Source organism: Streptomyces sp. iso_384 (assembly GCF_056172905.1).
Genome location: NZ_JBWBTT010000001.1, coordinates 1,992,365 through 2,104,461, shown reverse-complemented (window position 1 = coordinate 2,104,461; position 112,097 = coordinate 1,992,365). Strand labels below are relative to the sequence as shown.

The window sequence follows — 112,097 nt, the reverse complement described above, 5'->3', positions numbered from 1 at the left end:
CCGCGCAGGGCGGCGGGAAGAGGAGCGAAGAGATCGCCCTCATGCACCCGCCCCAGCTCGCCGACGTTGCGCCGGGCGCAGCGCACGGCGGCGGGTTCGACGTCGCAGGCGTGCAGTTCGGCGGCCTCCGACGCGGCGGCGAGGGCGACGCCGAGCGCGCCGGACCCGCAGCAGAGGTCGACGACGACGGCCCGGCGGGGCGCGAGGGCGGCGGCCTGCGCCACCAGGAACTCCGTACGGCGGCGGGGCACGAAGACGCCGGGGTCCACGGCATAGCGGCGGCCGTGGAACTCCGCCCAGCCCAGGACGTGTTCGAGGGGCAGCCCGGCGGCGCGGCGCTCGACGAGGGCGGACAGTTCGTCCGGGGAGGCGGCGGCCTCGTGGAGGAGTCGGGCCTCGTCCTCGGCGAAGACGCAGCCGGCGCGACGGAGGGCGACGACGGTGGAGGCGAAGAAGGTGGTGGAGAGGGAGACAGCGGGGTGAACCGGCATACGAGCGAAGCCTTTCGGGAAAACCGATGGGCGCTCCGCGATCGTCCTAGACCGTCCGGTCAGCTGCTGCTGGTGCTGCCGGCCGTCCGATGTGATCGCGCGGGGTGAGCACCCAGCCTGATCCAGCGGTAATGGGTCTCACCTCCTCGGTCGATCTCATCGTTCCCCGTGGCGTACGGGGGTCGCAACAGTACAACAGCCCGCTTCCGCACCCGTACGAGGGCGCGAGAGCGGGCGGTACGAGCCGTACGGGTGGCTCAGAGATCCACGCTGTCCCGCAGCTTGGTGGGTGTCAGGAACAGTGAGGCGATGACACCGACCACGGCGATGCCGGCCGAGATGAGGAAGATGTGCCCGGTGGCCTCCCCGTACGCGGCCCGGACGACGTCCTGGACCTGGGGCGGCATGGCGGCGACGTTGAGGGTGGATCCGCCGGATCCGGAGGCCGCCGGATCGATGCCCAGCTTCGTCAGCCCGTCGGCGATCCTGTTCGCGACCTGGTGGGCGAGGACCGCGCCGAGCACGGAGACGCCCATGGTGCCGCCGAGGGAGCGGAAGAACGTGATGGCCCCGCTGGCCGCGCCGATCTCGCTGAGCGGAACGGTGTTCTGGAGGACGAGCACCAGGTTCTGCATCGACATGCCGACCCCGGCGCCGACAGCGAGCATGCCGGCCGACACCAGGACGAGCGAGGTCCGGTGATCGATGAAGGAGAGCCCGAGGAAACCGAGGGCGAGCACGACCACACCGGCGACGATGAACGGCTTGACCTTGCCGGTCTTCGACACGAGGCGTCCGGCGACGGTGGAGGAGACGAGCACGCCCGCCATCAGCGGAATGGTGAGGAGCCCTGCCTCGGTAGGCGAGTAGCCGCGTCCGATCTGGAAGTACTGCCCGAGGAAGACCGCACCGCCGAACATGGCCATGCCGACGGCGAGGCTGGCGACGATGGCGAGGGCGGGGTCCCGGCGGCGGACGACGTGCAGCGGAACGACCGGCTCCTTGACGCGCGCCTCGACAAGAACGGCTGCCGCCAGAATGACGACACTGCCCCCGACCATCAGTCCGCTCTGCCAGGAGAGCCAGCCGAAGTCGTCACCGACGAAGGTGACCCAGAGGAGCAGAAGGCTGACCCCGGCGGCGATGAGGGAGGCGCCGAGGTAGTCGACCTTGGTGTCGGGCCGGCGGACCTCGACGAGGTGCAGGGTGCGGGCGAGCATCACGGAGGCGAGCAGCGTGAAGGGCACGGCGATGAAGAAGCACCAGCGCCAGCCGAGCCAGGTGGCATCGGTGATGAACCCGCCGAGCAGTGGCCCGCCGACGGTGGCGACGGCCATGACACCGCCGAGGTAACCGTTGTAGCGGCCGCGCTCCTTCGGGCTGATCATCGCGGCGATGATCACCTGCACGAGCACCTGGAGGGCGCCCATGCCGAGCCCCTGGACGGCGCGGAACGCGATGAGTTGCTCGGTGGACCGGGCAAACCCGCAGGCGACGGACGAGACGACAAAAAGGCCGATAGCTATCTGGAGCAGCAGCTTCTTGCTGAACAGGTCGGCGAGCTTGCCCCAGATCGGGGTGGAGGCCGTGGAGGCCAGCAGGGTCGCGGTGACGACCCAGGTGTACTGCGACTGCGTGCCGTCGAGGGACCCGATGATCTGCGGGAGGGCGACCGAGACCACGGTGCTGCTGATCATCGCCACGAACAGGACGATGAGCAGCCCGCTCAGGGCCCGCAGGACGTGGCGGTGGTCCATGGGTGCGGCGGCGGGGGCCCCGGCCGGGGCGGCGGTGTCTGCTGCGCTCACGCGCAACCTCCGGAAAGTTCGTACGAGAGGCCCGTACGTGGCGGTGGCCACGGGGTGGTCCGCGCGCGACGCCGGTACGGGAGGGAGAAGACTTCACCATACATGCACACTGCGCAATTTTGCCCACTGAGCAACAATCTCGGACCCGGGGGATAATGCCCCCATGGACAGCAGCACCGCGGGACCGGGCCTCCGGGAACGCAAGAAGGAAGCCACCCGACAGGCCGTGCACGAGGCGACCCTGCGCCTGACGGTGGAACACGGCTTCGACCACGTGACGGTCGAGGCGGTGGCGGACGCGGCCGGAATCTCCCGCCGGACGTTCTCCAACTACTTCACCAACAAGGAGGACGCCCTCCTCTACGGCGAGGAACAGCAGATCAGGGCCCTGGTCCGCACGGTCCGCGACCGCCCCACCGACGAACCCGCCTGGCCGGCCCTGCGCGCGGCGGTGGCCCAGTTCGCGGAACGCGTGGCACCACCGGAACGCGAATGGGCGGTACGCACCCGCCTGGCGATGCGCCACCCCTCCCTCCTGGCCCGCCAGCTGGCCAACCACGCCACCCTCGAACGCGACCTGGCCGAAGCGGTGGCCGCCCGCCCGGGCCCGTCATCCGCCCCTGTCCGCCCGATCGTCCTGGCGGCGGGCTTCCTGTCCTCGCTCCGGATCGCGATGCGCATGTGGATCGAGGAGGACCTGGCACGGGAGCCTGCGGCGGTGATCGACGAGATCCTGGACGAGATGGGGCGGGGGTTCGTATAAGGATGGGGGGTCTGACCTTCCCCGCGAGGCCTCAGCAGCTGACCAGCGCCTCGCGCAACGTGTTCCCCGTACGCCCGGGAAGTGACTGGCACAACGACTCGACCCTGGAGCGGACCAAGCCGCCCCGGTAGGCAGGGGGAAGCTGACGCCAGACATCGAGGGCGAGGCCGGCCGCAGTGGCCGGATCGCCGTCCGCCCGGACACAGGCCGCACCATCGACGGCGACCAGCGCGCGAGTCATGACGGACGGGGCCTTGGTGAGCGCGAGTGCGGACTCCTGCTCGGCGTACGCCTCGCGGGTCCGCTCCATGAGCGTGAACGCCTGGGAAAGGTGCACGTGGTGCTTCTGCGGCGGGTAGCCGAACCAGGTATCGGCCTCCTGCGCCGAATCGAGTCGCGCGGCGGTGGCGCGGGCGTCACCGACCGCTCGCAGCGCGCCCTCCCGGTCTCCGACGGAGGCGAGTGACCTCGCAGTCACGGCCGCAGCCAGAGCAGCGGCAGCACTCGGAGACCGGCCGGCTTCGGCTCGGGCTCGCATGGCCATCACAGCGGCGGCGTTCGGGGCTCCGTAGTTCAGCGGCACCATCGCGTGCCGACTGAGTACCCAGGCGAGCATGTGGCGATCGCCGGACTCGCGAGCGGCCTGCTCGGCCGTGGCGAACCAGCCGACCGCGTCCCGCTGCTCGCCCCGATCATGCTGGATGACAGCCACCAAGCCGGTGATGCCGGCGGCCGTGCGCGCCAGGTCTTTGCGCACCGCAGCCGGGTGAGGGCGTCCGAGAAGCTCCCGCAGCAGGTCGAGGTCGGATTTCATCTGCTCCAGCACTTCATGGGGCGGACGCCCCCGGTATCCACCGCGATGACGTTCGAATGCCCCGTTCAAATAGGCGAGATCGCTGCCGTCCGAGGCGGACAGGCCCGCATTGATCCCCTGCCGCGCCTCCGAGATGTCCGGCACCCCCGCCATTCCCGTAGCCGCCGCTGCCACGCCGAGAAACTTCCGTCGGTCCACTACCGAGCCCTCCTCCCTCTTTTCTTGATCAATCAGCCGATAGAGCCTTCGATGGCGTCGGCTGGCCACGACGGCACGAACGATTTCCTCCGTGGACCTGCCGTAGCACTCGGCGAGCAGTGCGTGCCAGATCGGCGTGGGCAGGCGCCGCTCGGTCTCCCAGCGCTTCAAATTCTCCGGGTCGAACCACTTTCCGCCCTGAGCCGCTTGTAACACCGACGCTTGTTCTTCACGCGTCAGGCCAGCTGCTTCGCGGCTTCCCCTCAGCAGTGCCCCGATGCCTTCCGGCGCCATCATGCCCGTCCTCCAAGCTCCTGGAAGTGTCATGTCGAGTTCTGGCCCCCCAAAGCGGCCCCTTGGCAGGAATTTGCACCACTGGATGGCCCACGACTGTTGTCCCGTAACGGAGTTGAGTAAACACCAGCAGGCGTAACGACCGGATGGAACAAGCCTTTCCCGAGTGTGGGCATCCCATTCGAGTCCAGGGCGTGTTCCGACGAAAGGGATTCTCGTGAGGCATGTGAGCTGCCAAAGCTTCTACTTGGTGCGCGCCGACACTTCGGCGGCGATCAGCCGTCGGCGGCTGCTCGCCCTCGTCAGCGCCTGGCGCCTGCCCAAGGACGAGGACAGCCACCTGGCTATGACCACGGTGGTCTCGGAACTGGTCACCAACGCCGTGTCTCACGGAGCCGGCTATCTGCTCACGGTGACCGTGCGTGCGGACATCGGCCGAGGCAGGCTCTTGATCGAAGTCCACGACAGCTCCCCGGTTCTGCCCCGGTTCCGCCGCCCAAGCCTTGGCTCCGAAAGCGGCCGGGGCATGGTGCTCGTCGAGCACCTGTCGATCGCCTGCGGAGCCGAGAACACCTCGCGGGGCAAGCGGGTCTGGGCAGAGCTGGCCCTGCCCATGGAGCCATCGGCCAAGCGACGGTCCCTCGACCTTCGTTGCGCATCGCAAGCCGTCGTCCAGCGGTTCCTCAACGTGCTCCGGCCTCTCGTCCGTACGGGGCCCGGGGTCCTGACGGTTGTCAGCGACCGCTGACAGATCACGTTCCTCACACCCGACCCGGTCCGTTCAGCCCGGCGTCAAGTCACCCATCGCCCAACAGAAGGAGAACGTCATGAACCCACTTCAGATCGCGGAGAACACCGACGAGAACGACCTGCTCCCTGTCGAGATCGGTGAAGCGACCGTGCTCACCGAGGGTCAGGGCGGCGGCCAGAGCGAGGACAAGCGCCGCGCCTACAACAGCTGATTCTTTCTCGTGGGTGCGGGCCCCAGCGCCCGCACCCACGGGTTGACCTCGACTCTGGAATTCTGAACATGATCTTCGGTGGTAGCGGTTTCCCTTCCCGACCGGGATTCCGACCCGCGGGATCTCGCCATCTCTCTTCGCGGCTCCACACCTGGGCGCTCGGTGCCGTTCCGGTCCGGTCGGTGACCAGTCCCGGCGATCGGCGACAGGTGCTCATCCTGGGGCGGTGCGGAGCGAAGGAATCCGATCTGCACCGCCTGAGTCCGGCGCTGCCCGAGGACGTCGCCTGGAGGTGGCCAGGCACCTACACGGTCATCGAGGAATCCGAAGAAGCCGTCGTGATCCATACCGACCCGGCCTCCGCTCGCCCCATCTATCTCGTCGGCCACGACGACGGGTGGGTATGGTCCAGCTCAGCCCGGGCTCTGGCCTCACTCACTCGTGCCACGGTGGACGTGGAACGCCTCGCCTGCTCGATCTTCCTGCCGTCGGTTCCCGCGCTCTGCGAGGGACGAACATTCTTCGCGGGTGTCGAACAACTCCCACCAGGGTGCCGGATCGTTCTGCCGGTCGACGGAAGCGCCCCTCGGACAACAACAGCGTGGATTCCAGATCCGGACGAGTCTCGACCACCCGCAGAGCATCTGCGCACGGCGCTCTTCACATCCGTCACCGAAAGAGTCGTGTCGGATCCAGGGGTCTCCTGTGACCTCTCAGGCGGACTCGACTCCACCTCTGTCGCTGCTCTCGCCGCTGTCGCTCTCCCGTACGGCATGCGGCTCAACGCCATCACGATCCATCCCGAGGGCGACACCGCGGGCGCGGACCTGCGCTACGCACGCCAGGCAGCCCATGCGTACTCCGGGCGGATCAATCACCGTCTGCTGGCGATGTCGGCGAAGCACCTGCCGTACACCGCGATGTCTGCCGTTCCGGCGACCGACGAACCGGCTCCCTCCACGATCACGCAGGCCCGGCTCATGGGGCAGTTCCGCTGGTTGCGGCAGGAATGCGGAACCCGCACCCACATGACGGGCGACGGCGGCGACAGCCTGTTCTTCCAGCCACCCGTCCACCTTGCCGACCTCGTCCGCCACGGCCGCATCAGGCGTGCCGTGAGCGAGGCATTCGGCTGGGCCAGGCTGCGCCGCGCGTCTCCCGTACCCTTCGTGCGCGACGCTGTCCTCGTCTCACGGACGGCCCGCGCTCGCGCCCTATCCGAACTCGTCGATTCCATCGGTGGAAGGCGACGCAGCGACGATGGAAGGGTCGGCTGGTTTCCCCTGATGCCCCATCCCTCGTGGGCCGGTGCCGCCGCGCCTGCCCTGCTGAGCGCCAGCGCGCTCCGAGCCGCCTCGGCCCCGGACGGGATGCCTGGCCTCGACGCCTCGGTACGCACGCTGGTGGACGAGGTCCGCGAAGTCGCACGCACCGCTGCCGCGGACGCCGAACTGGCCGCGGCCTCGGGGATCGATCTCAACAACCCTTTCCTCGACCCGTTGGTCGTGGACGCCGTACTCCGGACGCCCATCGACCTGCGTCCCCCTCTCCACTCCTACAAACCGCTTCTGGGCAAGGCGATGGCTGGTCTATTACCTCGTACCGTCGCAAACCGGCAGGCCAAAGGCAGCTTCGACGCGGACCACTACGCAGGCCTCCGGGCCAACATGCCCGAACTCCTTGAACTGGCACACGGGCACCTTGCAGAAATGGGGCTGATCGATGCCGCACATCTGGTTCCGTCCCTGGGCCAGGCTGCAGCCGGCGTGCCCATGCCTCTGGCCACTCTCGAGCAGGCTCTCAGCGCCGAGGCCTGGCTGGTGGCGCACGCTCGAGAACCTGAGCCCGTGTGGACCTCCACGCCTGCGGGACCGTGTCATGACTGACGTTTCGCCGTTCGCTCACGCCTCCCGGCACGTCCGTGCCGTCGCCTTCCCCCACGTCCTGGTTCTCATCGACTACCGGACCGGCCATGTGCAGTGTCTGCTGCCGAAGAGCGCGGCTCACTGGCAGGAGGCGGCCCGATCCGGTCGGCTCACCGCAATGCCGCCACCACTGGCGGCCCACCTGATCCGCACAGGAGTTCTGTCCCCCACGCAGAAGCACACGCCATGGGACATGCCGCTCTCGGCACCAGCTCCTCCGGCAAGTTGGGGCGGGGCCGAGCATCCGGCGGGGCTCACACGGGGAACCGGCCCCTTCAGCGCGAAGGCAGCCGCTGCTCTCGCCGCAACATGGGCTATCAAGCGGTCCGGTAATAGGAAGCGGGCGATGAACCGGCTCATCGTGGCTCTGCGGGCGTCCTCCTCCACGACGCGTCGACCGGCTTCTCCCACAGAGGCAGCGGAGGCAGTGCAGGCCGTTCGCCGTTCCGCGTGGCATGCGCCCGTAAGAACTGCCTGCCTGGAAGAATCGGTCGCTGCCACGCTCCTGCTCGCGACCCGACGGCTCTCCGTCGTCTGGTGTCATGGAATCGCCGCGGACCCTGTCCGACTGCACGCCTGGGTGCAGACTGTGGACGGGGCTTCGGTCGCCGAACCGCCCTCGACCCTCGCGTACACACCAGCGCTGACCATCGGAGCCCGCCATCAGCACCGCCTCTGAACCCGTTCTCTGGATCGGCACCGACACCTGTGCGCTCGGCCCGTATCGAGCGGACCTGGTGGAGACGTACTGGCGTTGGGAACAGGACCCGGCACTCCTGGTCGGCTACGGACGCCAGCAGCCGGTGTCCCTGGAGTCGCGCACGGAGGGCATCGCCCATCAACTGCGCGGGGACAACATCCGCTTCACCGTGTACGACCTCGCCACCGGCAGTCCGGTACCGGCGGGTGTGGCCACGCTGCTGCCCGACCCGTCCGTACGCACGGCGGAGTACGTCGTGATGCTCGCCCCCGAGGCACGCGGACGCGGACTGGGCACGGTCGCCACCCGGCTGGTCCTCGACTACGCGTTCCACATCACCAACCTGCGGATGGTCTGGCTCAAGGTCCTCGCCCCCAACAAGGCGGGTGTGCGCGCCTACGAGAAGGCCGGCTTCCGCACCGCGGGAACCCTCCGCGAGGCGGGCTATTGGCTGGGGACGGTGTGCGATGAACTCCTGATGGACGCGCTGGCATCGGAGTTCACCGGACCGTCGGTCATCACGGCCTGACCCGCCGAAGCCGGGCGCGCGGTTACGGACAACGGGTTACGAGTTACGGGTCCGGCTCACGGACGACCGAAGATGCCGGACCCGAAGGGAGCCCGGCATCAACGCCCTCTCCCCCGTTCAGGAATCCGGCTGATCGACGCGGATCTCGTACGCGATCTCCCACCGGATGTCCGGCACGGTGATGTTCGCCGTCTCGACAGGACGACCGTCCCGGTCGAAGTACGTGCGCTCGATCTCGATGACCAGGTCGCCGACGGAGATCCCGAGCAGATTCGCCTGCTCACGCGTCGCGCGGGCCGGGCGGGGCAGTTCGATGCCGGTGGCGATGTTCACGTCGATGGAACGCATGCGCTCGACGACGCCGAGCTTGCCGAGCGGCCCCATCTCCGGGAGGAGGACCGGCGTGCCGTCGGTGATGGCCATCGGCTCCCAGCTCTTGGCGAGTTGTACGGGCAGGCCGTCGGCGAGGAACTCGTAGTCGGTCACGACACAGAGGTCGCCGGGCTCGATCGCCAGCCGTTCCGCGACGTCCTCCGTTGCGGGGACACGCGCCGTGCTGGTGCACTCCCAGTCCGCCTCGTGATCGAGCTCCTTCATGGCCGAGGCGAAGGGGCTCTTGCCGTGCTGCTCGCGCTGACGTGAGCGGACCATGCGCCGGCGCTCGCGGGCACGGCGGACGTACGTACCGGATCCGGAACGGCCTTCGAGGATGCCCTCGATGATCAGCCGCTCCATGGCTCGCTGCGCCACGGACTGGCCGACGCCGTACTCCTCGGCGAACCGGGCCCGGGACGGCAGCTTGTCCCCCACCGCCCATTCGCCGGCCCGAATGCGAGCCCGCAGAGCATCCGCCACCTTCAAGTACGGCGTATCACGTGGCATTTGAGCAGCTCCGTGTGTTCGGCGTCGATATGGGCGTCGCTGTTGACAAAGCTAACCCATCAGGTTGAAGCTGAATACTCAGCATTACATGGAGTGACATTCGGTTCACCAGGGGAGAAGTGTGCGCTCTGCACAAGCGCGGGTTGCGGCGCTGACCGGCATGCTCGCCGCCGCCACAGGCACCGAACCGCGCGTCACCACCGACCTGGAAGCCTTCCGCGTCGAGGCCGATCTCCCCGCCGAGCTGAGTGCCACCGCCCACACGGCCGTCCTGGCCGCCCTGGCCACGGCGGACCACTACGGCCACACGCTCAGCCGCGCCGCCGAATACGTCTGGGCCGAGATCAGCAGAGAGGCGAACGTGACCACGACCGAATCCCCGGACACGGCGTACCGCGCCCTGCTCGGCCACACCATGACCTGCACCGCATGCCGGACCGGCGCGACCTGCCCCGACGCGACGAAGCTCGTCCGCGTCTGGCGGGAGACCCGTCGGTGAGCACCATCAGCCACATCAGCCCTACCAGAGACGGAGGCACCTGATGCGCAGCACCCACCAGGCGTTACCGGCCCCACCCGGGAGGCCCGGATGATCACCTTCTCCACGACGGACGTCCGTACCTGCGAGGCATGCTGGAACGCCCCGGTCACCGCCGCCCGGCGGACCCCCGCCGGGCGTGACCTGATCTGCGAGGAGTGTGCGGAGGGCGACTACCCGCGCCGCGTCGACCTCTTCCCGCCGTTCGGCATCTACGGCCTGACGACCCGCAAGCTCCTGAACGACGGCAAACACGGCAGCGGCCCCCCGAAAACCCCACCGAACCCGGGCCCACCGCTGCCCAACCCGCCACCGGCCCCGTCACCGCGAGGAACACCGCCGGTGTAGCGCCACCGGCCGCCTGTCGGCCCGTACCCGTCGCGCGGCGGGTGCGGGCCGACAGGCGCGGACACTGCGGTCACGGCTCGGCCGTATGTCACCAGGTGGCGACGGTCGCCGCATGGTGATCCGCGACGACTGCCCGGTCTATCGGTGCGTCATGGGCAATGTGCAGAGGCGTTCCCTCCAACGAGCTGTACAGCTCGTGTCCCGCCAGGCTCGGTGCGATGTGCACCACCAAGTGGGAGTCGATGGCCAACAGACCGCTGTCGAACAGGCGGTGCACGTCCGACCGCAGCATCAGCCCCTCTTCCACACGGTGGTGCTGCGTGTCCGAGAACGGCCTCAGATGAGCCGCTTCCAGCACTTCCGCCGGCGCCGCACCGGTAACGGCACAGATCAGTCCGTACTGACGGACCAGCGCCTTACGGAATCCATCCTGGCCACGCCGTACCGATGCGGTCGCCCGCCGGCTCCCACCCGGCAGCACCTGCGGTCGATGCCCTCGCTCACCGCCCACTTCACGTGGGCCCGGAAGACGGACACCCCGGTCCCTGATGACCTTCAAGGTCCGGTCCGGGTGCATCTTCTTGATCGACTGCTGATGCGATCGGCTCGGGCTGAGCATGCTCAACTGCACCTTGTCCAGGCAGCCGTCCAACGGTTGCCAGGTCCCTCCGTAGTGCGCTCGGAACGCGGTGACGGTAAGTGTCTCGACCGTGGGGTCGTCGAAGGCGTTCTTGCATCGGCTGCACCAGAAGCGGGGCCGCATCGTGGCCCTCTCCTTGAAGCCGGTATTTCCGCAGAAGCGACACCGGCTGCGCACCTTCTCCTGGTCGGGCAGCACCTGCAGCGCTTCCACATACCCCGCCCCGAGAGCTTCCTTGCCGTTCCGCACCACCACCAGATCACCGACCGCCACGTGCTGGTGGTTACTCACCGTCGAGTCATAGCTGTAGGACTTCTCGACGATGTCCTCGTAGCCGTCATTCCCCTGGAATTGGCGGTCGTCCCCGGTAACGAGGAACGACCAGGCCCTGCCCTGTGCGTGTGATGCTGCGGTCTCCGCCTCGGTCATAGCAGGAGCATACGAACGAGCACTGACAAAGGGCCGGTCGCTGCCGAGCGGCCCTCACCGGGAGCAGCCGCTCCGGAACGAAACGCGTCCCGGCCGTGCCGCGAAACCCAAGTGCACCCCGCCTCATGATCGCTACGCTGGGCCGTCGCACGAAGTCGGCTTGCCGGAGGGGGACATGGGTACACCATCAGGTTCAGGAGCGCCGGTTCCACCACCGCCACCGTACCCGCCTGCGCCTCCCTCGCCTCCGCGCACCGACCCTCCGCGATGGGCCTGGTGGGTCGGCGGCATCGCCATCCCCCTGGTCGGCATTTTGGTGACCGTGGCCTTCGGGGGCAACAACTCCGGGCCGGCCGCCGCACCCGCTCCCGGCCCGGTCGACAGCGTCACCCGGCCCGCCTCCCCCAGCCCGTCCAGCACGCCTCCCTCCGAGGACGCGGACGCGACGGAGCCCGAGACGCCCGCCGCCACGGACAAGACACCGTCCGCCTCCTCATCCGCGACGCCGGAAGCCGACCTCACGGCGCCCGACGGGTACGCGGAGGCGCTCAGCACGATGTGGGGTCTCGCGCCTGTCCCGTGCACGCAGCACGAACAGCAGCTCGTCGACCTCGACGACGGCACCAGCCGGACGGAGGACGAGGACAACGGAGCGGTCAAGGAACCCGGCGGGGCAGAGCTGTTGTACTGGCCCGACACCTGCACCGGCATCGCCGACTACATGTTGCGCGCACTGCCCAACACCCGGGTGGGACTCCTCCGCGCCGACGCCCCGAAGTCGTTCGATTCCTGCCGGGCCGCGGCCGGCACGGGGTTCGGCGCGCTTGCCCTCGCTCAGCGCCCCGATCGTGAGCGCCGGGGATTCGTCGAGGGAGCCGCGGTGTGCTCCGTCACGGACAAGGGCGCTGTGGCGATGGCGGTGATCGAGCACATCGCCGACGAAAGCAACGATGTCTCGGTCAGCGGACCTCTCTACGTCTGGGCCGCGGCACCCTGACCGCGCCAGGACGTTGCCAACGACTGCGGGCCGACGATGCAACACCGTCGGCCCGCAGTCTTACTTCCAGGCGCTACAGCACCGGCAGCAGGTTCTTCAGCTCGAAGGCCGTGACCTCGCTGCGGTACTCCTCCCACTCCTGCTTCTTGTTGCGGAGGAAGAAGTCGAAGACGTGCTCGCCCAGCGTCTCGGCGACCAGTTCGCTCTTCTCCATCAGCGAGATCGCCTCGCCCAGGTTCTGCGGCAGCGGCTCGATGCCCATCGCTCGGCGCTCCGCGTCGGAGAGGGCCCAGACGTCGTCGTCGGCGCCGGCCGGGAGTTCGTAGCCCTCCTCGATGCCCTTGAGGCCCGCGGCGAGCAGGACCGCGTAGGTGAGGTACGGGTTGGCGCCGGAGTCGATGGAGCGGACCTCGACGCGGGCCGAGCCGGTCTTGCCGGGCTTGTACATCGGGACGCGGATGAGGGCGGAGCGGTTGTTGTGGCCCCAGCAGATGTACGAGGGGGCCTCGCCGCCCGCGCCGGCCGCGCGGGAGGAGCCGCCCCAGATGCGCTTGTAGGAGTTGACCCACTGGTTGGTGACGGCCGAGATCTCCGCCGCGTGCGTCAGCAGGCCCGCGATGAAGGAGCGGCCGACCTTGGAGAGTTGGTACTCCGCGCCCGACTCGTAGAACGCGTTGCGGTCGCCCTCGAAGAGGGAGAGGTGCGTGTGCATGCCCGAACCCGGGTACTCCGAGAACGGCTTCGGCATGAACGTGGCCTGCACGCCCTGCTCCAGCGCCACCTGCTTCATCACCAGACGGAACGTCATGATGTTGTCCGCCGTGGACAGCGCGTCCGCGTACCGCAGGTCGATCTCCTGCTGGCCGGGGGCGCCCTCGTGGTGGCTGAACTCCACCGAGATGCCCATCGATTCCAGCATCGTGATCGCCTGGCGGCGGAAGTCCATGCCCACGTTCTGCGGCGTGTGGTCGAAGTAGCCCGAGCTGTCCGCCGGGGTCGGGCGGGTGCCGTCGACCGGCTTGTTCTTCAGCAGGAAGAACTCGATCTCGGGGTGGGTGTAGAAGGTGAAGCCCAGGTCGGACGTCTTGGCCAGGATCCGCTTCAGTACGTAGCGCGGGTCCGCGAAGGACGGGGAGCCGTCCGGCATCAGGATGTCGCAGAACATCCGCGCGGTGCCCGGGGCTTCCGCGCGCCAGGGCAGGATCTGGAACGTGCCCGGGTCCGGCTTGGCGATCATGTCCGACTCGTAGACCCGGGCGAAGCCCTCGATCGCCGAGCCGTCGAAGCCGATGCCTTCGTCGAAGGCCTGCTCCAGCTCGGCCGGAGCGACGGCGACGGACTTGAGGAACCCGAGGACGTCGGTGAACCACAGCCGCACGAAGCGGATGTCGCGCTCCTCAAGGGTCCTGAGGACGAATTCCTGCTGCTTGTCCATTGCCACATCCTTGCAGTTCAGACGGTCCGTGCACCACCGCCCGGGGTAGGGGGACACTGCCAGTATCGCGACCCGGGATTTCACCCACATTACGCACTCGGTGTGAGAGGGAGCACTCGGCCACCCACTACGATCGGCGACCGTGGCGCACGGGGGCGGCGACCGGGTGACGACCGGCATTCCCGCCCGTCCGCGCGCATCGGTCCACGGACCGTTCTCCCGCCTCCCGGCCCCCTTCGCAGAAGGACGCGACGACATGAGCTTCGACCCCCGGTACCCGCAGCCACAGGCCCCCGACCCGCGCGCTCGCTCCACCCGCAACCGGGCCATCGCCATAGGGCTGAGCGCCGCCGTCGTGGCCGGTCTCGTCGCCTTCGGCTCGTACCTGCTGCTGGAGAGCTCCGAGGCGAACGAGAAGTCCGACAACGCCTCATCCGCCCAGGACGGCAAGCACCCGGACGGGCACGGCGACGCCAAGGGCGGGGCCATCGAGGGGCTGAAGTCCTGGGACGCGGCGAAGCTCGGCCGCCAGCACGTGGCGGGCGCGGTGGACTACCCGACGAAGCCTCCGGTCGGCGGCGACCACAACGCGTCCTGGATGAACTGCGACGGCGACGTATACGAAAAGCCTCTCCCGGACGTCAACGCCGTGCACTCCCTTGAGCACGGCGCGGTCTGGGTCACGTACAACGGCACGGCCGCCGACGCGGAGGTCTCCAAGCTCGCCGAGCGCGTCAAGGCCACCCCGTTCACGCTGATGAGCCCGTACGCCGGCCAGGAGGGCGCGATCATGCTCAGCGCCTGGGGCAAGCAGGTCACCGTGGACTCCGCCGACGACAAGCGGGTGGACCAGTTCCTCGCCCAGTACGTCCAGGGCGCGCAGACCCCCGAGCCCGGTGCTCCCTGCACCGGCGGGCTGGCCACGGTGCCGCAGTGACGGCCGGGGACGTCACCGACGAGCAGCCGGCAGCTGAAGGCCACGACCCCGACGCCCTCGTGGAGCGGCGGCGGACCCGGCGCGTCCGCCTGGCCGCCGGTGCCGCCGTCGCCCTCGCCCTGCTCTTCGCGGGGGCCGCCACCGTCGCCTCCGCTCGCGGCGAGGAAGAGGGGAGCGGAAAAACGCGTGTTCCCGCCGCCTCGTCCGCCGATGCCGGGTTCGCCCGGGACATGGCCGTCCACCATCAGCAGGCCGTCGAGATGTCCTTCATCGTCCGCGACCGCACGGACGACGAGGACGTACGCCGTCTCGCCTACGACATCGCCAACACCCAGGCCAACCAGCGCGGCATGCTCCTCGGCTGGCTCGATCTGTGGGAGCTGCCCAAGGTCGCCCCGGGCGGGGAGCCTCCCATGGCCTGGATGGAACACGGGGACCAGCACGCCCACGGCGGGCACCACCCGGACGGCGACGGCAGCGGTAGCGGTAGCGGTGACGGCGTGCTCATGCCCGGTATGGCCAGTCGCTCCGAGCTGGCTCGGCTCGGGCGGCTCGACGGCAAGCAGGCCGAGGTGTTCTTCCTCCAGCTGATGACGGACCACCACAAGGGCGGTGTCGCCATGGCCGAGGCCTGTGCGTCGCTCTGCTCGGTTCCGGCCGAGCAGCGGCTCGCCCAAGGCATGGTCGAGGGGCAGCGGTCCGAGCTGGGGCTGATGCGGGACATGCTCGCCGAGCGGGGCGCCGCACCTCGGGCCTGAGCCGGGGCAGCCTGAGCCGAGGCGGGGCCGGGCCGAGGCGGGCCTGAGCCGAGGCGGGCCGTGCCCGGACGGCGGGTGAGCGGTCGCCGGTGACGGATGACCGTGGCCGGTGCCTGGTGGCCGGTGACGGGTGGCCGCGGGTGCGTCAGCTTGCGTCCCGCCGGCGGCGCACCCGAACGGGTGGTTGCGGTCGCGCGGCCCCGGCGGGCCCACGACGATGGGTTGCGCTCGGGGCCGTACGGCAGTGCCATCGGCACGCAGGAGGAAATCCCCCATGACGACCGCCAAAGACATCATGCACAGCGGGGCCCGCTGGATCCCGGCCCACGAGACGCTCGACCGTGCGGCGCAGCTGATGCGCGAGCACAACGTGGGCGCGCTGCCCGTCTCCGCCAACGGTGACTCGGACCGGATGGTCGGCATCATCACCGACCGCGACATCGTGGTCGGCTGTGTGGCCAAGGGGCACGATCCGGCCAAGATCACGGCCGGCGACCTCGCGCAGGGCACGCCCCGCTGGATCGAGGCGGAGGCCGATGTGAACGCGGTCCTGGAGGAGATGCAGACCCACCGCATCCGCCGGCTGCCCGTCGTCGAGAACAAGAAGCTGGTCGGCATGATCAGCGAGGCCGATCTCGCGCAGCACCTCACCGAGGAGCAGATCGCGGGCTGGGCCGAGAAGGTCTACTCCCGCAGCTGAGCACGTGACCCACGTGTACGACAGTGGCCCGGCACTCCACGGCCCGCTCCGGCGGAGGGTGCCGGGCCGCCGTTCGTCCGCATACCCACCAGGGGTAGGGTGGCCCGCATGGCGGGCACGGCGCGGAGCGGCAGCGGGACGTTCGGGCGGCTGATGCTGCTCGCCACGCTGCTGTTCGGCATCGTCACCATGCATACGGTCGGGCATCCGGCGGAGCACAGCGAGGCGTCCTCAGCGGCCACCACGACCACCGCCGCCGAGCGCATGGTCCCTGCCGCACCCGTCGCCGACCCGGCTCACCCGTCGTCGGCGCACGACTCCCCCGTCGCCGACCCGGCGCAATCGTCGTCGGCGCACGACTCCCCCGGCTCCGACGCCCCCATGAGCGGCATGGATCCGCTCTCCGTCTGCCTCGCCGTCCTCGGCGTCTGGGGTCTCGCGCTCGTCGGCGCCTGGCTGCTCGGGCTGCGTGCGGACCGGCGGCCCCTCGGTACGCCGGTGGGGGCGGGGCTTCCGCGCGTGCTGCGGCCGAATCCGCCGCCACCGATATCGGTGCTCGCCGGCGGTTCGGTGCTGCGTATTTAGGAGTGGGCGTTCACCTCCGCCCTTCTCCCCTTCCTCGAACCACAGTTCCTCAGAGGTGTATTCAGCATGCCCATGCAACCCACCCGACGCTCCGTGCTCGGCGCCGCTCTCGCCGTCGCCGGTACCGGAGCCCTCGCCGCCTGTTCCGGCGGCGGCAGCGGCCACGGCGGCTCCCACGCCCCTGGCGGCGGCGCCCAGGACTCCGGTACGTACGTCTCCCCCGGCGGCAAGGAGGTCCGGGCGGCGGAGGCGGCGCGCGGCTCGGGGCCCGTACGCGAGGTCTCCCTCACCGCCACCCGTACCCGGCTCGACCTCGGCGGCGGCACCACCGTCACCTCCTGGGCGTACGGGGACCGGCTGCCCGGGCGCGAAGTGCGGGTGACGGCGGGCGACACGCTCGCACTCACCCTCGCCAACCATCTGCCGGCACCCACCTCCCTGCACTGGCACGGACTCGCCCTGCGCAACGACATGGACGGGGTTCCCGGGCTGACCCAGCGGGACATCGCCCCGGGGGCCGACTTCGGCTACCGGTTCGCGGTGCCGCATCCGGGGACGTACTGGTTCCACCCGCACTCCGGCGTCCAGCAGGACCGGGGGCTGTACGCGCCGCTCATCGTCGAGGACCCGAAGGAGCCGTTGGCGTACGACAAGGAGTGGGTCGTCGTCCTCGACGACTGGGTCGACGGGGTGGACGGATCGACGCCCGATGCCGTGCTGAAGGAGCTGTCCGGGGGGATGGGTTCCGGGGGGACGAGTGAGGACGGCGGCGGGATGGACCATGGTGCGCACACCATGTCCGGAGCGGAAACGGAGGACCCGGGCCGTGCCGGGCCCTCCCGGATGATGATGGGCGCGAGCAGCGCGCTGCTCGGCGGTGACGCCGGTGATGTCGCCTATCCGCACTACCTCGTCAACGGGCGGGTGCCGGAGGATCCGTCCTCCTTCTCCGCGCGGCCCGGTGACCGGGTCCGGCTGCGGATCATCAACGCCGGTGGCGACACCGCCTTCCGTGTCGCGCTCGGTGGGCACCGGATGACCGTGACGCACACCGACGGGTTCCCGGTCCGGCACACCACGGGGGACGCGCTGCTGCTGGGGATGGGCGAGCGGTACGACGTCCTCGTCACCGCCGAGGACGGGGTCTTCCCGCTCACCGCCCTGGCCGAGGGGAAGAAGGCGTCCGCGCTTGCCGTTCTGCGGACCGGGAGCGGGCGTGCGCCTACCGCTTCCGTACGGCCCAAGGAGCTGGACGGGAAGCTGATCGAGGCGGGGCGGCTGGTTCCGGACCCGGCTGTGGCGCTGGCCTGGCGTGCGCCGGACCGGACCGTTCGGATGCGGCTCACGGGCGGGATGGCGCGGTACGACTGGGCCTTCGACGGGCAGCCGTACAGCGCGGAGCAGCGGCGGCCGGTGGAGGCGGGCGAGCGGGTGCGGGTCGTCTTCGACAACGGGACGGCCATGTGGCATCCGCTCCATCTGCACGGGCACACCTTCGCGCTCGGCGGGAACGCCGCCGGGGCCCGTAAGGACACCGCGATCGTGCTGCCGCACCGGTCGCTGACGGTGGAGTTCGACGCCGACAACCCGGGACTGTGGATGGTCCATTGCCACAACGTCTACCACGCGGAGGCGGGGATGATGGCGGTCCTCGGCTACCGGGGCTGAGCCCTCAGGCCCTCTGCGGGTCGGCGCGTACAACCGCTTCCACCTGCGGTTTCGGCGGGCCGGGACAGATTTTGCCCGGCCCGCCGGGACATCGCGTCAGAAAGACGATTACACTGGCGGGTGTGCCTCAACTACGCCTCGCACTGAATCAGATCGACTCGACCGTCGGCGACCTCGCCGGCAACTCCGAGGCGATCGTCCACTGGACCCGGCACGCCGCCGAGCAGGGCGCCCACCTGGTGGCGTTCCCCGAGATGGTGCTGACCGGATACCCCGTCGAGGACCTGGCCCTGCGGTCGTCCTTCGTCGAGGCCTCGCGACAGGCGCTGCGCGCGCTGGCCGCCCGGCTCGACACTGAGGGCTTCGGCGAACTGCCGGTCGTCGTCGGCTACCTGGACCGCTCCGAGCACGCCGCGGCGCGCTACGGGCAGCCGGCCGGTTCCCCGCGCAACGCCGCCGCCGTGCTGCACCGCGGCGGGATCGCGCTCAACTTCGCCAAGCACCACCTGCCGAACTACGGCGTCTTCGACGAGTTCCGGTACTTCGTGCCGGGCGACTCGATGCCCGTCGTCCGGGTCCACGGCATCGACGTGGCCCTCGCGATCTGCGAGGACCTGTGGCAGGACGGCGGGCGCGTCCCGGCCGCCCGGTCCGCCGGGGCCGGGCTGCTGCTGTCGATCAACGCCTCGCCGTACGAGCGGGACAAGGACGACACCCGGCTGGAACTGGTCCGCAAGCGGGCCCAGGAGGCCGGCTGCACGACGGCCTATCTGGCGATGATCGGCGGCCAGGACGAGCTGGTCTTCGACGGCGACTCGATCGTCGTCGACAAGGAGGGCGAGGTCATCGCCCGCGCCCCGCAGTTCTCCGAGGGCAGCGTCATCCTCGACCTGGAGCTGCCGGCCGCGGCCGCCGTGGCGCCCTCGGGTGTGGTGGACGACGGGCTGCGCATCGACCACGTGGTGCTGTCCGACAGGCCCGTGGACGCGTACGAGCCGGAGCTCTCGGGCGGGTACGCGGAGCGGCTGGAGGACGAGGAGGAGATCTACTCCGCGCTGGTCGTGGGGCTGCGCGCGTACGCTGCGAAGAACGGTTTCAGCAGTGTGCTGATCGGGCTCTCCGGCGGGATCGACTCGGCGATCTGCGCGGCCATCGCGTGCGATGCGCTCGGTGCGCAGCACGTGTACGGCGTCTCGATGCCGTCGAAGTACTCCTCGGACCACTCCAAGGGCGACGCGGCCGAGCTGGCGCGGCGTACCGGGCTCAACTTCCGTACGGTGCCGATCGCGCCGATGTTCGACGCGTACATGGAGTCGTTGCAGCTCACCGGGCTGGCCGAGGAGAACCTCCAGGCCCGGCTGCGGGGTACGACGCTGATGGCCATCTCCAACCAGGAGGGGCAGATCGTGCTGGCGCCGGGCAACAAGTCCGAGCTGGCGGTGGGCTACTCCACGCTGTACGGGGACGCGGTCGGGGCGTACGGGCCGATCAAGGACGTCTACAAGTCGTCGGTCTTCCGGCTGGCGAAGTGGCGCAACCGGGCGGCGGAGGAGCGCGGGCAGACCCCGCCGATCCCCGAGGCCTCGATCACCAAGCCGCCGAGTGCGGAGCTGCGGCCGGGGCAGGTCGACACGGACTCGCTGCCGGACTACGACGTCCTGGACGCGATCCTGGAGATGTACGTCGACCGTGACCAGGGGATGGATGCCATCGTGGCGGCCGGGTTCGATGCGGAGCTGGTGGCGAAGACGTTGCGGATGGTGGATACGGCGGAGTACAAGCGGCGGCAGTATCCGCCGGGGACGAAGATTTCACCGAAGGGGTTCGGGAAGGACCGGCGGTTGCCGATCACGAATCGGTGGCGCGAGTCGTCCTAGCGGGGGTGGGGAGTGCGGGGGCGTCCGGCGGCCGCCCTTGTCCTCCCGCGCCGGACGGGTCGGGCTCCCACGTGGGTGTCCGGCCCGTCCGGCGTATCGGGTCCGTCCTCAAACGCCGGACGGGCCGGAGTGGCCCGACCGGGCCGAGGGTGATGTTGCCTCGGGCCCGCCCGGCGTGACGGTTCCGTCCTCAAACACCGGACGGGCTGGAACGGGTGCCTGACGGGCTGGAGTGGGCGCCGGACGGGTCGGCCGGAGCGGGTGCCTGGTGGGCTGAATTGGCCACCACTCGGGAGCGCCGCTGCCCCGCGTCCCGGTCCAAGTACCCCGCCGTTGCCGCGATCGCCAGGCCCGCCACCGCCAGCACCGCGCCCACGAACGCCGGGGACGTCCAGCCCCAGCCTGCCGCGATGGCCACACCGCCCAGCCAGGCGCCGCCCGCGTTGGCCAGGTTGAAGGCGGAGTGGTTGGAGGCGGAGGCCAGGGTCGGGGCGTCCTTCGCCTTGTTCATCACCAGCATCTGGAGCGGGGTCGTCGTCATGAACCCGACTCCGCCCAGCAGCACCACCATCACCAGTGCCGCCCACTGCACGTGCACCGTGAACGGGAAGGCCACCAGGATCACCGCGAGGGCGCCGAGCGAGCCGTACAGGGTCGGGCGCAGGGCCCGGTCCGTGAGGGGGCCCGCGGCCAGGGCGCCCAGGGTCATCCCGATGCCGAAGAGGGCGAGGACGACCGTGACCGAGGATTCGCCGAAGCCCATCGCCTTCGTGGTCATGGCCGAGAGGTACGAGTACACCGCGAAGACCCCGGCGAAGCCGAAGACGGCGGTGAGCAGGCCGAGGAGCACCTGGCGGTTGCCGAGGGCGCGGAGTTCGCGGCGTACGTCCTGATGGGCCTCGACCGGGATGGCCGGCACCAGACGGGCCAGGGCCGCCATCGCGGTGAGGCCGATCGCGGCGACGACCAGGAAGGTGGCCCGCCAGCCGAGGTGCTGGCCGAGCAGGGTGGCGGCGGGGACGCCGACGATGTTGGCGACCGTCAGGCCGAGGAACATCGTCGCCACCGCCCGCGCCTGGCGGCCCTCGGCGACCAGCCGGGTGGCCACGACCGCGCCGACGCCGAAGAACGCGCCGTGCGGGAGTCCGGCGAGGAAGCGGCCCGCGAGCAGCCAGCCGAAGTCGGGGGCGAGTGCCGAGGCCAGGTTGCCGACGGTGAAGAGCGCCATCAGGAGCAGCAGCATCTTCTTGCGCGGGACGCGGGAGCCCAGGCCGGCGAGGAGCGGCGCGCCGAGGACGACGCCGATCGCGTACGCCGACACGAGGTATCCGGCGGTCGGCACGGACGTACCGAGGTCGTCCGCCACGTTGGGCAGCAGCCCCATCATGACGAACTCCGTCGTGCCTATGCCGAAGGCGCTCACGGCCAGGGCGAGGAGAGCCAGGGGCATGGGGAGGGGACCTTTCGCGACGCGGGAAGGGCGGGGGCGCACAGCCGGGAGCCGTCGCCTCGGCACACGGGGGTGCTGGGCGACGGCTCACGCCGCCTATATGTAAGTTACCGGAACAAATTCTCGCAGATGTTTATGCCGGGACGTCTACCGGCAGGTGAACGGCTCGTTGCGCAGGTCCGGCCGGGTGGCCCGGCGAGCCCGGAGCGTACGTCCGTGCGTCCGTACCTCCGTACGTCACAGCTCCACTCGGGCCGCGATCGGGAGGTGGTCGCTGTCGGTCGCCGAGAGCGTCCAGGAGGACTTCGGCTCGACCCCCCTGACCATGATCTGGTCGATGCGGGCCATCGGGAAGGACGCGGGCCAGCTGAAGCCGAAGCCGTCGCCCGCCGCGCCCTGGGTGGAACGCATCTGGGAGGTGACCGCGTTCAGCGAGCGGTCGTTCATCGTGCCGTTCAGGTCGCCGAGCAGGACGACGCGCTTCACCGGCTCGTCGGCGATGGCCTCGCCGAGCGCGTCGGCGCTGTCGTCGCGCTGGTTGGCGGTGAATCCGGCGTGCAGCTTCACGCGGACGGACGGCAGGTGGGCCACGTACACCGCGACCTCGCCCTGCGGCGTCCTGACCGTGGAGCGCATCGCCCGGGTCCAGCCCATCTTGATGTCGACGGGCCTGGTGTCGGCCAGCGGGTACTTGCTCCACAGGCCCACGGTGCCCTGGACCGAGTGGTACGGGTAGCGGCCGGCCAGCGACTTCTCGTACGTGGAGACCTGTTTGCCCGGGAGTTCCTGGAGCGCCACGACGTCCGCACCGGAACCGGCGACCTGCTGGGCGGTGCCGTCGGGGTCGGGGTTGCCGGCGTTGACGTTGTGGGTGGCGACGGTGAGATCGCCGCCGCTGCCGGACTTGTCGGTGAGCAGGCCGCCGAACACGTTGAGCCAGACCACGGCGGGCAGCAGCAGCGCGATCAGCGCGGTCGCGGAGCGCCGCGCCAGGGCCAGGACCAGCAGCACCGGGATGAAGACCGCGGCCCACGGCAGGAACGTCTCGATGAGACTGCCGAGGTTGCCGAGCCGGTTGGGGATGCGTGCGTGGACGACCATCAGCAGGGTCAGCAGCACCGAGCAGAGGGCCAGCACGATTCCGCGCCGCCAGATGCCCCGGTCGGACGTCAGTCTGTCCCGCAGGCCCCGGAAGCGGGACCCACCGGTTTCCGGCTGCTCCGCGCTGCCGTTGCCCGTGTCCGCTCCGTACGCCTGCACCATCGCGCTGTCCTCACTGCCTTGCCCTGCACATCGCCGCGCTCTCGACCCTAGGTGATGAGCGGCGGCATTCTCGCCGTCGACCCCGCCGTCGGTCCCGGCGTCGGCCTTTCGACGTGCAGGACGGCGGAGACGGGGCGAGAGGTTCCGGGCCGGGGCCGGCCGGGGCGCCTTGTGACAGAACGATCACACTCGTACCGGTCACTCCTGCCCTGATCAGGCACGTGCTGTCGGGGCGAGGCCCTGCAGCAGCGCGGTGATGATGCGGTCCGCGAGGTCGTCGGGCAGCGACGCGTCGGGGCGGTGGACCGTGCGGACGAGCATGGGGCCGACGAAGAGGTCGTCGATCAGTTCCACGTCGAGGTCGTCGCGCAGTTCCCCGGCGGCCACGGCGCGCCGCACCGCCTCCAGCATCGCGACGCGCCGGGGGGCGATCACCGTGCCGTGGTACTCCTCCCACAGCTTCGGGTGGCTCTTCATCTGGGCGAAGATGTTGACCAGGAGCACCGAGGAACGCTGGGCGAGACCCCGGGTGCGCAGCGATTCCAGCATCACGCGCAGATCGGCGATTCCGGCGGTGCCGGAGACCGGCGGGTCGGTGGGCTCCATGTCGCGTACGACGTCGACGAAGAGCTCCTCCTTTCCGCTCCAGCGGCGGTAGATGGTGGCCTTGCCGACGCCCGCCGTGCGCGCGATGCGCTCGATGGAGAGGCCCGCCAGCGGCTCGCCCGCCTCCAGGAGGGCGATGACGGCGTCCAGGATCGCCCGCTCCGCCGCGGCGGAGCGGGGCCGGCCGCGGCGGGGCTCCGGATCCGCCGCCCCGACCGGCGGCTCACCTCCGGCCCGTGCCCCGCTCCGGTCCCGATCGTCGTCCTGGCCTTGCTGGCCTTGCACCTGAAGCCGCCTCTCCACCGCGCCGCTCTTTCTCGTACGTGCGCCGTACGAGTGCCGTACGTCCGCCTGACCTCCGCGTACGTACGAACGTCGCCCCGATTCTCGCCGACCCGGGGTGCGCGGGGCGACGGACCTCACCGCGGCGTCAGCGCACCGGCTGCTTCTCCGCGGGCCGGGGTTCCGCCGGGGCCGCGGTCTCCGCGGGGGTCCGGCCGGGCAGGAACAGGCCGACGACGACGGCGCCGATCAGGGCGACGGCCGCCGAGCCGAGCGCGGTCACGTGCATGGCGCCGATGAACGCGTCGTTGGCGGCGGCGACCAGAGGCTTTCCGGCCACCGGGCCGAGCTTCTCGGCGACGCCGAGCGTGGCCTCGATGGACTCGCCCGCCACCCCCCTGGCCCCGGCCGGTACCGCGCCGAGGTGGCCCTCGATGTCGCCCCGGTAGACGGTCGAGAGCACCGAGCCGAGGACCGCGATGCCGAGCGCGCCGCCGACCTGGCGGAAGGTGTTGTTGATGGCCGAACCGGAACCGGCCTTCTCGCGGGGCAGCGCCTGCATCACGGCGACGGTGACGGGCGGCATGATGTGCGCCATCCCGGTGCCCTGGACGAAGAAGACGAGGCACATCACCCACACCGGCGTACCGGCGCCGAACAGGGCGAACGCGGCGAGTCCGGCGGCGACGAGCAGCATGCCCGCCGTGCAGACCGCGCGGGCGCCGAAGCGGTCGACGACCAGCCGGGCCCGGGGCGCGAAGATCATCTGGGCGGCCGCGAGCGGAACGATCAGCAGGCCCGATTCCAGGGCGGTGTAACCGCGCACGCTCTGGAGGTAGAAGGCGGAGAAGAAGGTCACGCCCATCAGCGCGAAGAAGACCAGTGCGATGGCGGCGACGGCGGCGGCGAACGCGGGCTCGCGGAAGTACGAGATGTCGATCGCCGGGTGGCTGCTGCGCTTCTCGTGCCAGACGAATCCGGCCAGGACGAGGAGTCCGCCGGCGATGGCGAGGATGACGGTGGTGTCGGTGAAGTCGGCCAGTTCACCGCCCCGGATGATCCCGTACACCAGCAGGACCAGACCCACGACGGACAGCGCGACGCCCACCGGGTCGACCTTGCCGGGCTTCGGGTCGCGGGAGTCGGGGACCAGGATCGCCATGGCGACCAGGGCGATCACGACCACGGGGACGTTCACCAGGAAGATCGAGCCCCACCAGAAGTGCTCCAGGAGCAGTCCGCCGGTGATCGGGCCGATGGCGATGCCGAGGCCGACGCTGCCCGCCCAGATGCCGATGGCCCGGGGCTGCTCGTCGCGTTCGAAGACGTTCATCAGGACGGCGAGGGTGGCGGGCATCACGAAGGCCGCGCCGAAGCCCATCAGCGCCCGCCAGGTGATGAGCTCACCGGGCGAGGTGGAGAAGGCGGCCAGCGCGGAGCCGAGGCCGAAGACCAGGATGCCGGCGAGGAGGACCTTCTTGCGGCCGATGCGGTCGCCCAGCAGCCCGGCGGTGAACAGCAGCCCGGCGAAGACGAGCGTGTAGGAGTTGATCGCCCACTCCAGCTCGCTCTGGGTGGCGCCGATGCCGGTGGGGGCGGGGCTCGCGATCGTCTTGACCGCGACGTTCAGGATCGAGTTGTCCAGCACCACGATGAGCAGGCTGAACATGAGGACGGTGAGGATCCACCAGCGGCGGCGGTGGATCGCCTCGGGAACACGAGGCACGGCGGGCGCGGCGGGAGCGCCGGACGGTATGGACATGGGACGACCCTAGCCCCATTTCGATACGAGACCGTATCGTATTGTTAAAACTTTGCCCCATGGCCTCCGGTACGCCGTGTGCGGGCCCACTTCCCGACCGGCCGGGCGGGATGCCACCATGGAAGGGATCCGGGGACGCCGTCAGGGCGCCTCGAGATGACGAAGGAGCCGTTGGCCATGTCGCTTCAGGCTGCGCAGAATCAGTCCACCCCCGCGGACGGGAGCCAGTCCACCCCCGCAGGTGGCGCCGCTTCCCCCGCCGACAGCAGCAAAGCGCTGTACGGAGGGAAGTCCACCCGCCGCATCACCGTCCACGACATCGCCGCCGCCACCGAGCGCGGCGAGAAGTGGCCCATGCTCACCGCCTACGACGCGATGACCGCGTCCGTCTTCGACGAGGCCGGGATCCCGGTCATGCTCGTCGGGGACTCGATGGGCAATGTCCACCTCGGCTACGAGACCACCGTGCCCGTCACGATGGACGAGATCGCCATGCTGTCCGCCGCCGTCGTACGCGGCACCAAGCGGGCCCTGATCGTCGCCGACCTGCCCTTCGGCTCGTACCAGGAAGGCCCCGTCCAGGCGCTGCGCAACGCCACCCGGCTGATCAAGGAGTCGGGCGTCGGCGCGGTCAAGCTGGAGGGCGGCGAGCGGTCCCACGAGCAGATCCGGCTGCTGGTCGAGGCCGGTATCCCGGTCATGGGCCACATCGGTCTGACCCCGCAGTCCGTCAACGCGATGGGCTACCGGGTGCAGGGCCGCGGCGAGGAGGCCGCGCAGCAGCTGCTGCGCGACGCCAAGGCCGTCCAGGACGCGGGCGCGTTCGCCGTGGTGCTGGAGCTGGTTCCCGCCGAGCTGGCCGCCGAGGTCACCCGTACGCTGCACATCCCGACCGTCGGGATCGGCGCCGGTTCCGCGACCGACGCGCAGGTGCTGGTCTACACCGACATGGTCGGGCTGACCGGGGGCAAGGTGCCGCGCTTCACCAAGCAGTACGCGAATCTCCGCCAGGTCCTCGGCGACGCGGCGAAGGAGTTCGCCGACGAGGTCGTCGGCGGTACGTTCCCGGCGCCGGAGCACACCTTCCACTGACCCGCCGGGCCTCACCAGCCATTTCCCGCACCACCGACAGCCCGCCGACATCCCCCATCGGCGGGCTGTCGCCTGCCCGGCGGCCGTGTCGGCGGGCTGTCGGTGAGCTGTCGGCGGGCGCTGGTCTGCTGGTGGACATGGAACGCATCGACAAGAACCCCAGCAGCGGCCGGAACGCCGTCGAGGTGCGGGGGCTGGTCAAGCACTACGGCGAGACCAAGGCACTGGACGGCGTGGACCTCGACGTCCGCGAAGGCACCGTCCTCGGTGTGCTCGGCCCCAACGGCGCCGGCAAGACCACCCTCGTACGCTGTCTGTCCACCCTGATCACCCCCGACGCCGGGCACGCGGTCGTCGCGGGCTACGACGTGGCGAAGCAGCCCCGGCAGCTCCGCCGCACCATCGGTCTGACCGGGCAGTACGCCTCGGTCGACGAGAAGCTCTCCGGCTGGGAGAACCTCTACATGATCGGGCGGCTGCTCGATCTGCCCCGCAAGAAGGCGAGGGCCCGCGCCGACGAGCTGCTGGAGCGGTTCTCGCTCACCGAGGCCGCCAAGCGGGCCTGCATGGAGTACTCCGGCGGGATGCGCCGCCGGCTCGACCTGGCCGCCTCGATGATCGGCAGCCCCGCCGTCCTCTACCTGGACGAGCCGACGACCGGGCTCGACCCCCGGACCCGGAACGAGGTCTGGGACGAGGTGCAGCGGATGGTCGCCGAGGGTGCGACCGTACTGCTGACCACCCAGTACATGGAGGAGGCCGAGCAGCTCGCGAAGGAGCTGACGGTGATCGACCGGGGGAAGATCATCGCCCGGGGCGGGGTCGACGAGCTGAAGGCGAAGGTCGGCGGCCGCACTCTCCAGATCCGGCCCTCGGACCCGGCGGAGCTGGCCGCGATGGCGCAGGCGATCCGGGAGGCCGGGCTCGACGGCGTCGCCGGGGCGCAGGCCGTACCGGACGAAGGACTGCTGTACGTGCCGATCCTCAGCGACGAGCAGCTGACCGCGGTGATCGGGCTGCTGGGCGTCCGGGGGTTCTCCCTCGCCCACGTCTCCACCGCGCTCCCCAGCCTCGACGAGGTGTTCCTCGCGATCACCGGCGACAAGGCCGCACCCCTCTCCGACCAGGCTCCCCAGGAGGTCGCCGCATGAGCACCACGACACTGCCCCCGGCCCCCGCCGGGTCCGCGAGCACCACCCCGACGAAGGCTGCCGTGGCCGAGGAGGGGCGGATCGGCCTGCGGGCCAACCTCCGGCACATCGGAGCGCTGGCGCGCCGCAACCTGCTCCAGATCAAGAAGGACCCGGAGTCGATGTTCGACGTCCTTCTGATGCCGATCATCTTCACACTGCTGTTCGTGTACGTCTTCGGCGGCTCGGTCGGCGGCAGCCTCGGCGGGGACCGGCAGGACTACCTGAACTACCTGGTGCCGGGGCTGATGGCGATGATGGGCATGAACATCGCCATGGCCGTCGGCACCGGCGTCAACGACGACTTCCGCAAGGGCGTCATGGACCGGTTCCGGACGATGCCGATCGCCCGCTCCTCGGTGCTGATCGCCAAGATCGTGGTCGAGCTGGGCCGGATGATGGTCGCCATCGTCATCCTGCTCGCGATGGGCTTCGCCCTCGGCATGACCCTGGGCACATCGGTGCTCGGGCTGCTGGGGGCCGTGGCCCTGTCGGCGGTGTTCGGCGCCGCCATCATGTGGATCTTCATCGTGCTCGGGCTCGCCATGAAGACGGCCCAGGCGGTCCAGGGGATGGGAATGCTGGTGCTGATGCCCCTGCAGTTCGGGTCCTCCATCTTCGCGCCGCCGACGACCATGCCGGGCTGGCTCCAGGCGTTCACCGACTACAACCCGCTGTCCAACCTCGCGGACGCGGTGCGCGGCCTGATGATGGGCGGCCCGGTCGCGAACTCCGTCTGGATCACGCTCGCCTGGACCGCCGGCATCACGCTGGTGATGGCTCCGCTGGCCGTCTCCAAGTTCCGCAAGAAGGCCTGAGCGGAGGGGACGTCACGCCGACGGGTGCGCCCGCCGGTACGTCTCCGCCAGGGCGGTGGCCTCGTCGAGAGTGAGGCCACCGCCCTCCGCGTACGCCCGGGTGTACGCCGCGCCGTCGAGGCCGGCCCGCACGGCCTCCTCGGCCTCGGCCAGGTTGCGGCGCTCGATCATGGTCGGCACGTACCCCGGGGACAGCAGCGCCGCCTGGAGGCCCAGCAGCCGGGCGGCGTCGGCGTACGCCCCTTCCTCGGCCCCGCCCTCGGCGGCGAGCCCCGCCAGGGCTCGGGAGATCGCCGTCAGGTGGGCCGAGGGCATGTGGGGGGCGATCATCGTGGACAACCGGTCCCGCGAACGCTCCAGGGCGGTCACGGCGTCGCGCAGGGCGGCGGCGTAGGCGCCCTCCAGGTTGTCCAGCCAGGCCAGCGTCCCGAACACGAACCCGCCGAAGACGGCGATGTCGCCCTGGGTGAACTCGTCCTTGATCATCTCCACCTGGGCGCGGGCCTCGGCCACCCGGCCCTGGGCCCCGAGGACGAAGGCCAGATGCATGCGGGCGACCGGCATGGCCTCGTGGTTCGAGAGCGGGTCCCCTTCGCAGACCTCCCGCAGCACGGCCTCGGCCTCCGGCAGCCGGCCGAGCTCGGCGAGCGGCCCGGCGTAACGGGCGCGCAACAGCGCCACCTGGGACCGGGCACCGATCTTCCGTGCGTACTCCACGGCGGCGGCGTAGTCGTCCAGGGCCTCGCGGAAGCAGCCCGTCCGTTCGTTGGCCTCACCCCGGGACGCCAGGGCCTCGGCCGTGCCCCAGTCGTCGTCGAGCCGGGTGAAGATCTCCAGGCTCTCGTCGGCGTCGACGCGCGCCAGATCCGCGTGGCCGGAATGGCCGGCCAGAAAGTTGGCGCGCAGCTGGAGCGCGGCGGCCAGCTCCCACTCGTAGCCGTAGACGCGGCAGGTCCGGACCGTCGCGTCCAGCGCCTCGCGGGTGCGGGCCATGTCCCCGGTGAACATGTTCGCGTACATCCAGAACGTGCCGGGCATGCGGCAGGTCTGCGGCTGTCCCGGCCGGTAGGCGTCGGCGATGATCTGCAGCCGCTTCTGCCCCGCGGCGTCCGACCAGGCGGAGAAGGCGTCGTCCACGCTGCCGAGCTGGATCAGCGCCGACCCGCGCCGCGCCTCCGCGAGCTGGTCGTCGTCCCAGGGTGGCGGCCGGTCGATGGCCTGCTCCGGCAGCGAGGGGGCCTGGACACCGGGCCGGGCGAACGGGTCGGGGCCGAGCGAGGTGGCCGCCTCGGCCCAGTGGCGGGCATCCGAGCGCAGGTCGCGCAGCATCCAGTACCAGGACAGCGAGAGCACCAGGCACAGCGCCTCGTGCTCGTCCCGGGCGGCGACGGCGTGGCGGAACGCGGTGCGCAGGTTCTCGTACTCACGGCGGATGACCGTGATGGCCGCGCGCTGCCCCGACCCGCGCATCGCCGGCCCGGTCGTACGCGCCAGCTCCCGGTAGTGGACGAGGTGGCTCCGGTCCACCGCCGCCCGTTCCCCCGCCTCCGCCAGCCGTTCGGCGGTGTACTCGCCGACCGTCTCCAGCAGCCGGTAGCGCATCTCCCCGTCCTCGCCGGGCGCGGCGACCACGAGGGACTTGTCGACGAGGGAGCCGAGCAGGGGCGCGACGTCCAGGGAGTCCACGACGGCGTCGTCGGCAGGTTCGGGCAGGGCGCAGACCTCCTCGGCGGCGGCCAGCGAGCAGCCTCCGGCGAAGACGGAGAGGCGGCGCAGCACGGCGCGTTCGGCGGCGTCCAGCAGGTCCCAGGACCAGTCGACGACGGCGCGCAGGGTCTGCTGGCGGGGCAGCACGGTGCGGCTGCCGTTGGTGAGAAGGCGGAAGCGGTCGTCGAGACGGTCGGCGATCTGGCGCGGGGTGAGCATCCGCAGCCGGGCGGCGGCGAGTTCGATGGCGAGCGGCAGCCCGTCGAGCCGCCGGCAGATCTCGGCGCAGGCGGCGGCGGTCGCCTCGTCGGCGTCGGTGCGGAAGCCGGGCCGGGCCGCCGCCCCGCGCTCGGCGAGCAGGCGCAGGGCCATCGGGTCGGGCAGCGGTTCGACGGGTCGGACGAACTCGCCCGGCACGCCCAGGGGTTCGCGGCTGGTGGCGAGGACGGTGAGCTGGGGGCACCGGGTCAGCAGGTGGTCGGTGAGGGCGGCGGCCGCCCCGACGACGTGCTCGCAGTTGTCCAGCAGGAGCAGCATCCTGCGCGGGGCGCAGTGCTCGGTGAGCCGCACGAGGGGGTCGTCACCGGTGCGGTCGGCGACGCGCAGCTCCTCGGCGCCCGCCCCGCGCAGCACGGTCTCGCGGGCCCCGAGGGCGCCGAGGACGGCCTCGGGCACGGTGTCCGGGTCGTCCACGGGGGCCAGTTCGGCAAGCCAGACACCGTCGGGCCAGGCGTCGGCGGCGGCCTCCGCGGTCTCCTGCGACAGCCGGGTCTTGCCCGCGCCACCAGGTCCGAGCAGGGTGACCAGCCGGGCGCGGCCGAGGTCCTCGCGCAGGGCGGCCATGTCGGTGTCACGCCCGACGAAGCTGGTGAGGCGGGCCCGGAGATTTCCGCAGGCGGGCGGGGGCGGTGACGCCTGTGCCGGTGGCGCCCCAGCCTGGTCCGTGGTCGGGGCCGCCGGGGCGGGGGCGGTGCCGGTGGCGGGCACGGGCCCGGTCGCGGGCACTCCCTCCATGCCAAGCACGGCCCCCGGGGCGGCCGGGTCCGGGACCTGGGCTTGGGCCGGGCCCGAGGCGCTCGGGCCCGAGGGTTCCGGGGCAGCTGGACCCGAGAGCCCCGCCCCGGTCCGGCCCGAAGTCGTCGGCTCGGCCGGTTCCTGGTGGAGGAGCTCCGTGTGCAGCGCGCGCAGGGCCGGGCCCGGCGCGGTGCCGAGGCGGTCGTCGAGGAGGGTGCGGACCTCCTCGTACACGGCCAGCGCCTCGGCGGGGCGTCCGGCGTCCCGCAGAGCCGTGATGCGCAGGACCTGGAGCGGTTCGTCGAGCGGGTGGGCGTCGCAGAGTGCGGCGAGCTCGGGCAGCGCGGCCCCCGGTCTGCCGAGGGCGAGGAGGGCGCCGAACGCGGCGCGGCGCGCGTCGAGCCTGCGGGCCTCCCAGCGGGACGCGGTCGCCGTACGGTCGGGCAGATCGGCGAGGGCGGGCCCGTTCCACAGGGCGAGGGCCTCCCCCAGGACGGCGAGGGCGCTCGCGGCGTCGCCGTCCTCCAGGGCCCGGCTCCCCTCCCCCGCCAGCCGCTCGAACCGGTGCAGGTCCACGGCGTCCGGCGGGGCGGCGAGCCGGTAGCCGCCCGCCACGGACTCGACGGCGCTCCGGCCCAGGGCCCGCCGCAGCCGCCCGACGAGGGCCTGGAGGGCGCCGGCCGCATCCGCGGGCGGGTCGCCGTCCCACACCTCGTCGACGAGGACGCCGACCGGGACGGTCCGTCCGGGGCGCAGCGCGAGGACGGTGAGCAGGGCGCGCAGCCGGGCCCCGCCGAGGGCGACGGCCGTACCGTCGTCGCGGAGTGCCCGGGTGGTGCCGAGGATGCAGTAGCGCACGGGCCCATTGTCCGTGACGGTGCGGGGCGCGGCGTTGACAGGGTGGAACTCCGTCGCCCTTCCCCGGCGTTCCCGCCCTGTCGGAACCGTCGAAACCGTACGATCGCCCTTCCCGGCCCGCGCCTCGGCGCCGCCACGCGCCTTTGTCCGTCTGTCTCTGTGTCCACCCCAGGACCCCACCCCAGGAGTCGAGTGCCGATGACCACCGCAGCCAGGACCGGCGACCGGAGGATCAGCCCGGTCTTCCTCGGCATCGCCGCCGTCACCGCGGTCGCGGGCTGGGCGGTGTGGACGGGTTTCGCGGACGCCACCGGCTTCGCGGTCTTCCTGTTCGTCACCGGGGCCTGGATCGTCTCGCTCTGTCTGCACGAGTACGCGCACGCCCGTACCGCGCTGCACAGCGGGGATCTGTCGGTCGGGGCGAAGGGCTATCTGACGCTCAACCCGCTGAAGTACACGCACGCGCTGCTCAGCATCGTGCTGCCGGTGCTCTTCGTGATCATGGGCGGGATCGGGCTGCCCGGCGGCGCGGTGTACATCGAGCGCGGCCGGATCCACGGCCGGTGGAAGCACAGCCTGATCTCGGCGGCGGGCCCGCTGACGAACGTGGCGTTCGCGATCATCTGCACGGCCCCGTTCTGGCTGGACGCGCTGGACGGGGTGCCGCGCGCCTTCCAGTACGCGCTGGCGTTCCTGGCGATGCTCCAGGTGACGGCGGCGATCCTGAACTCGCTGCCGATCCCGGGCCTGGACGGCTACGGGGTGATCGAGCCCTGGCTCTCGTACCGGATCCGGCGTCAGGTGGAGCCGATCGCGCCGTTCGGGCTGATCGCGGTGTTCGCGATCCTGTGGATCCCCGAGGTGAACATCGTGTTCTTCGACGCGATCCACGCCCTGCTGCGCGGACTCGGCGTCGAGGAGTACCAGCGGTACTGCGGCTACGACCTCTACCGCTTCTGGCGGGGCCTCTTCGACGAGCAGGATCCGGGCTGCGCGGTGGGCTGACCGCGCGGCCCGGACGGCGCCGTTCCCGCGTTCTCAGGCCGGGACGGCGGACGTCGTGCGGTGGTCCCGCTTCCGCTTCTCGCGCAGGGCGGCGGCGAGGATCGCCACGGCCACCCCGCCGAACGCCCAGGCGCCGAGGATCCACAGGGCGCCGGTGGTGGCGTTGCCGTCGAAGTAGACGGTGTTGCGCACCACGGTCGTCCCGGCCCCCGGTGGCAGGGCCTGGCCGATCGCCGCCCAGAACGGGGGCAGCAGCGAGGACGGATAGACCCCGCCGGAGCTGGGGTTGCCCAGGACCGTGAAGATCAGGATGGTGAGGCCCAGGCCGACCGTGCCCGCCACCGACTGGAGGGCGACGCCCACGGCGCCGGAGGCGAACACCACCAGGGTGCCGATCCCGACCAGCTCCCAGAACGCCCCCGGCAGGCAGTCCAGCACCGGGCCGACGATGAGCGCGCCGCCGATGCCCGAGACGAAACCGTACGGAAGCATCGCGGCGAGCCGGACCAGGGTGCGGCGCAGGGTGGGCTTCTTGGAGCCGGCCGCCATGTTCAGGGCCGAGGCGGCGAGGTAGCCGCCGATGGTCCAGCTGAGGACGAGGTAGAAGGACGACAGGCCCCGCGAGTCGCCCGCCGAGGGCGCGCGGAGGTCGCGTACGACGATGGTCCGCTCCTGCGCCCGCGCGACCTCCTGGAGGATCTCAGCGGCCGCCGTGGTCGCCGACGGGCCGCCCGCCGAGGCGACGAGCAGGGTGTCCCTGCGGCTCGCCGGGTCCACGACGAGGGCGGCGTCGGTACGCCGGTCCAGCAGCCGCGCCCGTGCTTCGGCGCGGTCCGCGACCGGGGTGACCTGGAGGGGGTCGCCGGGGAGTGCGTCGAGCCGGGCCACCAGGTCGCGTTCGACGGCGGGCGGGGCGACCAGCGTGATCGGCACCTTGTGCGGCTCGGGGGCGTGGAAGGCGCCCATGTAGGAGAGCGCGAAGCCCAGCTGGAGCAGGAGCACCCCGAGCATGACGAGCGCGGACCGGGTGGAGACGGCGTCGCGCACCTCCCCCAGGAAGCCCCGGTCCCCTTCCGCCGCCCGTGCGGTCGATCCGGCCCCGGATCCGGGTCCGTACCCGTCGTCCCTCGCGTCTGCCACGCGGTCCTCCCTCGTCGGCCCGCCACGGCCGTGGCGAGGCCGTCACATGGTCGGCCCAGGGCGGCGCCCGGTCTCCGGGACGCGCCCCACGGGCGAGCCCCTCGACCCGAACGGCGGAGCGGCGGGAAGGCGGGAGGCGGGAGGCGGGGAAGTGGAGGGGGGGGCGGGAGGGTCAGCCCGCGTCGGCGGCGGTCAGCACGCGCTGCCTGCGTACGTAGTACCAGGTCATGTTCGACGAGAGTCCCGCGATGAGCACCCAGACGATCCCGAGCAGACTGCCCTGTACGAAGGAGACCACGGCCGCCGCGACGGCGAGGACGCAGACGACGAGGGCGTAGAGAGCGATACGGGGCATGGGGGTCGACTCCTGTCGGGAACGGGTCGCGGTCCCGTCCAGTGTCCCCCATGCCCCGTTGTCGCCCCGTTGCGCCCCGCCCCGGGAGCCTTCCGCGGGGCGTGGCCCGGTCAGACGTCGGTGGTGCGCAGTCCGGCGTGGGCCTTGTAGCGGCGGTTGACCGAGATCAGGTTGGCGACCAGCGACTCGACCTGGTGGGCGTTGCGCAGCCGGCCCGCGAAGATGCCCCGCATCCCGGGGATCCGGCCGGCCAGCGCCTGCACGAGGTCGGTGTCGGCCCGTGCCTCGCCGAGGACCAGTACGTCGGTGTCGATCTCCTCGATGGACTCGTCCTGGAGCAGTACGGCCGAGAGGTGGTGGAAGGCTGCGGTGACACGGGAGTCCGGCAGCAGGGCGGCGGCCTGTTCGGCAGCGCTGCCCTCCTCCGGCTTGAGGGCGTAGGCGCCCTTCTTGTCGAAGCCGAGCGGGTTGACGCAGTCGATCACGAGCTTGCCCGCGAGCTCCTCGCGCAGGGAGGCGAGCGTCTTGGCGTGGCCGTCCCACGGCACGGCGACGATCACGATGTCGCTGCGCCGGGCGCACTCCGCGTTGTCCGCGCCCTCGACGCCGAAGCCCAGCTCGGCCGCCGCCTGTCCGGCGCGCGCCGCGTCCCGGGAGCCGAGGGTGACCTTCTGTCCGGCGCGGGCGAGCCGGTAGGCGAGGCCGCGCCCCTGCGGGCCGGTTCCGCCGAGCACGCCGACGCTCAGGCCGGAGACGTCGGGAAGGTCCCAGGGGTCCTTGGCGGGGGGCTTGGGCGCGCTGCCGCTGTCCTGTGTAGTCATGGTGCCGACCCTACTGCCAGGTAGCGCCCGGGCAGCCGCCTCGCGGGCCCTCGGTCCCGGCGCCGAACGGCCCTCCGCCCCGGTCGGCGCGCGGCCCTCCGTTCGGGTGAGGGAGCGGCCGGCGGGCGTCCGCGGCGTGCGGCCCGGGGGCGGCGGAAGGGCGGTTCCGGGGCGTACCGGAATATGGGCTTGCCCGGAACGCCCGGCAGTACGGATCATGGCCCCTCGTGACCTCAGCGCCTCCCTCGCCCTCCGGCTCCCCGTCTCCCGCGTCCTCCCCGTGGCCGGCCCGGATCCGCGCCCTGCTGCCTGACCTCGCGCCGTGGCGTTCCTCGGCGGACTTCCGGCTGCTGTGGGTGCAGGGCCTGATCACGTACTTCGGCAGCTTCATGGCGCTCATCGCGCTGCCGCTCCAGATCAAGGACCTCACGGGCTCGCCGCTCGCGGTCGGGGCGATGGGCGCGGTCGAGCTGGTGCCGCTGGTGGTCTTCGGGCTGTACGGCGGGGCGCTCGCGGACTCGGTGGACCGCCGCCGGGTCATTCTGCTGACCGAGGCGGGGCTCGGTGTGCTGGCGGCGATCCTGCTGGTGAACGCCCTGCTTCCGGAGCCGCTGCTGTGGCCGCTGTACGTGGTGGCCGGCGGGGTGTCCGCGCTCGCCGGGCTCCAGCGGCCCGCGCTGGACTCGCTGATGGCCCGGATCGTGCCGCACGCTCAGCAGACGGCGGCGGCCGCGCTGAACTCGCTGCGCTGGCAGATCGGGGCCATCGCGGGCCCGGCACTGGCCGGTCTGGTGGTGGCGTACGCCGGTCACGGCACGGCGTACGCGGTGACGGTGTGCACGTTCGCCGTCTCCGTCGTGCTCTGTCTGCGGCTCTCCCCCGCGCCGCCGGCCGGTGACGCGCAGAAGCCGTCGCTGCGCGGGATCGTCGAGGGCGCGCGGTACGCGTGGAGCCGGCCGGTGCTGCTGGGGACGTACGCGATCGACCTGGCGGCGATGTTCTTCGCCTTCCCGAACACGATCTTCCCGTTCCTGGCGGACGAGCTGGACGCGGAGTGGTCGCTGGGCCTGATGTACGCGGCGGGCTCGGTCGGCTCGCTGGTGCTGGGGCTGACCAGCGGCTGGACATCACGGGTGCGCAGGCATGGGCTGTTCGTGGTGTTCGGCGCGGTGGCGTGGGGGCTGGCCATCGCGGCGGCGGGCTGGTTCTCCAGCGTGTGGGTGGTGCTGCTGTGCCTGGCGGTGGCGGGGGCTGGCGACATGCTGAGCGGGCTGGGGCGCGCGACGATCTGGAACCAGACGATCCCGGAGGAGCTGCGGGGGCGGCTCGCGGGCATCGAGGTGCTCTCGTACAGCATCGGCCCGCAGCTGGGTCAGGTGCGGGCCGGGGCGATGGCCGGCTGGACGGGGACCCGGTCGGCGATCTGGTCGGGCGGGGTGGCGTGCGTGGCGTCGGTGGTGCTGTTGACGGCCGCGTTGCCGAAGTTGGTGCGGTACGACTCGGAGACGGATGAGGATGCGGTGCGGAGGCGGGAGGCCCGGGTGGAAGGGTGACCCGGGGCTCCGCCCCGTACCCCGCTCCTCGAGCGCCGGAGAGGCTGAAAGGACGTCCTCGAGCGCCGGACGGGCTGGGGGTGCGGCCTCATCGCCGGAGCGGCTGAAAAGATGTCCTCAATCGCCGGACGGGCTGGGGTTGCCGCCGGGCGGGCTTGAGGTGCCCTTGTCCTCGTCGTGCCATTTCGGGTCCGTGTCCCACTCCAGGTTGCGGTCGCGGGCCGTGTCCATGGCGTGTTGGGCCGCCTCGCGGGAGGTGTAGGGGCCGAAGCGGTTCAGGGCAGGGCACTCCGGGCCCTCCTCGACCTTCTTGTGCTCCAGGCAGTAGTACCATTCGCCCGGTTTGCCGACCGTGCGCTTCTTGAACAGGGCCATCGACGGCTCCTTTCCTCCCTGCCATGGTGCCCCGGGGCCGCTGGTTAGACTCGCTGGCATGTCTGGCCAGTCGCTTCTCGTACCAGGGGAGATCACTCCCGTCCGTTCCGTACCCGGAAACATCCGGCGTCCCGAGTACGTGGGGAAGCCGGCTCCGCAGCCGTACACCGGCCCGGAGGTCCAGGACGCCGACACCGTCGAGCGGATGCGCATCGCGGGCCGTATCGCCGCGCAGGCGATGGCGGAGGCCGCCAAGCACATCGCCCCGGGGGTCACCACGGACGAGCTCGACCGGGTCGCCCACGACTTCATGGTCGATCACGGCGCGTACCCCTCGACGCTCGGTTACCGGGGCTTCCCGAAGTCGCTGTGCACCTCGCTCAACGAGGTCATCTGTCACGGCATCCCCGACTCCACCGTGCTGCGCGACGGGGACATCGTGAACCTGGACGTCACCGCGTACATCAACGGGGTGCACGGCGACAACAACGCCACCTACTTCTGCGGTGAGGTGGACGAGGAGTCCCGGCTGCTGGTCGAGCGCACCCGGGAGTCGCTGAACCGGGCGATCAAGGCGGTCCGGCCCGGGCGTCAGATCAATGTGATCGGCCGGGTCATCGAGTCGTACGCGAAGCGGTTCGGCTACGGGGTCGTCCGCGACTTCACCGGGCACGGGATCAACTCCTCGTTCCACTCCGGTCTGATCATTCCGCACTACGACAGCCCGCACGCCACCACGGTGATGCAGCCGGGCATGACGTTCACCATCGAGCCGATGCTGACGCTGGGCACCCACGAGTACGACCTGTGGGAGGACGGCTGGACCGTGGTGACGAAGGACCGGAAGCGGACGGCCCAGTTCGAGCACACGCTCGTGGTCACGGAGACCGGAGCGGACGTCCTCACTCTTCCTTAAATCACCCCAAAGCTGCCATAAATGCACCTTTAGCCCCCTCTGGGCGTAGGTTTTTACCGACAGACAGTCGGGAACCAGTTGACTTAGGTAAACCTAAGTAGGAGGATCGGGTGTACCGGCACGCGCCGCCGCACCGTCGCGGCGGTCGCCTGCCGGTGTTTCCGTCCGTTTCTGGACTTCCCGTCCCCCTCGGTCCCCGGAGGCCCGCCTTGGACGCAACCGCCACCGTCACCCCCTTCTCGACGCTCATCCGCACCGCGTCGCACGAACAGCACACCGAGGCCGAGACCTCGACCTTCATGGGTGACCTGCTCGGCGGGCGGCTGGGAGTGGACGCGTACACGCGCTACACCGAGCAGTTGTGGTTCGTGTACCGGGCGCTGGAGGAGGGTTCGGAGGCCCTGCGGAACGACCCGGTCGCCGGCCCGTTCATACAGCCCGAGCTGATGCGCTCCACCGAGCTGGAACGCGACCTGGCGCATCTGCGCGGGGCCGACTGGCGCGAGGGCCTGGAGGCGCTGCCCGCCACCGCCGCGTACGCGGACCGGGTCGCGGAGTGCGCGCACACCTGGCCCGCGGGGTATATCGCCCACCACTACACGCGCTATCTCGGCGACCTCTCCGGCGGCCAGATCATCCGCGACAAGGCGGAGAAGACCTGGGGCTTCGAGCGCAAGGGCGACGGCGTGCGCTTCTACGTCTTCGAGGAGATCACCAACCCGGCCGCCTTCAAGCGCGGTTACCGCGAGCTGCTGGACGCGGTGAACGCGGACGATCTGGAGAAGCAGCGCATCATCGAGGAGTGCAAGCGGGCCTTCGCGCTGAACACCGCGGTCTTCCGCGAGCTGGGCGAGGTCTTCCCGCTCAGCGCGTAGACACCCCAGGACCTGTCGTCGAACTGCCGCCTGCCGGGCGACGACGGCAGTTTGACGACACGCCTCAGCAGCACCGGGTGAACGCAGGGCTGTGGGCGCACGGTTCCACCGGAGGTTTGGTGGAGTCGTGCGCTTTTCCCATTTCCGCTTTTCCCCTTTTTGCTGCAGGAAAAGGGAAATACCGCTCGCCACAAAGGGTTTGACGCTCCATCGGCCTGCGGGTAGATTCCCCTGCCGTCTTCACTTCACTTTCACATGACATCCGGGCGGGGGGCCTTCTGAATGCGTGGGTGCCATGCCTGAAAGGAGAATTCCCGCCGCGGAGTCATGTCCGGCGACAGGAAATATCATCGTGCCCCGACTCCGCCCCCGTGCGGCTGTGACGAGCGGGCTGCTGGCAACAGCCCTCGTCTCAGGCACCTTTCTGGCTCCTGCGGCCCGAGCCGTGGTGGGAACCCCGTCCGCCGACAACGCCCACGCGTTCACGGCACGGCTGGACATAGGCGACGGCAAGCGCGCGTGCACCGCCACGCTCGTCGACCGTGACTGGCTGCTGACGGCGGCCAGTTGCTTCGCGGACAACCCGGCCGACGCCCAGCAGCTCCTGCCGGGCGCGCCGAAGGACGCCACCACGGCGTTCGTCGGCCGCACCGACAGCACCACCACCGCCGGCCAGGTCCGCACGGTGGTCCGGCTCGTGCCCCGCGGCGACCGGGACCTGGTACTGGCCCGGCTGTCCAAGCCGGTCACCACCATCACCCCGGCCGCCCTCGCCACGACAGCGCCCGCCCCGGGCGAGACCCTCACCGGCACCGGCTTCGGCCGGACCGCCGACGAGTGGGCCCCGGTCAAGATGCACCAGGGCCGCTTCTCGGTCGACGGATCGGACGCCACCACCGTGAACATCACCGGAGTGGACGGCGCCGCCGTGTGCGCCGGTGACACCGGTGGCCCGGTCTTCCGTGAGCAGGGCGGAAGCGTCACCGTCGTGGGCGTCAACAGCCGTTCCTGGCAGGGCGGCTGCTTCGGCACTCCGGCGGAGGAGACCCGTACCGGCGCGGTGGGCAGCCGCGTCGACGACCTCAACGGCTGGCTCTCCGAGACGGTGACGGCCGCTCCGTTCGCCGACTTCAACGGCGACGGCCACCGCGATGTCGCCGTCGCCGACCCGGAGGCGACGGTGGGCACCGCGACCGAGGCCGGTCTGATCCGCGTCGTGTACGGCAACGGGGCGGGCGTCTCCGAGGTGGTCCAGGGCGGCCCCGGCGTCAACGGCGGCCCCGAGGCGGGCGACGGATTCGGTACGGCGCTGGCCACGGTGGACTACAACGCCGACGGCTACACCGATCTGGTGGTCGGCGTGCCCGACGAGGACATCGGCAAGGTCGCCGACGCCGGGGCGGTGCAGATCGTCTACGGTTCGCCCGAGGGGCTGGGCAAGGGGCGCGGCGGGACCTGGTTCGAGCAGGGCAGCGGATCCGGCGCGTTTCTCGGCTCGGCCTCCGAGGCCAAGGACCACATGGGATTCTCCGTCGCCGCCGGGACCACCGCCGCGGGCGACCCGTACATCCTGATCGGCGCACCCGGCGAGGACCTGGGCTCCGTCGTGGACGCGGGCAGCGCGCTCTACGTACGCGGTGACACCAGCGTCGCGATCAACCAGGGCAAGGAGAGCGTGGCGGGCGGTCCCGAGACCGGCGACCGGTTCGGCTACTCGGTCGCCGGTTCGCCGAACCACCTCGCCATCGGCATCCCGAACGAGGCCATCGGCACCGTCGCGAACACCGGCATGATCCAGATCCTGAAGCACGAGTTCAACGCCGAGAAGATCCCGACGCCGGTGAAGTCCATCAACCAGGACACCGCGGGCATCAGCGGCACGGCCGAGGCGAACGACCTCTTCGGCAAGGCGCTGTCGGTGGCCTCCTACCGGCCCGAGGGCGCGGCCACGGACGCCGACTCGATCATCGCCGTCGGCTCGCCGGGCGAGGGCATCGCGGTCGCGGGCGCCAACAGGGCGGGCGCCGGCCGGGTGGTCACGCTGCGCGTCACCGCGAGCGGTACGGTCACCGAACTCCAGGACATCCAGCAGGAGCAGCCGGACGTCACCGGGGGCGCCGAGGCGGGCGACCGGTTCGGCGAGCAGGTCTCCGTCGTCAACGCCTCGCCCAGGAACGTCGGTACGACCACGTCGATGCTGCTGGCCGTCGGCATCCCGGGCGAGAACGAGGGCACGGTCGTCGACTCCGGCGCCGTCCAGACGTTCTCGCTGCTCGGCGCCCCGGGCCTCACGGACCGCTGGATCTCCCCGGGCGGCGCCCCGGGTCTGCCCGGCGTTCCCGGCGCCGACGAGCTGCTCGGCAGCAGCATCCACGCCACCGCCACGGATCTGTACATCGGCATGCCCAACGGGCCCGGCGCCCGTGGCGCCGCGCATCTGATGCCGTGGTCCAACGTCACCGGCGGCGCGGTCCAGCCCGTGACCAGCTACGAGCCGGGCAAGGGCGGCCTGCCGGCCGTCGGCAAAGCGTTCGGCGGCGCGATCCGCTAGAACGCGGCGGTACGGGCCGTCCGGGGTTCAGCCCCGGACGGCCATCAGGACGCGGCCCCCGACCTCCACCGTGCCGTCCGGCGCGGGTGCCGTGAGGATCTGGGAGCCGCGTCCCTGGGTGATGTTGAGGGCCCGGCCGAGGTGTGCGCTGAGCAGCAGGGCGGCCGCGCCGGTCGCCTCGTCCTCGACGATGCCGGTCTCCTCGCCGCGCCTCGGGAAGGCCCGCGCGCGCACCCGCCCGGCGGCCTCGTCCTCCCAGGCCCAGGCGTAGAGCCAGCCCTCGCCGGGCGGCGGTCCCGGCAGCGCCTCGACCTCGGCTGCGGTGGCGTACTGCTGGAGGGTGCGCGGCGGGACCCACTCGGGGCGGGCGGTGATCCAGGTGAACTCCCCGTCCTGGCGCGCGAACACGTCTCCGACCGTCAGTTCCAGGATCTCCAGGTCCAGCAGCCAGGCGGTGCCCACCAGCGGGTGCCCGGCGAACGGCAGCCGCAGCCCCGGGGTGTGGATGTCCACCCGTCCGCGTTCCGGGTCGTCGACGAACACGGTCTCGCTGAAGCCGAGTTGCCGGGCCAGCCGCTGCCGGGACGCCTCGTCGGGATGGCCGCTTCCGTCGCGTACGACGCCGAGGGCGTTGCCGTGCCGGCCGTCGGGTCCGCAGAACACCCGCAGGACGTCGATGCCCCGGGGTACGTCGTAGTCGTTCACGGGGGCATTCAAGCACTGTGCGGCGCCGGGGCGGGAACCGAGCGGGTACGGCCGCGGGGCCGTACCGGCGAGCACTGCCGCTGCCGGTACGGCCCCGGGGGGACTGCGGGTGGTGCGGGTGGGTCAGGCGGTGACGTGACGACGACGGCGCGCCGCGATCACGACACCGGCGCCGGCCGCCACGACGACGCCGGAGGCGGCGATCAGGGCGCCGGTCGGGACGTCGGAGCCGGTGGAGGCCAGGGCGCCGGAGCCGCCGACCGAACCGCCGGTGGAGCCGCCGACCGTGCCGCCGCCGGTGGTGGAGCCACCGGCCGTGGAGCCGCCGGTGGAGCCCGAACCGCCGGTGGAGCCGGAGCCTCCGGTGGAACCGCCGGTGGAGTCGCCCGGAAGCTGGGCGCCCTTGTCGATGGAGACCGCGACGTTCAGCGCGTCGAGCTCCTCGCCCTTCTTGTAGAAGCCGCCGAACGCCTTGGCGCCGTCCGTGGTGAGCGTCGCCGGGACGTTCTTGAGGGTGACGATGCCGTCCTTGGCGGCGAGCGCGCCGGCGGGCACCTTCAGGTCGGCGAAGGACAGGGCGGTGAACTCGCTGACCTTGCCGGTCGCCTGGTCCTTGGCGGAGACGTCGGCGAGGAGCTTGCCGGAGGCGCCCTCGATGTCGACCTTCAGATTGCTGATCGACAGGTCGAGGACGTACTCGCCCTTGGTCTCGTGGCCGAGGAAGCGCACCTTGCCCTTGAACGCGGCGTCGAGGGTGTTCGTGTCGGCGTCGAGGAGGCCGGTGGCCTTGGTGAAGCGGTAGCGGCCACCGTCGGCGGAGGCGCCGCCGCTCGTCTCGATTTTGCCGTGCGCGATGTTGCCGACGACGTAGGCGCGGAAACTCTCCTTGACGCCCCAGTTGAGGGTGCCGTCGACGACCGGGCCGCTGACGGGCGCGGCGGTCTCGGAGGCGGTCGGGGTCGGCTTGCCGGTGGGCTCCTCGGTGGGGCCGGTCGGCCGGGCGGTCGGCTGCTCGGTGGGCTTGCCGGTCGGCGGGGGTGTCACCGGGGGCGTGGTCGGGTTCTCGGTGGGCGGCACGGTCGGGGGCTTGGGGGCCTGCTTGACCGACAGGGTCACCGGGTCGAGGGCGGAGCCCTCCGCGTAGAAGCCGGCGAAGGCCTCCGCGCCGTCCGCGGTCAGGGTGGCGGGGATGTCGGCGAAGACCATCTCGCCGCCCGCGCCGCCGCCCGGCTTGACGGCGGTCATGTCGAGCGCGGCGATGGGGGCGTCGTCCTTGGTGACGACGGTGCCGTCCGTCTTCTTGCTGGAGAAGTCGGCGGTGATGGTGCCGGTCTCGCGGCCCGTGCCGGCCTTGATGTCGCTCAACTGGACGTCGAGCAAGCCGTGGTGGCCCTCGAACCGAACGCTGCCCTTGAACGCGGTGTCGGAGGCGTGCGTCGCGGTGTCGTAGGTGCCCTTGCCGTCGGTGAAGGTGAACACACCGTTGCCGTCGGCCTGCTGGGCGCCGTCGGCGACGGTGATCTCGCCCTGCGCGATGGGGCCGGCGATGTACTTGCGGAAGGACTCCTTGATGCCCCACTCCAGCTTGCCGTCCACCAGCTCCAGCTTCGGAGCCGCGGCGGGCGCGGCCGCCGGGGAACCGGCGGCGAGGGCCGGGAGGGCGAAGGCGGTGGCGCCGAGAGCGGCGGCCGTGGCGACGGCCGCGGCAAGGGCTATGGGGCGGCGGGTTGCTGCCATGTCGGTGTGTCTCCTCAAGGGACAGGGGCGGAAGCGACGCGTGGGGGGGGAAGGGGTGATGATCCATAAGGCACGCGTGGAGGGGGTGCCGGGTCAGGAAGTCGTGGAGGAATCGGGGCCGGTGGAGGCGTCGGCGGCCGCGGGGGCCGGCTGCGCGCCTCGGCGGCGCAGGGCGAAGAACGCCGCTCCGGCCGCGACGAGCAGCAGCACACCGCCGCCGATCGCGGCGTACGTGCCGGTGCCGGGGCCTGAGTCGGAGGCCGCCGCGACCGGTTCGGCGGAGGGCTCGGCCGAGGCCTTCTTCGTGGGCTCTGCGGGGGCCGTCGGCTCGCTGCCGAGGTCGGGCAGCGCGGGCAGCTGGGCCTTCTCGTCGACGGCCACGGCGAGCGAGACCGGGTCCATCGCGGTACCCGCCTTGTACAGGGAGCCGAACGCCTTGGCTCCGTCGGCCGTGAGGGTGGCGGGGGCCTCGGTGAGGGTGGCGAGGCCCTCCTTCGGCGCGAAGTCCTCGGCGGCGAAGGTGACGATCGGGACGCCCTTGGCGGTCCTGCCCCCGCTGGTGACGTCGGCCGAGAGGGTGCCCTCGCCCTTGGCGACTGCGACGGTGACGCCGGCCAACTTCACGTCGAGGTCGTGGGCGCCGGTGAAGCGGATGCTGCCGCTGAAGTCCGCGTCCAGCGTCTGCTTCTTGGCGTCGTACGTTCCCTTGCCCTGCGGGAAGCGGAACAGGGCCCCGCCGTCCTGGGCGCCGTCGGCGAGCGTCCACTTGCCCTGGCCGATGGAGCCGGTGACGTACTCGCGGAAGGTGCGGCGTACGCCCCAGTCGACGGCGGCGTCCTCGAAGCGGCCCGCCTTCTCCTTGTCCTTCTTCTCCGCCTCGTCCTTCTTCTCGCCCTCGTCCTTCTTCTCGTCCGGGGCGGAGGGCTTCGGCTCGGCCGCGCCCTTGGTGTCGACGGAGAGGCTGACCGGGTCGAGCGGAGTCCCCTCGGTGTAGTAGCCGGCGAAGGCGGAGGCGCCCTCGGCGGTCAGCGTGGCAGGGATGCCGGTGAGGGCGATGGGGGTGGAACCGCCCTTCATGTCGATCCCGCCGAGGCCGAGCTCGGCCAGCGGGACCTGGGAGCGGTTGGAGACCTTGCCGGTCCCCCGCTCCTTGCTGACCATGTCCGCGAAGAGCGTGCCGCTGCCGCCGTTGATCCGGACGGTGGGCCGACTGATCGTGAGGTCCAGTTCGTCGGCGCCGTCGGCCTTCGTGTGGCCGGTGAAGTGCACCCCGCCGGAGAAGCCGGAGCTGAACGCCCCGGTGCCCGGGTCGTAGGAGCCGGTCGCCGAGTGGAAGCGGAACTGGCTGCCGCCGACCGTGGCCGCGCCACCGGTCAGGTTCCAGCTGCCGTTGGCTATGGGCCCGGTGACGTAGCTCTGGAAGGAGGACTTGATGCCCCAGTCCAGCCGGCCGCCCTGCACCGTGCGGCTTGCCGCTTGCGCGGTGGCGGCGGGGAGCAGGGCTCCCAGCAGTACCGCGAGAAGCGCGACGGCGAGCGCGCGGGCCGGTCGGGACGACAGCATGAGAGACCCCTCCGAGGACTGGATAGGTAGGTAAGGCTAACCTAAGGTATCCCCAGTCCGTGCCGGAACCCCTCCGCCACCTCCACCATCTCAACCACCCACCGCACGCCGCGGAACGACAGGACGGTGCCCAGTGCGCATCTCGCAGGACTTCGCCCCGACGGGCCCGGACACCGGACGCACGGCCCGCCGTCGCCCGGCCCGGGGCAGGGCGGCCGCCGCCCTCACCGCCGCCGTGGCCTTCGCCCTGCTCCTGACCGGCTGCGGCGGAAACGACGATCCCGCGCCGGAGTCCGCCAGGAGCAGCGCCGACGCCGACCGGGTCGAGCCGCTGGCCGCCCCGCCCGCGCCGAAGTTGCCGGTGACGGTCGACTCGGCGGACGGCACGAAGGTCACGATCGGCTCCACCGACCGGATCGTGCCGCTGACCGGATCGCTGAGCGAGATCGTCTTCACGCTCGGCTTCGGCAAGCAGGTCGTCGCCCGGGACATCACCGCCACCTTCGAACAGGCGGAGAAGCTCCCGGTGGTGACCCGGGCCCATGACGTCTCGGCGGAGAGCGTGCTCTCGCTGAAGCCGACGATCGTCCTCGCCGACACCACCACGGGACCGTCCGAGGCGATCGACCAGATCCGCGACGCGGGCATCCCGCTGCTCGTCGTCGAGCCGGCCAAGGGGCTCGACGACGTCGGCCGCCGTATCGACACCGTCGCCGAGGCCCTGGGCGTACCGTCGGCCGGTACCGAGTTGAAGGAGCGCACCGAGAAGCGGATCGCCGACGTCCAGAAGTCCATCCCGGACCACGCCGACGGCAAGAAGCCCCGGGTCGCCTTCCTCTATCTGCGCGGTTCGGCCTCCGTCTATCTGCTGGGCGGCGCGGAGTCCGGGGCCAGTTCGCTGCTGGAGGCGGCGGGCGCGGTCGACGCCGGCAAGGAGTCGGGCCTGAACAAGGACTTCACCGCCATCACCAGCGAGGCGCTCGCCAAGGCCGCGCCGGACGCGATCCTCCTGATGACCAAGGGGTTGGAGTCGGTCGGCGGCATGGACGGCCTGGTGAAGATCCCCGGTATCGCGGAGACCCCGGCCGGCATGGACCGCCGGGTCGTCACGGTCGACGACGGGGTGCTGCTCAACTACGGGCCGCGCACCGACCGGGTGCTCACCGGGATCGTCGAGCAGCTGTACGCGAAGGGCGGCAAGGGCCAGTGACCACCTCCTCCGAGGAACGCACCGAGCCCGTGGGGAAGTCCACGGGCAAGGGCGCGAAGGGGCCGCAGGACGCGGAGGGCACGGCGGGCGCTGTCCCCGAGTCCCCCCGCAGCAGGGCGTTCGTGCTGACCGCGGTGCTCTCCCTCGCCCTGCTCGCCGGCTGTCTGCTGTCCGCCGCGATCGGCGCGTACAACATTCCGCTCGGCGACGTCCTGTCCTCCGTGCAGCACCGGATCGGGCTCGGCGGCCAGGCGCTGGACCGGGTCGGCGAGAGCGTCCTGTGGAACGTACGGCTCCCCCGGGTCGCCCTCGCGGTGCTCGTCGGCGCGTCGCTCGGCTGCGCGGGCGCCCTGATGCAGGGCGTGTTCGGCAATCCGCTGGCCGAGCCCGGCGTGATCGGGATCTCGGCGGGTGCGGCGGTCGGCGCGGTCGCCTCGATCGCCCTCGGCCTGACCTTCTTCGGCAACTGGACCATCACCGTCTTCGCGTTCGTCGCGGGCCTGGCCACCGTGCTGCTCGTCTACGCGCTCTCGCGCTCCGCCGGCCGGACCGAGGTGGTGACGCTGATCCTCACCGGTATCGCCGTCAACGCCTTCGCGGGCGCGCTGATCGGTCTGTTCATCTTCTTCGCGGACAACGCGCAGATCACCCAGATCACCTTCTGGCAGCTCGGTTCGCTCTCCCAGGCGACCTGGCCCAAGGTGCTGGCCGTGCTGCCGTGCGCACTGGCCGGGCTCCTCATCGCCCCGTTCCACTCGCGCAAGCTGGACCTGCTGGCCCTCGGCGAGCGGCCCGCCAGGCACCTGGGCGTGGACGTGGAGCGGCTGCGGATCGTGCTGGTGCTGGTGGTGGCGCTGCTGACGGCCGCCGCGGTCGCCGTCGCCGGGATCATCTCCTTCGTCGGTCTGCTCGTCCCGCATCTGCTGCGGATGGCGAACGGCCCCGGCCACCGTTTCCTCGTCCCGGGCAGTGCGCTCGGCGGCGCCCTGATCCTGGTGGCGGGCGACCTCGCGGCCCGTACGGTCGCGGCCCCCGCCGAACTGCCGCTCGGGGTGCTGACCGCGCTCTTCGGCAGCCCTTTCTTCTTCTGGCTGCTGCGCAGGACCCGTCGTAAGCAAGGTGGTTGGGCATGAGGACGCTGAGAGATCTGTTCGCGGTACGTCCCCGGGAGCTGCCCTCGCCCGTCGCCTCCGGCTCCTGTGCCGTCGAGGCGGTCGGCCTGTCGGTCCGGCTCGGGCAGCGGCAGGTGCTGGACTCCGTCGATCTGACCGCGCACGCGGGCGAGGTGGTCGCCCTGGTCGGGCCGAACGGCGCGGGCAAGTCGACGCTGCTGGCGGCGCTGGCCGCCGATCTGGCCCCCGGGAGCGGCGAGGTGCGGATCGACGGCCGCCCGGCCGACGCGTGGTCCGCGCCCGAACTGGCGCTGCGCCGCTCGGTGCTGCCGCAGTCCGCCGCGCTGTCCTTCCCGTTCCCGGTGAAGGACGTCGTACGGATGGGGCGGGCGCCCTGGGCCGGTACGGAGCGGGAGGACGAGGACGACGCGGCGGTGGCGGCGGCGATGGCGGCCACCGAGGTGACCCGCTTCGCGGGTCGCCCGTTCTCGGCGCTGTCGGGCGGGGAGAGGGCCCGGGTGGCGCTGGCCCGGGTGCTGGCGCAGCGGGCCCCGCTGATGCTGCTCGACGAGCCGACCGCCGCCCTGGACCTGCGCCACCAGGAGCTGGTGCTGCGGATCTGCCGGGAGCGGGCGGCCGCCGGGGACGCGGTGGTGGTCGTGCTGCACGATCTCGGCCTCGCCGCGGCGTACGCGGACCGGGCCGCCGTGCTGCACGACGGGCGGATCGCGGAACTGGGCGCGCCGGACGAGGTCTTCACCGGGGAACTGCTCGGCGAGGTCTACCGGCAGCCGGTGGAGGTCTTCCCCCATCCGCGTACGGGTACGCCGCTGATCGTGCCGGTACGTCAGGACTGACGCGGTTCCCGGGCTTGTCCTCACTCAGGTCACGGTGTGGACGCTGTATCCGGTCCCCGCCCGCACGCCGTTCACCACCCGGGTAGGGTTTCGACGGTCAGTGCGGGCGACGGATCAGAAGGCGCAGAAGCAACGGATGACGAGACACCCTGGACTGGGTCGGCTGACGGCGGGGCTCGCGACGGCGACGGTGCTGTGCCTGACCGCGAGCGGCTGTGTGACGGTGCACGGGGAGCTCGAAGTGCTGCCCGGGGCGAAGAAGTCCGAGGCCGCGCAGGCGCTGAAGGACTTCACCGACGCCTACAACGCGGCGGACAAGGCGTTCGATCCGGCGCTGGACGCGGACCGGGTGACGGGTTCGCTCGGCGCGATCAACCAGGCGGGCCTGAAGGCGCGGCAGACGTACAACCCGGACGGCAACAAGGCGCACAAGCCGCTGGTGCTGGACGACGCGACCTACATCATCCCCAAGAAGGCGGGCTGGCCGCGCTGGTTCCTCGCGGACACCGACTCCAACCGCGACCAGGACGGCGGGAAGCTGGACACCCGCTGGCTGGTGGTGTTCGTACGGTCGGGCCCCGACGCGCTGTGGAAGGCGTCGTATCTCGCGGTCGTCCCGCCGTCCCAGGTACCGGAGTTCACCCTGGACGAGGACGGGCTCGCCACCCCGGTGGAGCCGGAGGACGAGGCGCTGGCCGTCGCCCCGGCGGATCTGAGCACCTCCTACACCGCGTATCTGCGGGACGGCGAGCCCGATGTGTTCACGCCGGGCACGGCGACCTCGGGCTGGCGCGAGACGCGGCGGACCACCCGGCGGGCGGGGTTCACGTACCAGTACATCGACCAGCCGCTGGCCGGGGCGGCGTTCGCACCGCTCGGGCTGCGCACCGAGGACGGCGGGGCGCTGGTCTTCTTCAGCAGCAAGCACTTCGAGCGTCAGACCGCGGCGAAGGGACTCAGGCCGGAGGTCAACCAGGATGTGAAGGCGCTGCTGACCGGCGAGGTGAACAGCAGCCTCACCAAGGAGCGGGTCTCCAGCCAGCTGGTGCACGTGCCGCCGCGCGCCGGGACGGCCGGGGCCGGCACGGGCTCCGGCGGCAAGGTGCGGATGCTGAACCGGCTGCCGGGCCTGGTCGCGGCGAAGGGCGAATAGGCCGGCAGCGGCCCGGGCGGACGGCTCGCCGAAGGCGGGAGACCGCTCAGGCCGACGGGCGGCCCAGTGGCTCAGCGGCTCAGCGGCCAGGCGATCGAGTCGTGGTCCAGCTCGCTCTGCTCGGCGCTGCCCGCATACCGCGCGCAGGCGTCGGTCAGCGTCTCCAGCAGGGTCAGCGGGTCGGGCAGCTCGTGCTCGGGGCCGCGCACCCAGTGGACGTCCAGCTCACCGGGAAGGCGGGCGGGCGGCAGGAGGACGTAGCTGCCGCGGCAGTGCCAGCGCAGGCCCGGGTGGGCGTCCATGGTCTCGGGGTGGCAGTCCAGCTCGCAGGGCCACCACTCGTCCTCGTCCTCGGGGGTGCCGCGGGTGGCGGTGAAGAACAGCATCCGGTCCTCGCCGGACTGGGCGACCGGGCCGACGTCGATGCCCGCGTCGAGAAGACGCTCCAGGGCGCTGCGGCCGGCGGTGAGCGGAACGTCCAGCACGTCGTGGATCATGCCGGTCGCGGTGATGAAGTTGGCCAGCGGCTGGCCGGCGGCCCAGCGCTCGATCTGGGCGCGGTCGGTGGTCGACTGCGTCTGCCAGGCGAAGGAGACAGGGTGCCGGGCGGGGGTGGGACAGCCGATGCGTTCGCACGAACATCGGTATCCGAGGGGGTGGGCGGCGGGGGCGATGGGCATGCCCGCGTCGGCGACCGCCAGGAGCAGCCCCACTCTGGCCGACTCCTCGGCTTCGGCCCCCGGTGATTTGGGACGTCGCCGCAGCCACTGGGAGATCCTGCTCTCTGTGCCGCGGAAACGGCCGGAATCGGCGCCCATCTATCCCCTCACCTCAGCAGTTCACCTCAGCGTTGTCTGTCCATGGTCGCACCATCCTGCGGTTCGGGTGGCCAGAGTTCAGCAGCGAGGCCGTGTACCACTGCACCGAGTGAGCACCATCACGCCCGATGTCACCACATAACGGATAACGATCACCGCCGGGTCAGGTCCGTGGGGTGAGGCCGCCGAGGGTGTGGTCGACGATCGCATCGGCGTACGCGTGGGTGAGCGGCCGGGTCCGGAGCAGCCAGCGGTGCATCAGCGGGCCGACGAGCAGCTCCAGCGCGATCCGGGGATCGGCGTCGGCGCGGACGTGTCCGGCCTCCTGGGCGGCCCGCAGCCGTGTGACGTACAACGCGAGCTGCGGTTCGAGCAGCTTCTCGACGAATTCGGCGCCCACCTTCGCGTCCACGATGCCCTCGGCGGTCAGTGCGCGGGTGGGGACCGCCAGCGCCGGGTCGTTCAGCTCGTCGACGGTGGCCCGCAGGACGAACTTGAGGTCGGCGGCGAGATCGCCGGTGTCGGGGATGCCCTGGGCGGCCTCGCCGGACTGCGGACCGGCCTCCTCGGCGGCCCGGCCCGCCAGGTCCAGGAAGGCTTCCATGAGCACGGCGGCCTTGGAGGGCCACCAGCGGTAGATGGTCTGCTTGCCGACCCCGGCGCGGGCGGCGATACCCTCGATCGTCGTGCGCCGGTAGCCCACCTCGCCGACGAGGGCGAGGGCGGCGTCGTGGATCGCGCGGCGGGAGCGGTCGCTGCGGCGGCTGGAGTCGGGTGCTTTGGTGGGAGCCATACGGCCAATCTAGCGCCGGGCGAGCCGATACGTATCGTCTTGGTGTGGTCCATGGCGTCTCGCCTCGGCGCCGCACCTGGCGTCCTGACGGCCTCGACCGGGCGGTCCGGTGAACCACCCGATCGGTTCACTGCGGATCCGGCGCGCACGGCGCACCATGGGCTCACGCACAGACCGTGCGCATCCCACCGTTCCGCGGCCGTCGCCGCCGTTCGCGAGGAGCCCGAGTTGAACCGTGACGCCACCCCTCGTCGCTACCTGATGTGCGCACCGACGCACTTCCGGGTCACCTACTCCATCAACCCGTGGATGGACCCGTCCAAACCCGTCGACCTGCCGCTGGCCCAGACCCAGTGGGAGGACCTGCGCGACCGCTACCGGGCCCTCGGCCACACCGTGGAGCTGCTCACGCCCCGCCCGGACCTGCCGGACATGGTCTTCGCCGCCAACGGCGCCACGGTGATCGGCGGCCGGGTGCTCGGCGCGCTGTTCGCGTACCGGGAGCGGTTCGAGGAGGCCGCGGCCCACCGGGACTGGTTCCGGGAGCACGGCTTCGCCGAGGTCCGTGAGCCGGAGCACGTCAACGAGGGCGAGGGGGACTTCGCCGTCACCGCCTCGTATCTGCTGGCCGGGCGCGGCTTCCGCTCCAGCCCGCTGTCGCACATGGAGGCCCAGGAGTTCTTCGGGGTGCCGGTCATCGGCCTCGATCTGGTGGATCCGCGCTACTACCACCTGGACACCGCGCTCTGTGTGCTGGACGCGGCGGCCGACGAGATCATGTACTACCCGGACGCCTTCTCCCCCGCCAGCCGGGCGGTGCTGCGCCGGCTGTTCCCGGACGCGCTGCTCGCCCGGGAGGCGGACGCGGCGGCGTTCGGCCTCAACTCGGTGAGCGACGGGCGCCACGTCCTGCTGCCCCAGGGGGCGACGGGGCTGCTGGACCCGCTGCGGGACCGGGGCTTCGAGCCGGTCCCGATGGATCTGGGCGAGCTGCTCAAGGGCGGCGGCAGCGTGAAGTGCTGCACCCAGGAGCTGCGCGGCTAGGGCGTGTCCGAGGCGCGGTCAGCCGGTGCTCTCCGGCGGCCAGGGATCGCCCCAGGCGATGTTCCTGGCCGCCCGGTAGAGCTCGCCGTGCCGCTTGGTGACCGTGGAGCGGGCCAGGCCCTCCTCGCGGGTGCACAGCTCCAGCAGCACCTGGCCCTTGCGGATCTGCGGCCTGCGGGTGATCCGGGCGGCCGCCGGGGCGGTGGGGAAGCGGGTGGCGACGACGTAACTGAACTTCTCGTCCTCGTGGCTGAGCGAGCCGCCCTTGACCTGCCGGTGCAGCGAGGAGCGGCTGACCCGGGCCGAGAAGTGGCACCAGTCGCTGCCGGGGGCGATCGGGCAGGCGTCGCTGTGCGGGCAGGGGGCCGCGATGCTCAGCCCGGCGGCGATCAGCCGGTCGCGGGCCTCGATGATCCGGGCGTATCCGTCGGGGGTGCCGGGCTCCACGATCACCACGGCCTGCCCGGCGGCCGCCGCCGCGTCGACCAGCTCGGTCCTGGCGGCGGCCGTCAGCTCCTTGAGGACGTAGCTGACGGTGATCAGGTCCGCCGGGTCCAGCGCCGGCGCCGCGCCGATCCGGGCCTGCTCCCAGCGCACCTCGCGGAGCGCCGGCACTCCGGAGGCCTCGGCCAGTTCACGGCCGAGCGCGAGGGCCGGTTCGGCCCAGTCCAGGACGGTGGTGGCAGGGCCCTCCCAGGCCCCGGCGACGGCCCAGCTCGCCGCGCCGGTGCCGCCGCCGACGTCGGTGTGGGTGGCGGGCGTCCAGTCGGGCGCGGCCTCGACGAGGGCGTCGAGGGCGGCCCGTACGGCTTCGAAGGTGGCGGGCATGCGGTACGCGGCGTACGCGACGACGTCGGAGCGGTCGCGCAGGATCGGGGCGTTCGTCGGGGTCTCCCCGCGGTAGCTGGCGATCAGCCGGTCGACGGCCTGCGTGGCCTGCTTGGGCGGCAGTCCGTCGAGCAGCCCGGCCAGCGCCGCGCGCAGGGACTGTGCGGTGGGGAGGGTGACGTTCACCGCCGAATTGTAGGCGGAGGCGACCCGGCGGACGCATTCCGCTTCATCGCCGCCCCAGGGGGTACGGGAGACCACGCGGGCGGCGCGGTGGGCCCGCACAGCAGTTCCAGGTAACCGGTACGGAACAGGATTCTGCCGAACTCCACGCGGCCGGAGGCCTGTTGCTACGCTGGCCCGCGCGTGGACGGCATGAGGTCACGATGGTCCGGCGGGGAGCCATGAGACAGAAGATCGTGCGGCTGACCCTGGTCGGCGGGGTGGTTTTTCTCGCCCTGCTCCTGCTGCTGGCCACCTGCGGCGGCAGCCCCGACCGCGGCGGGAAGGACGACGCGGCCTCCGGGGCGGCGAAGCCGGTGCTGCCGAGCGCGGGTCCGGTGACCCGGCTGACGGTTCCGCCGCAGTACACGACGGACCGGGGCTGGGAGATCATCGGCTCCTCCCCCGACGTCGCCGTCTCCCATGCGACGGGTCTGCTGGCCTATCTGGAGCAGGCCGACGGGAACCGCTACCGGCTGCGCACGGTCGACACGGCCACCGGCGAGCTGGGCTGGAAGAGCCGGGCCTGGCGGCCGCCGGACCCGCTGCACTACCCGAAGCTCGCCACGGTGACCAAGGGCGACCGGCAGTTCTTCGTGACCTGGTCCTACGGGAAGGTCGGCGACGGACTGTCCCCGTCGAGCACCTTCCTCGCGCTCGATCTGTACGACGTCACCAACGGGAAGCGGCAGCGCGTCGAGGTGCCGTGGTCCGGCGCCCCGGACGTCAGCACGACCGGGCCGGACATCGTGATCAGCGACGCGAAGGCGAACAGCACGCTGGTCGACCCGGTCACCGGCGAGGTCTCCGAACTGGGCACGGCCGAGCTGAAGTACCCCAAGGGCTGCACGGCCTGCAAGCAGCTCACCGAGGTGCACGGTCAGACCGCCGGGGGTCTGCTGCTGGGCGGGGCCCGGGAGTTCTGGGTGCGCGGCGGCTGGTTCAGCCGGAAGGTGGCGCCCAAGGGCACCGAGCAGGACAGCGGTGTGGTGACGTCGGTGACCACGGACCAGGTGCTGGCGAAGTGGGCGCCCGCGAAGAAGACCAAGCGGGCGGCGACCCATGAGCTGTGGGCGGTGCACGACGCGGCGACCGGCGAGGTGCTCGCCTCGGTGGAGTGCCACCGGCCCGCCATAAAGCCGGGGCGCTACCCCCAGGCGGTCCTCTCGCCCTCGGGCGAGTATCTGATCGCCGGGAACCTGGCGTTCGATCTGGAGGCGAAGCAGGGCCGCTGCTTCGAGGACGAGGGCGGCACCGCCCATCTGACGCTGGCCACGGTGACGGACGACGGCATCGCGTACGGGGCCGAGAACGCGCGCGACGCCTCGGAGGCGCTGTCCGGCGGCGGGCTCCCGGTCACGATGGACTTCGCGACCTGGAGCACCGAGCGGCTGTCGCGCAACGCCCGGCTGCCGGGGACGGAGACGACGGGGGTCGGGGTGTTCCGCTGGACGGACCGGCAGGACCGCACGCATCTGATCGGCTACCCGCGCACCGGCTGAGCCGTCCCCGGCCTGCTCCTTGAGGCCTCAGAGGCCGCCGGCCTCGCGTCCCGCGCGCTGCCAGGGGCGGCACAGGAGCAGGAAGCAGGCCACCGCCGCCACCGCGCACACGACCTGGACGACGGCCATCGGGACGGCCGTGTCCTCCCCGGCGATGCCGACCAGCGGGGAGGCGATGGCGCCGATGAGGAACGAGGACGTGCCGAGCAGCGCGGAGGCGGAGCCCGCCGCGTGCTTGGTCCGCATCAGGGCCTGGGCGTTGGTGTTCGGCATCGCGAGGCCCATCGCCGACATCAGCACGAACAGCCCGGCCGCGACCGGCACCAGTCCGGCCTCGCCGAAGACGCCGGTCGTCATGAGCAGCAGGGCGACGGCGGCCAGCACGATCACCGCCAGGCCGAAGCCGAGCACCTTGTCGAGGCTGAACCGGCCCACGAGCAGCTTGCCGTTGATCTGCCCGACCGCGATCAGACCGATCGAGTTGAGCCCGAAGAGCAGGCTGAAGGTCTGCGGCGAGGCCCCGTAGATCTCCTGCACGACGAACGGGGAGGCGGAGATGTAGGCGAAGAGGACGGCGAAGGCGAGGCCGCCCGCGATCATGTAGCCGGTGAAGACCCGGTCGGCGAGGAGCCCGCGCATGGTCCGCAGGGCGTCGGTGACGCCGCCGGTGTGGCGGTCGGTGGGCGGCAGCGTCTCGTGCAGCCACTTCCACACGACGAGGGTGAGCGCGATGCCGACGCCGGTCAGGACGACGAAGATGCCGCGCCAGTCGGTGACCCGCAGGACCTGCCCGCCGATCAGCGGCGCGATGATCGGGGCGACGCCGGAGATCAGCATCAGGGTGGAGAAGAACCGGGCCATCTCCACGCCGTCGTAGAGGTCGCGCACCACGGCCCGCGCGATGACGATGCCGGCCGCGCCCGCGAGCCCCTGGAGGAGGCGGAAGCCGATGAGGAGTTCGGCGGTGGGGGCCAGGGCGCAGATCGCGGTGGCGAGGACGTAGACGACCATGCCGAGGAGCAGCGGCTTCCGGCGGCCCCACCGGTCGCTCATCGGTCCGACGACGAGCTGGCCGAGGGCCATGCCGGCCAGGCAGGCGGTCAGGGTGAGCTGGATGGTGGCGGCGGGGGCGCTCAGCGAGTCGGTGACCGCGGGGAGCGCCGGGAGGTACATGTCCATGGACAGCGGCGGCAGTGCGGTGAGTCCGCCGAGGACCAGGGTGACCAGGAGCCCGGTGCGCCGGGCCGCCTTCGCCGCCGGGCCGGGGAGGCCGGGGGCTTCCGGCAGGACAGGGGTGTCCGGCAGGCCTGCGGGGGCGGTGACCTGCGGGGCCGCCGGGTCGACGGCGAGGGCGCCCGCGTCGCCGTGCGGGACGGCCGGGTCGCCGTCGGCGCCGGGTCCGGTGCCGGGGTTCGCGTCGGCTCCGGGACCGGTCCCGGAGGTGGGTATGTGCGCTCGCTGGGCCCGGCTGCCGCCGCTGTCCGGCATTCTCTTCTCCACATCGTTGAATCCGCATCTATGCTCTCAGCTCGGCCGGAGTGGTCGATACCTTTTTCGGGCGGGCTGGGGTGGCGGGCATGGGTGAGACGGTGCGCTGGGGTGTTCTGGCGACGGGCGGCATAGCCGCGACGTTCACGACGGACGTACAGAAGCTGCCCGACGCGGAGGTGGTGGCCGTCGCCTCGCGCACGGAGGCCTCGGCGCGGGCCTTCGCGGAGCGGCACGGGATCGGGCGGGCCTACGGCAGCTGGGCGGAGCTGGTCGCCGACGACGAGGTGGACGTGGTGTACGTGGCCACGCCGCACTCGGCGCACCACGCGGCGGCCGGGCTGGCGCTGCGGGCCGGAAAGCATGTGCTGTGCGAGAAGGCGTTCACGCTCAACAGCCGGGAGGCGGTGGAGCTGGTGGCGCTGGCCCGGGAGCGCGGCCTGTTCCTGATGGAGGCCATGTGGACCTACCTCAACCCGGTGGTCCGCCGGCTGACCGAACTGGTCCGCGACGGGGCGATCGGCGAGATCCGTACCGTACAGGCGGACTTCGGCTTCGCGGGCGACTTCGCTCCGGGGCACCGGCTGCGCGATCCGGACCTGGGCGGCGGGGCGCTGCTGGACCTCGGGGTCTATCCGGTGTCGTTCGCGCAACTGCTGCTGGGCGAGCCGGACCGGGTGCAGGCGGACGCGCTGCTGTCGCCGGAAGGCGTCGACCTGAACACGGGGATGCTGCTCGGCTGGGAGTCGGGGGCGACCGCGCTGCTGTCCTGCTCGATCGTCGGCCACCATCCGACGGCGGCCACCGTGATCGGCACGGCCGGGCGGATCGACATCCCGCGCGACTTCTTCCACCCGGACCACTTCGTGCTGCGGCGGGCGGGCGCGGAGCCGGAGACGATCACCTCGGGGCCCGGTCCGCAGGGGCTCTCGGGCATGCAGTACGAGGCGGCCGAGGTGATGCGCGCGGTGCGGGCGGGCGAGACCGAGTCTCCGCTCGTCCCGCTGGCGGGCTCGCTCGCGGTGATGCGGACGCTCGACGCGGTACGGGACCGCATCGGCGTCCGCTATCCGGCGGACCGCTGAGCCCGGTTACGCGGGGGTGAGCCCCGGGTTCCCCGCCTCGGTGACGAAGGAGGCGGCGGTGGCGAGCGGCGCTCCGGGGGTCGTGACGGCCGCCACCGTACGGAAGTCGGCGCGGGCCTCCTCGGTGCCGAGGGTGACGAGGGCGTAGCCGCGCCGCCCGTTGTAGTGCTTCAGGTGCGGGTTGGCGCGGGTCTGGTTCTCCCAGTTGGCGGGCCGGTCCGCGCCGTCCTTGCCGCTGGAGACGGAGGTGGTGACGATCTCCGTGCCGACGGTGCGCGATGCGGGGTCGTCGAAGTCCTTCTTGAGGTCGAAGGCGTAGGAGACGTGGACGTCTCCGGTGAGGACCATCAGGTTCTCCACCCCGGCGGCCTCGGCCCCGGCCAGGATCCGCTGCCGGGAGGCCGGGTAGCCGTCCCAGGAGTCCATCGACAGCTTGTAGGCGTCGGTGGGCACATTGCGCCGCCGGGCGAAGGTGACCTGCTGCGGGACGACGTTCCAGGTGGCGCCGGAGGCGCGCCAGCCGTCGATCAGCCAGCGTTCCTGGGTGGCCCCGGTCATGGTGCGCGCCGGGTCCTCGGACTCGGGCCCGGGGGTGCGCCAGCCGTCGCCGTACGCCTGGTCGCTGCGGTACTGGCGGGTGTCGAGGATGTCGAACTGAGCGAGCCGGCCGAAGCGGAGGCGGCGGTAGAGCGTCATGTCCGGGCCGGTGGGGCGCTGCGGGGTGCGCAGCGGCTGGTTCTCCCAGTACGCGCGGTACGCGGCGGCGCGGCGCAGCAGGAACTCCTCGGGGGGTACGTCGTTCTCCGGGATCTCGCCCCCGTAGTTGTTCTCGGTCTCGTGGTCGTCCCAGGTGACGACGAAGGGGTGGGCGGCGTGGGCGGCGCGCAGGTCCGGGTCGGACTTGTAGAGGGCGTAGCGCAGCCGGTAGTCCTCCAGGTTCTGCGTCTCGCGGTTGTAGTGCGCGGGGAGGGTGCGGTCGGTGTAGTTCCGCGCCCCGCCGGTGGCGGTGACGGCGTACTCGTACAGATAGTCGCCGAGGTGGAACACCACGTCGACGTCCTCGGCGGCGAGGTGGCGGTGGGCGGTGAAGTACCCGTCGTGGTACGCCTGGCAGGAGACGGCGGCCAGGGTGAGGGAGCTGTTACGGGCTCCGGGGGCCGGGGCGGTGCGGGTGCGGCCGACCGGGCTGGTCCAGCCGCCGGTGCGGAAGCGGTAGTAGTAGATCCGGCCGGAGTCGAGGCCCCGGACCTCGGCGCGGACGCTGTGGGCGAACTCCGGGTGGGCGGTGACCGATCCGCGCCGCTCGACGCGGCGGAAGCGCTCGTCGCGGGCCACCTCCCAGCGCACCTCGACCCGGCCGGCCGGCAGTCCGCCGCCCGGCTCGTAGGGGCGCGGGGCGAGCCGGGTCCAGATCAGGACGGACCCGGGGTGCGGGTCGCCGGAGGCGACACCGAGGGTGAACGGGTCCTCGGTGATCCGGCGGGAGTCGAGTTCGGCGGCGCTCGCCGTGCCGGCGGCGGGCAGGTTCACGGCGAAGGCGAGCGCGGCGGCGGCCCCGGTGACGGTCAGGAAGCGCCTGCGCCCCACGCCCGGTTCCAGTAAGCGGGCGGCGGTGCGGAGTTCGTCGGTTCGGGTGTTCTGATCGGGCGTCATGATGGTCCGTGCGGCTGTCATATGCCCCTCCTCAGCCCGGATGCTGTCGGGATTCATGGCAGTCGGCCGCGACGACTCACCGTTGTCGCGTGCACAACATCCGCATGGCGGGTCGATGAGCACCGCGTGCCCTGTGCACGGATCCGTCCCGTACGCTGCCGGGCCATGAACACTGAGCAGACAGCACGGACCGAGCGGACCGGCAGGAAGGTCGCCGTCGTCACGGGTGCGGGATCGGGGATCGGGCGGGCCGTCGCGCTCGCCCTCGCACGCGCGGGCTGGTCGCTCGCGCTGGCGGGCCGGCGGGCCGAGCCGCTGGCGGAGACGGCGGCCGCCGCCGGGGACACCGAGGCGCTGTGCGTCACCACGGACGTGACGGACGCCGACGAGGTCGCCGCGCTCTTCACCGCCGTACGGGACCGGTACGGCCGGCTGGACCTGCTGTTCAACAACGCGGGCACGTTCGGCCCCGGCGGCGTGGCGCTGGAGGATCTCGCCGCCGATGACTGGCGGGCGGTGGTGGACGTGAACCTGACGGGCGCGTTCCTGTGCGCGCAGGCGGCGTACCGGCTGATGAAGGAGCAGGACCCGCAGGGCGGCCGGATCATCAACAACGGCTCGATCTCCGCCCACGCACCGCGCCCGCACTCGGTCGCGTACACCGCGACCAAGCACGCGATCACCGGGCTGACGAAGTCGCTGTCGCTGGACGGCCGCCCCTACCGGATCGCCTGCGGGCAGATCGACATCGGCAACGCGGCGACGGAGATGACCGAGCGGATGCGGACCGGGATCCTCCAGGCCAACGGGGAACTGGCGGTGGAGCCGGTGATGGACGCGGCCGACGTGGCGCGGACGGTGCTGCACATGGCGGAGCTGCCGTTGGAGGCGAACATCCAGTTCGCCACGGTCCTGGCGACGAACATGCCGTACGTCGGACGAGGCTGAGCCGGAACGCGACCACATTCGATCCGAACCTGCCCGAACTGGCCACTTGCTGAACGGATTCGCAATTTTTCTCTCCCTATGCGGAAGCATCGGCGCGGGCAGGACGGTCAAGCTCCGGACCGGCAAGGGCAAGAACGTCTCGGGCACCGTGCACGGGAACCGGGGCCCGTACGTCTGGAACAACACCGGCGACAGAGCCCGGCTGATCAAGCCGAACGGGAAGCTCCAGGACTCCTGCTCCTGGAAGAAGTCCACGAAGGCGAACAAGGGCGTCAGGAACTGCCACTGACGCACCCGAGGAGAGCCGGTCGCGGAACGGGGGGCCGCGACCGGCCCTTGCGCGCGCCGTACCGGGAATGAGGGGCGCGACGGCGCGGTTGGAGTGGTGCATGACACATGATCACGGACCCGAGGTCCTGCGCTACACCGCCTTCTCCGCCGACCCGGCGGGCGGGAACCCCGCCGGTGTCGTCCTGGACGCCTCCCGTCTCGACGAGGAGCGGATGCTCGCCGTCGCGGCGGAGGTGGGCTACAGCGAGTCGGCGTTCCTGACGGAGCGGACCGGCGAAGGCGCGTACACGATCCGCTACTTCAGCCCGAAGGCCGAGGTGCCCTTCTGCGGCCACGCCACGGTCGCCACGGCGCTCGCGCTGGCGGAGCGGGACGGGCCGGGAGAGCTGGAGTTCGCCACGGCCGCGGGTACGGTGCCGGTCACCGTCGTCCGCGAGAACGGTGAGCTCCGCGCCACCCTGACCAGCGTGGCCCCGCGGGTCGAGGAGGCCGACGCGGCGGACCTGGCGGAGGCGCTGGCGGCCCTGGACTGGGCGGCCGCCGATCTCGACCCGGCCCTGCCGCCCCGGATCTCCTACGCGGGCGCCCGGCACCTGGTCCTGGCCGCCGCCACCCGGGAGCGGCTGGCGGACCTGGACTACGACTTCGCGCGGCTCGAAGCGCTGATGCACCGGCTGGACCTGACCACCCTGCAACTGGTGTGGCGCGAGGGGCCCGAGCTCTTCCACGTCCGCGACCCGTTCCCGGTGGGCGGGGTCGTGGAGGACCCGGCGACAGGCGCGGCGGCGGCGGCCTTCGGCGCGTACGCGCGCGAGCTCGGGGCCGTACCGGAGGCGGCGGTGCTGACGCTGCACCAGGGAGCGGACATGGGCCGCCCCGGCACGCTCACCGTCGAACTGCGGGCGGACGACGCCCGGGTCCGGGTCAGCGGAACGGGCGCCCGGATCAGCTGACCGGCGCCCCGCCGCACGGGGAGTGCGGATCAGCGGCCGGGGCGCGGATCAGCGGCCGGCGGACTCCTTGGCTCCGGCGTGCCTCTCGGCCGGGGAGACGTGGGCGAACCAGCGCTCCGTCTCCTCCGGTTCGACGGCGCGCTCCAGGACGGCGTCTCCGCGCATCCCGGGGAAGAAGCGGCCCGCCGGCCAGGACAGCCGGCCGGACGGCTCGTCCAGGACCAGCAGCCGGACGCCGTCGACGACCGGGATGTCGGCCGGAGCGCCCTCGTTGCGGATCGGACCGCCGTCCGGGGCCGCCAGGTCGAAGGAGCCCACGGTCTCCACCTGCCCGGGGGTCTCCCGGCAGACGGCCGCTTCCTGCGACGACGGCGCGTGGCCCTCGACATGGCCGCCGCCTATCAGCGCGTCGGCGAGCAGCGTGTGCAGCTGGAAGTTGTCGCCGATGCCGGAGATCCGCAGGAAGTACCCGGTGCCGCTCGCCCGGTGGAGGGCCACGAGCGGTTCGTCGTCCAGCACCAGGAGGGCGTGGGCGAGCGACCTGAACTCCTGGCCGGACGCCTGTGCCACGGTGGCGAGCAGACGCAGCAGCTCATGCCGGGACGCGACACGGGCGCGCACCCCCCGGTGGTTCAGCAGGGCGACGGCCGCCATCTCCCACTGACGGAGCGTCCACCAGCCGAGCGCCGCGTCGAGGCCCGCACGCTCGACGACGTCCCTGCCCGGCTCGGCGTCGCGCGGTACGGGAAACGCTCCGCCGCCGGTCGCGGCCCACGCGTCGGCGAACGCCACGGCCTGCTCCAGCGCCGACCGCAGCCCGGCGAGGACACCCGGCGCGCAGCGCTCGGCGTCCGCACCGCGCTCGACACAGGCCCCCACGAGGACGGCGACGACGGCACGGGGGCCGGGCGGCACCCGGTCCAGTACGGCGGCGAGCCGCGGCCCACCGTCCAGCACCTCCGACTCCTTGGCCTGGCCGTAGGTCTCCTGCAGCCGGAGGAACGCCTTGCCGGACCGCTTGGCGTCCTGCGCGGTGGTGGCGGCCTCGAAGTCCGCGACCGCACCTCCGAACCCGGATCTACCGAATATCATTCCAGCACTTTATCGACGTGCCGTCGGACACCGCGAAGCCGGTCACCAACAGGGCTTCCCGGGCCCGCCACCCAAGGCTGCCCCACACTCACCACCAAGGCTTCCCCGGGCCCCTCAGCGGACGAAGACCCCCGCCCGCGCGGCGGCGACCGCCGCGTCGGCGGCCCGGTCGGCCGCCGCCTCGTCCAGCGGGGCGCCACTGGCCAGCAGCCGGTAGTACAGCGGCGCCGAGACCGCCGCGATCACCTCGCCCGGGTCCGTGCCCACCGGCAGTTCACCGCGACCGACGGCCTCCTCGACACACCCCGACCACTCCCCGATCCGCACCGCGTAGAAGCGGTGCAGGGCCTCGGCGGTGCGCGGGTCGCAGGTGGCGGCGGCGATCACGGCCGCGAAGAGGGCGCCCTGCCGGGGGTCGGTGAGCGTACGGACCACGAGGCGGGCGTTGGCCCGGAGGTCTTCGGCCAGCGATCCGGTGTCCGCGCGCGGCAGCGACTGCTCCGCCATGTCCGAGAGCAGATCGGCCACCAGCCCGGCGGGGGCGGACCAGCGCCGGTAGACGGTCGTCTTGCCGACCTCGGCCCGCCGGGCGACGTCGGCCAGGTCGAGCCCGTCGAAGCCGTGCTCGACCAGCGCGTCACCGGCCGCCCGCAGCACCGCTTCCCGGACCCGGGCGGTACGGCCGCCGGGGCGCACCGTACCGGGCTCCACGCCGTCGGCGGCGGGACCTTCAGACGTCATAACGGGTCTCCAGTTCCATTAAAGCCATCCCTCCTGTTACGGTGACGCCACCAGCTTAACGGAACCACGGAACCATTAACGCGTCCCCGCTCAGGAACGCCCGGAAACAGGAACAGGAAGGCGCCCCGCCATGCCCGCACCTTGCACCGCTCCCGGTACCGCCCCCGGCACCACTCCCGCGCCCACCGGGCCGGCGACGACCGGTCCGGAGCCCGCCGGCCCTCGCATGACCAGCCGTCAGAAGCTCGTACTGGCGCTGCTTCTCGGGTCCCAGTTCATGATCGCGGTGGACTTCTCGATCCTGAACGTGGCGCTGCCCGTCGTCGGGGAAGGGCTCGGCTTCTCGCTCGCCCACCTCCAGTGGATCGCCACGTCCTTCGCGCTCGCGGCGGCCGGATTCACGCTGCTCTTCGGACGCGTCGCCGATCTCGTGGGCCGCAAGAACCTGTTCATCGGCGGCATGGCCGTCCTCGGCCTCTCCTCCGCGCTCGGCGGCCTCGCCACCTCGCCCGAGGCCCTTCTCACCGCGCGCGTGCTCCAGGGCCTGGCCACCGCGGCCGTCACCCCCGCCGGACTCGCGCTGCTGACCACCGCGTTCAAGGAGGGACCGCTGCGCGAACGCGCGCTCGGGCTGAACGGGGCCCTGATGTCGGCCGGGTTCACCGCCGGAGCGATCCTCGGCGGGCTTCTGACGGACCTGCTCTCCTGGCGGTGGGCCTTCTTCATCAACGTACCGGTAGCGGCCCTGGTCCTGGTCCTGGCCCCGTCCGTGATCACCGACTCGCGGCCGGAGCGGCGTCCCCGGCTGGACGTGCCCGGCGCGGTCACCGTCACCGGCGGGCTGCTGCTGCTCGTCCTCGGGCTCACCCGGGCCGGCGAGACCGGCTGGACCGACCCCGCCACACTGACGGCCCTGGCCGCCGGAGCCGTACTCCTCGCCGCCTTCGTCCGCATCGAGCAGCGGGCCGCGGCCCCGCTCGTCCCGACGCACATCCTCGGGCGGCGGAGCGTCGTCTGGGGCAACACCGCCGGGCTGATCGCCTTCGCCACCGAGACCTCGCTGGTGTTCCTGCTCACCCTGTACCTCCAGGAGGTCCTCGGCTACTCCGCGCTGGCCACCGGCCTCGCGTTCGGTGTGCTGGGCATCGGCACGGTCGTCGGCGGGCTGCTCGGCGGACGGGCGGTGGGCCGCTTCGGCAACCGCCGCGCCATCGTGCTGGGCGGCGCCGTGCAGGCCGCGGCCACCCTCGCCCTGGTGGCCCTCGGCACCTCCGGAGCCTGGATCTGGCTGCTGCTGGCCGCCACCTTCGTCGGCGGCGTGGGCAACATGCTGATGATCGTCGGCTTCATGGTCACGGCCACCTCGGGCCTGCCGGACGAGGAACAGGGGCGGGCCACCGGACTGGCGACGATGACGCAGCAGGTCGGCATCGCCCTCGGCATCCCGGTGATGAGCGCGGTCGTCACCGCCCGCACGGGAGCGGCGACCGGGCCGGAAGCGGTCCTGTCCGGCGTCTCCACCGCCATCCTCGTGAACTCCGCCCTGGTCCTGGCCGGAGCCCTGCTCGCCGCGCACTTCCTGGGCGGGCGGAAGGGTCCCGCAGCGCAGAAGTGAGCCGAGCGGGACGTACCCCGGGGCGAACCGGACCGACAGCGGCGGAGACCGTACGGAACCGGCCGCCCCGGGGGCGGAACGGGATCGACAGCGGGAGGATACGGACATGGCTGCCCCCAAGCCCGGACCCGGCGCCAAGCCCGATCCCGCCCCCGGCCCCGACTCCGGTCCCGGTCCCGACTCCGGTCCCGACCCCGCACCCGGCCCCGAGCCGCTGACCGTCCCGAGCATGACCGCGGGCCCCGACTTCGTGCTGCGCCCCTGGGAGATGAGCGACCTCCCGCTGGTCCGCGAGGCCTCGCTCGACCCGTACATCCCGCTCATCACCACCATCCCGCCCCGCTACTCGGACGCGGCCGCCGAGGCGTTCGTCCGCAGACAGTGGGAGCGCGCGGCCACCGGCACCGGATACCCGTTCGCCATCGTCCGCTCCCGGGACCGGCGTCCGGTCGGCGCGATCGGGCTGTGGCTGCGCGATCTGCCGGAGGGCCGCGCCTCCCTCGGCTACTGGCTCACCGCCCCCGCCCGGGGCCAGGGCGTCGCCCGCGCGGCGCTGCGTACGGTCGCGGGCTGGGCCCTGCGCGATCTCGGCGTCCCGCGCCTCCAGCTCTTCGTCGAACCGTGGAACACCGCCTCCGCCCGGATCGCCGAGGACGTCGGCTTCCGGCGGGAGGGACTGCTGCGCGGCTGGCAGCAGGTGGGCGACGAGCGACGGGACATGACCGTGTACGCGATGCTGAACACCGACGGGCCCGCGGATGGCCGGGCGGCGACCGCGAACTGAACAGCGAGGCGTTACGATCGCGGGCACCGCTGCCGACCAGCAGCCGACGACCGGCAGCCGAGCCCAGGAGTACCGACCTTGTCCGCACCGTCCGCACCCCGCATCGGCGTATCCATCGTGACCATGGGGGACCGTCCGCAGGCGGTCGAGGCGCTGCTGGCGTCGGTCGCCATGCAGGACGTCCGGCCCACCCGGCTCGTGATCATCGGCAACGGCACGAAGCTCCCGGACTTCACGGCGTTCCCCGGCCTGGAGGACCTCGACGGCGGGGTGACCACCATCGAGCTGCCGGAGAACCTAGGCTGCCCGGGCGGCCGGAACGAGGGGCTGCGCAGGCTCGCCGAGATCGGCGACGTGGACGTGGTGATCGAGCTGGACGACGACGGGCTGCTGGTCGACAAGGACGTCTTCCGGCGGGTACGGGACCACTTCGCGGCCGACGACCGGCTCGGCATCGTCGGCTTCCGGATCGCGGACGAGCTCGGCGAGACGCAGCGCCGCCATGTGCCGCGGCTGCGGGCGGGCGACCCGATGCGCGGCGGCGAGGTCACCGCCTTCCTCGGCGGCGGCCACGCGTTCTCCATGAAGATGCTGGAGCAGACCGGCCTGTGGCCCGCGGAGTTCTTCTTCACCCACGAGGAGACCGACCTCGCCTGGCGCGCGCTCGACGCGGGCTGGAAGGTGCTGTACGAGCCCGAGCTGCTGCTCCAGCACCCGAAGACGTCCCCGGCCCGGCACGCGGTCTACTACCGGATGACGGCCCGCAACCGCGTCTGGCTCGCCCGCCGCAACCTGCCCCTCCCCCTGGTCCCCGCCTACCTCGGCACCTGGACCCTGCTCACCCTGGCCCGCACCCGCGACCCGAAGGGCCTGCGCTCCTGGGCGGGCGGCTTCGCCGAGGGCGTCCGCACCCCGTGCGGCGAGCGCCGCCCGATGCGCTGGTCCACGGTGTGGCAGATGACGAGGCTGGGCCGCCCGCCGGTCATCTGACCCACGGGCCGGTGGGCCTACGGCGTCCAGCGGTAGAGCACATCGGGCTCGTTCTCCTCGTTACGGCCGCCGTCGTCGAACGCGACGGCGGTGAACCCGTGCCGCTCGTAGAAGGCGCGGGCGGCGGCGTTGCGCCGGAACACATACAGGCCGATCGGCCCGTCCACCGCCCCGCGCACTTCCGCCAGCAGCCGGCTCCCGATCCCGCGCCGCAACGAGTCGGGCCGCAGATAGAGGTGGTCGAGCTCGTCGCCCCCGGCCAGCACGGCGAACCCCAGCACCTCGCCACCCGCCTCCTCGGCCACCCACACCGCGGTGCTGGTGGGCAGCACGACATGGGTGATCCAAGCGCGGGTGTCCTCGTCACTGTGGATCCGGGGCAGCCAGGGCATGGCGGCGGCACGGGAGGCCAGAAACACCTCCGTCACGGCTTCCGCGTCCCCGCCCGTCGCCCGGCGAATCCGTACCTCGCCCGCCGACGCGGCCCCGTCCACGTACCTGCTCTCCGCCACCCGCGTCACTCCTCGTCTCAAGGCCGGTACGCCCCCGCCCGTGCGTGGGGAACAATGGCCGCGGGCAGCAGACCATGCCGAGGGGTCGGCGCGCAGGTGAAATACCGGTGCGGCGAGCGGACGTGGGGACACCGGGGGAGGAAAATCGCGATGAGCTGGTTCTGGTGGATTCTCATCTTTTTCTGGGTCGGCGGCTTCGCCTGGACCCAGGACACCTTCCGCAAGGCCCTGCGCAAGCGTCACAAGCGGAAGCTGGAACTGCTGAAGGCGACGACACAGGGGCAGCTCGCGATCGAGGCCGCGAACAGGCCGCCGGAGCCGGTGTGCGGCTGCACCCACCACCTCGCCAAGCACGACAAGCAGGGCCGGTGCCATGAGCAGGTCGAGGTGGCGACCGCCTGGGACGAGAACAGGAAGCCGCTGCGCTACGAGGCCGGCCGGTGCAACTGCCAGCAGTACGTGGGCCCGCAGCCGCTCTCGCAGGTGTACGCGGAAGAACTGACGGACCGCTGGCCCGCCGGGCCACCCAAGGAGCTGTGATCAGCGCTCGCCGCGGGGCCACAATGAAAGGGCTTCCACATCCGTCGCGAGGGAAAGCCGGTGTCCATGGCTGAGGAGCTGCCGCGTCGGCACGCCACGCTCGACGAGGTGGCCGCACTGGCCGGAGTGTCGCGGTCGGTGGCTTCCCGGGTGATCAACCACGCCCCCCATGTCAGCCGGGCCAAGCGTGAGTCCGTGGAAAGGGCGATCAGGAGACTCGGCTACGTCCCCGACCCGAAGGCGCGCGCCCTGGCCACGCGTCAGGCGGGTGCGGCCGCGCTGGTCATCTCGCGGGACGACCCCGAGGTGCTGACGGACCCGTTCTTCGGGCAGCTCGTCGCCGGTGTGGCCGGCGCCCTGGAGGAGGCCGACCTGCACCTGATGCTGTGCGTCGCCGCCACCCCGCGCGGCCGGGAGCGGGTGGAACGGCTCGTACGCTCCCGGGCCGTCGACGGGGTGATGCTGACGGCGTCGCACGAGGACGACCCCTTGGCCCGGATCGTCAAGGAGAGCCCGCTGCCGGTGGTCTTCGGCGGGCGCCCGGTGGACTTCGAACCGCGCTGGTACGTGGACATCGACAACGTCGGCGGCGCGCGGGAGGCGACCGATCACCTGCTCGCGCGGGGACGGACCCGGGTGGTCACGATCTGCGGGCCGCTGGACACCGAGGTGGCCAGATCCCGGCACCGCGGCTACCGGGAAGCCATGACGCTCGCCGGTCTGACGCCCCGCCCTCCCGAGGAGGGGGACTTCTCCGAAGCAGCCGGAGTCGCCGCCATGACCCGGCTGCTGGAAGCGCATCCGGATCTGGACGGGGTGTTCGCGGCCAACGACAACATGGCGGCGGGCGCGCTGCGCGCGTTGCGCGGAGCCGGCCGGTCGGTGCCCGCGGACGTGGCCGTGGTGGGGTTCGACGACCTCGCCGTCGCGCAGGTCACGGAGCCCGCGCTCACGACGATCCACCAGCCCATCCGGGGGCTCGGGCGCGAGATGGCCCGGATGCTCGTCGGGCTCATCGCGGGCCGTACCTCCGGCCCGCTGATCCTGCCCACCCATCTGGTCAAGCGTTCCAGTACCTGACGGGCTCCGGCCCCGCCTCTACCTTCCGGTGCCGGTAGCGGGCTGTCGGCATCGATACCGGGAGCGCTTCCAGAATGACGGAACCTCTCCGATCGCTTGTCCACCAGATGACGCGCTGCTACGTTCTGGAAGCGCTCCCAGTTTCTCCGTACCACAGGCGTCCTCCCCCCGCACAGTCGTGCCGTCAGCGGACGCCGAGCCTGTCCCGCACATGGGTTTCACGGCACAAGGAGGCCGAGATGCACTCCCCCACGACATCGCGTCGGTTCCGCACACCTCGCTGGCTGCTCGCACCGCTCGCCGCCCTCGCGCTGATCCTCTCCCCGCTGACCAGTCCCGCGTACGCCGTCGGCGGCAGCTTCACCGACAACTTCGACTTCCACGACACCGGCCGCTGGAGCAAGGCCGACGGCTGGTCCAACGGAGACATGTTCAACGTCGGCTGGCGCGCCGATCACACCTGGTTCAACGGCGGCGTCATGGGCCAGAACCTCGACCTCGCGACCTGCCCCTCCGGCTGCTCGGGCAAGCCCTACGCCTCCGGCGAATACCGCACCAACGACCTGTACTCGTACGGCCGCTTCGAGGCCCGGCTCCAGGCGGTCAAGCGCGAAGGCGTCGTGACCGGGTTCTTCACCTACACCGGCCCGAGCGACGGTCAGCCCTGGGACGAGATCGACGTCGAGATCCTCGGCAAGAACACCACCCAGATGCAGACCAACTACTTCACCAACGGAGTCGGCGGCCACGAGACCGTCATCGACCTCGGGTTCGACGCCTCCGCCGGCTATCACGACTACGCCATCGAGTGGTGGAACCAGGGCACGATCAACTGGTTCGTGGACGGCAGGCTCGTCCACCAGGAGAACGGCTCCCGCGGCCCGCTCCCCACCCGCCCGATGCGCATCATGACCAACCTGTGGCCGGGGATCGGGGTCGACGACTGGCTCGGCCCGTTCACCTATCCGGGCACTCCGCTGACCGCCCGCTACGACTGGATCAAGTACACGAAGTACTGATGCCTGCGAAGGACGTAAGGAAGTAAGCAGGGAAGCAAGGAAGCCAGGAAAGAGCCCCTGGCCGGCTCGACGCCGGTCAGGGGCTCCAGGGGCTCTTGCGGCAGACGAGCCGTGCTGTACGCCGGGTTCTGTCTCACGGTCGCCTCGCGGCGGCCGCGGAGACGGCCATCCATCTAGGACCGGCATTGCTGCCGGCCTCGTGCGGTCTACCCGTGAACTCGGGCGAGCAGCCCTCGGACGTTCACGCAGGGCCGTCCCGTTTCCGGCACGGCCCCTCTTGACCTTGCTCCGGGTGGGGTTTACCTAGCCGCCTGAGTCACCTCAGGCGCTGGTGGTCTCTTACACCACCGTTTCACCCTTACCCGCGACCGAAGTCCCGGGCGGTCTGTTTTCTGTGGCACTGTCCCGCGGGTCACCCCGGGTGGCCGTTAGCCACCACCCTGCTCTGTGGAGCCCGGACGTTCCTCGGGAGGATCCGGGGATCCTCACGCGGCCGTCCGCACGACTCGTCTGCCGTGATCGCCATCCTACCGGGCTGCTCGGGCGGCCCCGCAGGCGTCCTCAGCCGAAGCTCCCGGTCTCCAGATCGAAGGCGAAGGGTTCGGGAAGCGGGAGCGGCTTGCCGTACGGGATCGTGAGGAGCTGGCGGTAGTCGTCGTTCTCCGGATCGCTGAACAGCGTCACCGAGCTGTCGTCGCGGTCGATGAGCAGATAGAGCGGGATGCCGCCGCGGGCGTAGCAGCGACGCTTGGCCTCACGATCGGCCTGCGGCTTGGTGGAGGTCACCTCCACCACCAGGGCGACGCCCTCGCAGGGCATCCAGGGGTCGGCGCCGCGGAAGAGGCGGAGCTCGGTGGGGGCGAAGGTGCCATCCGGGATGGCGTGGTTCTTGGGGCAGCCGCCCCCGCTGCGGAGCTTCAGCCCCTTGTTCCCGGAGAAGTCCATGTCGGTGCGGGACTTCCTCAGCACCTGCTTCAGAACCAGGCTGATGTAGTCCTCATGGTCCCCGTCCGGCGGCGGCGTCACGACGATCTCCCCCTCGATCAGTTCCGCCCGGAAGCCTTCCGGCGTGTCCAGGGCCAGGAAGCCCTCCAGAAGGACTTCTGCCTGCGTGAGCGACTCGTGCGCCATGGCAGTCATGTCACGCTCCTTCCTCGGTCGCTCGCCAGACTGGGACATCGGGGGACCAGCCGTCCGTGAGAGGGGAGTTCTTCCTCCGATCGTGGCACAGGACCGCTCGGCGTGGACGAAAGCGCGGGAAGGAACGTGGTGCTTGACCTTGTCGCAGCGTCAACGTTTCTACTGGCCGCATGCGTATCGGAGAGATCGCCGCGCTCGTGGGAGTCACCTCCCGGGCCGTCCGGCACTACCACCACATCGGCCTCCTGCCCGAGCCCGCCCGGCAGGCCAACGGCTATCGGGCGTACACCGTCCGCGACGCCGTGCTGCTGGCCCGGATCCGGCGGCTGACGGAGATCGGGCTCTCCCTCGACGAGGTGCGGGACGTGCTCGCCGACGACGCGGGGCGGGAGCTGGCCGAGGTGCTCGGGGAGCTGGACGCCGATCTGGCGCGGCAGGAGCGGGAGATCCATGAGCGGCGGCAGGTCCTGGCCGTGCTCCTGGAGGCGCCGCTCACCCCGGACGGGCCGCTCTCCCCCGCCCTCGCAGCGCTCCTGGAGAAGGCGCCCGCCACCGGCTCCCCGGCCGCCGCGAAGGACCGCGAGCATCTGGCGCTGCTGGACGCGGCGGGCGGTGGGGCCGGGGCCGAGGTGTTCGCGGCGCTGCGGCCGCTGGCCGAGGACCCGGGTGTCCTCGCACTGTACGGGCGGCTGGACGAGCTGGCCGGGGCCGGGGCGGACGACCCGCGCATCGCGCCCCTGGCGGCCGAGCTGGTCGCGGCCGTGCCGGACGAGGTGCTGGCGGTGATCCCGGACGGGGAGCCCTCGCCGAGCGGGTTCGGACGGGTGCTGCTCGACGACTACCCGCCCGCGCAGCGCGAGGTGGTGCGCCGGGTGATGGTGGCCCTGGCCGAGCGGGTCCGGATGCGCGTTCACCGGAGAACGCCGTGATGGCGGTGGGGTTGCGGGCGGCCCGGGTCGTCGCGTGGTCGGTGCTGCCCGCCGAACTGGTCCTGGTCGTCTGCCTGGTGGCCGGGGTACGGATACCCGCCCCGGTCCTGCTGGGCGCCGAGGCCCTGGTGGTGGCTGTGCTCGTCCTGGACGCCTCGGTGCTGTGGCGGCTGTACGCGGCGGCCCGGCGGCGGGACGGGGCCGGGCGGCGGGAGGCCCTGCGGACGGCGGTGGGCACGCTGGTGCCGGTGGCGTTGCGGCGGCTCGTGGTGCACGAGTTCCGGGCCCTGCACAGCCTCGGGCTGTGGGTGGTACGTCGTCGGCACCGGATTCCGGAGGGGGCGCTGCCCGTCCCGTACACCGAGCCGCAGACCGGGGTGATGTACGCCTTCGCGTTCGTCTCCGTCCTGGAGACGGTGGTGCTGGCCCTGGTGATCCCCTGGCCGCTGGTCCACGCGATCCTGCTCGTGGTGGACGTGTACGGCGTCGTCGTGGTCCTCGCGATCCACGCGGCGTGCGTCACCCGGCCGCACGTGGTGGAGGCGGACGGTTCGCTGCGGCTGCGCTACGGCGCCCTGTTCGACCTCCGGGTACCCGCCACCGCCATCGCCGCCGCCCGGGTGGACCGGCGCTTCCCGGGCGGCGGGCCGGTCCGGGTCGACGAGGACGGGACGCTCGATCTGGCGGTGGGGAGCCAGACGACGGTGACCGTGGAGCTGACGGAGCCGGTGGAGTTCGTGCGGCCGCTCGGCCGGCGCGGCAGCGCCCGTACGCTCCGGTTCAACGCGGACGATCCCCGGGCAGCCGTCGCGGCTCTCGTGAAGACCGCGCCCACGCCCGCGCCCCGGGCCACGCCCCCGCCCGCGCTCGCTCCCCCGCTCACGCCGGGGCGAACAGCACCGTCCTCGACGCCGGACCTGCCTGCGTGAGCCGGACCCGCAGCCGCTCCCCCAGCGGCAGCGGGGCCGGGCCGCCCTCGATCCGGCCGACGACCGCCGGGTCCCGGAGGTGGACCGTGCCGGTGGTGGGGTTCCGCTCCTGGACGTCGACGACGTACGCGTCGAAGAGCTGCCCTACCTGCCCCTCCAGCAACGCCGCCTCGATCAGGTCCACACAGGACCGCTCCACGGTGTTGGCCCGGCGCGTCCCCTCGGCCATCTCCTTCGGCAGGGCGGGCAGGGCCTCCCGTACCCACGCGGGAGGTTCCTTCCCCGCCGTCGCGGCGAGGCAGAGCTCGGACGCGTACCGGTCGACCAGGCGGCGCAGCGGTGCGGTGCAGTGCGTGTAGAGGTCGGCGACCGCCGCGTGCACGGCGGGGTCGGGGAGTTCGCCGTGGTCGAAGGCGGTGTAGCCCGCGCCTCGCAGGAGGGTGGTGCACTCCAGGAGGAACGCCGCGTGGTTGCCCTTCTCCGGGTCCAGTGAGCGGACGACCTCGGCGTACGGGACGTGGTGCGGCCAGTCGATGCGCAGGGCGCGGGCGGAGCGCCGCAGCCGGGCCACGGCTCCGTCCGGGGCGACCGGGAGGGTGCGCAGGATGCCGTTGCCCGTGTCGGCCATGAGGCGGGCGGCGGCCATGCCGGTGAGCAGTGAGATCTGCGCGTTCCAGGCCTCGGCGGGGAGCGGGGCGCGGTAGGCGAGGCCGTAGGAGCCGTCGTGCTCGATGATCTCCTGTTCGGGCACGTCGAGCGAGATACCGCCCCGGGCCAGCTCCTGTTCCTCGCGCAGCCGTCCGACGTCCCGGAGCAGGGCGAGGGGTTCCTCGGCGGTGCCCGCGTCGATCTGCCGCTGGACGCCCGCGTAGTCGAGCTTCGCCCGGCTGCGGACCAGGGCCCGGCGTACGTCGGTGGCGACGGCCTGCCCGTCGCCGTCCAGGTCGATCCGCCACAGTGCGGCCGGGCGGGTCTCGCCGGGGAGGAGGCTGGCGGCGCCTTCGGAGAGGACGGTGGGGTGGAGGGGGATCCGGTCGTCGGGGAAGTAGAGGGTGGTGACCCGGCGGTGGGCCTCGGCGTCGAGCGCGCCGCCCGGCCGGAGAAACGCGGCGACGTCCGCGATGGCGTAGTGCACCCGGTAGCCGGACCCGCCCCGGCGGCGTTCCAGATACATCGCCTGGTCGAGGTCCGTCGAGGTCGCCGGGTCGATGGTGAGGAACGGCAGGTCCGTGGCGTCCTCGTGGGCCGCCAGGTCCGGGTTCCGCACCGCTTCCGCCGCCTCCGCGAGCGCCTCGGGCGGGAAGGCGCCGGGCAGGTCGAGTTCGGTGCGCAGCGCCCGCAGGGCGGCCCCGAGCGAGCAGTCGGCTGCACCGGTCATACGGAGGTGGCGGCGGGGCATGGACCGAGCGTAGGCCGGGCGGGGGCGGGCGGCATCCGGGCCCCGGTGCTTCCCGCTCGCCGTACGGGAAGCGCCGGCCCGTCCCCGTACCCTTGCCGAGGACCCGGTGAGCCCGCACGCCGCCCGGGTCCGCGCTTGCGCCGTACGTACGAAGGAGAACCGCCGTGCTCGTGCTGTTGCCGCCCTCCGAAGGAAAGGCCGCCTCGGGGCGCGGGGCTTCCCTGAAGCCGGAGTCGCTGTCGCTGCCGGGGCTCGCCCAGGCCCGTGCGGCGGTGCTGGACGAGCTGGTCGAGCTCTGCCAGGCGGACGAGGAGAAGGCCCGTGAGGTGCTCGGCCTGAGCGTGGGGCTGCGCGGCGAGGTCGGCAAGAACACCGAGCTGCGTACCGCCGGGACCCGTCCGGCCGGGGAGCTGTACACCGGGGTGCTGTACGACGCCCTCGACCTGGCCTCGCTGGAGGCGGCCGCGCGGCGGCGGGCGGCCTCGTCGCTGCTGGTCTTCTCGGGGCTGTGGGGCGCGGTCCGGATCGGCGACCGGATTCCGCCGTACCGCTGCTCGATGGGCGTGAAGCTGCCCGGCCTCGGCGCGCTCGGCGCGTACTGGCGTACCCCGATGGAGACCGTGCTGCCCGAGGCCGCCGGGGACGGGCTCGTCCTGGATCTGCGGTCCTCCGCGTACGCGTCGGCCTGGAAGCCGAAGGGCGAGGTGGCGTCGCGCACGGCGAGCGTGCGGGTGTTGCACTCCCAGCTGGTGGACGGGGTGGAGAAGCGGTCCGTGGTGAGCCACTTCAACAAGGCGACCAAGGGTCGGCTGGTGCGCGATCTGCTGATCGCCGGTGCGCGGCCCCAGGGTCCGGCGGAGCTGGTGGAGGTGCTGCGGGATCTCGGGTACGTGGTGGAGGCCGAGTCCCCCGCGCGGGCCGGGCGGCCGTGGTCGCTGGACGTGGTGGTGACGGAGATCCACTGACCGCCCCGGAACGGCGGCGGTTGACGTCCCGGAACGGAGCGGTTGATCACCCCGGAACGGCGGCGTTGCATTCTGCGCAACGGTCGTTGCAGCTACTGCCTTGCTCGCGGCAGGATGGCCCCATGACCTCCTCCGTGCCGTCCGCAACGCCCTCCGCCACAGCGCTTACCACCGCCCCCGACGCCTCCGTGCTGGATCTCGCGCCCGTCGTCCCCGTCGTCGTCCTGCACGAGGTGGCCGACGCGGTGCCGCTGGCGCGGGCCCTGGTGGCGGGCGGGCTGCCGGCGATCGAGGTGACGCTGCGGACACCCGTCGCGCTGGAGTCGATCCGGGCCATGGCCGCCGAGGTCCCGGGCGCGGTGGTCGGCGCGGGCACGGTGATCTCGCCGGAGCACGTACGGAACACGGTCGACGCCGGGGCGCGGTTCCTGGTCAGCCCGGGGTGGACGGACGCGCTGCTGGAGGCGATGAAGGCGTCCGGGCTGCCGTTCCTGCCCGGTGTCTCGACCACCTCCGAGGTGGTGGCCCTGCTGGAGCGCGGGGTGCGGGAGATGAAGTTCTTCCCGGCCGAGGCGGCGGGCGGCACCGCCTATCTGAAGGCCCTGTCCGCACCGCTGCCCCAGGCCCGGTTCTGCCCGACCGGCGGCATCTCGCTCGCCTCCGCCCCGTCGTATCTCGCGCTGCCCAACGTCGGCTGTGTGGGCGGCAGCTGGATGGTCCCGGCCGACGCGGTGGCGGCGAAGGACTGGGACCGGGTGGCCCGGCTGGCGGCCGAGGCGGCGGCGCTCGCCCCGTGAATCGGCGAGGGTCCGCTCAGCGCGGGACCTGTACGGCGTAGAGACCGCCGACGCCCAGCGCCGGCACCCCCCAGCAGCAGCCGCAGCGCCGTCTCCGGCAGGCGGGGCTGGAGGCGGGCGCCGAGGTTGCCCCCGCACAGTCCGCGCACAGTCCGCCGAGCCCGCAGGCCAGGCCGAGGGACCAGTGGGGCGCGATGTCGCCGGTGACGGACAGGGACAGCAGCGCGTAGGTGCCCGCGCCCACGACCGAGGTCACGAACGTGGCGGCCGGCGCGGCCGGGGCGGTCGCCACCGAGATCAGCAGTCCGGCGGCGAACCCGAGCAGCCCCGTGGACCAGCTCGTGCGCGCCCTAGCGCAGGTGCGAGGTGTCGTTGAGCAGGCGTACGGAGGCGTTGCCGTCGCCGTAGTGGGCGACCGTGGAGATCGAGGCCGCCGACAGCTCCATCCTGAACAGCGACTCCGGTGGGGCTCCCAGGGCGAGCCGGACGAGGGTCTTGATCGGGGTCACATGGGTGACGAGCAGGACCGTGCGGCCCGCGTACCGGGCGACGAGCCGGTCCCGGGCGGCCGCGACCCGCTCGGTGACCTCCGCGAAGCTCTCGCCGCCGCCGGTCGGGGCGGTGTCCGGGGAGGCGAGCCAGGCGGTGAGGTCGTCGCCGTACCGCTCCCGTACCTCTCCGAAGGTCAGCCCCTCCCAGGCGCCGAAGTCCGTCTCGCGCAGGCCCTCGTCGATCCGGACGTCGAGGCCGAGCCGGGCGGCGACGGCCGCGGCGGTCTCGCGGCAGCGGCGCAGCGGGGAGCTGACGATGTCCTGGACGACGCCCAGGGCGGCGAAGTGCTCGGCGGCCCGTTCGGCCTGGCCGCGACCGGTGGCGGAGAGCTCGGGGTCGGTGCCGCCGCTGCCGGAGAACCGCTTCTCGGGCGTGAGCGCGGTCTCACCGTGCCGGAGCAGGACGAGCGTGGCGGGGGCGCCCAGGTCGGGGGCCGAACCCCAGCCGGACCCCGGGGCTCCGGCGGCCTCGGGACTGCTTCCGGCCGTCCCCGAAGCGGCTGCCTCCGGCGCGACCGGATCCGGAACGGCTCCCTCCGGAACGGCTGCCGCCTCCGGCACGGAGAAGAGCGTGTCGGCCGCCGCGGCGCTGGCGGCCGCCAGCGCCGCGCGGGCCTTGGCCGCACCCGCGGCCTGGTCGCCGGGCGAGCCGGTCGTAGGCGCGGGCGGCGGCGGGGTGTTCACGGTGCCGCGGGCCGGGGCGTCCAGGGCGGCCGTGGAAGCGGATGCCTCCCACTGCCTGCCGTCGCGGCCCGCGTCCATCGCCTCGTTGGCGAGCCGGTCCGCGTGCTTGTTCCGGGCGCGCGGGATCCACTCGTACGTCACGGAGGACGGCGGCAGGATCGCGGCGGCGCGGGCGGCCAGCGGCTTCATGTCGGGGTGCTTGATCTTCCAGCGCCCCGACATCTGCTCGACGACCAGCTTGGAGTCCATCCTGACGTGGACCCGCAGCGCGTCACCCGCGTCCGGGAACAGCGCCTTCGCGGCCGTCAGACCGGCGATCAGGCCCCGGTACTCGGCGACGTTGTTCGTCGCGACGCCGATGTACTCGGCGACCTCGGCGAGGGGTTCCCCGGTGGCGGGGTCGATGACGACCGCGCCGTAACCGGCGGGCCCCGGATTGCCCCGGGAGCCGCCGTCGGCCTCGACCACCACCTGGCGGGCGGCGCTCATTACAGGCCCGACTCCGAGGTACGGACCAGGATCCGGTGGCAGTTCTCGCAGCGCAGGACCGTCTCGGGGGACGCGGCCTTCACGTCGTTGACCTCGGCCATGTTCAGTTCGAGCCGGCAGCCCTCGCAGCGGCGCTGGTAGAGCCGGGCCGCACCGACGCCGCCCTGCTGGGCGCGGAGCTTGTCGTACAGCTTCAGCAGGTCGGCGGGGATGACCTCGGCGACGACCTGGCGGTCCTTGGTCACCGTGGCGGCCTCGGCGTCCAGCTCGGCGGTGGCGGCGTCCCGGCGGGCGGTGGCGTCGTCGACCTTGGCCTGGACGGCGGAAACCCGCTCGGTCAGCTCGGTGACCCGCTCCTGGGCGGCCTCGCGGCGCTCCATGATCTCCAGGACGACGTCCTCCAGGTCGCCCTGGCGCTTGGCGAGCGAGGTGATCTCGCGCTGGAGGCTCTCCAGGTCCTTGGGCGAGGAGACCGCGCCGGAGTCCAGGCGCTGCTGGTCGCGGACGGCACGCTGGCGCACCTGGTCGACGTCCTGCTCGGCCTTGGTCTGCTCGCGGGTGGTGTCGCTCTCCTCGGTGGTGGAGGCGACCAGCAGGTCACGCAGCTGGGCGAGGTCGCTGCTGAGCTGCTCGATCTCGGCGTGCTCCGGCAGCGAGGTGCGCTTGTGCGAGAGCTGGGCGAGACGGAGGTCGAGGGCCTGGACGTCGAGAAGTCGGATCTGGTCGGCGGGCGCGGCGTTCAGTTGGGGGCTCCAGAGGAATGGTGGGTGGTCCAGGGGTCGGTGACCTGCTTCGAGACATGGACCCGCAGGTCCCATCCGTGGCGGTCGGAAAGCGCGTCGAGCTGGGCGGCGGCCTGCTCGCACCAGGGCCATTCGGTGGCCCAGTGCGCCGCGTCGACGAGGCCGAGCGGCGAGTGCTGCACGGCTTCGGACGCCGGGTGGTGACGCAGATCGGCGGTGAGGAAGGCGTCGACACCGGCGGCGCGCACGGCGTCGAAGAGGCTGTCGCCGGAGCCGCCGCTGACGGCGACGGTACGCACGAGCGCCTCCGGGTCGCCGGCCAGCCGGACGCCCTGCGCGGTGGCGGGGAGCCGGGCGGCGGCGCGGGCGGCGAAGTCGGCGAGGGTCTCGGGGTGGTCCAGCTCGCAGATCCGGCCGAGTCCGCGCCGCCCGTGGGCGTCGGCGGGGTCCGGTACGAGGGGCCCGGTGACGCGCAGGCCGAGGGCGCCGGCCAGGGCGTCGGAGACACCGGGGTCGGCGGTGTCGGCGTTGGTGTGCGCGACGTGGAGTGCGATGTCGTGCTTGATGAGGGTGTGGACGACCCGGCCCTTGAAGGTGTCGGCGGCCACCGTCGTCGTCCCGCGCAGATAGAGCGGGTGGTGGGTGACGATCAGCTGGGCGCCGAGCTCCAGGGCCTCGTCGGCGATCTCGCGGACCGGGTCGACGGCGAACAGTACCCGGTCGATCTCCGCGTCCGGATCGCCGCAGACCGTCCCGACCGCGTCCCATCCCTCGGCCCGCTCGGGGGGCCAGAGGGCGTCGAGGGCGGCGATGACTTCAGACAGACGGGGCACGGGGGAAAGGCTACCTGTCCGGGCAGGCCCGCCGCCCCTGGCCGCCGGACCTGTACGCCAGGACCGGCGGCCGGACACGAATCGTTACTTCACCGGGTCCGGGCCGGGGCGGTCACTTCACCAGGTCCGCGCGGAGGTCGTCGAGGACCAGGTCGGCCGAGGTGACGCCGAGGCCCAGGTACCAGGTCTCGTCGGAGACGTCCTTGGCCCGGCCCTCCTTGACGGCCTTCAGGTTCTTCCACAGCGGGTTGGACCGGGCGGTGTCGCGCTGGGTGGCCTTCGGGTCGCCGTAGACGCCGGTGAAGATCCAGTCGGCGTCCGCCTCGTCGATCTTCTCCGGGCTGATCTCGACGGCGAGGTCGTCGATCTGCTGGTTCTTCGGACGCGGCAGGCCCACATCCTGAAGGATCGTGCCGATGAACGAGGCCTTGGCGTAGAGCCGGAGGCGGTCGGGCATGTAGCGGACCATCGAGACGGTCGGCTTGTCGGGGCCGATGTCCTCGCCGAGCTTGACGGCCTTCGCCTCGTACGCGTCGAGATTCGCCTCGGCCTGCTTCGTGCGGTCCAGCGCCTGGGCGTTGAGGAGGTAGTTCTCCTTCCAGGTGAAGCCGGGGCGGATGGAGAACACGGTGGGCGCGATCTTGGACAGCTCGTCGTACTTGTCCGCGGCACGCAGCTGGCTGCCGAGGATCAGGTCCGGCTGGAGGCCCGCGATGGCTTCGAGGTTGAGGCTGTTGATCGTGCCGACGCTCTTGGGCTCGCCCGCGTCCTTCTTCAGGTACGAGGGGATGGCCGCGTCGCCCTCGCTGGGGGCGTAGCCGACCGGCTTCACGCCCAGCGACACCACGTTGTCGAACTCGCCGACGTCCAGCACGACCACGCGCTTCGGAGCCGCCTTGATCTCGGTCCTGCCCATGGCGTGGGTGACCGTACGCGGGAACTCGCCGGCCGCGGCGTCGGTGCCGTACGCCGCCGTCTTCTTCGCCGCGTCCGCGAAGTCCTTGCCGCCCGTGGCGACGGCGGCCTTCTTGTCGCCGCCCGCGTCGGACTTCGCCGCGTCCGCGTCGCCGCCGCCCCCGCAGGCCGACAGGGAGAGAGCGGCCGCCACAGCCAGGGCGACTGCGGCGGTACCGCGGGGTCGAAGGGACATCACTTACTCCAGTTGTCCGCGTACGTGCATGGGGGCACGGATGCTTGATTAGGGCTGCCTAACCATAGACACGGCCATCTCCGACAGCACACTCACCCCTGCCACCTCAGGAGAATCCAGGCATCGCCACCCTTATGTGTGAAGTGCGGTGGCTCGTGTTGTTCGGCTGGAAGTGCGAAAACTAGCTTTCGTAGCCGGAGGTGACGAGTCCATGACTGCCTGTGCCATCGAGGGTGGATCCGCCGGGGCCGCCGCGACGGCGGACCCGGAAGCGGAACCCGAACCGGAAGAGCCCAAAGAGCCCGGAAGGCCCGGAGAACCCGGAGTGCCCGCCGGGGCGGACGGCTCCGGCCCGCTGCCCGAATCCATCGCGGACGAGGAGGACGAGGGAGCCGGGGAGGTCCGGGGCAGCGAAGAAGCGGAAGCGTCGTCCACGGAGGCCGGCCCGCGGCCGCCCGCCGACGGCGCACCCTTTCCCGGCGGCTTCACGCTCACCGCGGACGGGGCCTATGCCGCCAGGCTGACCGCGGCCCCCGGCCCGCCGGGCGAGCGCGCCTGGTATCCGGAGCGCTGGACGCTGGACGGGCCCGAGCCGTACGCGGTGCCCCTCCCCCTGGATCAGCCCGAGGAGCCGGACGCCCGGGTGGCGCCGCTCGCCGACGGGCGGGTGCTGATCCAGCGGCAGGTGGCGGACCGGCAGATGTTCTCGCTGCTCTACCCGACCGGGCCGGGGACCGGCGAACTCCTGCTGGGTGCGGTCGCGTGCGCGCGGATGACCCTGCTGCCGCCGTCGCCGGACGGCCGGTGCGTGTACGCCCTGTCGGCCGGCGAGCACGAGTCGTCGCTCTGGCTGGTGGCGGGCGGGGCGTTCGGGCCCGAGGAGGTCGCGCGGATTCCCGGGCACTGCTCGGGCGGGGTGTGGCTGGACCGGGCGGGCCGGATGCTGGCGCTGGACCGGCGGGCACCGGGCGGCGGACCGGTGAAGGCGGTCGCCGTCGATCTGGGCAGGCAGGGCGAGGTGACGCCGCTGCTCCAGATCGCGCCGGAGAGCGATGACCGGCTGCTGCTCGCGGACGCCGACAGCGGGCTGCTGCTGCTCCGCTCCGACGCGCCGGGCCACGACCTGCTCGGCTGGGGGGTGCTGGGGAGCTGTCTGCCGGTCAGGTTCCCGGAGTGCCTGCGCCTCGCGGACGCGGCGGTGACCCCGTTCGCGGTGCAGCCGGGCCAGATGCTGATGCCGGAGAGCTGTGCGGTGGCGCTGCGGATCGACGGGGCGGCGGGCAGCTGGGTGGGGGTCTGGCGTCCGGCGGGCCGCCGGCTGCACCAGTTCGCGGCCCCGCTGGGCTGGGCGCCGGGGGCCGGTTACTGGAGCCGGGACGGGGTGTTGCACCTCCCGTACGCGAACGCGGCGACGCCCTGCGGCGTGGCGCTGCTGGCGGCCCCGGAGGACGTGGAGCCCTCTTCCGTGACCGGCTGTCCGAGTGACGGTGCGGGCGGGACGGAACCGTCCGCCGCTGTCGCCGCTCCTGCTGTGTGCAAGCCGGTTCCGTTGGGGCAGGCGCCTCTGCACCGAGCGGCTCGATCTGGCTAGACTCGTGGCTCTGGGCTACGCGGCCGTACCGGGCGGGTACCGAGGTGACCGCGTCGGATGGCGGTGGCGGGGCTTGCGACACACGTAGGTGCGACAGAAGTAAGCGATCACAACGGGGTGACTTCCCACATGTCCGAAGCACGGACCGACACCACCCAGCAGCGCCCGACGGGGGCGGACGAGGGGTCCGGAACCGGTGGTTCCGGAAAGCACCGAGGGGGTGCGTCGGCGGAGAACACGTCAGTGCAGCCGCACGGCCGCCACCGCCGGCCCGCCGAAGAGGGATCCAGGGCGGCCTGAGCCGCCGAGCAGTGCAGCGAGAAAGGGCCCGGACCGGCGGGAGGACCGCCGGTCCGGGCCCTTTCGCGTGCAGCGGCGAGCGTACGGGCGATACGGCTACCGCCGCTTCAGTCCCAGCACCTCGGCGGCGGCGAAGGTCTCGTTCGGGGGCCGGTCCGCGTAGTACGGGGTGAGCAGCTCGTCCAGCTCCGCGAAGGTGAAGGTCTCCTTCGTCGCGTCGAACTGTGCGGCCACCCGGGGCCGTTCGACGACGGCGACCATGCCTCCGTGGACGACGAGCAGCTGCCCGTTGACCCCGGCCGCCGCCGGTGAGGCGAGATAGCCGACGAGCGGGGAGACATGCTCGGGCGCCAGCGGGTCGAGGGCGCCGTCGGCCGGTTCCTGGAAGCCCGCGAACACGTCCTCGGTCATCCGGGTCCGGGCGCGCGGGCAGATGGCGTTGGCGGTGACGCCGTACTTGGCGAGGGCCAGTGCGGTGGAGGTGGTGAGTCCGACGATGCCGCCCTTGGCCGCCGCGTAGTTGGGCTGCCCGGCCGAGCCCGCGAGGAAGGCCTCCGAGGAGGTGTTGACGATCCGGCCGTAGACCGGTCCGCCGGTCTCCTTGGAGCGGGTCCGCCAGTGGGCGGCGGCGAAGTGCGTGGTGTTGAAGTGGCCCTTGAGATGGACGCGGACGACCGAGTCCCATTCCTCCTCGGTCATCGAGAAGACCATCCGGTCGCGCAGGATGCCCGCGTTGTTGACCAGGATGTCGAGCCGGCCGTGGGCCGAGATCGCCAACTTGACCAGCTTACAGGCCTGTTCGTGGTCGGAGACGTCGCCGAGGTGGGCGACGGCCCGGCCGCCCGCCGCGCGGATCTCGGCGGCGACTTCCTCGGCGGGGGCGGCGGACGCCTCGCCGGAGCCGTCGCGGCCGGGCCGCCCGTAGTCGTTGACGACGACGGCCGCGCCGAGACGGGCCAGTTCGAGTGCTTCGGCCCGGCCGAGGCCGCGGCCCGCGCCGGTGACGATCGCGGACAGTCCGTCCAGCGGAAGGGGAAGTGACATCACGGTCCTCGAATTCCTTGGCTGCGGGCGGGGTTCAGAGCTCGATGCAGGTACGCAGCGACTCGCCCGTACGCATCTGGTCCAGGGCGTCGTTGACCCCGTCCAGCCGGACCCGGTGGGTGATCATCGACTCCAGGTCGATGCGGCCCGCCCGCCAGAGCGCGATGGCCCGCTCGTAGGAGCGCAGGACGTCCCCGCCGCCGTACATCGAGGGCAGGATGCGCTTCTCGTCGAAGAACAGCTCGAACATGTTGACCTGGAAGGTGTCGTCCATGGCCCCGGCCCCGACGACGCAGAGGGTGCCGCCGCGACGGGTGTGTTCGTAGGCGGTGCGGGCGGTGGCGGACTTGCCGACGACCTCGAAGACGTAGTCGAAGCCCTCGCCGCCGGTGATCCGCTGCTTGGCGTCGGCCAGTCCGTCGGGGGCGACGGCCTCGGTGGCGCCGAAGCGGAGGGCTGCCTCGCGGCGGGAGGCGACCGGGTCGACGGCGATGATCTGGGCCGCACCCTGGACCCGGGCGCCCTGGATCGTGGAGATGCCGACGCCGCCGCATCCGATCACGGCGACCGATGAACCGGCTTCCACCTTCGCCGTGTTGATGGCCGCGCCGAGGCCGGTGGTGACCCCGCAGCCGATCAGGGCGGCGATCTCGAAGGGGACGTCGTCGGGGATCGGCACCGCGCAGCCCGCGCCGACGACGACCTCCTCGGTGAAGGTGCCCGTGCCCGCGAAGCCGAAGACGTCGCCGCCGGGGCGCTTGAAGTTCGGGGTGCCCGCGTTCATGAAGCCGGCCAGGCACAGCTGGGTCTGGCCGCGCTTGCAGGACGGACAGGCGCCGCAGGCGGGCAGCCAGCAGACCAGGACCCGGTCGCCGGCGCTGAGCCCGGTCACCCCGTCGCCGATGTCCACGACCTCGCCCGCGCCCTCGTGGCCGGGGATGAAGGGGGCAGGCTGCGGGAGGACGCCGCTCATCGCGGAGACGTCGGAGTGGCAGAGGCCGGTGGCCCGGATGCGGAGCTTGACCTTTCCGGGGCCGAAGCCCACCGCCTCGACGTCGTCGAGGACTTCGAGCTTCTCCTGGCCTATCTCGTGGAGTACGGCTGCGCGCATGGTGCGGCTCCTCTCACATCGTCATCTTCGGCAGGGCTTCCGGCGCTGGTGCTGATGCTGGTGCTGGTGTGCTCAGGAGTGTTCGACGAGCGTGTCGGCGAGGACCGGGGCGTCGTCCCGGTCGGCGGCGGTGACCGTCACCCGGACGCGGCCGTCCTCGGTCCACATCCGGATACGGAGCGTCTCGCCGGGGAAGACCACCCCGGCGAAACGGGTGCGGTAGGCGGCGATACGGGAGACGTCGCCGTCCAGCAGGGTGTCGGCGACGGCCTTCAGGGTCATGCCGTAGGTGCACAGCCCGTGCAGGATCGGCCGGTCGAACCCCGCGAGCTCGGCGAAGGCGGGGTCGGCGTGGAGCGGGTTCCAGTCGCCGGAGAGCCGGTACAGCAGCGCCTGGTCCTCGCGAATGGTCCGCTCGACCGTGCGGTCGGGGCCGCGGTCCGGCGGGGCAAGCCGGTCGGACGGCCCGCGTTCACCGCCGAAGCCGCCCTCGCCGCGCACGAAGATCTGGGCGTCGTTGGTCCACAGCGGTCCGTCGTCGTCGCCCGCCTCGGTACGCAGCACGATGACGGCGGCCTTGCCCTTGTCGTACACCGCCGCGACCTTCGAGGTCTGCACGGCGCGGCCGGTCACCGGGATCGGGCGGTGGACGCGCACGGACTGCCCGCCGTGCAGGACGGCGGCGAGGTCCACGTCGATGCCCTGCGCCCCCATTCCGCCGAAGGCGGCCGTGCCCGCGCCCGCGACGGTGGCGAAGCTCGGCAGCACCTGGAGCCGGGACTCCAGGGTGTAGCGCAGTTCGTCGGGGTCGGTGGCGGGGATGCCCGCGCCGAGGCCCAGGTGGTAGAGCTGGACGTCCTTGTGGTTCCAGTCGATCGCGGCCCGGCGGGGTTCGGCGGCGAGGGCCGCTGAGACATCAATGGGCATGACGGAGCAGCTCCCTGAGGTCCTGGGTGGTCCGTGGTGGTGGGAAGACCTCGGCACGGCCGTCCGCACCGTCGGCCGCACCGAGGTCGTGCGGTGACCGGCAGGACACGCCCCTTCCGGAACGGACACACGCCTTCTAGAACGCGTTCTAGCCGATGGCCCATGTATAACGCAGGCCCCGGAAGTTGGGAAGACTGCTGACGTCGCGTCAGATCGCTGTTTCCGGGTGACTCTCGGGGCGGGGCGTGCGGTGGTTCGGCAGCCAGATCAGCATCACGATCACCCCGGCCAGCAGCACCCCGCTCGCCGTACGGAAGGCGAGCGCGTATCCGGCCGTGACCTCGGCCGCGTCGCCGGAGCCCGCGGTGCGCGCGGCGGCGACCGTGGACAGCACCGCGAGGCCCAGCGCACCGCCCATGGTGCGGGAGGTGTTGACCAGGCCCGAGACGAGTCCGGCGTCGCCCGGGTCCGCGCCGGAGGTGGCGAGGGTGGCGAGCGGGGTGGAGGCGAGACCGGCCCCGGCCATCATCAGCACGCCGGGCAGGCAGATAGCGGTGAGGTAGGAGCCCTCCACGCCCATCGTGGACTGCCAGCCGAAGCCCGCGGCGGTGATCAGGACCCCGGCGACGGCGAGGCTCTTGGCCCCGGTGCGCACCATGAGGCGGGGGGCCAGCTTGGAGCCGATGATGACGGCGGCCGAGGTCGGCATCAGCGCGAGTCCGGCCTCCAACGGCGTGTAGCCCAGGACGTTCTGGGCGTACACGGTCATGAAGTACCACATCGAGAAGGTCGCCGACCCCATGAGCAGCATCGACACATTGGCCGAGGACACGGCCCGTACGGAGAACACGCGCAGCGGGATCAGCGGAACGGCGGTCCGCGCCTCCACCAGCACGAAAGCGGCGAGCAGCACGACTCCGGCGAGCAGCGGTACGAGCGTGGCGGCGGCCGTCCAGCCCTCGGCCTCGGTCTGGACGATGCCGTACGCGACGGCGGCCAGGCCCGCGGTGACGAGGACCGCGCCCAGCAGGTCGATACGGCGGCGGTCGCCCGCGTGACCCTCGGTGATCCGCAGGGCGGCGGCGATCAGGACGAGGGCCCCGACGGGCACGTTGATCAGGAGGACCCAGCGCCAGGAGAGGGCGTCGGTCAGGACCCCGCCGATGAGCCCGCCGGCCGCGCCGCCGCCCGCCCCGACCGCCATCCAGGTGCCGATCGCCTTGGTCCTGGCCGGACCCTCGGGCACGGCCGCGGTGAGGATGGTGAGGGTGGCCGGGGCGAGAACGGCGGCCCCGAGGCCCTGTGCGGCGCGGGCGGCGAGGAGCTGCCAGCCCTCCTGGGCGAGGCCGCCCGCGAGGGAGGCGGCGGTGAAGACGCCGAGCCCGACGAGGAACATCAGCTTGCGCCCGTAGATGTCGGCGGCCCGCCCACCCAGGAGCATGAACCCGGCGAACGCGATCGAGTAGGCGTTGACGACCCACTGGAGACCTGCCGCGCTCAGCCCCAGGTCGGCCCGCATGGAGGGCAGCGCCACATTGACGACGGAGACGTCGAGGACGACGAGGAACTGGCCGGTGCAGGCGGCGAGCACGACGGCCCAGGTGCTGGGCCGTATTCGGGCGGGGGCGGGCGGGGCGGAGACGGGCGCGGAGACGTCGGGCATGAGGGCCATGGTCCCAGGCGGCGAACGGCCCGTACATCGGGTATCGGATCCAGGTCCGGCGCCGGAGCCACCGGTCGCAGGACCTAGGCCCGCCCCGGGAGCCCCGGCCGCACACCGTGCACCCCGGCCCGCGCCCACCGCCGGGCCCGTCCGGCTCAGCCGCGCCGCAGCAGCGTGACCACCGCCGCTCCGCCGAGGCCGATGTTGTGGGCGAGGGCGGTCCGGGCGCCGGGCACCTGGCGGGCCCCGGCCTCGCCGCGCAGCTGCCAGGTCAGCTCGGCGGCCTGGGCGATACCGGTGGCGCCCAGCGGATGCCCCTTGGAGATCAGCCCGCCGGACGGGTTCACCACCCACCGCCCGCCGTAGGTGGTCGCGCCGGACTCGACGAGCTTGCCGGACTCCCCCTCGCCGCACAGGCCCAGCGCCTCGTAGGTGAGGAGTTCGTTGATGGAGAAGCAGTCGTGCAGCTCGATGACGTCGAGGTCGTCCGGGCCGAGGCCGGAGGCCGTGTAGACCTGCTGGGCGGCGGCCTTCGACATCGGGGCGCCGACCGCGTCGATGCAGCTGCCGGAGGCGAAGGAGGCCTCGGTGTCGGTGGTCATGGCCTGGGCGGCGATCTCCACGGCCCGCTCCCCCAGACCGTGCCGCTCGACGAACCGCTCGGAGACCACGACGGCGGCCGCCGCCCCGTCCGAGGTGGGCGAGCACTGGAGCTTGGTGAGGGGGCGGTGGACGGTGCGGGCGGCGAGGATCTCCTCGACCGTGTACGGGTCCTGGAACTGGGCGTACGGGTTGTTCACCGAGTGCCGGTGGTTCTTGGCCCCGACCGCCGCGAGCTGCGCGGGCGTCGTCCCGTACCGCTCCATGTGCTCGCGGGCCGCGTTGCCGAAGATCTGGGCGGTGGGCGGGGCCTTCACGAAGCCGTGGCCGGCCGCCATGATCCCGTAGTGCCGGGCGACGGGCGAGGTCGCGAAGTCTCCGCCGTCGGAGCCGCCGCCCAGCGCGCCCCGGGCCATCTTCTCGAAGCCGACTGCCAGAACGCAGTCGCTGCCGCCGCCCTCGACGAACTGCCGGGCCAGCATCAGGACGGTGGATCCGGTGGCGCAGTTGTTGTTGACGTTGTAGACGGGGACACCGGTCAGTCCCAGTTCGTAGACGGCCCGCTGCCCGGCGGTGGAGGCCTGGAAGCAGTAGCCGACGGGGACCTGTTCGACCTGGTCGTAGCGGACCCCGGCGTCGGCCAGGGCGGCGCCGCCCGCCTCGCGGACCATGTCCCAGTACTGCCAGTCGCGGGTCTCGGGCTTCTCGAACCTCGTCATGCCGACGCCGACGATGTAGGCCTTCATCTTCCGACTCCTCCTTCTCCGTGCGCGTGGTCAGTCCCGGGGCAGGCCGAGAATCCGCTCGGCGACGACGTTGAGCTGGATCTGGGTGGTGCCGCCCGCGATGGTCAGACAGCGGGACATCAGGAAGCCGTGGAGGGCCCGTCCGCCCGCCGCCGGTTCGTCCACCGCGCCGTCGGGGCCGAGGAGTTCGAGGGTGAGCTCGGCGGCCTTCTGCTGGTGGAGGGTCTGGACGAGCTTGCGGACCGAGGCCCCGGCGCCCGGTTCGCGGCCGGAGACCTGCTGGAGCGTGGTGCGCAGTCCGATGCAGGCGAGCGCATGGGCCTCGGCGGCGAGCGCGCCGATCCGGGCCCCGGTCACCTCGTCGAGCCCGGCCGAGCGCGCGATGAGAGCTTCGAGCCCGCTGTCGAAGGTCATCTGGTCGGCCATGTGGACACGTTCGTTGCCCAGGGTGTTGCGGGCGACCCGCCAGCCGCCGCCGACCTCGCCGACGACGGCGTCGGCGGGCAGCAGGACGTCGTCGAAGTAGACCTCGTTGAAGAGGGATTCGCCGGTGATCTCCTTCAGCGGCCGGATGTCGATGCCCCGGGCCTTCTTCATGTCGACCAGGAAGTAGGTGAGCCCGCGGTGCTTGGGCGCGTCCGGGTCGGTGCGGGCCAGCAGGATGCCGTGGTCGGCGGTGCGGGCGGCGCTCGTCCAGACCTTCTGCCCGGTGATCCGCCACCCCTCGTCGGTCCGTACGGCACGGGTGCGGAGTGCGGCGAGGTCGGAGCCGGCCTCGGGTTCGGAGAAGAGCTGGCACCACTGGAGGTCGCCGCGCAGGGTGGCGGGCAGATAGCGCTCGCGCTGCTCATCGGTGCCGTACGCGATGAGCGACGGCACCACCCAGGTGGCGACGGAGAGGTCGCTGAGCCGGATGCCCTGTTCGCGTAACTCCTGCTGGATCGCCAGCTGTTGTACGGGGCCGGCGCCCCGTCCGTACGGGGCGGGGAGGTGCGGGGCGGCGTAGCCGGTGGCGGCGAGGGCGCGGCGGGCCTCGCGGGGTGCCAGGCCCCGGGCGGCGGCGAGGTGGGGGCGGGCCTCGGCGCGGTGGCGGGCGGCCTCGGGCGGGAGTTCCAGGGTGAGTTCGCGGCGGGCTCCGGCTTCGGCGAGGCGGACGGCGCGCAGCCGGTGGGTGTCGGCGGCGCCGAGGAGCTGGCGGGCGAGGACGGCCCGGCGCAGCTGGAGGTGGGCGTCGTGCTCCCAGGTGAAGCCGATGCCGCCGAGGATCTGGATGGCGTCCTTGGCGCAGGTGTACGCGGCCTGAGGCGCCACGGCGGCGGCGAGGGCCGCGGTGAGCCCGCGCACCTCGGGCTTCTCGTCGGCGGCGCGGGCCGCGTCCCAGGTGAGGGCGCGGGCCTGTTCGAGGCGGACGAGCAGGTCGGCGCAGAGGTGCTTGACCGCCTGGAACGCCCCGACGGGCCGCCCGAACTGCTCCCGTACGGCGGCGTGCGCGACGGCGGTGTCCAGGCTCCGGGCGGCGGTCCCGCAGGCGTCGGCGGCGAGGAGGACGGCGGCCAGGTCGCGGACGAGGGCGGCGTCGAGCGGCAGGTTCCGGTGGGCCGGTACGTGGACGGCGTCGGCCCGCACCTCGGCCGTGGGCCGGGTCGGATCGACGCTGCGGTGCGGGTGCACGGTGAGCCCGCCGGCCCCGGCGTCCACGAGGAACCAGAGCACACCGCCCGACGCGTCGGCGGCGGGCAGGAGCAGCAGGTCGGCCGCCTCGCCGGTCAGGACGGGCGGGGCGGTCCCGTCGAGCCGGTGGCCGCCCGGGGCCGGGGTGGCGGTGAGGGTGCCGGGGGTGAGAGCGAAGGCGGCGGTACGGTCCCCGGCGGCCAGCGCCCGGAGCAGGTCACCGGTCCCGGGGCTCACCGCCCGCCGCAGCACCGCGCCCACCAGCGCGGTGGCGAGGTACGGCCCCGGCAGCGATCCGTACGCGGCCTCCTCCAGGACCACGGCGAGGTCGAGGAGGTCCCCGCCCCCACCGCCGTACGCCTCGGGCAGATGGATGCCGGTCAGCCCCTGCCCGGCGAGCGCCTCCCAGTGGGCGGGGCGCACGCCGGAGGCCGCCGGGCCTTCCGCGTCGAGGAGTTTGCGCACCTCGCCGGGTGGTGCGGCCCGCGTCAGCCATCCCCGTACGGATTGCGCCAGCGCGCGGTGCTCCTCGGTGATGCCGATGCCGGTACCGATCGCCGTGCCCCTGCCCATGCGCGTCTCCGCCGGTCGCAGCCACTGGAACGGCGCAAGAGTAGAACACGTTTCAATCTGACGGAAGGTCAGGAGGCTGCCGGATCCGGCCGGAATACAACCGCCGCCGAGAAGCGTTCACCCTGCATGCACTTGGGGGGAGCCCGGGTGATCGACGGCTGCCCGGGAGGCCCCACGCATGCGAAGGACGCAACGGATACGACACGCGGCGGAACTTCCCGAGCCGCGAAAAGCGCGCTCCGGCCCGATCGTGCCCGTCCTCGCCTTCGCGGGTATCACCGTCGCGGTCATGCAGACGCTGCTGGTCCCGGTCATCAAGGACCTGCCGGTCCTGCTGAGCACCGACCCGGCCAATGCCACCTGGGTGATGACCGCCACCCTGCTCGCGGGCGCCGTCTCCACGCCGATCATGGGGCGGCTCGGCGATCTCTACGGCAAGCGGCGGATGCTGCTCGCCTCGCTGGCCGTCATGGTGGTCGGCTCGCTGATCTGCGCGTCCACCGACGACCTGGTCGTGATGATCACCGGCCGTGCGCTCCAGGGCTTCGCGATGGGCGCCATTCCGCTCGGCATCGGCATCATGCGCGACGAGCTGCCGCGCGAGAGGCTCGGTTCGGCGATGGCCCTGATGAGCTCCTCGATCGGGGTGGGCGGCGGCCTCGCGCTGCCCGCCGCCGCGCTGGTCGCCCAGCACGCCGACTGGCACGCGCTGTTCCTCGGCTCGGCCGGTCTCGGCGTCCTCGCGATGGTGCTCACGTACACCCTCGTCCCCGAGCCGCCGCTGCGCGCTCCCGGCACCTTCGACGTCGTCGGCGCCCTCGGGCTCTCGCTCGGCCTGGTGCTTCTTCTGCTGCCGGTCACCAAGGGCGGCGACTGGGGCTGGACCTCGGCTCCGACCCTCGGCCTGCTCGCCGCGTCCGTCGCCACCCTGCTGCTGTGGGGCCGGTTCGAACTCCGCACCCCGGCGCCGCTCGTCGATCTGCGCACCACCGCCCGTCGCGAGGTGCTGCTCACCAACCTCGCCTCGATCATGGTCGGCGTCGCCTTCTACGCGGTCTCGCTGGTCCTGCCGCAACTGCTCCAGCTGCCCACGTCCACCGGCTACGGCCTCGGGCAGTCCATGGTGGTCGCCGGGCTCTGCGTGGCCCCGCTGGGCGTGACGATGATGTTCGTCGCCCCGCTCTACGCCCGGATCTCGGCCCGCCGCGGCCCCAAGACCACGCTGATGCTCGGCATGCTGGTCATCGCGGTCGGTTACGGGGCCGGGCTCGGACTGCTCTCCGCCGCCTGGCAGACCGTGCTGATCGCGGTGGTGCTCGGCGCCGGGATCGGACTCGCCTACTCCTCGCTGCCCGCCCTGATCATCGGGGCCGTCGACCCGTCGGAGACCGGCGCGGCCAACGGCCTCAACACCCTGATGCGCTCGATCGGCACATCGGTGTCGAGCGCGGTCATCGGCATGGTGCTGGCCAACACCTCCGTGACGATGGGCACGGTCCAGGTGCCGTCGATGGAGGGGTTCCGGATCTCGTTCCTGATCGCCACGGGCGCGGTGCTGGTCGGCCTGGTACTGGCGGCGTTCCTGCCCACGCAGCGGCCCTCCGCGCACCCCGTGCTCCTGGCGAGCAGCGCGGACGACGCACGGACCGCGGACGACGCACCGACCGCGGTCAGCGCACCGGAGCGTCGAACCGCGGCGCCGTCGTGAGCAGCCCGGACACGTCGGACCCCGGCAGGAGCTCCTGAGGCTCGGCCCCGCGGGCGAACAGCCGGGCGGGGCGGGCGCCCCGGACGTGGGCCCGGTCCCCGTCGACGCGGAGCCAGGAGCCCTCGCGCAGCCCGAGCACGGGCACGTCGTTCTCCTCCAGGAACTCGGTGAGCCGGTCCTCGCGGGTCTCGCCCTTGTGGGTGCCGGCCGGGTCCGGGCCCAGACAGTGCGGGTTGACCTGGAACGGGACCAGGCCCAGCGTCTCGAAGGACGGCGGCTGCACGATGGGCATGTCGTTGGACGTGCGCAGGGTCGGCGCGGCCGTGTTGGTCCCCGCGCTCGCGCCCATGCAGGGCAGCCCGTCCCGTACCGCGTCGCCCGACGCCGACGGCGCGGCCGCCGCCCTCGCCACGGCGGCCAAGCCGCTCGACATGCGCCGTCGCGGCGATGTGCTGCCCGGCGACGTGGCCGTCGCCACCCACGTCTGCCCGGACGCGCCGACCGAGCCGCACGACCCGGTGCCGTTCAGTCATGACCCGCCTCTGGCAGAGCTGCTGACCCTCGGGGCGACAGTTCCGCCGGGGCCGCCCGAACTCGGGCTCACCCCACCTACGCCCCCGCCGATCCCTTCGGCGGGGGCGTACGGCACGATGGGTCGCCGTCGATCGCACCCCGCCCCACCTGGAGGAACCCCGTGACCGCCGCCGCGTTCTCTGCCGGGCCCGAACCGGAGATCCTCGCCGCGTTCGAGGCCGCCAAGGGCTTCATGCCGGTCCACGAAGGGCTCGCGTTGCACGCCGCCGCCACCGAAGCCGGTGCCCTCGGGCTGCCGCTGCTGGAGGTGGGCACGTACTGCGGGCGCTCCGCCATCCTGCTCGCGGACGCGGCGCGGACGGCCGGGGTGAGCGCGCTCACGGTCGACCACCACCGGGGCAGCGAGGAGCAGCAGCCCGGCTGGGAGTACCACGACCCGAGCGTGGTGGACCCGGAGGTCGGGCTGATGGACACGCTGCCGACGTTCCGCCGCACCCTGCACCGGGCCGGTCTGGAGGACCACGTGGTGGCGCTCGTCGGCCGCTCGCCGCAGGTCGCCGCCGTGTGGCGCGGACCGCTCGGGCTCGTCTTCATCGACGGCGGGCACACCGACGAGCACGCGAACGCGGACTACGACGGCTGGGCCCCGCATGTCGCCGGCGGCGGGCTGCTGGTGATCCACGACGTGTTCCCGGACCCGGCCGACGGCGGGCAGGCCCCGTACCGGGTCTATCGGCGCGCACTGGCCTCCGGGGCGTTCACCGAGGTGTCGGTGACGGACTCGCTGCGCGTGCTGCGCCGCCGCCCGGTCGCCGTACGGGCACCGGGAGCCGGGCCACCCGGTCGGCCGGGTGGGTAGCATCGCCGCGTGCCGTACGACGACAGCCCTCCCAACGCCCGCCGCGCCCGGCCCCTGCCCGTGGCCGCCGCGCTGGCCGCCGTATGCCTGACCGCCGCCGGATGCGGTGGCGGTCCGGAAGCCGACGAGGCCGGTGCGGCCGGGCCGCGACCGGGCGCGGGCGGCGCGTCCCCGACGGCCGCGACGCCGGGCGGCCGGCAGCCGGAACCGTCCGGATCCACCGAAGCCGGGGCCACGCCGTCCGGATCCGCCTCCGCGAAACCGCTGCCGAAGGGCCCGCTGACCGGCCGGACCGTGGTGATCGACCCGGGACACAATCCGGGTAACCGCGATCACACCCGGGAGATCAACCAGCAGGTCGACATCGGCACCGGCCGCAAGGAGTGCGATACGACCGGTACGTCCACGAACGACGGTTACGCGGAGGCCCGGTTCACCCTCGACGTCTCCCACCGGCTGCGCAAACTGCTGGAGGCCGAGGGCGCCCGGGTCCGGCTGACGCACGACGCGGACCGGCCGTTCGGGCCGTGCATCGACGAGCGGGCCCGGATCGGGAACGAGGCGAAGGCCGACGCGGTGGTCTCGGTGCACGCCGACGGATCGGCCGTGGGCAACCGGGGCTTCCATGTGATCCTGCCCGCGACGGTGAAGGGCGGCGGGTCCGACACCTCGAAGATCGTGAAGGGTTCGGCCGATCTCGGCGCACGGATCGCGGGACACTTCGTCCGCACGACCGGAAGCGCGCCCTCCAATTACATCGGCGGAAATAGCGGTCTGGACACGCGTAATGATCTCGGCGGACTGAATCTGTCGACCGTGCCCAAGGTGTTCGTCGAATGCGGCAATATGCGTGATCCGAAGGACGCCGCCCTGCTCACCAGCGCGAGTTGGCGACAGAAGGCGGCCCAAGGGCTGGCGGACGGCATTGCGAGCTACCTGAAGGGGTAGTTCTGCGACGGCATACGCCGTGACATACGCAGGGACATAGGCGGGGACAACAGGGGGATAACAGCTCATGATCCGGGCAGGGACGCAACCTGCCCGGGCAGACGATAGATTCATCCGTACGATGGGGAGCCGCTCCCGAGCTTCACGCCGTACCGCCGCGCAGGCGGCAACGACGACCGCCCCGACGAGACGACCGACTAAGGACCTTCACGTGAATATCCGCTCCCTCACTCGAGGCGACGGCGTGGTGATCGGAGCAGCGGTCGTGCTGTTCGTCGCCTCTTTCCTCGACCTCTCCGGCTACAGCTGCCCGCAGGGCGTCGACTGCTCCCGGTTCAGCACGAACGCCTGGGACTCCCTGACCTTCCTGATGAGCATCTACCTCGCCGGTGTCATCGGCGCGGCGCTGGTGATCCTCGGGCGGGCCATGCCGGGCCGCAAGGTCGCCGGACTCGACATCGGCCAGTTCGGTGTGGCGCTGACCGTCTTCGCGCTGTGGACCGTGTTCTGGACGATCCTCGACGTCAGCGACGCCGGCGCGGGCCTGATCCTCGGCCTGCTGGCCGCCCTCGTGCTCGCCGGCGCCGCGGTCGCCGGTCCGCTGGTCCCCGCACTCAAGGCCCCGCTGCTCAGCCCCGCCGCCCCGGCGCAGGGCGGACAGCCCCAGTTCGGCGCCCAGCCCGGCCAGGGCTACGGCTACCCGGGCGCGCAGCAGCCGCCGTACGGCGCCCAGCCGAGCCAGGGTTACGGCTACCCGGGTGCGCCCCAGCAGGGCCAGCCCGCCCCGGCCGACCAGGCGCAGGCCCAGGCCCAGCAGCCCTCGCAGGGCGGCGCGGCCCCGGCAGGCGACTTCACCCCGTTCTGGTTCGCCGTTCCGGTGGCGCGTCCGCTGTACGGCGAGGACGGTTCGCCGAACCCGATCGCCGAGCTGGCGCCGGGCACCTGGTACCTCGCGGTGGAGCAGCGCGGCCAGAGCCTCGTGGCCCAGACGCAGGACGGCCGTCGTGGCGTCCTCCAGGACACCACGGGCATCCAGCGCGGCTGATCCCGTACGCACGAACGCCGCGGCCCCTCGCCCTTCCGGGCGGGGGGCCGTTGTCGTACAGTCCAACCCGCACACCCTTTCCTGACACTTCGTCAGTTACAGCTGGAGGGAACGGAATGCGGCTCGGACTCGCGCTCGGATACTGGGGCCGCGGCCCGGATCCCGGTCAGCTCGCCCTGGTCCAGGAGGCCGAGCGGCTCGGCTACGACTCGGTGTGGACGGCGGAGGCCTGGGGCTCGGACGCCTTCACACCGCTGACCTGGATCGCCGCCCACACCTCACGGATCCGGCTGGGCACCGGCATCGTCCAGATGGCGGCCCGTACGCCCACCGCGACGGCCATGCACGCGCTGACCCTGGACCATCTCTCCGGCGGCCGGATGCTGCTCGGCCTCGGCCTGTCCGGGCCGCAGGTGGTGGAGGGGTGGTACGGGCGGCCGTTCCCCAGGAGCCCGCTGACCGCGACCCGCGAGTACGTCGAGGTGATCCGGCAGGTGCTGGCGCGGCAGGCCCCGGTCGAGCTGGCGGGCCGCTTCCACTCCCACCCGTACACCGGCCCGGACGCCACCGGTCTCGGCAAGCCGCTGAAGCCGATCACGCACCCGCTGCGCGCCTCGCTCCCGGTCCTGCTGGGCGCGGAGGGCCCGAAGAACATCGCGCAGACGGTTCGGATCGCGGACGGCTGGCTGCCGCTGTACTGGTCGCCGCTGCGCGCGGACGTCTACGGGGCCTCGCTCGCCGGGCTCCGGGACGGCTTCATGATCGCGCCGATGGCGCGTGCGCACGTCTGCGAGGACGTGGCCGAGGGGCTGTGGCCGGTGAAGGCGATGCTCGGCTTCTACATCGGCGGGATGGGGCACGCGGCCCGCAACTTCCACGCGGATCTGATGGCCCGGATGGGGTTCGAGGAGGAGGCCCGGCGGATCCAGGAGCTGTTCCTGCAGGGCCGCAAGGAGGAGGCGGTGCGGGCGGTGCCGGACGCGTTCGCCGACGAGATCTCGCTGATCGGACCGCGTGCCCGTATCGCGGAGCGGCTGGAGCTGTGGCGCAAGGGCCCGGTGACGGATCTGCTGGTCACCGCCCCGGACCCGCACACGCTGCGGGTCCTGGCGGAACTCAACGCCTAGGGCGGGCGGTTCAGCCGAACGAGGAGCGGTCCAGCCAGAAGTCCAGCAGTGCCGCGTCGCCGAGCACTTCCACCCGTGAACTGGTCGGCTCCAGGCGGCGGTTGAAGACGAGCATCAGATCGGTGAGCGATCCGCGCAGTGCGACCGTGGCCTTCTCGTGCGCGCGCCGCCAGGTGAAGCGGTCCTCACCGAACTCGATCAGCCACTCCGCGCCGGGCACATCGGTGGCGTGCAGATGCAACGAGCGCCCGCCACCGCGCAGTTCGGCCGCCTCCGGGTCGCCCTCCTCCTGGGCCAGCGAGACGATGCCCAGCCACTCCTCGATGGTGTCGGCGGCCACCTCGGCATCGACGGTGTACGGGGCGCGGGCGGCGAGCGCCGCGTCCGCCCGGTGCACCGCCGTCTCGTGCGTCATGCGCCGCGCCCAGAAGGCCGTGCGCCGCTCGGTCACCCACGTCCACACCTCGGCGTCCGGCCCGGCTTCCCGCAGCGCCGCCACGGTGGCGGCGGCGCCTTCGGCGAGCCAGGCGTCGAGTGCGGCCGGGTCGTCGCTCTCCGGCCCCGCGAAGCCGGGCACCTTGTCCTCCGGAACCTCATCGACGGCCCGGCCGCGGACGATCTCGCCGACCCAGCGGTGCGCGCCGCCGACGTGCACGGCGAGCTCCCGCAGGGTCCAGTCGGGGCAGGTGGGGACGGTCGCGGTGAGGTCGGCACCGGTCAGCACCGTGCGCAGGGCGTCGGTCTGGGCCAGGATCTCGTCGCAGTAGCGGTCGTGGGAGAGAGGCGTCATGCGGCGCACCCTAACCGGCGGAGCCCGGGTCGATCACCCGGATTTCCGCCGGTCAGGGGAGGGTCCGGCCGGTCAGACGACGCTGCCGGTCCAGTGCTTCACCGGCGCCCTGACCCCGGTTCCGGTGCTGGTGAACGAGAACAGCGAGTCGATGCGCCGGCCGTCGACGGTGGTCCCGGCGCGGTAGAGGACACCGACGTCGGCCTTGCCGTCCTTGTTGAAGTCGCCGGACACGGGCTGGCCGGCGGCCCAGGAGAAGGATCCGGTGCTGGTCCACACCTCGCGGGGCGCGGCGAAAGCGGTGCCGGTGCTCGCGAAGGTGAAGAGCGCGGACTGGTGCACGCCCGCCTCCGTGGTGCCTCGGTTGTAGAGGACGGCGATGTCGTCCCGGCCGTCGCCGCTGTAGTCGCCGGACGTCAGCTTGGTGGCGTTCCAGTTGAAGGATCCGCTGCTGGTCCAGGTCTTGCGCGGGTTGGCGAAGGCGGTGCCGGTGCTGTTGAACGTGTACAGCGAGGAGACCCGGCCGGTGTCGGAGGAGCCGGAGTCGTAGAAGACGGCGACGTCGTCCTTGCCGTCGCCGTTGTAGTCGCCCGAGGTGACCTTGCTCTTGCTCTAGGTGAAGCCGCCCGGCGTGGTCCAGGTCCGCTTCGGCGCGCTGAAGCCGGTGCCGGTGCCGGTGAAGGTGTACAGCGAGGTGATGTTGCCGGTGTCGGAGGAGCCGGAGTCGTAGAGGACCGCGAGGTCGTCCTTGCCGTCGCCGGTGTAGTCGCCGGAGGTCAGTCGGCTCTTGCTCCACGTGAAGCCGCCCGGGGTGCTCCAGACCCGCTTGGGCTCGCCGAAGCCGGTGCCGTTGCTGTAGAAGGCGAAGAGCGAGGCCCGGTTCTTGCCCTCGACGGAGGGGCCGTTGTCGTAGAACGCGGCGATGTCCTCGCGGCCGTCGCCGTTGAAGTCCCCGGAGGCGACCTGGGACTCCCCGGGCAGTCCGCGGACCTGGGTGACCCAGTCGGTGAGGTCGTCGGTGCGGGACTCCACCGCACCGGGGCGGGTCTCGTCGGAGCCGAAGCAGCCTGCTTGCCAGGAGGCGCTGTGGACGGCGGCGAGCAGGACGGTGCCGTTCTGCTCGCGCAGGGCGGGTCCGCCCGCGTCGCCCTTGCAGATCGCGCCGCCGTCGCGGGTGACGGCCACCGTCGTCGCACCGGTCGCGGTCACGTCGAACGTGCCCGCGTGCAGCTTGTCGGGAACCCAGGACGTGGCGGTGCGCCCGTAGCCGACCGCCCGCAGGCTCTCGCCCGCCACCGGGGCGGAGTCCGCGAGCAGGACCGGCGCGATGTCCGTGACCGGCTGGGCCAGCTTGGCCATCACCAGGTCACGGTCGCTGCGCGAAACCAGCTCGGTCACCTCGAAGACCTTGCCGCCCGTGCCGGTCAGATCGGTGCGCCCGATCGTCGCCGTGGTCTTCTCCGCCGGGGCGCCGGCAGGCAGCGGGAAGGCCGGCTGCCCGGCCGCCGCGAAGCAGCTGCTCGCGGTCAGGATCCACTGGGCGTCGACCAGCGAACCGGTGCAGGCGCGCTTCGTGTCGCCCTCACCGATGTCGAGCTTGGCGGTGAAGGCGTACGTGCCGTCGGCGACCGCGTCACCGACAACGGCCTGGGCGGGAGAGGAGAGGGTCATCGCCCCGGCCGCGGCGACCACCGCGAACAGAGCCGTGCCCCGCACACGGCGGGAGGATTTCGAAGGCACACGGATTCCTTGCTGGTTACGGAGGGGCGGACCGCGCTCTACTTGGTGGCGTGGATCTCGAGAAGCGTGTGGTCGCGGCTCTCGGGGTCGGCGGTCTCGCCGACCGGCGTCCAGGTGTTCTTCGGGACGTCGAAGGAGGCCTCCTCGCCGCCCTCGGCCTCCATGTCGACCCGCAGCTTGTAGTCGTTGCCCTTGACCCCGTAGACCTGCGGGAGTTCGAGCGAGAGGAAGCCGCTGTTGCCGGTGACCCGGAAGCAGAAGCGGCCCTTCTCGCGCGAGAAGACCTCGACCAGTCCGGTGGCGGACGCGCAGTCCGCGAGCAGGATGTGTCCGTCGCCGCGCTTGAGGAGGATGCCCTGCTCGGCGAAGATCTTGTCCGCCTCCGGGTAGGCGAAGTCCTCCACGGCCACCGGCGGCAGCTCGTCGGCCGCGGCGGCCGGGGCGCCGGGCTCGGCTCCGGCGAACGGTGCGCCCACCAGGACGATTCCGGTGACGGCGGCGGCCGCCAGGGCGGAGGAAAGGAAGGAACGGGCTCTCACTGCTTCATCAGCCTCTCGTAGTCGGGCCACAGGAACGGCCGCACGAGGGAGCAGTGATGCGCCGCTCGACCGAAATCGAGGCCCCCTCGGCACGTACCGTCCACTCGGCACGTCAACTTCACATGCCGAGCCGAATATTCATATCATCCACATGGTCGCGACCGAGGGCGAAGGGCCACCCGGAGTCACGCCGCCGGTGTCCGGATCGCCGCGCAGCCGCTATCCGGTCAGCTGGGAGGTGGAGGGAACCTTGTCCTTCACCTCGGCGCCCGCGTCCTTGCCGGCGTTCTTGATGCTGTCGACGACGCTCTCGAACGCGCCCACATCGCCTTCGCCCGCCTCGCCCTTGCGGAGCTTCGTCCCCAGCCCCTTGAGCGATTCGATTCCGGCGGTGAGCGGGGCGACGGCCTTCGACAGCAGCGGGTCGCCCTTGGCGTTCTCCGCCGCGGCCCTGAGCCGGTTGTAGGCGAACCCGCCCGCCAGGCCGGCCTTGACGAGGGCGAGACGCCGCCCCTCCGCGCCCTTCTTGAACGTTCCGGCGCGGTACGGCTTCACGATCCACTGGTACGTCGCACCCGCCGCGAGCCCCGCGTTGGCGACGAACCGGGTCTTGGCGAGGCGCTGCTTCTCGGCGGACGGCGAAGGGCCGGCGCCGGAGGGGTCCGCCGCCGCCGACGCGCTCGCCGCGTTGCCGCCCGCGGTGTCTCCGGAGTCGCCGCACGCGGTGGCGCCCGTCAGGAGGGCGCAGGACAGCAGCAGCGCGGTCAGGGTGCGGCGGAGCGGTACGGGACGGTACACGGCGGGCCTCCTGACCGGACCGAACGGGCCACCCGGACATGTCACAGCGAGCGACGGATCTCGGCACTCCGGTTCAGCCTCGCCCGTTCCCCCCTCGGTCGCCACCCGGTGCGGGCCGTCCGGGTTTCACCCTGCGTAAAGCGGCAACCAGAGTTCCATGTCTCCCAGAACCCGTTCAGGAAGCAGTTCAGCGGCTCGCGTGATCGCCGTCGTGGCCGACATCCTGGCATTCATCATCATTCTCTGGATCCTGATGTACCTGCTGGACGCCAACCGCGGCAACGACTTCGTGCAGTGGGTGCACGACTCGGCCCGCTGGCTGGCGGGCTGGTCGTACGACCTGTTCACGTTCGACAAGGCGTGGGCGCGGGTGGTGGCCGGTTACGGTCTGGCGGCCGCGGTCTACCTCTTCATCGGGCACGCGGTGGCGGGCCGGCTCCGCCGGGGCTGAACCGGCCCCACCTCAGGGCGTGTTCAGCGGCAGCAGTCCGGCTCCAGGCCGACCGGCAGCCGCTCGCCCGCGAAGACGGCGGTGGTCGCCTCGTCGCCCCCGAGCGCGGCCACCGCCAGCAGCAGGGAGCCCGCGGTCCAGGTGGTGAGCTCCTCGGGCCAGAAGGCCCGGTTGCCCTCGAAGACGTATCCCGTCCAGTACAGCCCGCCCTCGGCGCGCAGGTGCTGGACGGACTGGAGGATCTCCAGCGCCCGGTCCGACTCCCCCATAACCCAGAGGGCCAGGGCCAGTTCACAGCTCTCGCCGCCGGTCACCCAGGGGTTGGGCAGCACACAGCGCACCCCGAGGCCGGGCACCACGAAACGGTCCCAGCCCTCCTGGATGCGAGCGGTGGCCTCGGCCCCGGTGACCGCGCCGCCGAGGACCGGGTAGTACCAGTCCATCGAGTAGCGGCCCTTGTCGAGGAAGCGCTCGGGGTGGCTGCGGATCGCGTGGGCCAGCGCCCCGGTCGCCAACTCCCAGTCGGGCTGCGGCTCCTCACGGCGCTCGGCGATGGCCAGCGCACAGCGCAGCGCCTGATGGATCGAGGAGGAGCCGGTCAGCAGCGCGTCGCTCACGGGCGTGCCGTCGGGCTCCCGTTTCCAGCCGATCTGCCCGCCGGGCTGCTGGAGACCGAGGACGAACTCGACGGCCGCGTAGACCGTGGGCCACATCCGGTCGACGAACGCGTCGTCGCCGGTGGCGAGGTAGTGGTGCCAGACGCCGACGGCCACGTACGCGCAGAAGTTGCTCTCCAGGCCCCGGTCGGTCGGCTGCTGCGGGTCACCGTCGTGGTAGGCGGCGTACCAGGAGCCGTCGGCGTTCTGGTTGCGGGCGAGCCAGTCGTAGGCGCGGGCGGCGGCCCCGTGCTCACCTGCCGCGTCGAGCGCCATCGCGGTCTCGGTGTGGTCCCACGGGTCGAGGTGGTGGCCCCGGAACCACGGCAGCGCCCCGTCCTCCCGCTGTACGGCAAGCAGGGCGGCGACCGTCTCGGATGCCTGACGAGCCGTCAGAACACCGGGCAGGACGAGGTGTTCGGTCTGTTCGGGAGTGCTCACGCCTCGGCCTTCGGAAGGTGCGGCTTGGTGGCGTAGGCGACGAAGCTCTTGCCGACGACCGGGTTGAGGAGCTGCTCGGCGACCCGGGTCGCGAGCGGCTTCTTCATGATGTCCCAGACCAGCAGCTTGTGGTAGGCGCGCACCGGCAGCGCCTTGTCGTTGTCCACACCGAAGGCGCACTTCAGCCACCAGTACGGCGAGTGCAGCGCGTGGGCGTGGTGCGTGCCGTACGGCTTGAGTCCGGCCTCGCGGATCCGGGCGAGGAGCTGGTCGGCCTTGTAGATGCGGATATGGCCGCCCTCGACCTCGTGGTACGCGTCGGAGAGGGTCCAGCAGATCTTCTCGGGGCCGTAGCGCGGGACGGTGATGGCGATCCGGCCGCCCGGCTTGAGGACCCGGACCATCTCGGCGAGGACGCCCTTGTCGTCCGGGATGTGCTCCATGACCTCGGAGATGATCACGACGTCGAAGGAGTCGTCGGGGAAGGGCAGGTTGAGCGCGTCGCCCTCCATGGCGGTGGCGGTGGCGCCCTCGGGGGCCTCACCGGCCTCCTTCATCGCGGCGAACCACTTGGCGACCTCGCGGATCTCCTCGCCGTTCTGGTCGAGGGCGACGACCTGCGCACCGCGCCGGTAACACTCGAATGCATGCCGGCCGGCACCGCAGCCCAGGTCGAGCACTCGGTCGCCTGCGGCGAGCGGGAAGCGGGTGAAGTCGACGGTCAGCACGAGGGCCTGCCTTCGAGGTCGGAGGTACGGGTTGCGACGATCGGGTCCACGGTCGCCCGGAGGCGCGCGGCGACCCGGGGGTCCACGGTCACCTGCGGACACCGCGGGCGGTGATCGCCCGACGGTACAGCTCGGCGGTTCCGGCGGCCGCCCTGGCCCAGGTGAAATTGGCCAGCACCCGCGCGCGGCCCGCCGCGCCGAGCCGGGCGCGCAGCTCCGCATCGCCCAGCAGCCGGGCCAGCGCCCCGGCCAGCGCGTCCGCGTCGCCGGGCGGGACGGCGAGACAGGTCTCCCCGTCGCGGCCGGAGACCTCGGGGATCGCACCGCCGGTGGTGGCGACGAGCGGGGTGCCGGTGGCCATGGCCTCGGCGGCGGGCAGCGAGAAGCCTTCGTACAGCGAGGGCACGCAGGAGACCTGGGCGCTGCGCACGAGGTCGACGAGCTCGGCGTCGCTGATGCCCTTGACGAACTCGACGGCGTCCGCGAGGCCGTGCCGCTCGATCGCCCGGGCGACCGGCCCGTCCTCGGCGCGCTTGCCGACGACGACGAGGTGGGCGGCGGGGTTCTCGGTACGGAGCTTGGCCAGCGCGTCGACGAGGTGGACGAGGCCCTTGAGCGGGACGTCGGCGCTGGAGGTGGTGACGATACGGCCGGGCACCTCGGCGACGGAGGGGTCGGGCGACCACAGGTCGGTGTCCGCGCCGATATGGACGACGCTGATCCGGTCCTTGCGTACGCCGAGGTCCTCGACGATCTCGTCGCGGGAGGAGCCGGAGACGGTGAGGACGGTGTCCAGCTTGCGGGCGACCCGCTTCTGCATCCGGGTGAAGGCGTACCAGCGGCGTACGGAGGCGCGTCGGCGGCGGCCGGTGGCGGCTTCCAGGTCGAGCCTGCGGTCCACGGTGATGGGGTGGTGGATCGTCGTCACCAGCGGCGCCCCGAGGTCGCCGAGGAGCCCGTACCCGAGGGTCTGGTTGTCGTGGACGACGTCGAACTCGCCGCGCCGGGCCAGCAGGTGGCGGCGGGCGCGGAGACTGAAGGTGAGCGGCTCGGGGAAGCCGCCGGTCCACATGGTGGCGACCTCGGCCAGGTCGATCCAGTCGCGGTACTCGCCGCGCTTCGGCGTACGGAACGGGTCGGGCTGGCGGTAGAGGTCGAGGCTGGGCAGTTCGGTGAGCGGAACGCCCTCGTCGAGCACCGGGTAGGGCTGGGCGCCGATGACCTCGACGCTGTGGCCGAGCCGGGCGAGCTCGCGGCCGAGGTGGCGCACGTACACGCCCTGCCCGCCGCAGAAGGGATTGCCCTTGTAGGTGAGGAGTGCGATGCGCAACGGCCGGTCGCCGGTCCCGTCGGAGCTGCCGTCGCCCGTGCGGGGGCCTGTCTCTATGGCCTCAGCGGTCACACTCGGCCCCCTTCTGACTGCGTGTTCGCCGGAGCGTAACCGGTCGCGCTAATCTAGAACAAGTTTCAGACTTGATAGAACACGTTGCAGACTTGATCGTTCGACGTGCATCGAATCTACCGGCAGGTAGCGTCGGCGGAACGGCCGGATCGGGTGATTCGCGCCACGACGGACGCCCTGGCATGCTGTGCGCGCCCGGCCGGGGCCGCTTCGTCCGTCCGGGTGCGGTATCAAGCCATGGATCACGGATCGTGGATCGGGGACAGCATGACCGCGGACGCCAGACCGGCAGCGCCTCCGTTGACCGAACGCCAGGAGGCCCGTCGCCGCCGCATCCTGCACGCCAGCGCCCAGCTGGCCAGCCGGGGCGGGTTCGAGGCGGTGCAGATGCGGGAGGTGGCCGAGGCCGCCGGGGTCGCGCTGGGCACCCTCTACCGCTACTTCCCGTCCAAGATCCATCTGCTGGTCGCGACCATGCAGGACCAGCTCCAGCACATGCACACCACGCTCCGCAAGCGCCCGCCGGCCGGCGACGACGCGGCGCAGCGGGTGGCCGAGACGCTGATGCGCGCCTTCCGCGCGCTGCAGCGCGAACCGCACCTCGCGGACGCCATGGTCCGCGCCCTGACCTTCGCGGACCGCAGCGTGAGCCCCGAGGTGGACACCGTCTCCCGGCTCACCACGGCGATCATCCTGGACGCGATGGGCCTGGAGCACCCGACCCCGGAGCAGCTCTCGGCGGTCCGGGTCATCGAGCACACCTGGCACTCGGCGCTGATCACCTGGCTGTCGGGGCGGGCCTCGATCGCCCAGGTGAAGATCGACATCGAGACGGTCTGCCGCCTCATCGACCTGACGGCGGAGGAACGGCCGGAGCGGGGCTGAGGGGCCGGGCGCCCGCGAGCGCCACCACGGCCGCCCGGCGGTGGTCCGTCCACTCACTCAGCCGGACATCGTCCCGCCCGGCCTTGAACAGCGCCTCCCGCCGGACCCACAACCGCAGCAGCGCCGGGCCGGGGTCCGGCCCGGTGCGGGCGGCGTCCACCTCGGCCTCCGGCAGCAGCCGCCGCAGTACGGGCAGGGGCCCCGGCCGCCGCGTCAGGGGCTCCACGTCGATACCGACCGGGCCAGGCCCGACCGCCGCGGCGGCCAGCCCGTCGGCGTGACTGAGGCTGGCGCCCAGGCCGGGGCGGTCCGGCAGATACGGCCGGCCGTGCCCGCTCTCCCCGCACCCGGGGCAGCGCTGGGCGGGCTCCATCTCGTGGGGCGGCCGCCCGGTGACCCGGGAGGCGCACAGCCGCAGCAGCAGCCGGGCCGCCACGACATCGGCACGCCGGGCGGGCACCCGGACCGCCGCGAGCCGGTGCCGCTCCCACGGGGCGAGCATGTCCTCGTCCAGCTCCGGGCAGGCCAGCACCTCGGCGGTGGTGGCGACCAGGGCGACGGCGGCCGCGCCCTTCCCGTACGGCGGCGGGAGGAGGGTCACCATCGGCCCGTGCTCACCCGGCCCGTGTTCACCCGGCCGGCGCCTCGGCGAGGCCGACGGAGCCCAGGAAGCGCTCCTTGACGCGGGCGAGGGTGCGGAAGTCGTCGATGGTGACTTCCTGCAGGTCGATGCTGTCGCCGGAGATCTCCTCCAGGAGATCGATGAACTCCAGGAAGTCCATCGAGTCGATGAGACGAGCCTCGATGAGGTCCTCGTCGACACCGATCGGGCCGTCGAGGCCGGGGTTCTTCTCGTTGAGCCACGCTACGACACGTTCCATGGGAGAAACCGCTCCTCGTTGTTCTGCGTTCTCTTGCTCTGTGTTCTCTTGCTCTGTGTTCTCGAAGGACTCGAACGGATCCGACGGCTGCCGGGCGGACGGAGGTCAGGAACCGGCCGTGCGGAGCCGCTCCAGGGCCTGTTCGGCGGTGCCGTGGGCGAGGATCATCGCGTGCACCCAGCGTTCGACGCCGAAGGCGACGCAGGAGCTGTACGCGGGACCGTGCGAGCCGGCGCGGATGCCGAGCCGCTCGCCGAAGAAGTTGCGGTGCCGGTTGACGGAGGCGATGGCCGTGCCGTCGGGGGCGCTGTACTCGTACTTCACCGGGTCCAGCGCCATCAGGCGGGCCCGCGATCCCCCGTTGTCGTAGAACGGGTCGTCGGCCGCCGCCCGGGTCAGGACCAGGCCGAGCCGTCCGGCCACCTCCTGGATGAACTCGCCGCCGCGCTCGTGGTGTTCGGAGGCTCCGTCCTTGGTTCCGAGGTAGATCACCTCACGCATATGGAACCCCCAGAGGCGGCGCAGGCCGTCGTAGTGGGTCTCGTTGCGGAAGCAGCGGCCGACCGCCGAGAGCCGCAGCCCGTCCTCGCCGACGTCCTGGCCCTCCAGGGAGAGCAGCAGGCCGTAGCAGGTGGCGGACGGCAGCACATGGCCGGTCGGGTGCAGCGGGAGGTCCTGGGGCGATCCGCCGGACGCCAGCCCGTCGAGGACTTCCGGGCCGAACCGCCCTGCGGAGACGCCGAGATGAGGGAAGTTGCGGAAGAAGTCCAGCCGTGCCAGTCCGTCGGCGGACAGCAGGGGCGGCCCCACGACCTCGGGGGCGGAGAGCCGGGCGGCCAGACCGGTCAGCAGGTCGTCCAGCCCCCGCAACAGAGCGGTGCGGACCGGGTCCAGCGTGATCAGCCCGGCACCGGGGCTCTTCAGCTCGATGCCCGGCAGGGCCGTGATGCTGGATGTGTTCATGAAACCGCGTCTTTCTCGGTCGGGCCGGCCATCGGCGACCCACCGGATGTACGAACCGCATCGCCATGACGGCGGCGACCCTGAGCAGGGCCGTCGACAGGTCGGCCAGCAGGGCCGTCACCGGCCGGAGCGCGGGCAGGGAAAACGGCTTGACAGCCCGCCACGAACCCGACCGCGCCCTTGGACATTAGGCCCGTTGCTCGCCTGTTGTCTAGACCAAAGATACCGAACGGCAGGTACCGGTTCCGCGCCTGTCAAGCACATGACCACACCCCATATCCCCATATGTGCGAGGCACTTGACAGCTCAGGCGGTCTGGACCAATCCTGCTGATCGACGTGGTCACGGCTGCTCCCGCCACGGCACTGCCATCCGTCCCGCCGCCCGCGGCGACCCCGCTCCCCCGGGGTCGCCGCACGGCCGGCCGAGGAGAAGAACCTGCCATGAACCTCATGACGACACCCGCCCCTCGCCGCCGGCCGCGCCTGCACCGCGCGGCGTCGGACATCCCGTACTTCAGCGCGGACGGCGAGGCCTACCTCGCGCAGACAGCCCTGCGGGAGCTCGACAAGTCGCGTCCGCTGCGGGTGCTGTCCGAGGAGGACTTCGCCCACTGGCAGACGTACGGCTACGTCATCGTCCGGGAGGCGGTCCCGGCCACGGTGGCCCGGCAACTGCTGGACTTCACCTGGGACTTCCAGGGCCTGGACCCGGAACGGCCGGAGAGCTGGTACGAGGACCGGCCGCTGCGCTCCGAGCTGGACCAGCAGCTGCACATCTACGGCTTCGTGGAGGCGTACCACCACCAACTGCTGTGGAACAACCGGCAGTCGCAGCGGGTGTACGACGCCTTCGTCGACGTATGGGACTGCGAGGAGCTGTGGGTCACCCTGGACCGGCTCAACCTCAACCCGCCCAACCGGGGCAACCGTGACCGCGCCCTGATCGAGCCGACGGACCGGGGCTTCGACATCGAGCTCCACTGGGACATCGACACCACGCTCGCCGTGCCGCCGCAGCGGGTGCAGGGCATCATCGCGCTCAACGACACCCGGCCGGAGACCGGCGGTTTCCAGTGCTGCCCGGAGCTGTTCCGGCAGTTCGACACCTGGAAGACCGGCCAGCCCGGTGACCGGGACCCGCTGCGCCCGGACATCGACCGGGACGAACTCCCGGTCGTACGACCGGATCTGCACCCCGGCGACCTGCTCATCTGGAACGGTCTGCTGGCCCACGGGGTGGCGCGCAACCTCTCCGAGAACGGTGTGCGGGCCGTGCAGTACCTGTCGATGATGCCCGCGCTGGAGGAGCACGAGCGGCTGCGCAGATCCCGGGTGGAGTCCTGGCGGCATCTGCGGACGCCGCGCTGGAACCGCACCCTGGTCGGCGACCCGGTGCTGCCCGAGTCCAAGCGCTATCCGACGGCCGAACTGAACGCTCTGGGCAGCCGGTTGCTGGGGCTCGCCTCGTGGCAGGACCCGGTCGAGGAGACCGAGGACGTCGCGGGCGTCGAGGGCACGGCATCCGCCGCTCCGAGCGGGGAGCCTTCGTGCGCCGCGTCTGCCTGACCCTGCCCACCCACCGGGCATGCTCCGGCACCATCGCGGCGATCGGCGAGGAGGCGGCTTACGGGGCACGGGAGTTCGGCGTCGAGGTGCACCTCCTGATCCTGGACTCCTCTCCCGAGCCGGTCCTCGCCGAGCACCGGGAGGCGGTGGCCGCGCTGCCCGCCTCCCCCGGTGTGACCGTCCACCACCTCGACGAGGACGAGCAGCGCGCCTTCCTGCGCGAGGTGACCGAACGGTCCGGAGCGACGTCGGCTGCGGCGGACCGGCTGCTGGGCCTGATGCTGCCGTCCCGCGTCTCCTACGGGGCCTGCACCAACCGGGCGTTCCTCATCGCCCAGGCCCTCGGCTGCACGTCCGTGCACCGCCGGGACTCGGACAGCCGCTACCAGCACCTCGACGGCGAACCGGTCTTCCCGCTCCACCAGGAGCTGGCCCACCTGGGCCAACGGGCGGACCACGTACGGACGTCGGCGACGAGGAGCAAGCTGCCACCGGGCTCGGGCGACCGCCGGGTGGCGGTGGCGGGCGGCTCGTTCGTGGGCGAGATGTCGGTGGACGTGGCGGAGATCCGCGAGCTCGACCCGGACACGTACAGCGAACTGATCGGCCTGTCGCTCCCCGAGGGGTACCCGGATTTCTGGCGCAAGCATCTGATCGACGAGTCGTTCCGGGGCGCGGGCAACGGGAGGTTCGGCGGCGACAGCACCACGCTCGCCCCCATCAGCCCGATGCACGTGGACATGTGCAACATCGCACTCGACCACGAGGTCTACCGCAGGATCCCGCTGCCACCCGCCACCGACACCATCGGCAGCGACTACTTCCTTCTCCACCTCGCCCACGACGCCCGGCTGCCCGGCCTCCAACACAACCGGCACATCGTCAACTTCCATACCGTGGAACGGCGTACGGACGACGGATTCCTCGCCTACCAGCTCCGTTTCGCGAAGTTCCTGCTGGCGAAGACGTATCTCAACGCCGTGTACGCGAGGACGGCACAGGCCGGTGACGCGCTGCTCGACGCCGGGGGCCACCTCCGGGCGTCCGTGGTGGCCGGGTACGTACGGGACAGCATCGCGCTGGACCGTACGGAGGTCGCCCGCCGCCTCGACGTGATCGACCGGGCCTACCGGCGGCTCGGCGGCCGCTACACGACGGTCGCGGACACGCTCGCGGAGAACAGCGGCCGACTCCTGGACGAGGCCCGGGACGACATGGCCGACTTCGCGCTGCTGATGGACCACTGGGAGGCGCTGTCCGGCGCGAGCGCCGAAGCGGGCCTGGAGCAGCAGGTCCGGGCCGTGACCCGATGAACTCCGCCGCCGACAGGGAACCCATGCACCAGAACCCCCCGCACACCACCACGACCACGGTCACCGTCGCCTACGCGGGCGGTGCGGAGCGGCGCGGCCCGATCACCATGGGCCAGGCCAACATGATCCGCTGCATCCTGCGGGACGACCCCACCCACATCAACATCCACGATGTGTGGCCCGTCCCCGAGGACGCCACCGTGGCGGCCGTCACCGACGCTCTGCGCGCCCTGGCCGTACGGCACGAGGGGCTGCGCACCACCTTCCCGCACCCGCCGGAGACCGCACCGGTCGACCAGGCCGTGGCGGCGGAGGGCACGTTCACGGTGACCGTCCTCGACCACGCCGAACTCCCCGCCGATCCGGCGGGGTACGCGGAATCGGTGGCGCGGGCGGCCCGGGCCGGGCGCTTCGCCCTGGAGCGGGAGTTCCCGATGCGGATCACTCTGCTCACCGTGGCCGGACAACCGGCCTACGTGGCACTGGCGTTCAGCCACGCGGTGGCCGACGGCAGCGCGATGGCCATCCTGCGCGAGGAGTTCGCCGAGCTGCTGGCGGGCAAGGAGCTGCCGGGGCTCACGTCCCTCCCCCCGGTCGACCTGGCCGCCGTGGAGGCCTCCCCGGCCGGGCTGCGGAAGTCGGAGGCCTCCCTGCGGTACTGGGAGCGGATCCTGCGCACCGGGCCGCAGGAGATGTTCGCAGAGCCGCGCGGCAGGAGGCCGGGGACCGACGAGGAGGCCCGGCAGCTGACGCTGCGCTCCCGTCGGGGCGGCCGGGCGCTCGCCGGTGCGGCCCGCCGTACCGGACACCCCGAGGCCACCGTGCTGATGGCCGCCTGGTGCGCCCTGGTGGCCCACCGGGCGGGCCAGGACAGCTGTGTCACCGCCGTCCCGAGCGCCAACCGGTTCCACCCCCGGGTCGCCCGTTCGGTGACCACCACGTCCCAGGACGCGCTGCTTCACCTGGACGTCCGGGTGCCCGCCTTCGACGCCCTGGTCGCCCGGACCTGGGGGGCGGTGCTCAACGCCTACCGGCACAGCCAGTTCGACTCCGTACGGCTGTGGGAGATGATCGACCGGGTCACCGCCGAGCGCGGCAGCCACTTCGGCCGGGACGTGGTGTTCAACGACGTGAGCGCCCTGCCCGCCCCACTCCTGGGCACCGACGCGCAGGACCGCGACGACGCCGGGCAGGAGCTGACCTGGGGGCCGCCCCAGACGCTGCCGACCCGGCTGCTCGCCTTCACGTACCGGACGGCGCCCCAGCTCCACATCTCCCTGTGGGCCGCCCCCTCGCTCTTCACCCCCGAGGAGGCGGAGGGGTTCCTCACCGGGCTGGTCCTGCTCCTGGAGGCGGCCGCCGCCGGGGACGTACCGATGGAGGCGCTGGCCGAGGTGACGGGAGTCCGCCCCGCCGAACGCGGGTCCGGCTGGCTCCGGGTGGACGGCTGCTGGGTCTCGCCCGACGCCGTGCGCGAGACCCTCGGCCGGGCGGTGGGCGGACTGCCGGTGCGAGTGGCCGAGGAGCCCGCACCGGACGGGACGGCGGACGGCGCTGCGGAGGGGCCGGCCGGCGCGGAAGGGCACCTCACGGCGTACATCGCCCGCGGCGACACCCCGTTGACGCCCGAGGAGGTCCAC

At 72.1% G+C, this 112,097-nt stretch carries 101 protein-coding genes, 1 other RNA gene and 6 pseudogenes (2 of these 108 running past the window's edge); 55 read left to right on the top strand and 53 right to left on the bottom strand.

What is annotated here, in order from left to right; translation table 11 throughout:
* Together AC0VY3_RS09185 and AC0VY3_RS09180 are read right to left on the bottom strand one after the other, a co-directional pair.
* Positions 1-491: the 5' portion of a putative protein N(5)-glutamine methyltransferase gene (locus AC0VY3_RS09185; protein WP_103509055.1), read on the bottom strand. Its footprint begins 337 nt before the window's first position; 491 of the gene's 828 nt are visible here — the first part of the coding sequence; the start codon lies at positions 489-491; the stop codon falls past the left edge of the window.
* Between the two features lie 257 nt (positions 492-748).
* On the bottom strand, positions 749-2,299 hold the full coding sequence (locus AC0VY3_RS09180) for an MDR family MFS transporter (protein WP_475549384.1): 1,551 nt from the start codon (positions 2,297-2,299) through the stop codon (positions 749-751).
* 163 nt (positions 2,300-2,462) lie between these two features.
* On the opposite strand from AC0VY3_RS09180, the gene AC0VY3_RS09175 reads away from it, so the two are divergent.
* A complete protein-coding gene (locus AC0VY3_RS09175) occupies positions 2,463-3,062 on the top strand; it encodes an acyl-CoA-like ligand-binding transcription factor (RefSeq protein ID WP_137232798.1) in 600 nt (199 codons plus the stop codon).
* A gap of 31 nt (positions 3,063-3,093) precedes the next feature.
* Here the strand turns inward: AC0VY3_RS09175 and AC0VY3_RS09170 are convergent, their stop codons facing one another.
* Positions 3,094-4,371, bottom strand: a complete 1,278-nt coding sequence (locus AC0VY3_RS09170; protein WP_475549383.1) for a twin-arginine translocation signal domain-containing protein — start codon at positions 4,369-4,371, stop codon at positions 3,094-3,096.
* A gap of 247 nt (positions 4,372-4,618) precedes the next feature.
* Here AC0VY3_RS09170 and AC0VY3_RS09165 point away from each other — a divergent pair, with 247 nt between their 5' ends.
* The 5 genes from AC0VY3_RS09165 (at position 4,619) to AC0VY3_RS09145 (ending at position 8,484) form a co-directional block, all read left to right on the top strand.
* On the top strand, positions 4,619-5,116 hold the full coding sequence (locus tag AC0VY3_RS09165; protein ID WP_475549382.1) for an ATP-binding protein: 498 nt from the start codon (positions 4,619-4,621) through the stop codon (positions 5,114-5,116).
* 79 nt (positions 5,117-5,195) lie between these two features.
* On the top strand, positions 5,196-5,330 hold the full coding sequence (locus AC0VY3_RS09160; protein ID WP_107057946.1) for an albusnodin family lasso peptide: 135 nt from the start codon (positions 5,196-5,198) through the stop codon (positions 5,328-5,330).
* Between the two features lie 68 nt (positions 5,331-5,398).
* Positions 5,399-7,216 carry an albusnodin/ikarugamycin family macrolactam cyclase gene (locus AC0VY3_RS09155; protein WP_475549381.1) on the top strand — a complete coding sequence of 606 codons (1,818 nt, stop codon included), beginning with the start codon at positions 5,399-5,401 and terminating at the stop codon, positions 7,214-7,216.
* The gene (locus AC0VY3_RS09150) at positions 7,209-7,934 is read left to right on the top strand and encodes a lasso peptide biosynthesis B2 protein (RefSeq protein WP_406224132.1); all 726 of its coding nucleotides are present in this window, start codon (positions 7,209-7,211) and stop codon (positions 7,932-7,934) included. The genes AC0VY3_RS09155 and AC0VY3_RS09150 overlap by 8 nt, the downstream gene beginning before the upstream one ends.
* A gap of 13 nt (positions 7,935-7,947) precedes the next feature.
* On the top strand, positions 7,948-8,484 hold the full coding sequence (locus tag AC0VY3_RS09145; protein WP_050495592.1) for a GNAT family N-acetyltransferase: 537 nt from the start codon (positions 7,948-7,950) through the stop codon (positions 8,482-8,484).
* A gap of 117 nt (positions 8,485-8,601) precedes the next feature.
* Here the strand turns inward: AC0VY3_RS09145 and AC0VY3_RS09140 are convergent, their stop codons facing one another.
* The gene (locus AC0VY3_RS09140; protein ID WP_103509053.1) at positions 8,602-9,366 is read right to left on the bottom strand and encodes a GntR family transcriptional regulator; all 765 of its coding nucleotides are present in this window, start codon (positions 9,364-9,366) and stop codon (positions 8,602-8,604) included.
* A 160-nt stretch (positions 9,367-9,526) separates the two neighbouring features.
* Between AC0VY3_RS09140 and AC0VY3_RS09135 the strand changes: the two genes are divergently transcribed.
* Together AC0VY3_RS09135 and AC0VY3_RS09130 are read left to right on the top strand one after the other, a co-directional pair.
* Positions 9,527-9,865: a hypothetical protein gene (locus AC0VY3_RS09135; RefSeq protein WP_475551656.1), complete on the top strand. Its 339-nt coding sequence runs from the start codon at positions 9,527-9,529 to the stop codon at positions 9,863-9,865.
* Positions 9,866-9,955: 90 nt separating this feature from the next.
* Positions 9,956-10,252 (top strand): hypothetical protein, encoded by a 297-nt coding sequence (locus tag AC0VY3_RS09130; protein WP_103509051.1) that lies wholly within the window; start codon positions 9,956-9,958, stop codon positions 10,250-10,252.
* Between the two features lie 88 nt (positions 10,253-10,340).
* On the opposite strand, the gene AC0VY3_RS09125 is transcribed toward AC0VY3_RS09130, so the two are convergent.
* Complete coding sequence (locus tag AC0VY3_RS09125; RefSeq protein ID WP_103509050.1) at positions 10,341-11,321, bottom strand: HNH endonuclease; 981 nt, start codon at positions 11,319-11,321, stop codon at positions 10,341-10,343.
* A gap of 322 nt (positions 11,322-11,643) precedes the next feature.
* On the opposite strand from AC0VY3_RS09125, the gene AC0VY3_RS09120 reads away from it, so the two are divergent.
* The gene (locus AC0VY3_RS09120) at positions 11,644-12,318 is read left to right on the top strand and encodes a hypothetical protein (protein ID WP_103509094.1); all 675 of its coding nucleotides are present in this window, start codon (positions 11,644-11,646) and stop codon (positions 12,316-12,318) included.
* A gap of 73 nt (positions 12,319-12,391) precedes the next feature.
* On the opposite strand, the gene glnA is transcribed toward AC0VY3_RS09120, so the two are convergent.
* Complete coding sequence (gene glnA / locus AC0VY3_RS09115) at positions 12,392-13,753, bottom strand: type I glutamate--ammonia ligase (RefSeq protein ID WP_003969536.1); 1,362 nt, start codon at positions 13,751-13,753, stop codon at positions 12,392-12,394.
* A 256-nt stretch (positions 13,754-14,009) separates the two neighbouring features.
* Here glnA and AC0VY3_RS09110 point away from each other — a divergent pair, with 256 nt between their 5' ends.
* From AC0VY3_RS09110 to AC0VY3_RS09085, 6 genes are all read left to right on the top strand, one after another.
* Positions 14,010-14,690 carry a DUF3105 domain-containing protein gene (locus tag AC0VY3_RS09110; protein ID WP_475549380.1) on the top strand — a complete coding sequence of 227 codons (681 nt, stop codon included), beginning with the start codon at positions 14,010-14,012 and terminating at the stop codon, positions 14,688-14,690.
* 59 nt (positions 14,691-14,749) lie between these two features.
* Positions 14,750-15,448: a DUF305 domain-containing protein gene (locus AC0VY3_RS09105; protein ID WP_475551655.1), complete on the top strand. Its 699-nt coding sequence runs from the start codon at positions 14,750-14,752 to the stop codon at positions 15,446-15,448.
* A gap of 274 nt (positions 15,449-15,722) precedes the next feature.
* On the top strand, positions 15,723-16,148 hold the full coding sequence (locus AC0VY3_RS09100) for a CBS domain-containing protein (protein ID WP_103509048.1): 426 nt from the start codon (positions 15,723-15,725) through the stop codon (positions 16,146-16,148).
* 108 nt (positions 16,149-16,256) lie between these two features.
* On the top strand, positions 16,257-16,733 hold the full coding sequence (locus AC0VY3_RS09095) for a hypothetical protein (RefSeq protein WP_475549379.1): 477 nt from the start codon (positions 16,257-16,259) through the stop codon (positions 16,731-16,733).
* Positions 16,734-16,799: 66 nt separating this feature from the next.
* A complete protein-coding gene (locus AC0VY3_RS09090) occupies positions 16,800-18,401 on the top strand; it encodes a multicopper oxidase family protein (protein WP_475549378.1) in 1,602 nt (533 codons plus the stop codon).
* 122 nt (positions 18,402-18,523) lie between these two features.
* A complete protein-coding gene (locus AC0VY3_RS09085; protein ID WP_103509045.1) occupies positions 18,524-20,278 on the top strand; it encodes an NAD+ synthase in 1,755 nt (584 codons plus the stop codon).
* 190 nt (positions 20,279-20,468) lie between these two features.
* On the opposite strand, the gene AC0VY3_RS09080 is transcribed toward AC0VY3_RS09085, so the two are convergent.
* The 4 genes from AC0VY3_RS09080 to AC0VY3_RS09065 form a co-directional block, all read right to left on the bottom strand.
* Positions 20,469-21,728, bottom strand: coding sequence for an MFS transporter (locus AC0VY3_RS09080; protein ID WP_103509044.1), 1,260 nt, complete (start codon positions 21,726-21,728; stop codon positions 20,469-20,471).
* A gap of 237 nt (positions 21,729-21,965) precedes the next feature.
* The gene (locus AC0VY3_RS09075) at positions 21,966-22,991 is read right to left on the bottom strand and encodes an endonuclease/exonuclease/phosphatase family protein (protein ID WP_475549377.1); all 1,026 of its coding nucleotides are present in this window, start codon (positions 22,989-22,991) and stop codon (positions 21,966-21,968) included.
* A 213-nt stretch (positions 22,992-23,204) separates the two neighbouring features.
* Complete coding sequence (locus AC0VY3_RS09070) at positions 23,205-23,882, bottom strand: TetR/AcrR family transcriptional regulator (RefSeq protein ID WP_475549376.1); 678 nt, start codon at positions 23,880-23,882, stop codon at positions 23,205-23,207.
* Between the two features lie 145 nt (positions 23,883-24,027).
* Complete coding sequence (locus tag AC0VY3_RS09065; RefSeq protein WP_103509041.1) at positions 24,028-25,641, bottom strand: MFS transporter; 1,614 nt, start codon at positions 25,639-25,641, stop codon at positions 24,028-24,030.
* Positions 25,642-25,818: 177 nt separating this feature from the next.
* Between AC0VY3_RS09065 and panB the strand changes: the two genes are divergently transcribed.
* The 3 genes from panB to AC0VY3_RS09050 all read left to right on the top strand — a co-directional run bounded on the left by panB (position 25,819) and on the right by AC0VY3_RS09050 (position 28,741).
* Positions 25,819-26,733 carry a 3-methyl-2-oxobutanoate hydroxymethyltransferase gene (panB, locus tag AC0VY3_RS09060; RefSeq protein WP_103509040.1) on the top strand — a complete coding sequence of 305 codons (915 nt, stop codon included), beginning with the start codon at positions 25,819-25,821 and terminating at the stop codon, positions 26,731-26,733.
* Positions 26,734-26,870: 137 nt separating this feature from the next.
* Positions 26,871-27,884, top strand: a complete 1,014-nt coding sequence (locus tag AC0VY3_RS09055) for an ATP-binding cassette domain-containing protein (RefSeq protein ID WP_103509039.1) — start codon at positions 26,871-26,873, stop codon at positions 27,882-27,884.
* Positions 27,881-28,741, top strand: coding sequence for an ABC transporter permease (locus tag AC0VY3_RS09050; RefSeq protein ID WP_103509038.1), 861 nt, complete (start codon positions 27,881-27,883; stop codon positions 28,739-28,741). Before AC0VY3_RS09055 ends, AC0VY3_RS09050 begins: the two co-directional genes overlap by 4 nt.
* 12 nt (positions 28,742-28,753) lie before the next feature.
* On the opposite strand, the gene AC0VY3_RS09045 is transcribed toward AC0VY3_RS09050, so the two are convergent.
* A complete protein-coding gene (locus tag AC0VY3_RS09045; protein ID WP_475549375.1) occupies positions 28,754-32,320 on the bottom strand; it encodes an AfsR/SARP family transcriptional regulator in 3,567 nt (1,188 codons plus the stop codon).
* A 198-nt stretch (positions 32,321-32,518) separates the two neighbouring features.
* Between AC0VY3_RS09045 and AC0VY3_RS09040 the strand changes: the two genes are divergently transcribed.
* Positions 32,519-33,325, top strand: coding sequence for a site-2 protease family protein (locus tag AC0VY3_RS09040; protein ID WP_103509130.1), 807 nt, complete (start codon positions 32,519-32,521; stop codon positions 33,323-33,325).
* A 33-nt stretch (positions 33,326-33,358) separates the two neighbouring features.
* Here the strand turns inward: AC0VY3_RS09040 and AC0VY3_RS09035 are convergent, their stop codons facing one another.
* The 3 genes from AC0VY3_RS09035 to npdG form a co-directional block, all read right to left on the bottom strand.
* Positions 33,359-34,465 carry an ABC transporter permease gene (locus tag AC0VY3_RS09035; RefSeq protein WP_258047158.1) on the bottom strand — a complete coding sequence of 369 codons (1,107 nt, stop codon included), beginning with the start codon at positions 34,463-34,465 and terminating at the stop codon, positions 33,359-33,361.
* Positions 34,466-34,637: 172 nt separating this feature from the next.
* Entirely contained in the window at positions 34,638-34,820 is a 183-nt protein-coding gene (locus tag AC0VY3_RS09030; protein ID WP_164615544.1) for a hypothetical protein, read from the bottom strand.
* A gap of 110 nt (positions 34,821-34,930) precedes the next feature.
* Positions 34,931-35,641, bottom strand: coding sequence for an NADPH-dependent F420 reductase (gene npdG, locus AC0VY3_RS09025; RefSeq protein ID WP_103509128.1), 711 nt, complete (start codon positions 35,639-35,641; stop codon positions 34,931-34,933).
* Positions 35,642-35,868: 227 nt separating this feature from the next.
* On the opposite strand from npdG, the gene AC0VY3_RS09020 reads away from it, so the two are divergent.
* On the top strand, positions 35,869-37,194 hold the full coding sequence (locus tag AC0VY3_RS09020; RefSeq protein ID WP_475549374.1) for an MFS transporter: 1,326 nt from the start codon (positions 35,869-35,871) through the stop codon (positions 37,192-37,194).
* A 117-nt stretch (positions 37,195-37,311) separates the two neighbouring features.
* On the opposite strand, the gene AC0VY3_RS09015 is transcribed toward AC0VY3_RS09020, so the two are convergent.
* On the bottom strand, positions 37,312-37,569 hold the full coding sequence (locus tag AC0VY3_RS09015) for a hypothetical protein (protein ID WP_103509127.1): 258 nt from the start codon (positions 37,567-37,569) through the stop codon (positions 37,312-37,314).
* 58 nt (positions 37,570-37,627) lie between these two features.
* Here AC0VY3_RS09015 and map point away from each other — a divergent pair, with 58 nt between their 5' ends.
* The 3 genes from map (at position 37,628) to AC0VY3_RS09000 (ending at position 41,911) form a co-directional block, all read left to right on the top strand.
* Complete coding sequence (gene map / locus AC0VY3_RS09010; protein ID WP_103509126.1) at positions 37,628-38,485, top strand: type I methionyl aminopeptidase; 858 nt, start codon at positions 37,628-37,630, stop codon at positions 38,483-38,485.
* A gap of 209 nt (positions 38,486-38,694) precedes the next feature.
* Positions 38,695-39,360: a biliverdin-producing heme oxygenase gene (locus AC0VY3_RS09005; protein WP_103509125.1), complete on the top strand. Its 666-nt coding sequence runs from the start codon at positions 38,695-38,697 to the stop codon at positions 39,358-39,360.
* A gap of 352 nt (positions 39,361-39,712) precedes the next feature.
* Positions 39,713-41,911, top strand: coding sequence for a trypsin-like serine protease (locus tag AC0VY3_RS09000; protein WP_475549373.1), 2,199 nt, complete (start codon positions 39,713-39,715; stop codon positions 41,909-41,911).
* 27 nt (positions 41,912-41,938) lie between these two features.
* On the opposite strand, the gene AC0VY3_RS08995 is transcribed toward AC0VY3_RS09000, so the two are convergent.
* The 3 genes from AC0VY3_RS08995 to AC0VY3_RS08985 all read right to left on the bottom strand — a co-directional run bounded on the left by AC0VY3_RS08995 (position 41,939) and on the right by AC0VY3_RS08985 (position 45,916).
* Positions 41,939-42,616 (bottom strand): PhzF family phenazine biosynthesis protein, encoded by a 678-nt coding sequence (locus tag AC0VY3_RS08995; protein WP_475549372.1) that lies wholly within the window; start codon positions 42,614-42,616, stop codon positions 41,939-41,941.
* A gap of 123 nt (positions 42,617-42,739) precedes the next feature.
* Positions 42,740-44,353 (bottom strand): HtaA domain-containing protein, encoded by a 1,614-nt coding sequence (locus tag AC0VY3_RS08990; protein WP_475549371.1) that lies wholly within the window; start codon positions 44,351-44,353, stop codon positions 42,740-42,742.
* A 93-nt stretch (positions 44,354-44,446) separates the two neighbouring features.
* Positions 44,447-45,916, bottom strand: a complete 1,470-nt coding sequence (locus AC0VY3_RS08985) for an HtaA domain-containing protein (RefSeq protein WP_475549370.1) — start codon at positions 45,914-45,916, stop codon at positions 44,447-44,449.
* 133 nt (positions 45,917-46,049) lie between these two features.
* On the opposite strand from AC0VY3_RS08985, the gene AC0VY3_RS08980 reads away from it, so the two are divergent.
* The 4 genes from AC0VY3_RS08980 to AC0VY3_RS08965 all read left to right on the top strand — a co-directional run bounded on the left by AC0VY3_RS08980 (position 46,050) and on the right by AC0VY3_RS08965 (position 50,248).
* The gene (locus AC0VY3_RS08980; RefSeq protein ID WP_475549369.1) at positions 46,050-47,126 is read left to right on the top strand and encodes a heme/hemin ABC transporter substrate-binding protein; all 1,077 of its coding nucleotides are present in this window, start codon (positions 46,050-46,052) and stop codon (positions 47,124-47,126) included.
* Positions 47,123-48,259, top strand: coding sequence for a FecCD family ABC transporter permease (locus tag AC0VY3_RS08975; RefSeq protein ID WP_475549368.1), 1,137 nt, complete (start codon positions 47,123-47,125; stop codon positions 48,257-48,259). Before AC0VY3_RS08980 ends, AC0VY3_RS08975 begins: the two co-directional genes overlap by 4 nt.
* The gene (locus AC0VY3_RS08970; protein ID WP_475549367.1) at positions 48,256-49,095 is read left to right on the top strand and encodes a heme ABC transporter ATP-binding protein; all 840 of its coding nucleotides are present in this window, start codon (positions 48,256-48,258) and stop codon (positions 49,093-49,095) included. Before AC0VY3_RS08975 ends, AC0VY3_RS08970 begins: the two co-directional genes overlap by 4 nt.
* Before the next feature lie 136 nt (positions 49,096-49,231).
* A complete protein-coding gene (locus AC0VY3_RS08965; RefSeq protein WP_475549366.1) occupies positions 49,232-50,248 on the top strand; it encodes an SCO2278 family lipoprotein in 1,017 nt (338 codons plus the stop codon).
* Positions 50,249-50,319: 71 nt separating this feature from the next.
* On the opposite strand, the gene AC0VY3_RS08960 is transcribed toward AC0VY3_RS08965, so the two are convergent.
* Both AC0VY3_RS08960 and AC0VY3_RS08955 read right to left on the bottom strand, forming a co-directional pair.
* Positions 50,320-51,066: a bifunctional DNA primase/polymerase gene (locus AC0VY3_RS08960; protein ID WP_103509116.1), complete on the bottom strand. Its 747-nt coding sequence runs from the start codon at positions 51,064-51,066 to the stop codon at positions 50,320-50,322.
* Positions 51,067-51,229: 163 nt separating this feature from the next.
* Positions 51,230-51,859, bottom strand: a complete 630-nt coding sequence (locus tag AC0VY3_RS08955) for a TetR/AcrR family transcriptional regulator (RefSeq protein WP_103509115.1) — start codon at positions 51,857-51,859, stop codon at positions 51,230-51,232.
* Between the two features lie 207 nt (positions 51,860-52,066).
* On the opposite strand from AC0VY3_RS08955, the pseudogene ddaH reads away from it, so the two are divergent.
* Positions 52,067-52,903, top strand: a pseudogene (gene ddaH / locus AC0VY3_RS08950) (dimethylargininase); the annotation flags it as partial.
* Between the two features lie 18 nt (positions 52,904-52,921).
* Here the strand turns inward: ddaH and AC0VY3_RS08945 are convergent.
* The gene (locus tag AC0VY3_RS08945; protein WP_475549365.1) at positions 52,922-53,917 is read right to left on the bottom strand and encodes a small ribosomal subunit Rsm22 family protein; all 996 of its coding nucleotides are present in this window, start codon (positions 53,915-53,917) and stop codon (positions 52,922-52,924) included.
* A gap of 218 nt (positions 53,918-54,135) precedes the next feature.
* Between AC0VY3_RS08945 and AC0VY3_RS08940 the strand changes: the two genes are divergently transcribed.
* The gene (locus AC0VY3_RS08940) at positions 54,136-55,455 is read left to right on the top strand and encodes a hypothetical protein (protein ID WP_475549364.1); all 1,320 of its coding nucleotides are present in this window, start codon (positions 54,136-54,138) and stop codon (positions 55,453-55,455) included.
* 27 nt (positions 55,456-55,482) lie between these two features.
* Here AC0VY3_RS08940 and AC0VY3_RS08935 read toward each other — a convergent pair whose 3' ends face one another.
* The gene (locus AC0VY3_RS08935; RefSeq protein WP_475549363.1) at positions 55,483-56,943 is read right to left on the bottom strand and encodes a multidrug effflux MFS transporter; all 1,461 of its coding nucleotides are present in this window, start codon (positions 56,941-56,943) and stop codon (positions 55,483-55,485) included.
* 89 nt (positions 56,944-57,032) lie between these two features.
* On the opposite strand from AC0VY3_RS08935, the gene AC0VY3_RS08930 reads away from it, so the two are divergent.
* Positions 57,033-58,028 carry a Gfo/Idh/MocA family protein gene (locus tag AC0VY3_RS08930; RefSeq protein WP_103509134.1) on the top strand — a complete coding sequence of 332 codons (996 nt, stop codon included), beginning with the start codon at positions 57,033-57,035 and terminating at the stop codon, positions 58,026-58,028.
* Between the two features lie 6 nt (positions 58,029-58,034).
* Here the strand turns inward: AC0VY3_RS08930 and AC0VY3_RS08925 are convergent, their stop codons facing one another.
* Positions 58,035-59,702 carry an alkaline phosphatase D family protein gene (locus AC0VY3_RS08925; protein ID WP_475549362.1) on the bottom strand — a complete coding sequence of 556 codons (1,668 nt, stop codon included), beginning with the start codon at positions 59,700-59,702 and terminating at the stop codon, positions 58,035-58,037.
* Positions 59,703-59,846: 144 nt separating this feature from the next.
* On the opposite strand from AC0VY3_RS08925, the gene AC0VY3_RS08920 reads away from it, so the two are divergent.
* The 3 genes and pseudogenes from AC0VY3_RS08920 to AC0VY3_RS08910 all read left to right on the top strand — a co-directional run bounded on the left by AC0VY3_RS08920 (position 59,847) and on the right by AC0VY3_RS08910 (position 61,873).
* Entirely contained in the window at positions 59,847-60,629 is a 783-nt protein-coding gene (locus AC0VY3_RS08920) for an SDR family oxidoreductase (RefSeq protein WP_103509111.1), read from the top strand.
* 85 nt (positions 60,630-60,714) lie between these two features.
* A pseudogene (locus tag AC0VY3_RS08915) lies at positions 60,715-60,918 on the top strand (lamin tail domain-containing protein); the annotation flags it as partial.
* Positions 60,919-61,018: 100 nt separating this feature from the next.
* Positions 61,019-61,873, top strand: a complete 855-nt coding sequence (locus AC0VY3_RS08910) for a PhzF family phenazine biosynthesis isomerase (protein ID WP_103509110.1) — start codon at positions 61,019-61,021, stop codon at positions 61,871-61,873.
* 48 nt (positions 61,874-61,921) lie between these two features.
* Here the strand turns inward: AC0VY3_RS08910 and AC0VY3_RS08905 are convergent, their stop codons facing one another.
* Both AC0VY3_RS08905 and AC0VY3_RS08900 read right to left on the bottom strand, forming a co-directional pair.
* A complete protein-coding gene (locus AC0VY3_RS08905; protein ID WP_103509109.1) occupies positions 61,922-62,965 on the bottom strand; it encodes a hypothetical protein in 1,044 nt (347 codons plus the stop codon).
* A 114-nt stretch (positions 62,966-63,079) separates the two neighbouring features.
* Positions 63,080-63,706, bottom strand: coding sequence for a TetR/AcrR family transcriptional regulator (locus tag AC0VY3_RS08900; RefSeq protein WP_181010864.1), 627 nt, complete (start codon positions 63,704-63,706; stop codon positions 63,080-63,082).
* A gap of 130 nt (positions 63,707-63,836) precedes the next feature.
* Here AC0VY3_RS08900 and AC0VY3_RS08895 point away from each other — a divergent pair, with 130 nt between their 5' ends.
* From AC0VY3_RS08895 to AC0VY3_RS08885, 3 genes are all read left to right on the top strand, one after another.
* Positions 63,837-65,321 (top strand): MFS transporter, encoded by a 1,485-nt coding sequence (locus tag AC0VY3_RS08895; protein WP_475549361.1) that lies wholly within the window; start codon positions 63,837-63,839, stop codon positions 65,319-65,321.
* Positions 65,322-65,427: 106 nt separating this feature from the next.
* Entirely contained in the window at positions 65,428-66,105 is a 678-nt protein-coding gene (locus AC0VY3_RS08890) for a GNAT family N-acetyltransferase (protein ID WP_103509107.1), read from the top strand.
* A gap of 123 nt (positions 66,106-66,228) precedes the next feature.
* Positions 66,229-67,095 carry a glycosyltransferase family 2 protein gene (locus AC0VY3_RS08885; protein ID WP_219821338.1) on the top strand — a complete coding sequence of 289 codons (867 nt, stop codon included), beginning with the start codon at positions 66,229-66,231 and terminating at the stop codon, positions 67,093-67,095.
* Positions 67,096-67,112: 17 nt separating this feature from the next.
* On the opposite strand, the gene AC0VY3_RS08880 is transcribed toward AC0VY3_RS08885, so the two are convergent.
* Positions 67,113-67,607 carry a GNAT family N-acetyltransferase gene (locus tag AC0VY3_RS08880; protein WP_242736333.1) on the bottom strand — a complete coding sequence of 165 codons (495 nt, stop codon included), beginning with the start codon at positions 67,605-67,607 and terminating at the stop codon, positions 67,113-67,115.
* Positions 67,608-67,757: 150 nt separating this feature from the next.
* On the opposite strand from AC0VY3_RS08880, the gene AC0VY3_RS08875 reads away from it, so the two are divergent.
* From AC0VY3_RS08875 to bglS, 3 genes are all read left to right on the top strand, one after another.
* Positions 67,758-68,147 carry a hypothetical protein gene (locus AC0VY3_RS08875; RefSeq protein WP_103509105.1) on the top strand — a complete coding sequence of 130 codons (390 nt, stop codon included), beginning with the start codon at positions 67,758-67,760 and terminating at the stop codon, positions 68,145-68,147.
* Between the two features lie 66 nt (positions 68,148-68,213).
* Entirely contained in the window at positions 68,214-69,227 is a 1,014-nt protein-coding gene (locus tag AC0VY3_RS08870) for a LacI family DNA-binding transcriptional regulator (protein ID WP_475549360.1), read from the top strand.
* 239 nt (positions 69,228-69,466) lie between these two features.
* On the top strand, positions 69,467-70,246 hold the full coding sequence (gene bglS / locus AC0VY3_RS08865; protein WP_475549359.1) for a beta-glucanase: 780 nt from the start codon (positions 69,467-69,469) through the stop codon (positions 70,244-70,246).
* A gap of 101 nt (positions 70,247-70,347) precedes the next feature.
* Here the strand turns inward: bglS and rnpB are convergent.
* Together rnpB and AC0VY3_RS08855 are read right to left on the bottom strand one after the other, a co-directional pair.
* Positions 70,348-70,755, bottom strand: an RNA gene (gene rnpB, locus AC0VY3_RS08860) — RNase P RNA component class A.
* A gap of 52 nt (positions 70,756-70,807) precedes the next feature.
* Positions 70,808-71,377: a Uma2 family endonuclease gene (locus AC0VY3_RS08855; RefSeq protein WP_103509102.1), complete on the bottom strand. Its 570-nt coding sequence runs from the start codon at positions 71,375-71,377 to the stop codon at positions 70,808-70,810.
* Between the two features lie 179 nt (positions 71,378-71,556).
* Between AC0VY3_RS08855 and AC0VY3_RS08850 the strand changes: the two genes are divergently transcribed.
* Positions 71,557-72,315, top strand: coding sequence for a MerR family transcriptional regulator (locus AC0VY3_RS08850; protein ID WP_242736329.1), 759 nt, complete (start codon positions 71,557-71,559; stop codon positions 72,313-72,315).
* Complete coding sequence (locus AC0VY3_RS08845) at positions 72,315-73,244, top strand: hypothetical protein (RefSeq protein WP_475549358.1); 930 nt, start codon at positions 72,315-72,317, stop codon at positions 73,242-73,244. Before AC0VY3_RS08850 ends, AC0VY3_RS08845 begins: the two co-directional genes overlap by 1 nt.
* On the opposite strand, the gene AC0VY3_RS08840 is transcribed toward AC0VY3_RS08845, so the two are convergent.
* Positions 73,195-74,643 (bottom strand): RNB domain-containing ribonuclease, encoded by a 1,449-nt coding sequence (locus tag AC0VY3_RS08840; RefSeq protein WP_475549357.1) that lies wholly within the window; start codon positions 74,641-74,643, stop codon positions 73,195-73,197. The genes AC0VY3_RS08845 and AC0VY3_RS08840 overlap by 50 nt on opposite strands.
* Positions 74,644-74,807: 164 nt before the next feature.
* Between AC0VY3_RS08840 and yaaA the strand changes: the two genes are divergently transcribed.
* Together yaaA and eda are read left to right on the top strand one after the other, a co-directional pair.
* Positions 74,808-75,608, top strand: a complete 801-nt coding sequence (yaaA, locus tag AC0VY3_RS08835; RefSeq protein ID WP_103509099.1) for a peroxide stress protein YaaA — start codon at positions 74,808-74,810, stop codon at positions 75,606-75,608.
* Positions 75,609-75,730: 122 nt separating this feature from the next.
* A complete protein-coding gene (eda, locus tag AC0VY3_RS08830) occupies positions 75,731-76,405 on the top strand; it encodes a bifunctional 4-hydroxy-2-oxoglutarate aldolase/2-dehydro-3-deoxy-phosphogluconate aldolase (RefSeq protein WP_475549356.1) in 675 nt (224 codons plus the stop codon).
* A 16-nt stretch (positions 76,406-76,421) separates the two neighbouring features.
* On the opposite strand, the pseudogene AC0VY3_RS08825 reads toward eda, so the two are convergent.
* The 5 genes and pseudogenes from AC0VY3_RS08825 to AC0VY3_RS08805 form a co-directional block, all read right to left on the bottom strand.
* A pseudogene (locus tag AC0VY3_RS08825) lies at positions 76,422-76,691 on the bottom strand (sulfite exporter TauE/SafE family protein); the annotation flags it as partial.
* 64 nt (positions 76,692-76,755) lie between these two features.
* On the bottom strand, positions 76,756-78,129 hold the full coding sequence (locus tag AC0VY3_RS08820) for a bifunctional RNase H/acid phosphatase (protein WP_475549355.1): 1,374 nt from the start codon (positions 78,127-78,129) through the stop codon (positions 76,756-76,758).
* Positions 78,129-78,872 (bottom strand): zinc ribbon domain-containing protein, encoded by a 744-nt coding sequence (locus AC0VY3_RS08815; protein WP_181010690.1) that lies wholly within the window; start codon positions 78,870-78,872, stop codon positions 78,129-78,131. The genes AC0VY3_RS08820 and AC0VY3_RS08815 overlap by 1 nt, the downstream gene beginning before the upstream one ends.
* Complete coding sequence (locus AC0VY3_RS08810; protein ID WP_475549354.1) at positions 78,869-79,705, bottom strand: Nif3-like dinuclear metal center hexameric protein; 837 nt, start codon at positions 79,703-79,705, stop codon at positions 78,869-78,871. Before AC0VY3_RS08810 ends, AC0VY3_RS08815 begins: the two co-directional genes overlap by 4 nt.
* A gap of 112 nt (positions 79,706-79,817) precedes the next feature.
* Entirely contained in the window at positions 79,818-80,855 is a 1,038-nt protein-coding gene (locus AC0VY3_RS08805) for an ABC transporter substrate-binding protein (protein ID WP_475549353.1), read from the bottom strand.
* A 211-nt stretch (positions 80,856-81,066) separates the two neighbouring features.
* Between AC0VY3_RS08805 and AC0VY3_RS08800 the strand changes: the two genes are divergently transcribed.
* A complete protein-coding gene (locus AC0VY3_RS08800) occupies positions 81,067-82,446 on the top strand; it encodes a hypothetical protein (protein ID WP_475549352.1) in 1,380 nt (459 codons plus the stop codon).
* A gap of 396 nt (positions 82,447-82,842) precedes the next feature.
* On the opposite strand, the gene AC0VY3_RS08795 is transcribed toward AC0VY3_RS08800, so the two are convergent.
* From AC0VY3_RS08795 to AC0VY3_RS08770, 6 genes are all read right to left on the bottom strand, one after another.
* Positions 82,843-83,790: a 3-oxoacyl-ACP reductase gene (locus tag AC0VY3_RS08795; protein WP_475549351.1), complete on the bottom strand. Its 948-nt coding sequence runs from the start codon at positions 83,788-83,790 to the stop codon at positions 82,843-82,845.
* A 34-nt stretch (positions 83,791-83,824) separates the two neighbouring features.
* The gene (locus tag AC0VY3_RS08790; RefSeq protein ID WP_103507027.1) at positions 83,825-84,901 is read right to left on the bottom strand and encodes a Zn-dependent alcohol dehydrogenase; all 1,077 of its coding nucleotides are present in this window, start codon (positions 84,899-84,901) and stop codon (positions 83,825-83,827) included.
* 72 nt (positions 84,902-84,973) lie between these two features.
* Complete coding sequence (locus tag AC0VY3_RS08785; RefSeq protein WP_475549350.1) at positions 84,974-85,828, bottom strand: MaoC/PaaZ C-terminal domain-containing protein; 855 nt, start codon at positions 85,826-85,828, stop codon at positions 84,974-84,976.
* Between the two features lie 208 nt (positions 85,829-86,036).
* On the bottom strand, positions 86,037-87,500 hold the full coding sequence (locus AC0VY3_RS08780; protein WP_103507025.1) for an MFS transporter: 1,464 nt from the start codon (positions 87,498-87,500) through the stop codon (positions 86,037-86,039).
* A gap of 146 nt (positions 87,501-87,646) precedes the next feature.
* Complete coding sequence (locus AC0VY3_RS08775; protein WP_475549349.1) at positions 87,647-88,837, bottom strand: lipid-transfer protein; 1,191 nt, start codon at positions 88,835-88,837, stop codon at positions 87,647-87,649.
* A 30-nt stretch (positions 88,838-88,867) separates the two neighbouring features.
* Complete coding sequence (locus AC0VY3_RS08770) at positions 88,868-91,081, bottom strand: acyl-CoA dehydrogenase (protein WP_475549348.1); 2,214 nt, start codon at positions 91,079-91,081, stop codon at positions 88,868-88,870.
* Positions 91,082-91,259: 178 nt separating this feature from the next.
* Here AC0VY3_RS08770 and AC0VY3_RS08765 point away from each other — a divergent pair, with 178 nt between their 5' ends.
* Complete coding sequence (locus AC0VY3_RS08765) at positions 91,260-92,789, top strand: MFS transporter (RefSeq protein ID WP_475549347.1); 1,530 nt, start codon at positions 91,260-91,262, stop codon at positions 92,787-92,789.
* On the opposite strand, the pseudogene pepE reads toward AC0VY3_RS08765, so the two are convergent.
* Positions 92,752-93,162 (bottom strand): annotated as a pseudogene (pepE, locus tag AC0VY3_RS08760) (dipeptidase PepE); the annotation flags it as partial. The gene AC0VY3_RS08765 and the pseudogene pepE sit on opposite strands and share 38 nt — an antisense overlap.
* A gap of 7 nt (positions 93,163-93,169) precedes the next feature.
* Between pepE and AC0VY3_RS08755 the strand changes: the two are divergent.
* The 5 genes and pseudogenes from AC0VY3_RS08755 to AC0VY3_RS08735 form a co-directional block, all read left to right on the top strand.
* Positions 93,170-93,328 (top strand): annotated as a pseudogene (locus AC0VY3_RS08755) (DUF1177 family protein); the annotation flags it as partial.
* A gap of 227 nt (positions 93,329-93,555) precedes the next feature.
* The gene (locus AC0VY3_RS08750; RefSeq protein ID WP_475551654.1) at positions 93,556-94,182 is read left to right on the top strand and encodes a class I SAM-dependent methyltransferase; all 627 of its coding nucleotides are present in this window, start codon (positions 93,556-93,558) and stop codon (positions 94,180-94,182) included.
* A gap of 9 nt (positions 94,183-94,191) precedes the next feature.
* The gene (locus tag AC0VY3_RS08745) at positions 94,192-95,130 is read left to right on the top strand and encodes an N-acetylmuramoyl-L-alanine amidase (protein WP_475549346.1); all 939 of its coding nucleotides are present in this window, start codon (positions 94,192-94,194) and stop codon (positions 95,128-95,130) included.
* A gap of 211 nt (positions 95,131-95,341) precedes the next feature.
* Positions 95,342-96,175: a hypothetical protein gene (locus AC0VY3_RS08740; RefSeq protein WP_103508328.1), complete on the top strand. Its 834-nt coding sequence runs from the start codon at positions 95,342-95,344 to the stop codon at positions 96,173-96,175.
* 116 nt (positions 96,176-96,291) lie between these two features.
* The gene (locus AC0VY3_RS08735) at positions 96,292-97,302 is read left to right on the top strand and encodes an LLM class F420-dependent oxidoreductase (RefSeq protein ID WP_475549345.1); all 1,011 of its coding nucleotides are present in this window, start codon (positions 96,292-96,294) and stop codon (positions 97,300-97,302) included.
* Between the two features lie 10 nt (positions 97,303-97,312).
* On the opposite strand, the gene AC0VY3_RS08730 is transcribed toward AC0VY3_RS08735, so the two are convergent.
* From AC0VY3_RS08730 to AC0VY3_RS08705, 6 genes and pseudogenes are all read right to left on the bottom strand, one after another.
* A complete protein-coding gene (locus AC0VY3_RS08730) occupies positions 97,313-98,092 on the bottom strand; it encodes a maleylpyruvate isomerase family mycothiol-dependent enzyme (RefSeq protein ID WP_103508326.1) in 780 nt (259 codons plus the stop codon).
* Between the two features lie 72 nt (positions 98,093-98,164).
* Positions 98,165-98,434: a hypothetical protein gene (locus tag AC0VY3_RS08725; RefSeq protein ID WP_475549344.1), complete on the bottom strand. Its 270-nt coding sequence runs from the start codon at positions 98,432-98,434 to the stop codon at positions 98,165-98,167.
* Between the two features lie 90 nt (positions 98,435-98,524).
* A pseudogene (locus tag AC0VY3_RS08720) lies at positions 98,525-98,653 on the bottom strand (hypothetical protein); the annotation flags it as partial.
* A gap of 51 nt (positions 98,654-98,704) precedes the next feature.
* On the bottom strand, positions 98,705-99,832 hold the full coding sequence (locus AC0VY3_RS08715; RefSeq protein WP_475549343.1) for a trypsin-like serine protease: 1,128 nt from the start codon (positions 99,830-99,832) through the stop codon (positions 98,705-98,707).
* Between the two features lie 38 nt (positions 99,833-99,870).
* Positions 99,871-100,371, bottom strand: coding sequence for a hypothetical protein (locus AC0VY3_RS08710; RefSeq protein ID WP_181010789.1), 501 nt, complete (start codon positions 100,369-100,371; stop codon positions 99,871-99,873).
* Between the two features lie 219 nt (positions 100,372-100,590).
* Complete coding sequence (locus AC0VY3_RS08705; protein ID WP_475549342.1) at positions 100,591-101,169, bottom strand: hypothetical protein; 579 nt, start codon at positions 101,167-101,169, stop codon at positions 100,591-100,593.
* Positions 101,170-101,326: 157 nt separating this feature from the next.
* On the opposite strand from AC0VY3_RS08705, the gene AC0VY3_RS08700 reads away from it, so the two are divergent.
* Positions 101,327-101,620: a hypothetical protein gene (locus AC0VY3_RS08700; RefSeq protein ID WP_063751842.1), complete on the top strand. Its 294-nt coding sequence runs from the start codon at positions 101,327-101,329 to the stop codon at positions 101,618-101,620.
* Between the two features lie 23 nt (positions 101,621-101,643).
* On the opposite strand, the gene AC0VY3_RS08695 is transcribed toward AC0VY3_RS08700, so the two are convergent.
* The 3 genes from AC0VY3_RS08695 to AC0VY3_RS08685 form a co-directional block, all read right to left on the bottom strand.
* Positions 101,644-102,717 carry a prenyltransferase gene (locus AC0VY3_RS08695; RefSeq protein WP_475549341.1) on the bottom strand — a complete coding sequence of 358 codons (1,074 nt, stop codon included), beginning with the start codon at positions 102,715-102,717 and terminating at the stop codon, positions 101,644-101,646.
* The gene (locus AC0VY3_RS08690; protein WP_019764966.1) at positions 102,714-103,445 is read right to left on the bottom strand and encodes a class I SAM-dependent methyltransferase; all 732 of its coding nucleotides are present in this window, start codon (positions 103,443-103,445) and stop codon (positions 102,714-102,716) included. Before AC0VY3_RS08690 ends, AC0VY3_RS08695 begins: the two co-directional genes overlap by 4 nt.
* An 88-nt stretch (positions 103,446-103,533) precedes the next feature.
* Positions 103,534-104,847, bottom strand: a complete 1,314-nt coding sequence (locus AC0VY3_RS08685) for a glycosyltransferase family 4 protein (RefSeq protein WP_103508322.1) — start codon at positions 104,845-104,847, stop codon at positions 103,534-103,536.
* 267 nt (positions 104,848-105,114) lie between these two features.
* Between AC0VY3_RS08685 and AC0VY3_RS08680 the strand changes: the two genes are divergently transcribed.
* Positions 105,115-105,732 (top strand): TetR family transcriptional regulator, encoded by a 618-nt coding sequence (locus tag AC0VY3_RS08680; protein WP_103508331.1) that lies wholly within the window; start codon positions 105,115-105,117, stop codon positions 105,730-105,732.
* Here the strand turns inward: AC0VY3_RS08680 and AC0VY3_RS08675 are convergent.
* The 3 genes from AC0VY3_RS08675 to AC0VY3_RS08665 form a co-directional block, all read right to left on the bottom strand.
* Positions 105,692-106,336, bottom strand: a complete 645-nt coding sequence (locus AC0VY3_RS08675; protein WP_103508321.1) for a 4'-phosphopantetheinyl transferase family protein — start codon at positions 106,334-106,336, stop codon at positions 105,692-105,694. The genes AC0VY3_RS08680 and AC0VY3_RS08675 overlap by 41 nt on opposite strands.
* A gap of 25 nt (positions 106,337-106,361) precedes the next feature.
* The gene (locus AC0VY3_RS08670) at positions 106,362-106,613 is read right to left on the bottom strand and encodes an acetyl xylan esterase (protein WP_103508320.1); all 252 of its coding nucleotides are present in this window, start codon (positions 106,611-106,613) and stop codon (positions 106,362-106,364) included.
* 105 nt (positions 106,614-106,718) lie between these two features.
* Positions 106,719-107,576: a class-II aminoacyl-tRNA synthetase family protein gene (locus AC0VY3_RS08665; protein WP_475549340.1), complete on the bottom strand. Its 858-nt coding sequence runs from the start codon at positions 107,574-107,576 to the stop codon at positions 106,719-106,721.
* 443 nt (positions 107,577-108,019) lie between these two features.
* Here AC0VY3_RS08665 and AC0VY3_RS08660 point away from each other — a divergent pair, with 443 nt between their 5' ends.
* The 3 genes in view from AC0VY3_RS08660 to AC0VY3_RS08650 are tightly spaced (each overlapping or abutting the next) and all read left to right on the top strand, a layout consistent with a single transcriptional unit that may run on beyond the window.
* A complete protein-coding gene (locus AC0VY3_RS08660) occupies positions 108,020-109,144 on the top strand; it encodes a phytanoyl-CoA dioxygenase family protein (RefSeq protein ID WP_475549339.1) in 1,125 nt (374 codons plus the stop codon).
* Entirely contained in the window at positions 109,126-110,457 is a 1,332-nt protein-coding gene (locus AC0VY3_RS08655; protein WP_475549338.1) for a DUF6271 family protein, read from the top strand. The genes AC0VY3_RS08660 and AC0VY3_RS08655 overlap by 19 nt, the downstream gene beginning before the upstream one ends.
* Positions 110,454-112,097, top strand: the 5' portion of a protein-coding gene (locus AC0VY3_RS08650; protein ID WP_475549337.1) for a condensation domain-containing protein. 171 nt of this gene lie beyond the right edge of the window; 1,644 of the gene's 1,815 nt are visible here — the first part of the coding sequence; its start codon is at positions 110,454-110,456; its stop codon lies beyond the right edge, outside the window. Before AC0VY3_RS08655 ends, AC0VY3_RS08650 begins: the two co-directional genes overlap by 4 nt.

Coding starts and splice junctions, on each gene's coding strand:
- AC0VY3_RS08895 (WP_475549361.1), top strand. CDS start 63,837: ATGCCCGCACCTTGCACCGCTCCCGGTACCGCCCCCGGCACCACTCCC.
- AC0VY3_RS08775 (WP_475549349.1), bottom strand. CDS start 88,837: ATGAAGGCCTACATCGTCGGCGTCGGCATGACGAGGTTCGAGAAGCCC.
- AC0VY3_RS09155 (WP_475549381.1), top strand. CDS start 5,399: ATGATCTTCGGTGGTAGCGGTTTCCCTTCCCGACCGGGATTCCGACCC.
- AC0VY3_RS09065 (WP_103509041.1), bottom strand. CDS start 25,641: ATGTCCATACCGTCCGGCGCTCCCGCCGCGCCCGCCGTGCCTCGTGTT.
- AC0VY3_RS08820 (WP_475549355.1), bottom strand. CDS start 78,129: ATGAGCGCCGCCCGCCAGGTGGTGGTCGAGGCCGACGGCGGCTCCCGG.
- AC0VY3_RS08735 (WP_475549345.1), top strand. CDS start 96,292: ATGCGGCTCGGACTCGCGCTCGGATACTGGGGCCGCGGCCCGGATCCC.
- AC0VY3_RS08790 (WP_103507027.1), bottom strand. CDS start 84,901: ATGCGCGCAGCCGTACTCCACGAGATAGGCCAGGAGAAGCTCGAAGTC.
- AC0VY3_RS08985 (WP_475549370.1), bottom strand. CDS start 45,916: ATGCTGTCGTCCCGACCGGCCCGCGCGCTCGCCGTCGCGCTTCTCGCG.
- AC0VY3_RS09140 (WP_103509053.1), bottom strand. CDS start 9,366: ATGCCACGTGATACGCCGTACTTGAAGGTGGCGGATGCTCTGCGGGCT.
- map (WP_103509126.1), top strand. CDS start 37,628: ATGTCTGGCCAGTCGCTTCTCGTACCAGGGGAGATCACTCCCGTCCGT.
- AC0VY3_RS08840 (WP_475549357.1), bottom strand. CDS start 74,643: ATGCCCCGCCGCCACCTCCGTATGACCGGTGCAGCCGACTGCTCGCTC.
- AC0VY3_RS08850 (WP_242736329.1), top strand. CDS start 71,557: ATGCGTATCGGAGAGATCGCCGCGCTCGTGGGAGTCACCTCCCGGGCC.
- AC0VY3_RS09110 (WP_475549380.1), top strand. CDS start 14,010: ATGAGCTTCGACCCCCGGTACCCGCAGCCACAGGCCCCCGACCCGCGC.
- AC0VY3_RS08890 (WP_103509107.1), top strand. CDS start 65,428: ATGGCTGCCCCCAAGCCCGGACCCGGCGCCAAGCCCGATCCCGCCCCC.
- AC0VY3_RS08770 (WP_475549348.1), bottom strand. CDS start 91,081: ATGGGCAGGGGCACGGCGATCGGTACCGGCATCGGCATCACCGAGGAG.
- AC0VY3_RS08730 (WP_103508326.1), bottom strand. CDS start 98,092: ATGACGCCTCTCTCCCACGACCGCTACTGCGACGAGATCCTGGCCCAG.
- AC0VY3_RS09100 (WP_103509048.1), top strand. CDS start 15,723: ATGACGACCGCCAAAGACATCATGCACAGCGGGGCCCGCTGGATCCCG.
- AC0VY3_RS08665 (WP_475549340.1), bottom strand. CDS start 107,576: ATGAACACATCCAGCATCACGGCCCTGCCGGGCATCGAGCTGAAGAGC.
- AC0VY3_RS09130 (WP_103509051.1), top strand. CDS start 9,956: ATGATCACCTTCTCCACGACGGACGTCCGTACCTGCGAGGCATGCTGG.
- AC0VY3_RS09030 (WP_164615544.1), bottom strand. CDS start 34,820: ATGCCCCGTATCGCTCTCTACGCCCTCGTCGTCTGCGTCCTCGCCGTC.
- AC0VY3_RS09160 (WP_107057946.1), top strand. CDS start 5,196: ATGAACCCACTTCAGATCGCGGAGAACACCGACGAGAACGACCTGCTC.
- AC0VY3_RS08935 (WP_475549363.1), bottom strand. CDS start 56,943: ATGCCGGACAGCGGCGGCAGCCGGGCCCAGCGAGCGCACATACCCACC.
- AC0VY3_RS08870 (WP_475549360.1), top strand. CDS start 68,214: ATGGCTGAGGAGCTGCCGCGTCGGCACGCCACGCTCGACGAGGTGGCC.
- AC0VY3_RS08965 (WP_475549366.1), top strand. CDS start 49,232: ATGACGAGACACCCTGGACTGGGTCGGCTGACGGCGGGGCTCGCGACG.
- AC0VY3_RS08920 (WP_103509111.1), top strand. CDS start 59,847: ATGAACACTGAGCAGACAGCACGGACCGAGCGGACCGGCAGGAAGGTC.
- AC0VY3_RS08900 (WP_181010864.1), bottom strand. CDS start 63,706: ATGACGTCTGAAGGTCCCGCCGCCGACGGCGTGGAGCCCGGTACGGTG.
- panB (WP_103509040.1), top strand. CDS start 25,819: ATGTCGCTTCAGGCTGCGCAGAATCAGTCCACCCCCGCGGACGGGAGC.
- AC0VY3_RS08940 (WP_475549364.1), top strand. CDS start 54,136: ATGAGACAGAAGATCGTGCGGCTGACCCTGGTCGGCGGGGTGGTTTTT.
- AC0VY3_RS08800 (WP_475549352.1), top strand. CDS start 81,067: ATGACTGCCTGTGCCATCGAGGGTGGATCCGCCGGGGCCGCCGCGACG.
- AC0VY3_RS08750 (WP_475551654.1), top strand. CDS start 93,556: ATGCCGGTCCACGAAGGGCTCGCGTTGCACGCCGCCGCCACCGAAGCC.
- AC0VY3_RS08845 (WP_475549358.1), top strand. CDS start 72,315: ATGGCGGTGGGGTTGCGGGCGGCCCGGGTCGTCGCGTGGTCGGTGCTG.
- AC0VY3_RS08910 (WP_103509110.1), top strand. CDS start 61,019: ATGACACATGATCACGGACCCGAGGTCCTGCGCTACACCGCCTTCTCC.
- AC0VY3_RS08670 (WP_103508320.1), bottom strand. CDS start 106,613: ATGGAACGTGTCGTAGCGTGGCTCAACGAGAAGAACCCCGGCCTCGAC.
- AC0VY3_RS09135 (WP_475551656.1), top strand. CDS start 9,527: ATGCTCGCCGCCGCCACAGGCACCGAACCGCGCGTCACCACCGACCTG.
- AC0VY3_RS08785 (WP_475549350.1), bottom strand. CDS start 85,828: ATGCCCATTGATGTCTCAGCGGCCCTCGCCGCCGAACCCCGCCGGGCC.
- AC0VY3_RS09170 (WP_475549383.1), bottom strand. CDS start 4,371: ATGATGGCGCCGGAAGGCATCGGGGCACTGCTGAGGGGAAGCCGCGAA.
- AC0VY3_RS08675 (WP_103508321.1), bottom strand. CDS start 106,336: ATGGTGACCCTCCTCCCGCCGCCGTACGGGAAGGGCGCGGCCGCCGTC.
- AC0VY3_RS08680 (WP_103508331.1), top strand. CDS start 105,115: ATGACCGCGGACGCCAGACCGGCAGCGCCTCCGTTGACCGAACGCCAG.
- npdG (WP_103509128.1), bottom strand. CDS start 35,641: ATGACTACACAGGACAGCGGCAGCGCGCCCAAGCCCCCCGCCAAGGAC.
- AC0VY3_RS08660 (WP_475549339.1), top strand. CDS start 108,020: ATGAACCTCATGACGACACCCGCCCCTCGCCGCCGGCCGCGCCTGCAC.
- AC0VY3_RS08765 (WP_475549347.1), top strand. CDS start 91,260: ATGCGAAGGACGCAACGGATACGACACGCGGCGGAACTTCCCGAGCCG.
- AC0VY3_RS09125 (WP_103509050.1), bottom strand. CDS start 11,321: ATGACCGAGGCGGAGACCGCAGCATCACACGCACAGGGCAGGGCCTGG.
- AC0VY3_RS09095 (WP_475549379.1), top strand. CDS start 16,257: ATGGCGGGCACGGCGCGGAGCGGCAGCGGGACGTTCGGGCGGCTGATG.
- AC0VY3_RS08805 (WP_475549353.1), bottom strand. CDS start 80,855: ATGTCCCTTCGACCCCGCGGTACCGCCGCAGTCGCCCTGGCTGTGGCG.
- AC0VY3_RS08875 (WP_103509105.1), top strand. CDS start 67,758: ATGAGCTGGTTCTGGTGGATTCTCATCTTTTTCTGGGTCGGCGGCTTC.
- AC0VY3_RS08955 (WP_103509115.1), bottom strand. CDS start 51,859: ATGGCTCCCACCAAAGCACCCGACTCCAGCCGCCGCAGCGACCGCTCC.
- AC0VY3_RS08960 (WP_103509116.1), bottom strand. CDS start 51,066: ATGGGCGCCGATTCCGGCCGTTTCCGCGGCACAGAGAGCAGGATCTCC.
- AC0VY3_RS09080 (WP_103509044.1), bottom strand. CDS start 21,728: ATGCCCCTGGCTCTCCTCGCCCTGGCCGTGAGCGCCTTCGGCATAGGC.
- AC0VY3_RS08905 (WP_103509109.1), bottom strand. CDS start 62,965: ATGATATTCGGTAGATCCGGGTTCGGAGGTGCGGTCGCGGACTTCGAG.
- eda (WP_475549356.1), top strand. CDS start 75,731: ATGACCTCCTCCGTGCCGTCCGCAACGCCCTCCGCCACAGCGCTTACC.
- AC0VY3_RS08970 (WP_475549367.1), top strand. CDS start 48,256: ATGAGGACGCTGAGAGATCTGTTCGCGGTACGTCCCCGGGAGCTGCCC.
- AC0VY3_RS09055 (WP_103509039.1), top strand. CDS start 26,871: ATGGAACGCATCGACAAGAACCCCAGCAGCGGCCGGAACGCCGTCGAG.
- AC0VY3_RS08925 (WP_475549362.1), bottom strand. CDS start 59,702: ATGACAGCCGCACGGACCATCATGACGCCCGATCAGAACACCCGAACC.
- glnA (WP_003969536.1), bottom strand. CDS start 13,753: ATGGACAAGCAGCAGGAATTCGTCCTCAGGACCCTTGAGGAGCGCGAC.
- AC0VY3_RS08700 (WP_063751842.1), top strand. CDS start 101,327: ATGTCTCCCAGAACCCGTTCAGGAAGCAGTTCAGCGGCTCGCGTGATC.
- AC0VY3_RS08990 (WP_475549371.1), bottom strand. CDS start 44,353: ATGGCAGCAACCCGCCGCCCCATAGCCCTTGCCGCGGCCGTCGCCACG.
- AC0VY3_RS09040 (WP_103509130.1), top strand. CDS start 32,519: ATGACCACCGCAGCCAGGACCGGCGACCGGAGGATCAGCCCGGTCTTC.
- AC0VY3_RS09015 (WP_103509127.1), bottom strand. CDS start 37,569: ATGGCCCTGTTCAAGAAGCGCACGGTCGGCAAACCGGGCGAATGGTAC.
- AC0VY3_RS08780 (WP_103507025.1), bottom strand. CDS start 87,500: ATGGCCCTCATGCCCGACGTCTCCGCGCCCGTCTCCGCCCCGCCCGCC.
- AC0VY3_RS09090 (WP_475549378.1), top strand. CDS start 16,800: ATGCCCATGCAACCCACCCGACGCTCCGTGCTCGGCGCCGCTCTCGCC.
- AC0VY3_RS08885 (WP_219821338.1), top strand. CDS start 66,229: ATGGGGGACCGTCCGCAGGCGGTCGAGGCGCTGCTGGCGTCGGTCGCC.
- AC0VY3_RS08930 (WP_103509134.1), top strand. CDS start 57,033: ATGGGTGAGACGGTGCGCTGGGGTGTTCTGGCGACGGGCGGCATAGCC.
- bglS (WP_475549359.1), top strand. CDS start 69,467: ATGCACTCCCCCACGACATCGCGTCGGTTCCGCACACCTCGCTGGCTG.
- AC0VY3_RS08855 (WP_103509102.1), bottom strand. CDS start 71,377: ATGGCGCACGAGTCGCTCACGCAGGCAGAAGTCCTTCTGGAGGGCTTC.
- AC0VY3_RS08795 (WP_475549351.1), bottom strand. CDS start 83,790: ATGTCACTTCCCCTTCCGCTGGACGGACTGTCCGCGATCGTCACCGGC.
- AC0VY3_RS09050 (WP_103509038.1), top strand. CDS start 27,881: ATGAGCACCACGACACTGCCCCCGGCCCCCGCCGGGTCCGCGAGCACC.
- AC0VY3_RS09075 (WP_475549377.1), bottom strand. CDS start 22,991: ATGGTGCAGGCGTACGGAGCGGACACGGGCAACGGCAGCGCGGAGCAG.
- AC0VY3_RS09175 (WP_137232798.1), top strand. CDS start 2,463: ATGGACAGCAGCACCGCGGGACCGGGCCTCCGGGAACGCAAGAAGGAA.
- AC0VY3_RS09150 (WP_406224132.1), top strand. CDS start 7,209: ATGACTGACGTTTCGCCGTTCGCTCACGCCTCCCGGCACGTCCGTGCC.